The sequence below is a fragment of the Paenibacillus planticolens genome (assembly GCF_013141725.1).
GTDB classification, from domain to species: Bacteria; Bacillota; Bacilli; order Paenibacillales; family NBRC-103111; genus Paenibacillus_E; species Paenibacillus_E planticolens.
In genome coordinates, this window is sequence record NZ_WHNZ01000061.1 from 230,687 (window position 1) to 346,029 (window position 115,343).

Genomic DNA, 115,343 nt, shown 5'->3' on the forward strand with positions numbered 1-115,343 from the left:
GAAACGCTGCGTTTCATTCACGTCGTTCACCACAGTCGGATAGCCCATCTTATAATCGATGTCATAAGTGGCTCCGAACATGTCACAGGTGGACTGCACCACCCGCTCGATGCGCTGCTTCACATCTTGTCTAAGTTCCGCATTGAAAGTCCGTACTGTACCGTTTAGCACACTCGTCTCTGCAATAACATTGAAACTCGTTCCTCCGTGGAAAGAACCGATACTAACGACACAAGGCTCAGTCGGATCTACTTGGCGGCTTACGATCGATTGCAGATTCACAACCAATTGTGAGGCGACATAGATGCTGTCGATGGTTTGATGAGGCAGTCCGCCATGTCCGCCCTTCCCTTGAATCTGGATCGTAAATTCGTCCGGAGCCGCCATCAATGGTCCCGCTTTGGAGTATACATGACCTACGGGAAAGGGTGTCCACAAATGAACGCCAAACACGGCGTCAACACCTTCCAGCGCACCGTCCTGAATCATGGAATCCGCACCACCGGGGGTGATTTCCTCCGCATGCTGGAACAGAAAAACCAGATTTCCTTTCAATTGGGACCGGTGCATGCTGGCTACCTTGGCTATGCCAAGCAGCGTTGATGTGTGGGCATCGTGGCCGCAAGCATGCATGACCCCCTTCGTCAGCGAAGCATAGGCACATTTCTTCTCATCTTGGATAGGAAGGGCATCCATATCGGCCCGGAGGGCAACCGTAGGTCCTTCTTCGCTGCCGCGAAGCAGTCCGACGACTCCGCCTCCTCCGACCCCTTGACGTACTTCTATATCCCAACTCTGCAAGTGATTTACTATAAATTCAGCCGTCCGGTATTCATGAAAGGAGAGCTCAGGGTTTTGATGCAGGTAGCGCCTCCAGGCAACCATTTCTTCATAAATGGCTTGTAAGTCCGCTTGAAATTCGAACATAGAATAATCCTCCGCTCATCCTTGTATCTTGATTTTTCTCTTTAAGCTTTGTTATTGAACCTATTCTACCAAAATAATGCTGCAGTTTCATCTCCAAAGTGCCATCAAATATTAGAAATTAGAGGGAGCTGTCGACTTGCAGAACCTTTGGAAACATACTATCATGAATAAAGAATGCATACGTACAATATGGAGGCGTTATAGTGATTATTGAAGCAACTGGCCTAAAAGGCTTAAAAAGCGATCTGGCTCACCTGGATGAAGTAACGACGAAACTTGGTTTCGTGCGCTGGCAGTGGGAGTACACGCGCGCTACTTATGATTTCAAAATGGAAGATAAAGCAAGTAAATCCGTGTACTTCCTACGTGTTAATGCACGCGTAGAATCCGGCAAACTGGAGTCTCCTTACGCCATTTTATTTCTAGAGGACGCATACATAGGAAGAGAAACATTCCCTCATGGTTTGGACTACGATTCACCGATTCCTGATTCCGTGCTTAAACTTTCCCAACAAAAATTGGATCAGCTAAAGCAATTGTTGGCCGACTAGGCGAGGGAACAGCATGAATCCACCTCGAAGAGGAACGCCGGATTTTCTGCTGCTCTTCTTAACCTTTTTGCTGGTATGCTTTGGTTTGGCGATGGTGTTCAGTGCAAGCTCGATGACAAGCGCATATCGGTGGGATGACCCTTGGCTTTTCACGCGTAAACAGTTGATTGCTGTTGGAATCGGTGTTGTTGGCATGCTGTTCTGCATGAATGTCCACTACACGAAGTTGAAAAAACTGGTCATCCCTGCGTTTTTCTTCGTCGTATTAGGCTTGGTATTTGTTATCTTTACAAGTAAAGCTAACGGAGCCAGCTCTTGGTACACACTTGGCCGATACGGCATTCAACCGACGGAGTTTGCCAAACTGATCGTTATCCTTTATTTAGCATCTCTGATAAGCAACAAAGACGAGAAGTTCCGAAGTTTCCGAAAAGGTCTTCTCCCTGCCATCTTGGTTGTTGCTTTTGTCTGCGGTTTGATTCTCTTGCAACCCGATTTCGGCTCATGTATGATCCTCCTGATGTGTTCGGTGATCGTCATCATGGTCGGAGGCTCTAATTTGAAGCACATTTTCGGTATCGGGGCTATATTTGCTGTCCTTGCTAGTCTGGGTCTAGTCTTGTATCTGTTGCTAGGGGACACCGGCAATAATTTCCGGATCAACCGGCTAACTTCATTTATGGATCCATTCGCCGATCCGCAGGGCTCCGGCTTGCAAGTCGTACAATCTTTGTATGCTTTCGGCCATGGCGGCTTCGCCGGCGCCGGGTTCGGACAAGGCATTCAGAAACTTCACTATTTGCCTGAGGCGCACAACGATTTCATTTTTGCAATTATCGGGGAAGAACTTGGTTTTATCGGGAGTTCCCTTTTCATTCTTATTTATCTGTTCTTCATTTGGCGAGGCCTTCTTATTGCCGTACGCTGCCCTGACATCTTCGGGATGTTATCCGGCGTTGGAATTATGGTTATGTTCGCGATCCAAGCCTTTATTAACATCGGCGGCGTCACAGGAACCATTCCGCTCACGGGCGTAACACTTCCGTTCATCTCGGCAGGCGGTTCATCCATGATGGTGTCACTGATCGGCATGGGCATCGTGCTGGGGATTTCCCGTGAACAATCACATAAGGAACCTGCAGCTGCATCTGCACAGAAAAAAAGACCCTAATCGACTTCAAACTCGATTGGGTCTTCTTTTTATTTGACACGATGAGGATCGTCAACAACATCTTCTTCCCTGAATGCGACGCCTTCTACTTTAACGTTAACTTCCACTACAGTTAAGCCTGTCATATTTTCGACAGCTTCCCTTACATTCTCCTGGAGATCCCTGCATACATCCTGAATACGGGAACCGTAATTGACGATAACGCGTAAATCGATGGCAGCTTCCACTTGACCTACCTCTACGGACACGCCTCGTTGTACGTTCTTACCGCTCAAACGTTTGGCTAAGCCTTCTGAAATGCCACCTGACATTCCTGCTATGCCAGCGGTTTCAAGAGCAGCGAGACCCGCAATCGTGGATACTACATCATCAGAAATACGAATTAAACCGGTTTGATTGTCTTCGGACATATGGATCAACTCCTAATATAATGATCTTTGAGCGGAACACAAAAATTTTCCACTCGACTATAAACCTATTGTAATAAGTTCAATAGATGAAAGCAAGGACTGCACAAAATGTCCAAAATCGAATTTACTTTAAAGGTCAAAGTGGGTATAGTAAAAAGAAGTAAAAAAGTACCAATAAATTAGGAGCCGGAGGGTCTACATTGAAAGGTAAATTGTTTTACGCAGGTTTAATTATTTCGTTCGTGCTAACAGCGATTGCACACTATACGCATATGGATACAACACTGCAATTCATCATCGCCTGTATTGCGATTATTTTTGTCGCCGGGTTCCTGGGCAAAGCGACGGAAAGCGTTGCCCATTATGCAGGCGAACGCATAGGCGGATTCCTCAATGCCACATTTGGCAACGCGGCTGAATTAATCATCGCCTTCTTCCTTGTGAAAGACGGCTTGTACGATATCGTTAAGGCCAGTCTTACAGGGGCCATCATCGGTAACCTTTTGCTGGTGCTGGGGCTCAGCATTTTCGCAGGAGGGCTCAAGTTCAAAGAACAATCGTTTAACATAAAACTAGCGTCCCACAACTCCTCCTTAATGATTCTGGGGGTTGTGGCGCTGTTCATTCCAGCGATTTTCACCGGAGGCTTAACGACCAAAGAGACATCCACAATGAGCATGATCGTTGCGATTTTACTCATCGCCGCTTACCTGCTCTGGCTTCTGTTCTCCATGGTTACGCACAAAAATATGCTCTCCGATGAAGCCATTGAGCATGGCGAAGCCGCTTGGTCCAAGTCAACTTCCATTCTCTTCTTAGTGCTCTCCACCGTCATGGTTGCTTTCACCAGCGAGTGGCTGGTCGGCACCTTAGAAGAAGTTACCCACAAATTCGGGTTTTCTGAGCTCTTTGTAGGTGCCTTCCTCGTAGCGATCATCGGAAATGCTGCCGAGCATAGCGCAGCCGTCATGATGGCGATGAAGAATAAAATAGGTGCGGCCGTCGAAATCGCGATCGGCAGTTCCTTACAAATTGCGCTATTCGTGGCGCCGGTGCTTGTTCTGGCCAGCTTCTTCATCAGCGGAACTCCCATGAACATCGTGTTCACAACCTATGAGATTGCCGCCATCGGGGTCGCCGTTTTTATTACCAAATCCATCACGCAAGACGGCTCGACCAACTGGTTTGAAGGTCTGCTGCTTCTGATTGTCTACATCATCTTAGGTGTCGTCTTCTTCCTGGTCTAGTCCGTTTGAAAGTCAACGACTGCATACGCCGAGCAAAAAAAAGTAACCCAGATGATGGGTTACTTTTTGTTATTCAGCGCTTCATATAGCTGAGCAAGGTTACGTTCAAGTTTGCTGAGAATCTGTTTGCCAGGCATCTCGGAAATAAGTCCCGCACGAATAGCAAAATCAATTTCTCTAGACAGACCGTACATTTGCGTATCTAGAACCTCTTCGTACAGCGGGCATTGACGCGTTGTCAAATTTTCCATTTGCACTTCGATCAGCTTTTCGATTTTATCTGCATCTTCTTGAAGAAGATTAAGCGCTTTTTGATTCATGTCCAGCAACAGATCAGATGAAGACATTCCACTTCCCCCTATACGCTTAGTCATCCGTCCTTATATGATCTATATTAAGCGAAAATGCTTCAATATACAAGAGAAGGTACCCTCAGAGATTCTGAGAGTACCTTCATTTGGAGTTAGACTAGTCTTCTACGACATTAACCCCTAATTCGTGCTTAGCAAAAACTTCAGCCATAGCGACTTTCGCTTCTTGCTCATCCGGTCCATGAACGTGCAAATCATATTTGCTGGAGCTTAGAAGGGTCGTGAACAACCCTAAAATACTTTTCACATCGATATACTTATTATCATATTGAAGAACGATGGATGATCTAAATTTATTGGCTGTTTGTGAAATTTCAACAATTGCGGCGTTGTTAGCACTTGGCATATTTCATTCCTCCATTTATTTGCATATGAATTGGTCGCCTTGCTTTCTATATGATAACGTGGATAGGTGACAAAGCGCAACTAGAAAATTTCCTGCATTCTCCAACACATCTTACTTCGCTTTGGGGGCCAGCACCCGCTTCACTGCATTTCCGATGAAGATCAAAACGATTAAAATGCCGAGCAGAATGAGAAGTCTTCCTTTATATTTGTGAAAATGAAATAAATCGTGAGCAATCATCGATTCTAAAAAAACGATGGGCAGTTTCCCCAGCAGGGTGCCCCATAGAAAATGAGTAAACTTTATTCTTGTCAGCCCTGCCGCAAAGTTAATCGCCGATGAAGGTAGAATCGGGATCAAACGACCTAAAAGCACGTACAAGAAACCGCTTTTCTCCATGCGGCGGCTGAACTGAGTAACAAGCGGAAACCGATTCAGCTTCTTCTCGACCCAGGCATGTCCATAATAACGAGCAAAATAAAAAGAGGCGATTGCTCCTAAGCAAGACATAGTATAATTCACGAGAAATCCAACTTTAATCCCAAAGATAGCAACATTCGTCCCGGCCACAATGACAAACGGAATAAACGGAAAAAAGGTTTGAGCTACGATCAAGGCCATGCCGATAATTTTGCCCGGCCAACCAAGATCCCTCAAATGTTCGGACAGCTGCCGCATATTGGTGTGAGCGAGTTTAATACCTATGGGGTTAAAGAAGAAAAAGTAAATCAAGCAACCGAGTAAAATCAAAACAACAAGAATTGAAAGTATCCGCTTTCTGTTAGCCACTGACAAATTTCGACCATCCTTCCCTTAACCAGATCATTGTATCATGTAACCGTTGGATCAGGAAGAGAAAAGTAGGGCAAATCTATGCCCGATTGCACCTAGTCTGCCCCATTTTTTCAGGTCGTATCACAAAGAAAAAACCACCCGTCTGCGGACAAGTGATTTGGCTGAGAACTAACCCACTTTAATTTGGTTCCGACCGTTGTTTTTAGCTTGGTACAGCGCCATATCCGCACGGTAGAACAAAGATTCGACGCTAATCTTATCCTCTTCCCAATTCCAATCGGAAATACCGCAGGAAACCGTGACTTGCGGACTTGTTTCTTGAAGAACTCTCGAGCGTATGCGTTCGGCAATCCGAATTGTCTGATCCTTCGCAACTTGTGGCAAGTACACCGCCAGCTCTTCCCCGCCCCATCTTGCCGCGATGTCGCTATCCCGGATACAGGACTTAATAATTTGGCTGACCTGAATCAAAATTTTGTCGCCAATCTGATGACCGTGCGTATCGTTAATACGTTTGAAATTATCGATATCCACAACAATCAGCGATCCGCAAAAATCCTTCTTTTGCAGCAAATTTGCTTGTTCATCCAAATAGTGACGGGCATAAAGGCCAGTTAAATTATCCGTGATGACCATCCGTTTCACTTCCGCATGCAGAGAGGCGTTCGTCATGGCAAGACCAATATGACCGGAAAGCACTTGCAGCAATTTATAGTTATCATAAGAGAAGAAATTAGGTTTACTGTGCATGACCATTATGACGCCTTCCACACGGCCGTTCACAAGAATTGGCGAACCGATCAGCGACCTGGAATTGGTTAACTGCAACAGCTTCGATTTGACCTTGTTGTTTGACATATAATCGGAGATGATCGTCGGCTCTTTGGTGCTGTAAATAAGACCGGCAAAACCTTGATCCATGGTATACGTCTCATGATACAACGCCGGCAAATTCGTAGCTTGTACAATTAATTTGTCCGATTCGTTATCCTTTTGCAAAATACAACTGTAATCGGCGCCAAAAATGCTTAAAAGCTCACTTGAAGCCGAGTTGAAAATTTCGTTCAGCCGTAAGCTTTGGTTGAGCTGTTTGGTAATTTCGTTGATTAGGCGAAGCTCATTTATCATGAGGTTGGACTGCTCATACAATTTCGCATTTTCGAAGGCCGAACCTGCCGTATCCGCGAGCAGCGAAATAAACTGCAAATCCGAAGCCTGAATCAAATCATGCTCAAACTGCATATATAAGACTCCGTAAACGCCCTGCTTACCTGAAAGCGGCGCCGCTACTTTCCCCGTACTTGGCCCTTCACCGTCCATCGCCGGTTCGAAGACGACGGTGCTTTCCATAAAAGCACGCGTACAGATGTCGTTCTCAATACTCTGAAAATTTAGAGGCTTCACCGACAAATTCGTTGAATCATTGTCTTGTGAAAGCAATAAATCCACTTGAATATTCGGGTATACCCTGTACATGCATTCGATCGCCTCGGTCAGCACCGAATCCACATCAATCTTCGCATGGAGCTTCTTAGACGCCTCAAATAAAATGTCATGCTTCTTAAAATCAAGCTCTCTTTGTTGATTTTGGAGGAGCAGCTGATCATATCTGCGGCGGTCTTCAATACTTTGCACACAGCTATAAAATGAAAAAGATAATGTATATAGCAACTGAATGAGCCCATCAGGCTCTATATGATGTGATTGGGAAAATAGTCCCAAATAGGCAACCGGCTGTTCTTGAGGATCTAGGACTGGAATGCTAACAGCTGAAGTGGGCTTTAGCCCCCAAATGTTCATTTCTTCGCTTGTCATCACATGCAATCTCGGATCATCCAAACATCTGGCCAGAGGGTTGTCCTCTCGATCCGCATGACGCCAAGACGTACCGGATTGCGAGAATTTATCCATAAAAGAAGCTCTATTCGAGCAGGCATTGATGACTCGAAGATCCGTATTCACGCATAGCAGTGCGGTTTGAGGCGGCAGCATCGCTTGTCCGAATTGATAAACCCAATACTCAAAAGCATCCTGCAGCGCTTGATAAGAATTGAATTCCCCATAAGAAAAGTTGCTAGAAAGAACAAGACCTTGCCGAAGAAACTCTTCGAAGTGCTCTGTCGGGCTATGTTGTTTCATACTACGAAGTGATTCACTCATAGGCTCTCCTCACTAACAAACTATAGTCCAATTGATCCAGGCAAAATGGTACCTTCATTATCATACTATTTTTCCGCCTGCATTGCACGATATTTTCAATCCCTCCCGCTGGATTCAGACTTGACACTTGCTCCGCTTTTTAATAAAATTAGAAGTCGAGTAACACCATGATTTCGGTGAATGCCATTTGTGATCACCCTCACTGCTTTTGCTCCTGCCAAGACAGCGGCTGAACTACTCTTGTCAGGGAATCACATTATGATTCGCAAGCAAAACCAGGCACTTGTCTTCACCCTGACATCTAGATGCTATCTACTAAACTATTTGTTAAAAAGAAGGAGTTTTTCCTAAATGTCACGTTATACAGGACCTAAGTTTAAATTAAGCCGCCGCGTAGGTATTTCTTTGAGCGGTAACGGCAAAGACATGAAACGCCCATTCCCTCCAGGTCAACACGGCCCAGGACAACGCAAAAAAATGAGCGGCTACGGCGTTCAATTAAATGAAAAACAAAAACTTCGCCACATGTACGGCTTGAACGAGAAGCAATTCCGTAACTTGTTCGATAAAGCTTCCAAACTGAAAGGTATCGCCGGTGAGAACTTCATGATCTTGCTTGAGAGCCGTTTGGACAACTTGGTTTACCGTCTTGGTCTTTCCAACTCCCGTGCAGGAGCGCGTCAACTCGTTTCCCACGGTCACGTAACTGTAAACGGCAAAAAAGTAGATATCGCTTCCTACATCGTATCTACTGGTGACGTTATCGCCCTTCGCGAAAGAAGCAAAGGCCTTTCCGCTGTGAAAGAAGCTCTTGCTAACCGTAACCACCTGCCAACTTACCTTGAGTTCAACGATGCAGCAGTAGAAGGCAAATACATCCGTTTGCCAGAGCGCGCTGAGCTTCCACAAGAAATTGACGAGAAACAAATCGTCGAGTTCTACAGCCGTTAATAAAAGCAAACCCCTTAGGGATTTCCCTAAGGGGTTTATTTTTTATGTTTATTTAAACTGCGCCAGGTAGTAGTTCTTTTTGCCGCGACGGATCACGAGGTAGGACTCCCCAAGTCTGCCCAAATCGTTGGTAGCCGCATTAAGCTCCGTTACTTTGACGCCGTTAACCGTCACAGCCCCGCTTTCAATATCTTGACGGGCTTGGCGTTTGGACGGTGCAGCGCCTACTGAGATCAGCAGATCCACTAGCAGCATATCCTCTTGTTCTATTGTCGAAGACGGAACATCCTTGAAGGCTTCTTCAATCTCCTTGCGCGTAAGCTCCTGAATGTTGCCGCTGAATAAAGCCGCGGTTATGTTTAGGGCACTCTCCAGCGCTTCTTCCCCATGAACAAGCTTCGTCACTTCGCGGGCAAGCAATTTCTGTGCTTCTCTCTTCTCCGGCTGCGTTTGGACTTCAATTTCAAGACGCTCAATTTCCTCGTGGGAAATAAACGTGAAATACTTTAAGAAACGGATAACATCGTTGTCGGCTGTGCTGAGCCAGAATTGGTAGAACTGGTAAGGAGACGTTTTGGTTGCGTCCAACCAAATGGCTCCGCCTTCCGTTTTCCCGAACTTTTGTCCGTCGCTTTTGGTTACAAGCGGCAGCGTTACGCCATAGGCTCTGCTATCCGTCGTTTTGCCAATCAGCTCAAGCCCGGCTGTAATGTTCCCCCACTGGTCGCTGCCGCCGATTTGCAAGGAACAGTTTTTGGTTTCGTTCAGTTTTAAGAAATCATAGGATTGCAGAATCATATAACTGAATTCCGTGAAAGAGATGCCTTTCGTGATTCTGGAATCGACGGAATCCTTGGCAAGCATGTAGTTCACCGTAAAGTTTTTACCTACATCGCGCAGAAACTCAATGACATTCAGCGACCCAAGCCAGTCATAGTTGTTGACAAGCTCCGCACTGTTTTCAATATTCGTTGAAAAGTCCAGAAATCTGGAAAGCTGCCCTTTAATGCTTTGGGACCACGCTTCTACCGTTTCCGGTCCATTAAGCGTTCTCTCGTTGGCTTTACCGCTCGGGTCACCGATCAACCCTGTGCCGCCCCCTACGAGCGCGAGAGGAATATGACCAGCTAATTGGAAACGTCTTAATGTTAAAATAGGCAGCAAACTGCCGATGTGCAGACTGTCCGCTGTCGGATCAAACCCGCAGTACAGCACGACCCGCTCTTCGCTTAACTTTTTGTCCAAGCCCTCGCGGTCTGTTATTTGATGAAGCAATCCACGAAACTCCAAATCCTTCAAAATCGACATGTTCATCCATCTCCTTTTTCATGTGAGCATACAAAAAAAGCCTTCTTATCCACAAGGGACGAGAAGACTTGACTCGCGGTACCACCCTAATTAAAACAGCAGTTACGTACATCTATATCAGGAATCATCCGTGTACACGGCCAGCTGTTTTCACTCAAGAACCTGTAACGGGGTTTAATCGGTAAATACTACTAATGCAGCTTCTGCTGCAGGTTCCCATTTACTGCTCCAGACCGTAATTCACTAACCTGCAGGTACCGGTTCGCACCCACCACCGGCTCTCTGAAAGCATCCACAAGCTACCTACTGCTGATCCATCAACGCATTTGATACAATTTATATCATACAATTCCGGCAATTGTCAAACCATGCTGTCACGTTTCTTCGCTTGATCATTACCGCATGCAGGGCAATTATGGTATACTATTAGCGTTCATGTAAGGAGGATATCGGAACTTATGCGCAATTTTTTCGCCAAATGGAATAAACCTTGGGTAAGAACAACATGGAAAGTAACCTGGATTACGTTAAAATGGGCGCTCATTTCTGCATTTTTAGCAGGAATCGTGGGTGGCTCCGCCGCTTTTGGATATGTCAGTGCGCTGGTTAAAAAAGATCCCATCCGCAGTGAAGAATCCATTCGCCAGCAGATGCAGGAAAACGCCGTAACCGGCTTTGCTTACTTCAATGACGATACGGTCATCGGACAATTACGGACGGAAGAAGACAGGCGTCTCGCCCAGTTGGATGACATCCCTCAAGTCCTTCTAGATGCCGTTCTGTCCATTGAGGACAAAGATTTCAACAAGCATCACGGGATCGATTTCCGCGGACTTTACCGGGCAGTTACGCAGAAGCTGTTGAATGAAGAAGTTCAAACCGGAGGCAGTACGATTACACAGCAGCTCGCCAGACGGGTATTCCTCACGTTGGATCGTGATGACGGTCGAAAAGCAAGAGAACTGCTGCTCGCCCTGCGGATGGAACGGCTCATGTCCAAAGATGAGATTTTGCTCGCTTATCTCAACAAAATCCCATACGGCAATGGCTCGACAGGCTACAACCTGTATGGGATCAAAGCCGCAGCCAAAGGTCTGTTTAACATTGACGACTTGAGCAAACTAAATGTTGCCCAAGCTGCTTACTTGGCCGGGCTGCCTCAATCCCCTTCGCAGTATTCGGCCTTCACAAGCAAGCCGGAATTTGATCAAGAAGGCTTCAAGAAAGCCGTTGCAAGGCAGCAGCTAGTGCTGAAACGCATGCTGGAAGAAGAAAAAATCACGAATGAACAATATCAACAAGCGCTAAAATTTGATCTTAAGGCGTCTATGCCACATGCAGCTCAGAAAGCTTACACGACTTATCCGTATCTGATGATTGAGACGGAAAAGGAAGCAGCCGATATCCTGCTGAAAATTCAAAAGCCGGATCTTGATCCAACAAAAAATCAAGCCGCTTATAATGAAGCTTTGAAAGGCATACATACACAGCTCTTACGCGGCGGTTACCAAATCTACACCACGATCGACAAAACGATTTACGATTCGATGCATGAGATTTCGAACAACGATAAGAACTTTGCGCCTACGGATGAGAAAAAAGGCATCGAACAGGTCGGTGCGATTATGATCGATTCCAAAACGGGTGCGATCAAAGGAATGATCGAGGGACGGAATTTCTTCGACGAGCAGCTTAATCACGCTACACAAGCGTACAGACAGCCTGGCTCAACGATGAAGCCCATTGCCGCTTACATTCCGGCTTTAGAAAAAGGAGCCATACAGCCGGCCAGCATTGTGGATGACATCCCGATTATTTTGAAAGACGGCGTCAAAGGCTTCCATCTTCCCGAGAACTGGGATCATAAATTCCATGGCTTAATGACAGCCAGAAAAGCATTGAATCAGTCCTACAACATTCCAGCGATTGATCTGTTTTTGAATAAGGTCGGCATTAATGACGCCTGGGACTTTGCGAAAAAACTAGGCATCACCTCCATTCAAAAAGAAGATTATTACGCGCAAACCGGTGTTATCGGCGGACTAAGCCGCGGTACTTCCGTAAAGGAACTAACCGGAGCTTATGCCTCCATTCCGAATAAGGGTGCATATAACGAGACGTTCATGATTCGTGAAATCAAAGACTCTAACGGCCAAACGATTTACTCGCATGCTCAAAAGCCGACACAGGTCTACTCTCCGCAAAGCGCATATTTGATTACCGATATGATGAAAACGGTGATTAGCCAAGGTACGGCGACAGATTTGATGAAAAAATATAAATCTTACGGCAAGATCGAGATTTCAGGCAAAACAGGCTCCACGCAGGATGATGCGGATGCATGGTTCATGGGCTTTACCCCAGACATTACAGTCGGCGTATGGATAGGCTATGATCAACCGATTAATAAATTATCCTCGAAGACGCTGCAAACGTATCATGCCAAAGATATTTGGGCCTTAATCATGAATAAGACCATCGAGCAGAAGCCCGAGCTCTTCCCTACCAAAACGTTCGTTAAGCCTGACGGCATCGTTTCCGCTACCGTGTCCAGCTTATCCGGCAAGCTGCCGAGCGAATTAACGACGAGTTCGAATCTTCAAGTGACCGATATCTTCAACAAAAAGTACGTGCCGACAGAAGTCGATAATGTGATGGTCCGGATGAAAATCAGCTCCTATAACGGATTGAACTACATCGCACAGGAACATACACCGGCAGATTTCGTACAAGAAAAAACGGTCATTAAACGCCAGAAATCGATCTCGCAGCTGCTCAAAGAAATCGAAGATGCGATGAGCAAGCTTCCGGAAAAAAGCAGAAAACCGATCGATAATTACAAACCGACCGATTATGACGATGATGCTCCGTCCGAAATCGATCCACGGGTCGAAGACGGCAAAGAACCAACGGCGCCGACGAACATCACCGCAACGAAGTCCGGAGAAAACGTATCGATCACATTCCAGCCAAGTCCAAATACGGACATCGTCGGATATCGCATCTACCGTTCGGATAACCGCGGTAAGTTCCAGCTCTTAGGCGGCAAAGTTGTCCTAGCGGGAGCAGAAGCGAAGTTTGTCGATATGATTCCATCGACCAGCTTGATGGGGTACTACGTAACTGCCGTCGATGTAGCCGGAAAAGAATCCGTACCGAGCCGTTCTGCCTATACAGACGGCAGCTCGCTTGATTCATTGTTCATCCCGTCCGCGGACGGGACGCAAATGCCTGGTTCAACTTCGCCCCCTGACGGTGCGACGGAGCCGCCAGGCACGGCATTGAAAGACGCGCCTAGTGCTCCAAGCGGACTTAAAGCCAAAGCTGACGACGCCGGCATCGTGCTCACTTGGAGAGCAAATGCAGGGAAAGATAAAGTCAAGAAATATAATGTCTACTTTAGCGATAAGGAAAAAGGCACCTTCTCGAAACTGGGCTCCGTCGAAAACGGAACCGAATTTCATTACTATGCTGCGGCTTACAACGGCTACTACAAAGTAACGGCCGTCAATGATTCTGGCGAATCCAAACCTTCTGCAACCATCGCCTACAATAACTGATAGTTAGAAGAGGATGTCCCAGGGTTTCGATTCCAAACGCTTTACGAAGTAGGCGAGGTAAGCTAACGGGAAAATCTCCCACTAAATGACTCGAATGATGACCTTGCAGGGAATTTAGAAGGAAAACCTCCCGTTAATTTGGCCGGAATCAGAGAATTCTCATGAAATTGGTGCAAATAGAGGGAGTTTTTCCGGCTAAATGGATCTGACAGGCTCTTGCAATCAGATTTGAGGGAATTTTTCCCGCTGATTTGACTGCAGAAACAAAATTGCACAAAGAGGGTGTCCCATAAGTCATTGAAATGACTGGGGATACCCTCTCATTTTTATGTAAACAAAAAGAAACCGTTCTTTGGTAAATGGAGGTGCCACCCACCCACTTACGAAAGGAACGGTTTATTTATGCATTCAATATACCATGCTACTACCAATGGATTTGGAGAGGAAGACATTCCTCTAAGACAGCCTTATCTATCTAATCCCTAGTCTTCTATCGTGGATAAATCGCCCGTTGGGAGATTAAGCTCCCAAGCTTTCAGTACACGGCGCATAATTTTGCCGCTGCGCGTCTTCGGAAGTTTGTCCTTGAATTCAATTTCACGAGGAGCAGCGTGGGCCGAAAGACCTTCTTTTACAAATTTGGAAATGTCCGCTTTAAGCTCATCCGATGGTGTGAAGCCTTCACGCAGCGCGATGAACGCTTTAATGATTTCCCCACGCATCGGGTCCGGTTTCCCGATGACCCCTGCTTCCGCAACCGCCGGATGCTCGACAAGCTTGCTCTCAACCTCGAATGGGCCTACCCGCTCGCCGGCTGTATTAATCACGTCATCGACGCGGCCTTGGAACCAGAAGTACCCCTCTTCGTCTTGATAAGCTGAATCACCAGATACGTACCAGCCTGTCAATCTGAAGTATTCTTCGTACTTGGCTGGATTGTTCCAAATTTTGCGCATCATCGACGGCCATGGCGTTTTAATCGCCAAGTTGCCCATCCGGTTTGGAGGCAAGACATTCCCCGCGTCATCGATAATAGCTGCTTCGACGCCCGGAATCGGACGACCCATGGAACCAGGCTTAATGGTCATGGACGGATAGTTGCAGATGAGCTGTCCGCCTGTTTCTGTCATCCACCACGTGTCATGAATGCGTTGGTTGTACACTTTGAGTCCCCAACGAACAACTTCCGGATTTAATGGCTCCCCAACGCTCAGCACATGGCGAAGCGAGGAAAGATCGAAGCCGGACACAACATCGTCACCGGCGCCCATCAACATACGGAAAGCCGTCGGAGCGCTGTACCAAACGGTAACTTTATATTTTTGAAGCGTATTGTACCAATCCTGAGGACTAAAGCGTCCGCCGCGGATTACATTCGTAGCCCCATTCAACCAAGGAGCGAAAATGCCGTAAGAGGTTCCCGTCACCCAGCCCGGATCTGCTGTGCACCAGTAAATATCGTCCTCTTGGAGATCCAATACGATTTTACCTGTATAGTAATGCTGAATCATCGCGTTTTGAACGTGGAAAACGCCTTTCGGCTTTCCGGTTGAACCTGATGTATAGTGAATGATGAGTCCGTCCTCACGGTCCAACCATTCGATCTCAAGCTCTGTGGAAGCGGTCGCCATTTCTTTGTAGAAGTCTACATGGCCCTCGGCCGGCTCCACATTATCACCGACAACGATGATATGCTTCAAGTTAGGAAGTTCGCTGGCAGGCACGCGAGACAGCAGGCTTGGCGTTGTTATAATCGCAACGGCTTCACTGTCTTCCAGACGGTCTTTCACCGCTGTTTCCATAAAAGCCTCAAACAACGGCCCAACTACAGCTCCTACTTTCAATGTGCCAAGCAAAGCATAGTAAAGTTCAGGCGTACGCGGCATGAAAATAAATACGCGCTCGCCTTTCCCGACACCAAGGCCGCGAAGCACATTGCCGAACTGATTCGATTTCTCTTTCATTTGTCCGAAAGTGACGGCTTCTTCTCTCTGATTATCGCTGTAATACAGAGCGATTTTATCTTTTTTTGACGATTCCGCATGACGATCAATGGCTTCATAAGCCATGTTCACTTTGCCGGTTTCGTACCAGGAGAAGCTCTTTTCGATGTCTTTCCAGTCAAAATTTGCGTGTGTTTCTTCGTAATTTTTCATGTTAGGATTTGCAGCTACCGCTTCAACGAGTTCAACTTTCAATTGATCCATGTGCGAAAAACCCTCCTCACGAGATAAACCGCTTTCATTTTACTGATGTATTTGAGCAAAATGTGATCGATTTTTGACATATTCTATTATAACACACGGAGAATTTTTCGCCTACGCCTAAGTTCAGCTTTTATTTCCAAATAAAATTTGGTATAAAGGGACTATGACCCAAGGGAAAAGGAATCACTCATCATGCTGTTTTTCAAAAGGAGAGCTAAGGCTATGCAGCATACCAAAATTTATCACTCGTTTCGCTTGCACACAGCTCCCGATCAACCAGAGATTATGATAGAAGGTCCTGTTTCAGCAGACAGTTTGCAAAACCTTGCCATGCATCCCAAATTAGACGCCTTCCGCAGACCTAAGGAACAGCTGGAGGCGCTTATTGAAATTGCGGAATTGCCAGAAGGCCGAATCATCATTGCCCGTGACGGCTCTACGATTGTCGGCTATGTCACCTTTCATTATCCTGATGAAATTGAGCGCTGGTCACAAGGCCATATGCAGGATTTGATTGAGCTCGGAGCCATTGAAGTTGCGGATGACTATCGCTCCATGGGGCTTGGGAAAAAGCTGATTCGCCTTGCTTTCGAAGCCGATCAGATGGAGAATGTGATTTGTTTCACCACGGAGTACTACTGGCACTGGGACTTGGAAAACAGCAAGCTCACCGTCTGGGAATACCGGCAAATGATGGAGAAACTTATGAAAAGCGTCGACATGATCTGGTTTGCAACGGATGATCCTGAGATCTGCTCACATCCGGCCAACTGTCTCATGGTCCGTATCGGCAAGCATGTACCAATCTCGTCCGTGGAACAATTCGATCGGATTCGTTTTCAACAGCGGTTCATGTACTGATGATCGACTAATTTAGGATTTCGAGGGCTTCAAGCAAGAATGTTAGTCCATTCGGGGGAATGTGGGATATGAACAAGAAAGCATCAAGTCCTGTCTTTATCTATGACGACGAAGAAATTCAATATAAGTTCAATGAGGATCATCCCTTTAATCAAGATCGTCTTGTGATGACGGTCGATTTGCTGCGCAAGGCCGGCGCGCTCCCTGACAGCGCGCTGCGGACGCCTCGCCCTGCTGCAGACAGCGAGCTGCTGCGGGTTCACAGCCCGGCTTATCTCGAAGCTGTGAAAGCGCTTAGCTGTTCCGTGCCGGAGGAGCGCTGGGTCAAAGAAGCCGCGCGCTTCGGACTCGACACCGACGACACGCCCTTCTTCCCCGGGATGCATGACATCACGGCGAAGATTGTAGGCGGCTCCATCACCGCAGCAGAGCTGGTGATGTCTGGCAAAGCCCCGCACGCCCTCCATCTGGGCGGCGGACTGCATCACGCGCTGCAGAGCAAGGGCGCGGGCTTCTGCGTCTACAACGACGCTTCAGCGGCGATTGCTCATGCCAAAGAGACGTACGGCGCAAAAGTGCTGTACGTCGATACGGACGTGCATCATGGGGATGGCGTGCAATGGAGCTTCTACGCCGATCCCCAGGTATGCACGTTGTCCATCCATGAGACGGGGAAATATTTATTCCCCGGCACGGGCGCCGTGAACGAACGAGGCGAAGGCGACGCGTTCGGGACGAGCATTAATGTCCCGGTGGAACCGTACACCGAGGATGAATCGTGGCTGGAATGCTTCGGCGAGGTGCTCACCGAGACGATTGCGCGTTTCCAGCCGGATGTCATTATCTCACAGCATGGTTGCGACGCCCATGCTTTCGATCCGCTCGCGCATGTGCATTGCTCCATGCGCGTGTACAAGGCTATGCCCGAGCTGATCCACAACCTTGCGCACCAGTGGTGCGAAGGGCGGTGGGTTGCGCTCGGGGGCGGCGGGTACGACATCTGGCGTGTCGTACCGCGGGCTTGGAGCCTGCTCTGGCTCGTGATGAGCGAGCAGGCGACCTTGTCCGAGCTGGCGGCGCAGCCGCAGCTCGCGCTTCCCCATGCGTGGCTGGACGCCTGGCAGGGCAAGAGCCCGGTCCAGCTGGCGGATACGTGGCTGGACCCCGTCGATGCTTGGGCGCCGATTCCAAGGCGCCAGATCATTACTGAGAAGAACCGGCAAACGAAGGATCTTGCCATGATGTATTTGAAGTGAAAATGACCCCAAAGAGATGATTGAGAGGAAGGTTTTTCTCCAAATCATGCAAAAGAAACCGTTACTTTGTAATTGGAAGTCAGGAACCTCCAGTTTACCAAAGAACGGTTTCTTTTTATTTGCTACGGCCTGTCCCCCGTAGCTCCAATGTGGGAACTACAGGGCGCTGATTTGAGCCAAATCAGCTAATCTCGGGTTCCGAGCGGAACTACAGGGTCTTATTTGTCCCACGAAGCCACTAACCCGCTTAAATCAGGAAAATAGCGGACCACTGTTCCCTCTAATTTGCCAAATGGCTGTATTGGGGGAAAATAGCGGAACATAGTTCCCGATAACGCCATCTAGTTTAGCTTTCTTGTTCTGCTCTGTCCTTCAGCTTCCTTACATCAGCTCGATCGTTCTGCTTTCTTGTTCTGCTCTGTCCTTCAGCTTCCTTACATCAGCTCGATCGTTCAGCTTTCTTGTTCTGCACTGTCCTTCAGCTTCCTTACATCAGCTCGATCGTTCAGCTTCCTTGTTCTGCTCTGTCCTTCAGCTTCCTTACATCAGCTCGATCGTTCAGCTTTCTCGTTCTGCCCTGTCCGTCGGCTTCCTTACATCAGCTCGATCGTTCAGCTTCCTTGTATCAGCCCTATCGTTAGCTTCCTAGCAGCAGCTTCCTTCTTCACCTACCGCCAGCCACACTAGCCTAGAGCTGTTTCACGATTTCCTCAACCATTTTATACGAATTCTCAGACGCTTGAACCGTAAATTCTGCAAAGTTCACATGCGCAGATCCATCCGCTTTATCGGACATCGAGCGAAGCACCACATAAGGAATGGCATTCATGGAACAAACTTGGGCAACCGATGCCCCTTCCATTTCCACACATACACCGCCAAGCTCTTTATTGAGGCTAGCCACGACTTCACGACTAGCAATGAACTGGTCGCCGGAGAGCACTCTCCCCTTCTTCACTTTCCCTGCAAACAGCTTTTCACCGGAAGCTACCGCCAAATCCACCAGCTTGCTGTCTGCTTCAAAAATAGATTTCGCTTCATAAGGGATGACGCCCCGTTCGAAACCAAGCGGCGTAACATCCATGTCATGCTGCATGCATTCGCTGGAAACGACAAGATCGCCGATGTTCAGTTCCGGGTCCAACGCACCTGCGACACCTGTAAAAATAACGGCTTCAACTCCGAATTTGTCAATTAAAATTTGAGTTGTCACGGCAGCGTTAACCTTCCCTACGCCTGTGCGGCATACGACGACTTCTTTACCGAAATACGTGCCTTCACGGAAAGTAATCCCCGCTTTCACGGTCTCACGCACATCCGTCATATGCGACACGAGCAGCTCAATTTCTTCATTCATCGCACCGATCAGTGCAAGTTTATTCCATGTCATTTCTTCGATCCTCTTTTCATTATGTATACATGCTTCTCTGGTCTTATTCCCTTCAAAGAAAGGAGAAAACCTCTAATGGCATCATCCTCGAAAGGCATGAGCTCGCTTAGAGGCTTAAGTTCACTAGGCTTGTGTAACAGAGTTACGGTAAATCACTTCATGCGGCAAAATAACTTGCATATTATCCGTTGACTCTTTGTTCATCAACTTCGTTAGAAGTCTCATCGACACCGCACCGATGTCATACATCGGTTGAGCCACTGTCGTCAGAGTCGGTCTAACCATGGAAGCCATGCGAATATTGTCTACACTGATGACGGCAATATCTTGCGGAACCTTGAGTCCGGAATCTTGAATCGTGTGAATGGCGCCAATCGCCATTTCATCGGTTGCCGAGAAGATTGCTGTAGGACGAGGGGAAAGCTCCAAGAAATATTTAACAGCGTCGACACTGGATTCATACCGGTAGTTTCCAATTCGTACATATTCGTCGCGCAGTTCGATACCTGCTGCATCCAACGCTTTCTTGTATCCTTGGTAACGCGCGAATCCATTGGCTGGATCCTGCAAAGTTCCGGAAATCATCGCGATGTCGCGATGTCCCGCTGCGATTAACACATTAACAGCATCGAATGCGGCTTTCTCATGATCGATATCCACGGAAGGCATCGTTTGCTCTTCATCTTTGGTTCCACATAAGACAACAGGAACGGAAGAGGTGCGGAAAGCTTGGATATGATCGGCTGTAACAACGCCGCCCATGAAGAGCAGCCCATCGACCTGCTTCTCGAGCAGTGTGTTAATAACGCGAATTTCTTTCTCTTTCTTCTTATCTGCATTACACAAAATGATATTGTAATGATACATATTCGCAATATCTTCAATACCGCGTGCAACTTCAGCGAAGATCGAGTTGGAAATATCGGGAATGACGACACCGACGGTTGTCGTTTTCTTACTGGCCAAGCCTCTTGCTACCGCATTAGGGCGGTAACCGAGCCGTTCAATGGCTTCAAAAACTTTTTTGCGCGTTTGCGGCTTTACGTTCGGATTGTTATTGACAACCCTGGAAACGGTTGCCATGGAAACGCCTGCTTCTCTTGCTACATCATAAATGGTTACGGTCACGGTTACTCTCTCCATTTTCAAAAGTATTCTGCGAGCCTAGTATATTACCGTTATGATACGACAAAATAATTCATCTTGCAATGATAAATGAAAATACTTTGAAAATAATTTCAATTGGTTTTCAAAAAAAACTCACAACTATGTACAAAAGCCAATCCGTCAGGGATTGGCTGCAGGCTGATTATGTCGAAATTGCGCTCTGTGTAATTTGTGACAACCGTTTGCGAATTTCTTCGGTCCATGGTTCGTCACCAAGCGATTGTGCCAGCAGTAAGATGTCCAGAAGCTCATTTATACGTTCTTCTACAATCTTTTCCATGGAATCATTCATATGCTCTTTCTCGGTAACCTTCAGCAGCAGGAACGCCACTTCCGATAGCTCATGGAAAAACAGTTGTTGTTTCTCAGGCTTGCTCCCCAGCTTGCCGATTAAACCGGTAAGCTCGGGTTTAACATGAGGAACAACCTCACTTCGACCACACGCTTCACATGAATAAATAGGTACATTTTCAATATCGACTTTACTTTGATAAATAACCGTACGCAGACGAAGGTTCATCGTGCGTCCGCACTTGCAATACTTTTGCATTCTAACACTCCTTCACTGGCAGGCGGCATGTACATGACTTTCTTGTACTATGATATTCTACGATTCTATACGATTTCCTGCCGAATGAAGAGTAGTAGTTTTTGGTACGATTGGAAGCGTAACGTTACTTTTCCTGATGTTTGTTGTACTGAACGAGCTCGTCCACAAAGCGCTTGGAAAATGCAGGAAGGTCTGGCGGCCGGCGGCCAGAGATGATGTTGCGGTCTACCACCACTTCTTCATCTACCCAAGTAGCGCCAGCATTTTCGAGGTCATCGCGAATGCCTGGCGTCGAAGTCATTGTATAGCCGTTTACGATTTTCGCCGAAATGAGTACCCAGCCCGCATGGCAGATTTGAGCAATCGGTTTTACCGCGGCATGAAACTCCTGTGTCAGGCGAAGCACGTCCGGATAACGGCGCAGTTTGTCAGGAGCCCAGCCTCCCGGAACATAAAGGCCGATGTAATCGGATGACTTTACTTCATCAAACGCATAATCCGTCGTGATCGGAACGCCATATTTGCCATGATACACCGTTTTCGATTTTGGCCCGACAATATCTACAACCGCCCCAGCTTCACGCAAGCGTAAAACGGGATACCACATCTCCAAGTCTTCGAATTCTTCATCCACAAACGCCAATACTTTTGTACCTTTCAAATCCATGCTAATTACCTCCTACAATCGATTCAGTTTGTTCGGTTTGAGCTAACAGTTCAATAATTTCATCGCTCGTTTTGCAAGCTAGAATTTCCCCGACTAATTGCTTGCACTTCTTAGCGTTACTGCTTAATAGACGGTGTTTCACTTGCAACAGGGTTTGCACAGAAATGCTTAGTTCTTCAATGCCAAGACCTAGCCAAATGGGCAAAGCGCGGACGTCTCCCGCCATTTCGCCACAGACACCGACTGGAATGCCTACACTTTTGCCTGCGTCTATGACATGTTTAAGAAGCCGGATGACCGCCGGATGATACGGATTATATAAGTGCGCGATGTTTTCGTTCATTCTGTCTACTGCTAGCACATATTGAACAAGATCGTTTGTTCCAATACTCATAAAGTTGACTTCACTTGCGAGAACGTCTGCAATGAGCGCTGCTGCGGGCACTTCAATCGTTAATCCGACCTCGATATTGGCATTGAAAGGAATGCCTTGCGCGCTGAGCTCAGCTTTCGCCTTTTCCAAAAGAGCTTTGGCTTGACGCACCTCACCCAGCGATGTCACCATCGGGTACATGATTTTCACGTTGCCATAATGGCTTGCCCTAAGAATCGCTTTTAGCTGTGTCATAAACAGATCCTTACGGTCCAGTGAGATCCGAATAGCCCTGTATCCCAGGAACGGATTATCTTCTTTGGCAAGCGGCATATAATCCAGCTTCTTATCTCCGCCGATATCCAAGGTTCGGATGACAATGGGACGGCCTTTTAGGTGCATAGCGGCATGACGATATACTTCAAACTGCTCGTCCTCGCCCGGAAGTGAATCACGGTCCATGTATAAGTACTCTGTACGGAACAATCCGACCCCTGACGCGCCGTTGCGTAAAACCTGATCGATCTCCATCACCGAGTTAATGTTCGCATGCAGATTGACATAGCTGTTATCCAAAGTAACAGGTGGTACATCAGCGATTTCCTGCAAACTCTCCTTGAATTCAAGCCAATTCTTTTTGCGTGCTTGATAGCGCTCAATGGTGATCTTGTCCGGATTAATGTAAAGAGTCCCCTCTTGACCGTCAATAATCAAGAAATCGCCATTTTGAATCGGACGCAGCAGCTTCCCTTCCAGCCCTAAAACATAAGGAACGGACATCGCTCTAGCCATAATAGAAACATGCGAATGCGTGCCTCCAAGAATGGTCAGAAGCCCTAACACTTTCGTCGGATCCAAATGAGCCAGTTGCGAAGGGGTAAGCTCTTTGGCAACCAAGATGTACGGATGATCGATGGGAGGAACCGTTGAGCTGGTATCGCCCAGCAAATGCTTCAGAAGCCTGTTGCCGACATCTTTAATATCAAGCGCCCGCTCCTTCATGTACTCATCGTCGATCATGTTGAACATTCCGACAAATTTGTCGATGACTTCTTTCACAGCAACTTCTGCGGCCTTATACTGCAGCTCAATGATCCCTTGAATTTCGTTCATGAAAATAGGATCTTCCAAAATGGCCAAATGGGCATCAAAAATATAGGCTTGATCCTGCCCGACTACTTCTTTAATTTCCTGTTTAATGAGTTCCAGTTCATCCTTGGAAGACCGGATCCCGTCATACAGACGCTCAAATTCATAAGCCAAATCTGTCACATCGATCATTTTTTCAGGGAAATCCCACTCCCACGTAGGAATGACAAATGCCTGACCCATTGCAATGCCTGAAGATGCCCCTATCCCTCTGATCATCCGTTCATCCCTCCCGTAGATTTAGTAGGCTTTAAGACGACGGACATCACAGAACCTTGGCCTTTTTTTACAGCTTTAAACGGAGCGAAGCTCCAAGACTTAACAAGATCCGGATTTGTAATAATCATCGGTGTCGCCAAAGATGAAGCAAACTTTTTAACTTTATTATAATTGAATTTAACGAGAAGCTGTCCTGGTTCTACACGATCGCCTTCTTTTACCACGGCATTAAAACATTTCCCTGGCAAACTCGACGTATCGATCCCAATGTGCAGCAGAACTTCTAACCCTTCATCCGTCACAATGCCCAGCGCATGCATAGTCGGATAAATATGCATAATGGTACCTGCAACCGGCGAGACCAGCTCCCCTTTTTCAGGAATAAACGCTACGCCGTTACCGACCAAGCGCGAAGCAAAAATGCGATCGGGCACATCTTCAATAGGAATCATGCGACCCTGCATCGGCGAAGTAAACAATACCACATGAATGTCTTTGCGCAGTACTTTCATAATTTCTTCACGAATCAGCTCTGAGAATGTCCCGAACACGACCTGAACATTGCCTCCTCCAAGACGGATGACGCCTGCAGCTCCTAAGTGTCGTAATGCCGTGATGTCTATCAAACGATCATTAACAAGCGTAAGTCGCAATCTGGTGATGCAGGCTTCAATCTTCTTAATATTGTCTTTCCCACCGAGTGCTTGCAAAATTAAAGGCGACCGATACGGAATATCGCCGGCCCACTCTTCGAGCGAAGAGCCTTCCTCCCTGCCTGGCGTAGGAATTTGGAACTTCCTGATCGCCCAGCGAAACATGAAATAATACACGAGTCCGTACACGATGCCAATTGGGATTAGAAGCAGTCCATTATGCGATAAATGCAAATTAATGACGTAGTCTATCGCTCCAGCTGAGTATGAAAAACCATGCTGAATATGTAGTTCATAGGCCAGCCACATTGCCGCACCGGATAAAATGGCGTGAATAATAAACAAATAAGGTGCAACAAAGAGAAAAGCAAACTCGATCGGTTCCGTGACGCCTGTTAAAAAAGAGGCTAACGCTGCCGTCAGAAATGTCGCCTTAATCTTCGGCTTCAAATCTTCACGCGCTTCCCCAATAATGGCAAATGCGATGGCTGGCAAAGCGAACATCATGATCGGATACAGCCCGGCCATGTACATTCCTGCCGAAGGATCTCCGGCAAAATAGCGCGGCAAATCTCCGTAAGCCATATGCCCTGATGGCGTTTGGTAAGCCCCCACTTGAAACCAGAAAAAGTTATTCAATATATGGTGCAAACCGGACGGCACCAACAACCGATGCGCGATACCATACACAAATGCGCCGAAACCGCCGAGGCCGAGCAGCCAGTTCGAAAAATTGCTCATCCCTACTTCCAAATAAGGACCTATCGCGATCATCACATACGACACGGCGAGCGTGCATAGGCCCATGATGAGCGGAACCATCCTCGGACCGCCGAAAAATTGTATGTACTCAGGCAGCTTTATCTCTTTACAGCGATGATAAATAATGGCCGCAAGCAAACCGATTAAGATTCCGCCAGGTACACCCAATTGAAACTGGGATCCAAGAGCATGTTCGATGAGCCTCGTAAACATAAAATAGCCCAGCATGGCAGACAGCCCGGCAATGCCGGCACTTTCTGTAAGCCCCAGCGCCACGCCAACGGCGAATATGATGGGTATATAGTCAAAGACCGTATTCCCCGCTAACAGCAGCATATCCCCAAATCCGGATGCGTGAATGCGATCCCAAGGCAGGTCCCCGAGACGAAGCAGCACAGCAGCAATAGGAAGCGCCATGGTGGGCAGCATTAATGAGCGGCCAAGCTGTTGTAAGTTTCCCATCCAGTTCAAACGTATGATTCCTCCTAAAAGTTTTGCTAAAACAAAACGGACATCGCATGCCAAAGCATAGCGTTATCGAAAAAACTTACATGATGAGCATAAGCCTCTCATCAAATCGTATAGCTTGTTTGCCTGTTTGTCAAAACAAAATAAGCAGGTCGGGGTTCGACCTGCCTGTAAATACTGATTACCGCATACGATTAATGAGAGGCGTTATATCCGAACTGCTGTCCCATGCCGGAACTGCCGAAACTTTGGTTATATGGCTGTGCGTTTTGCTGCTGGTAGCTTTGTTGTCCTTGCTGCCCCTGCCCCTGCTGCTGAAAACCATAGAACTGTGTCCCTTGTTGGGCACCGTAATTTGACTGATAGGATTGCTGAGAAGGTGTATAAGAATCGCTGCGCAAGTATGCGTCATGACCTTGTTGGTTCCCGCGATAGTTGGCCATATGGTAAGCATTCGCAGAAACATTGCTTTGTCCGTAAGGCTGCTGATTAGACTGTGTTGAGCTGCCGTATTGGCTGGTTATGGAAGGCTGTTGGCTGGACATATAAGTAATGGGCTGAACTTGGCTGGAACCGAATTGGCTGTTTTGGCTATTCGATCCGTTATAGGTAGAATAAGCGTTTTGAAAGCTTGATGGTTGATATTGCGTTGGCGTCGAAGAATCGCTGCGCAAGTAATTGTCATGACCCGGTTGGTTCCCCCGGTAGTTTGCCGTATGATACGATTCAGCAGATGTTATGCCCTGCTGATTGTAACCTTGATTGTACCCTTGAGCAGAGTTGTTTGAAACGGATTGAGAAGCCGGTTGGCTATAGAAGGATTGCACATACCCGACAGGTTGAAACTGTCTCTGGTACCCCTGGTATTGGGAAGCGTTGTTCTGATAGCCTTGCGACGCCTGACTGCCTTGCGTTGAATTCCCGAACGATGAAGCGGCATTGTTGTTTGCGTTGTTATACATGTGTAGATTCTCCTTCATATTTCTTGATTTTGGACACCTTTTTGGAGCCTCTTTTATTCTCTCCGCTCCTTCATATTTTATTTATTAAAAATGTTAAAATTGCAGCGTATTGTTATTCCAAAGATAACATACATTCTATACGCATAAGTTGACTAAGGGTAATTGGATATGCCATAATTTCCTAGTACCCCATTCTCTTTACAGGAGGAATACCGATATGGCATATGACATTATTATTATTGGAGCAGGCCCTGCCGGAGCAAGTGCAGCCTTATTTACAGCGAAAGCGGGAAAATCAACACTTGTCATTGATAGCGATCAAAGCGTGACAAAGCGCGCCTGGATTGAAAATCATTATGGCGTAGAAGGGATCACCGGTCCTGACTTAGTTGAAATCGGGAAAAAGCAAGCCGCTAAATTCGGTGCTGAGTTTGTTCAAGGCAAAGCCACCCAGTTGAATCAATCCGGTGAAGGTTTCCAAGTAACGACAGAAAATGGTACATATGATAGCAAGTATGTCATTCTTGCCACAGGATTATCCGCTGATCTTGCAGAAGCCTCAGGCATTCAGACGAAGCCCGGTACAGAGCCTCGCATCAAAACGGTTGTCGATGCAGACGCGCAAGGCAATACGAGCCTCAAAGGTGTATGGGCGGCAGGTACGATTGCAGGTGTCTCCATGCATACGATTGTTACTGCCGGTGATGGCGCCAAAGTGGCCATTAACGTGATCAGTGAATTAAATGGCGCGCGTTACGTCGATCATGATGTTTTAAAAGCATAGCCTGTAATAAATAAAACCGCTTCTCTCCTACCTAAACGGTTAGAGATTAGCGGTTTTTAGTTTACACAGGCGATTTAATTGTTTCGCGGATTGAGAATCGCATCTTCCACTTTAATACAGCGGTCCATGATGACTTCCAAGCCCGCTTCGCTTGCGATACGGCCTGCTTCCTCATTCACGATGTCAAGCTGGAGCCAGAACACTTTCGCTTTGATTTTGGCGGCTTCTTCCGCGACCGGAACGACTTGATCCGCACGGCGGAAGACATTGACGATATCTACGGGCTCCGGAATGTCAGATAGCGAAGCATAGCATTTCTCGCCCAAAATCTCCGTTGCATTCGGATTGACCGGAATGATCCGGTATCCTCTGCTCTGCATCGCGGCGGACACCATATACGACGTACGGTCAGGCTTATCGGACAAACCTACGACGGCAATATTGCCGGCACTCGCAAGAATTTCCTTAATGTGCTCTCTGGACGGATTTTCAAACGTCATGATCCATCTACCTCCTATTTTTTCATGTAAGTGAGGCCTTGTTTCCCCATGGCGGACCAACTGTCGATAAACTGCGCTTTGTTGATCTGCAATTGTTTTTTCCCGCTATAGGGATCGTTCAAGTATACATTATTCTCATCATAACCGACCAATAATACAGCGTGCTCCGCATATGTCGTTTGGATCGGGCCGATCGGCGTATCCCATGTCACCCATTTGTAAGGAATATTGAAATCAATTGTCGTCCAAATGAGGACCGGAATGCCGCTTGCCACCTGCTGTTCAAACAATTCGAAGGGCTCGCCCGTAATATCGATCGCCTCCGGAATATATGACTTTAGCAGCGGAAAAAGACCGGCATGATAAATGCCGAACCCTCTTTGTTTCCGGGTAACATCACCTACGAAACCTGTGTTGGGATTCCCCCAATAAGCAGGCGATCCGTCTGCATTCAGTTTAACCGGTGTGTTGTCCAGCGGCATCTCGGCGACAAGTTCCATTTTCGTTTTGGTAATTCCATAGAAATGCAGCAGCATCGTCAAACTCGTAATTTCACAACCTGCTGGCAGTTCAGGCAGTTGAGCAAAAACAGGCGCATCAATCATTGCTGATGTCTTTGTCTGGATCGTTGGTTGCGGCGTAGAAACCTCCGCTGTTTGCACAGGCGCTGGCGGCTTAGCAATGGGAACCGTAGAACCGGCTGCGAATAACGCCGTTTCTTTCCCCGTAGCTTTGGCATACAGCAATACAGCAAATACACTGCTTGCAAATACAAGACCCGCGACAAGGAATAATCCAAACGTCACCTTTAACCCCTGCCAAATAATCCTCATGCTGACTCACCCGTTCCTTGTTTTGGAATCCTATTACTCCGTCACAAGTTCAACCTGAGCACCGATAGAACGCAAATGATCAAAATACTGCGGGTAGGATTTGGCCACGTGATGAGCATCACGAATCGTCAAACCTTTCTCGGAACGAAGACCGACGACGGTAAGCGCCATAATGACACGATGATCGAAGTGAGCATTGATCTCGACACCGCCTGGAACACCTTGCGGCTTGCCGTGGACAATAATTTCACTTTGGCGTTCTTCCACATCAGCTCCGGCTTTGCGCAGCTCGTTCAAATAATCAGTGATCCGGTCGCACTCTTTGTAACGTAAATTTTCGACATTGTAGAAACGCGACGTCCCTTCGGCAAAAACAGCTGCCGCCACCATAGCCAGCACGGCATCTGTAAAGTGATCGCCATCAAACTCGCCTGCGACCAGCTTTTGATTGCCGCGAACGTGCACAATACCGTTATCATGGGTTAAATTAACGCCCATTGCACGTAAAACATCAACGCAAGCCTTCTCACCCTGCTTGCTGTTTTCTTCCAAGCGAAGAACGCGTACGTCCGAGTTCGTCACAGCCGCAGCTGCCAGAATCGCCGCTGAGCCCGGGTAATCCCCTTGAATGACATACTCTTTGGCTTGATAGGATTGTCTGCCCGGAATACGGTAGTGCATCAAATCTTCGCTAGCATGAATCACGATTCCGGCCTGCTCCAAAACTTCGAGCGTTTGACCGACAATAATTTTGGATTTCAAATCATGAAGCACTTCGATTTCACTGTCCTCTTCCAGAAGAGGTGTCATAAACAAAAGGGAGCTGAGGAACTGCGAGCTGACATTGCCGGAAACGGTAAGCTTGCCGCCACGCGGTTGTCCCCCTTTAATGGTTATCGGCAAACGGCCGTTGGAATGTTGTACTTCCACGCCCATTTGCTGCAAAGTTTCAATGAGATCGTCATGAGGGCGCTTGCCTAGTGATTCGGGATACGTATTTACAAACGTCACATCCGGACAAAAAGCGGCTGTAGACATTAGAAAACGAAGGACAGCCCCGGCATTTCCTACATTCAGCTCAGAAACATGCTTAGGATTCTTGCCAAATCCTGTAATGACGATTTTCTCATCGTCTTCTTCAATGACAGCACCCAAATCGCGTACGCAGCGTCTCATTGCGTCGCTGTCTTCACTATGAGCAGGATAATAAATCGTGCTTGTCCCATTCGCTAGCGCGCCGATCAGCAAGTAACGTGTCGTGTAGTTTTTGGAGGAAAGAGCGTTGATTTCTCCTTGTAGGTTAGCAGTAGGTTTCACGATGGCTTTCATTTGGTTCATATCTCCTTCGCATGTGTTTATATGTAATATCCGATGAAGGCTAACAGAATTCCACCGGTATAACTGAGCATCGTATAGATCATCCAAGCTTGCCATTGTCCTGACCGGAGCTGTTTCATACTTTCCAGATTCAAGGTAGAGAATGTAGTGAAAGCTCCCATAAAGCCTGTGCCAATCAATAGCTTCCAATTGTCAAATGGATGATATTTCATTAGAAGCCCCAGTAAAAAGCTCCCCAAAAGATTTATTGTCAGTGTACCATACGGAATAGAACTTGGGAACCTTCTTGACATGTACGTCCCAAGCTGAAACCGGGAGATTGCCCCGACAAATCCGCCGACACTTACCAGGCAAATCGGCCACAGCCAAGTATTCATGAGCGGTGTGCCTCCCTTCGGGAAAGCAGCGCAAGACGGATGCCAAGCCAAGTAAATCCTAGTCCACCCCACAAGCTGACAAGCACATAAAGAAGGGCCAGCATCAAATACCCTTGATTAAACATGTTCACCGTCTCGTAGCTGAACGTAGAGAACGTAGTAAAAGATCCGATAAACCCTGTTGTAATCGGCAATTGCAACTTAGCAGGAATAGGCAGCCTGTCTGTAAATGAAATGAACCCCAGCAATATACAACCGGCTAAATTACAGAGCAAAGTTCCCCAAGGAAACACGGCTGCCGTTCCCGGGTTCCATAGGGAGGAGAGCCCAAATCGGGCGAGTGCGCCAAGAATACCGGCTAATCCGATATATAGCATGATGATACAACTCCTGGTTTGACATCCTGCCTTAATGTTTCTATCATTACTTGTAATGGGGCTTCTCCCCAACAATTGTAAACATGGAGGTCCTGTTATGGATACGATTTTACCGTCCGCCGTCAAAGATAGACTAAGCCGGGGCGAGCAGTTGACAATTATTGATGTTCGCGAAGAGGAAGAAGTAGCTGCCGGCATGATTGCAGGAGCCATTCATATCCCGCTAGGCGAGCTGCCTGAACGTTTAAACGAGATTCCTAAGGCCGAAGAAGTGATCCTGGTATGCCGCAGCGGCAACCGCAGCGGACGCGCGCTTGGCTTTTTGGAAGCACAAGGGTATAAAGGACTTAAAAACATGACCGGCGGCATGTTGGAGTGGGAGGACTAAGCTTAGGCTTGTCCTTCCTCTTAAAGATTGGCGTGCCGAATAATGATCTCTACAATTTGTTCTGTCGTTAACTCGGACGTATCGATCACGGTATGTGCGAAGTCATAGGCAGACTTTCGCTGTTCAAGCAGCGTATGAACCCGCTCTTCCAAGTTCCCTTGCAGCAAAGGACGGCTTGTATCGCTGCTCACTCTTTGAATGATGGTCTCGGGCGAAGCTTTCAACGCTACAACGAAGCCGTTGCGCAGCATGCAGGCCCGATTCTCCTCTGCTAATACAGCGCCCCCGCCTGTTGCCACGATTTGCCCTTGGCGAGCTAGCAAATTTTCAAGTGTTTTGCTCTCCAATGCACGAAAGTGCGCTTCCCCATGCTGGCGGAACAGGTCCGCAATGCTCGTCTGCTGCTCTTCCTCAAGTACGGCATCCGAGTCTTGAAAAGTCCATCCCAAACGCTCCGCGAGCTTCCGCCCGACGGTTGATTTGCCTGTCCCCATGAAACCTACAAGTACAAGATTGCTTGTTGTCACATTAATCCCCTTTTCTCATATGCTGTTCATACAAACTTTCCCAACATCATACCATAGCCGCATAGACATGAATACAATCCATGAAAAAATCATATAGTAGTGTGAATAAATTCCAACTCAAACAGTTAAGATTTTAAGAGAACCCTATGCCGACAAGGAGAGATGAAGCTTTGAACCCAACTGTTGCCTACACCAACCGCACTCAAGGCAAACTGGAACAAATCTTACACCCGAGCTACGTGCTGTGCAGAGAGGATGTTGTTTGGATTTTGGAGTTTATTAAGAAAAAAGTGGCTGAAGAAGACCCGCGTGTGCAGGGCCTTGCTCAACCACGATTGTTAAAAAATTTCCGTTATTTTGCCGAAGTCTCCTTAATGCTCATTCACAGAAGGAACGGCTTCGATCAAGAAGCCGATCGTTTGAAAATGTGGCTGCGGGAAGCGGCATACGGTTTACAGGGAGAGGCGTAACACCTCTGCCCTCTTAGTTTTCCATCCAGTTGAAGTGGAAGGAACCTTCTTTGTCCACACGTTGGAACGTGTGAGCTCCGAAATAATCGCGCTGCGCTTGCAGCAGATTAGCCGGCAGTCTTTCTGTCCGGTAGCTATCGTAGTAAGCAAGCGCCGATGCGAAAGATGGAACTGCGATACCGCGAGTTACCGCTTCTGCAACAACTTGTCTCCACGATTGTTGATAGTTCTCAACCACACCTGTGAAGTAAGAATCCAACAGCAAGTTTTTCAATTCAGGATTGCGGTCGTACGCATCCTTGATATTTTGAAGGAATCTGGCGCGAATAATGCAGCCGCCGCGGAAGATCATCGCGATGTTGCCGTATTTCAGATCCCATTTATATTCATCAGAAGCTGCTCTCATTTGAGCGAAGCCTTGTGCATAAGAGCAAATTTTACTTGCATACAGCGCTTGACGCACAGCTTCGATAAATGCTTTGCGATCGCCTGTGAAAGCTGGAGCATCAGGTCCTTTGAGCACTTTGCTGGCCGCTACGCGTTCTTCCTTCATCGCAGAGATGAAACGGGAGAATACGGATTCCGTAATGATGGAAAGCGGTACGCCAAGGTCCAGAGCACTTTGACTGGTCCATTTTCCTGTTCCTTTTTGGCCTGCGGAGTCGAGGATAACGTCAACCATCGGTTTGCCGGTTTCAGCGTCATATTTCGTGAAAATGTCACGCGTGATTTCGATCAAATAGCTGTCCAGCTCGCCGTTGTTCCACTCCGTGAAGATCTCATGAAGCTCTTCTGTGCTAACATTCAGAACATCTTTCAACAGTTGGTAAGCTTCGCAGATCAACTGCATGTCGCCATACTCGATTCCGTTGTGCACCATTTTCACATAGTGTCCTGCGCCGTCCGGTCCGATGTACGTACAGCATGCGTCTTCCCCAACTTTGGCAGAAATCGCCGTAAGAATCGGCTCTACCAGCTTATAAGCGGATTCTTGGCCGCCTGGCATGATAGCCGGGCCTTTCAGCGCGCCTTCTTCGCCGCCGGAAACGCCGGTTCCAACGAAACGGATGCCGTGTGCTTCCAACTCTTTGTTACGGCGCTGTGTATCCGGGAAGTAGGCATTGCCTCCATCGATCAGGATATCGCCTTTTTCAAGATGCGGCAGCAATTGGTTAATCGTATCGTCCGTTGGGCCGCCCGCTTTGACCATGATCAAAATTTTGCGCGGAACTTCCAAGGATTGCACGAATTCTTCCACACTGTATGTACCGACTAATTGTTTGCCTTCTGCTTCTTGAATAAGCTCTTTTGTTTTTTCGGCAGAACGATTGAATACGGATACTGTGAAGCCTCTGCTCTCGATGTTTAACGCTAAGTTTTTACCCATTACCGCTAATCCGACTACACCAATTTGTTGTTTAGACACGTCTCTCATACACCCTTCCGATATATAAATGTTTAAATCGTCATCGCGCCAAAACCGCCATCTACTCTTAAAACAGAGCCTGTAACAAAGCTGGAAGCTTGTTCAGAAGCAAGGAACACAGCAGCACCCTGAAGCTCTGACGCTTCACCGAATCGATTCATAGGCGTATGACGCATAATGGACTCGATCCGTTCAGGCGACAAAATCTTACGATTCTGCTCAGCCGGGAAAAAGCCAGGAATGATCGCATTAACACGCACTCGGCTTGGAGCGAATTCACGGGCGATGTTCTGTGTGATGTTATTGACTGCTGCTTTAGAAGCGGAGTAAGTGAATACTCGGGAAAGCGGCGGATCTGACGAAACCGATGAAATATTGATAATGCTTCCGCCTTCGCCGCGATCAACCATGTATTTCCCAAACACCTGGCAGGCCAGCACGACGCTTTTCAAATTAACCTCCATAATAGAATCCCATTCTTCCATGGAAATGTCAAAGAAAGGCGTGGCACTATTTTTGCCCGGGCAGTTCATCAAAATGTCCGCACGGCCTGACCAAGCGAGAACTTCGGCAAGCACACGCTCCAGATCCTCCCGTTTCGTCGCATCCGCTTGAAACGTTTGAGCTTCTCCGCCAATCGCTTCAATCTCTCGGCAAACTTGGTCGCTTTTCTCTTGGTTGCGTCCGACAATGGCCACTTTCGCGCCATGACCGGCCAAAGCAATCGCCATTGAGCCTCCAAGCGTACTGTTGCCGCCAATAATTACTGCTGTTTTCCCTGTAAGATCGAATAAATTCATTTGTCTTCATCCCCTCTAACATTATGCTTGGAACATTTGCGCCGCAAGACGCTTAAGCAAATTTATGGTTGAGGGCTCCGAAGGTGCTGACCTTGAAAGGCGGTTATCGCGTCGAATTGATCTTTTAACTGATGATATACGCTTGTATAAATAGATGTCAATTGTTGATATACGCGATAATTGCTTTCGTTCACCTCATGAGCCGTTCCAACCTGAATCCAATTGTGCGCATGGGCCAAATCGTCAATCTCACCCATGGCAAGCAAACCTAACAAAGCAGCTCCAATTCCTGAGCTTTCGATGGAATCAGGCACGGTAACCGAAGTCCCCAACATATCCGTCATCATCTGGCGCCAGAATTCAGATCTGGCAAAACCTCCGGAAGCGCGAATCACTTCCGCGGGTCCCATAATCCGCTCCAGCGACGTGGCCACGGCTTGGATGGAGAACATGACGCCTTCCAGCGCCGCGCGAATCATATGTTTCTTCTGATGGCTTAGCGAAAGGCCGAAGTAGACTCCCCGGGCGTTCGCATTCCAATACGGTGCGCGTTCGCCGGAAAGAAGCGGCAGAAACAGCAGCCCGTCAGAGCCTGCTTTCACTTGGGAGGCGAGCTCCGTCAGGTAGTCATAAGGATCCATGCCCAGACGGCGCGCTTCCTCGGACTCCGCGGTAGCGATTTGATCGCGCACCCAGCGGAAAACAATACCGCCGTTGTTGATCGGTCCGCCAACGACCCAAAACTTCTCGGTCAGCGCATAGCAGAACAGCTTGCCTTCCGGGTCGGTTTGCGGCTTTGTCACTACGCTGCGCACGGCGCCGCTGGTGCCGATGGTGACGGCAACGACGCCAGGCTCGAATGCGCCGACGCCTAAGTTCGCCAAGACGCCGTCGGATGCCCCCACGATAAACGGCGTATCCTGAGACAAGCCCATCGCAGAGGCGTATTCGGCGCTAAGGCCCTCAACGCGATATGTCGTCGGAACGAGCTCTGAGAGCTGATCCGCAGTCACACCGGCTTGACCAAGCGCTTCCGCATCCCAATCCAAATCCTCCAGGTTGAACAATCCCGTTGCGCTGGCAAGCGAATGATCAATCAGATAGCGGCCGAACAGCTTCGCGAAAACATACTCTTTGATGCCGATGAATTTGTATGCTTCATTCATTAGCCCAGGTTCGTTGTCACGGAACCACATCAGCTTGAGCAGCGGAGACATCGGATGAATCGGCGTGCCGGTTCGGGAATAAATCTGCTGCCCGAGACCGCTGCGCTTTAATTCCGCCGCATACATCGAACTGCGATTGTCCGCCCAGGTAATACAAGCCGTCAGCGGCTTCGTGTTCTTGTCCACAGCGATAAGGCTGTGCATAGCTGAGCTAAAGGAGACGCAGAGCACTTGGTCAGGCGTGACGCCTGCCTTGCGAACGACTTCGCCGATGCCTTGCACGACCGCATCAAAAATTTGATCCGGATCCTGCTCCGCCCGATCAGGCGTCGGGGTAAAGAGGGGATATTCGATGGAGTGGGATCCCAGAATTTTCCCCTCGCGCGAGATTACAAGCGTTTTCGTACTTGTTGTACCGATGTCAGCAGCAATGATGTAGGGCTTGAGGGTACTTTGTCGGTCTGTCATTTGCTAATATTCCCCTCTGCGTCAAATGAAAGTTCATAAGGCTCCGTTAAAATCTCAATATCCGGATGAACGCGCGCTGCGTCTAATAAATTCACGGAAATTTCGATTTCGCCAAGATGAAGCGTATCTTGAATCCGAACCAGTTTGCATGTCGTATAATCTAAAATGTTGCAGGTTTTCACCGCCGCCTTAATGGCATATAAGTCATTCTCCAGGGTAGTGGCGATTTTCGTTGGCGCACATACCGTCGACGTTAACCCATTGGCATAGGTAAACTCCAGGTTGGTTTTATCCACTAAGCGCTGTGTCGTAAAATCAGCTGTGCCTACGCCGTTCGCGTTCCCTTTTGTTTCCGGCGTCAGGTCCAGCACGACCATCTTCGCAACATCCGGTCCTCCGTGCGCATAAGGCGTCGGATAACGGCCTGTAACATTAGGGTCCATGCCGTCGCCGCTAATATTTTTGCCAATATAATCAATGACCAACACATCAATTTCATCGAACAAAATTTTCGGCAGACGCGCTTTCGCCTCAATCAACAACTTCTCTTCGCGCTCTTCGATTTCAGCCGCCGGCAGCACTTCCACACGGCAAGTCTCGTCATAAGCATTTTCCACCAGAGCTACGCCAAACACGATCGGAAGCTTCTGGATCATGAGATTAGCCATCGCCGGCACATTTTCGGCCATATACTTGAAACCAAGCTGGTGGCAAGCTTCAGCGCCTTTTTGCTTCCCAAGCCCGATCGCGATCATCTTCATGATACCGCTCTCAATGCGTCCGCGGAACGCTGTATGCGGCTTCACGCGGTTAATAACGACAATGGCGTCCGCTTCAGAAGCGATACGATCCACATAAACGGGCAAACCGTTAGGCAGTTCGTCAATTTTAACGACTTCCATCGAAGAACGAATCGGAGCGCCCATTGTCGCTTCCGTGATGCCGAAGTGCAGCAGCACTTCCGTTTGTCCTTCTGCCGTCGCGCCGCCATGGCTTCCCATGCAGGGCACGATGAACGGGAATGCGCCTTTCGCCTTAATTGCGTCGATCGTCGTTTTAGTAAACCCCGCAATGTTCGCAATGCCTCTGCTGCCTACGGCAACAGCAACCTGCTGGCCTGGAAGAATGGTTTCCATCACGCCGCTGCTGGCAAGCTTATCCGCTAGTTCCTGCTCCGGATTTTCCAAAATCGTACGATCAAATTTCTGGCGGATCTTCACTATTTGCGGGATTGGAATATCCTTTAACAGCTCTCTCAAAATGCTCATCGACTATTCCCTCTTTCTTTATGTTAACAGCTTCTTGACAGACTCCCGCACGACGAGCTCTGTCTTCAAGAGCACCTGCTCGGTTTCGTGCTGCTTATTCTCAATATTTCCAAGGAGCCGTACGGCGCCTTCTTTACTAATTTGTTCAATAGGCCTGCGGACGGTTGTTAAAGCCGGCGTTACGTAGGCAGCGAAAACCGTATCATCAAAGCCGACAACGGATATATCCGCGGGCACCTGCATCCCGGCTTCGGATATCGCTTTCATTGCTCCTAAGGCCATTTCGTCGTTACAGCTAAAAACGGCGGTCGGTCGGTCCGCTAATGCCAGAAACTGCTGCATCGCTTTATGACCGCTCTCTAAATCATATAAGCCCGGCATTCGGTAAACGGAGGGAATGCTTATCCCGTAATGCTTCATCGCTCTTTCGAAGCCGTCTTTCCGGTTCTGGGCGGATTTGAAGCCTTTGCGGCCCTCAATCAGCGCAATGCGAGTATGACCTTGTTCAATTAAATAGGAACATGCCAGAAATGCGCCCTGTTCTTCGTCCGAAAGGATATTCAACACGCCTGCCGTGGAGACCGGCCGGTTGAGAACGACGAGCGGGATGCCTTTACCTGCGATATGATCAATGATGGCTTGATCGTCATCGCTTTGCGAGACAACGATGATCCCGTCAAAGCTTTTGCGGGTAATCGATTGAAAGCTCGTGTAGTCATCAATTCCTTTGACAATCAGTTGGTAACGGTCCTGAATAACCGAGTTCACACCGCGGATTGCTTCATAGAAGAAGCCGGCAGAAGTACCTTTACTCAGTGTGGTAAAGAACAGACCCAAATTATACGAACGATCGAGCACCAAACTCTTGGCACTATAATTAGGCGTATAATCCAACTGTTCGGCAATGAGGCGGATACGTTCTTTCGTTTCTTCCTGAATTAGCGGACTATTATTGAGCGCTCTGGAAACAGTGGTATGAGACACACCCGCTAGCTTAGCAATATCCTTAATGGTTACGCTCATTCCTTCACCTCTACTAGAAGCATATCATAACTATGCACACGTTAACAATAGTCTTTTTACAACAAAAAAAACTCCCTTCGCAGGGAGCGGCATAGCTTTATTTTAAGCAAAAAACTTAGGCAAATACGGCTTATTCTTTTCCAGCATTTCATTCATTAGCGTTTTGGCTGTCCCAACGGACGGCACCAACGGGTGATGAACGAGGGCTTGGAGCACCAAATCTCTGCTGCCCGTAACCGCAGCTTCGATCGTAAGAGCCTCGTACGTTTTGACCGCATGCATGAGGCCTTTGACATGGTCCGGCACTTTCGTCAGTCCGATCGGAACAGGACCTTGGGCGGTCACAAGGCAGTTCACTTCAATGCAGGCATCCTCCGGCAAAAAGTCGATCATATGGCCATTCATCACATTGAGCGTCTGAATGTCGCGCTTGTCATTATAAAGAGAATCCATCAAGTTAACTGCCGCTTCCGAGTAATAAGCGCCTCCGCGTTTCTCAAGCTGCTTCGGTTTCTCCTGCAGGTTCGGATCCTTGTAGAGCTCGAACAGCTCATCCTCCACGCGTTTCACCACTTCGGCACGAGTCCCGTTCGCCTTCATGGAAGCCAGTTGTTCCTGCACCATAATGTCCGTCATATAGAAATATTTCAAATAATACGAAGGCAACGCTTGCAAGGAGCGCAAGAAATCTGCATCCCATTCAGTGGCCGGCACGTTTTTGCCGCTGAATTCTTCTCTGCGGTCCAGCAGCTCGCCCAGCTTGTCTTCCCCATTAATCTCGGCGCGAGTCACCCAATGCAAATGATTTAAACCGACAAATTCCGTGTAAATCTGCTGAGGCTGTACGTCATATTTTTTCATCAACCATTTGTGCAAACCGATGGGTGCATTGCATAGACCGATGCTTTTGACATTCGAGTATTTATGAATCGCTTCGGTCACCATGCCGGCCGGATTCGTAAAGTTCAAGAGCCATGCGTTCGGGCTGAGTTCCTCGATATCTTTGCAAATATCAAGCAGCACAGGAATCGTACGCAGCGCCTTCATCATACCGCCAGGTCCTGTTGTTTCCTGCCCGATAATTCCGTACTTGTTCGGAATATGCTCATCCCATTTCCGGGCCTCCAGAAGACCTACGCGCATTTGGGTAGAAATAAAATCTGCATTCTCAATTGCTTTCCTGCGATCCAGCGTTAGATGGACATCAATCGGAAGTCCCGACTTTTCGATCATTCGTTTGGCCAAGTTCCCGACAATCTCCAGCTTATGCCGCCCTTCCTCAACATCCACTAACCATAATTCCTTCACAGGAAGCTGCGCATACCGCAAAATAAAACCTTCAACAATTTCCGGCGTGTAAGACGAACCTCCGCCAATGATCGCTATTTTCAATGCGTCTCTCAAGTAAGCTCACATCCTAATCTTTATAGTAGTATGGCATTGTAATCGGATACGTTTCGGAGCATTTCGTACACTTCCGGCTTCAAAGGCTGTCCGCCTGCTTCCATCGCAAGCCATAAGGCTCCAACCACCGGCTCGACAGTGAGCTTCACAATGGACGCCTTCGGCGCAACTTGTCTTACCGCCCGCTCAATATACTCAAGCACAAAGGGGCCTTCGCCTCTCATCACAACGCTGCCTGCAAGCACAATATCGAAGCTTTCCTGTTCCATGCCAAGCCGCTTAATGACCGCAGCAGCAGATTTGCCAAGCTCCTCACCCTGCGCTTGCAAAATTCTGAGTGCAACCTCGTCTCCCTGCTGGGCAGCCTTAAAGATGAGCTTGACAATGTGCAGCGGAATCGGCTTATTCTGATCCATATAATCGTCAAACATCTCGTCAACCTTGCTGTAGCCCAGGTCTTGCAGCAGCATTTCCGTCAGCAGCGTTGGCCGTTCTCTGCCGTCCCAAGCCCGAATAACCGACCTGAAAGCTTCGACCGCCAATGTTCCGCCCCCGCCGAAATCACCGAACTTATAGGTGAAGCCGCCGCATTGTAACAATTGTCCCTGCCGATTTTTGCCGGCACTATTCGTCCCGCTCCCGCAAATCAGCACAACGCCGAAAGGCTGTGAGGTTCCCGCCCTCAGTGCGATCATCGTATCGCAAGCGATGGCATAATGCGGAAAGCCCATGCCCTTGATCATGGGTCTTAGTACCTCATAATCGATGGGACGATCCGCACCGGCCAAGCCGAAAAAGGCAAACGTAATCTCATCACGAGATAATTTCGCTTGAGTTAAGGCCATCTCTACGGAGCTCCGAATATTAGCCTCCGCTTGTGAAGCGTTAATCTGGTGATTCCCGTTACCGCTATGCCCTTTGCCGAGTATATGCCCCTGCTCGTCTGTTACAAGCGTGTACGTCTTGCTTCCGCCGGCATCTACACCCAAATAATAGTTCATGGTTCGTGAGCTCCTTATTTCTTAATGTCTTTCAGCTATTTATTCTGGCCGTCGTTTCCCTCACCACAATTTCCGGTTCCAGCACGACCGTTTGGTGGCCTTCAGCTGTTCCGTCAATAAGGCGGAGCAATTCATCTACGGCTGCCTTGCCAAGCTTCTCCGACGGTTGACGCACCGTGGTGAGCTTTGGACGAAACTCCGCAGCGAAAATTTGATCATCATAGCCTACTACCGAAAGGTCCTTTGGAATCTGCAAGCCGTTATTCTTAAACGCATCGATAATACCGAAGGCAACATAGTCGTCCGCGGCAAAGACGGCCGTTGGCTTCTTGCCAGCTTGCAGCCATCTTTCCGCTATTTCATAACCGGATGCGACAGCAAATTGCCCCTGCTCGATCCACAAATCACTGATACCGGCGTCCTTCATCGCTTGACAATACCCGCGCTGCCTTTCACGGCTGCTCATAAACGGTTCAGGACCGCGAATATGAGCAATTTCCGTATGTCCAAGCTCAATCAAATGTTTCGTCGCTTCATATCCGCCTTTGAAATTGTCCACAATGACGGAGGAGACGGCCTTGTCCATATGCTGATTGTCCATCAATACAAACGGCATCTTCTTCCTCTGCAATTCCTTTACATAAGCCTCTTCATTTGTAGGCGATAGCATCATCATTCCGTCTACGCGATCCTCTTGAAACAATGAATTTTCAAACGAGGAAAATACGTCGTTCGAAATGGATAGCGCTAAAAAATACCCGCTTTCGGCGAGCCGTTCGTTTATTTCTTTGACCACGGCATCAAAGAATGTGTCGTTGAGCGTCGTGATCGCAAGACCGATGACGCCGGTCTTCCCTCGAGCCAAGCTGCGAGCTGCCGCATTGGGATGGTAGTCCAGCTCTTTCATCGCCTGCAGCACGCGCTGCCGGTTGTTTTCCCTCACGGTACCCGCTCCATTGATAACCCTGGAAACCGTTACAACGGAGAGACCGCTTTTCTTCGCAACATCGAATATACTGACTTTCACCGATGAAACCACTCCTAAGACATTCGAAAGTTAAAGCGCTTTAACTTTTATAATTTAAATTATAAACGAATCCTGCCGGCTTCACAAGACCGCTGTTAAAAAAAGTGCTCCAGAAACACAAAAGAGAGTCCCGTATGTATAACTACAGGCTCTCTTCTTATTCAAATCCACTTTTCATTCTCACATCTCCAATAAGAGCATTTCTTGACGCATTTCAATCAGCTTCGTCTTACTCTCCATAATGGCTTTGGCATCTCCTGATGCGATTGCATCATGTAAAGTGGCGAGTTCATAATCGAGTTCCATGCGCAAAATAGGAATTCGCTCATCGGTACGCTTGGATCGCAGCGCTTGCATGACTTCTTCTACTGTCACGGCTGGCTCCTTCTGATACAGCACTTTATGTTCGATGCCGCTAATTTCAACCATGCGAATAATTTCCCCGAACATAATATTCTCAATGAGAATTTGCCGATCCTTGAATCTTTTGACTACGGCATGACCGCGTGTATCGCCTATTAGTTTTTCCATCATTTCCGCGAGCTTCTCGTCTTTGAACGAATAATTGCCCACGATTTTATACTTTTCGCCGATTCGCTCAAACTTAAGCTTAATCAGCTTGCGTCCTGTTCGAATGGAAATGATGAACTGCAGCTCGCTTTCGTTCCAATACAGAGAATAACCTTCCTGAATGAGCGCTTTAATGAAGTTCCGGATTAGCCGGCGATCAAATCGTAACTCTAGGTTGCAGTACTCCACTTCATGACTCTTACTCACGGCAATCCCCTCCATAATTGATGCTTTTGTTTTATTTAAATATTCAGACAACTTATCTTCTTATCCTTATCTTATTATGAATTCTATGTTTTAGCAACTTGGATTATTGACATTTTTTTAAGGAAAAACGTACAAAAAAAGCTGATGCCTGTTTAAACGCGGCTTCAGCATAGTAAGTGGTCGGAAAGCAGATTCTGCTATGCAGAGGCGTTCCATTTAATGCCATCCCCAGAAAAATCCATCGCGCTCCCAAGCTGCTCTGCCGCCATGTAATTTCTTGAAAATTTTCTTAACCTCTTTAGAAATGGCTTGATTTCCATTTTCATTAACATAAATAAAGGATTCCCCATAATGACGGATGATATGGTCAACCGCTTCTTTCTGATGCAAAATCCCCGCAGACTTCAACTTGTCCAACATCCATTCCGCTATTTCATTCGCCGTATCAGCCATTGTCTTTCTCTCCTTCACCTTGATCAAAGTCATCCTTCCATTGTAGCACATTTTCTTCTGGATTTATCAATCTGATAGGTACAAGAGCACAATCATTCACATCAGCCCTGCCAGCCCATTCCTTTCTTCGGGCAGCTCCATATGCTGTCAATGTAAGACAAACGAACAGACTTTTAGGAACGAAAGGATGATTTTGAATGGGTCATGCAGTTGGTGGCTATAATTCTTCGGCAGCAATTTTGGTATTATTCATTTTGTTAGTTATTATTTCTAGTGCGTTCTTCATCTAATTAACTCCATATACGAAAGGGCTGCTCGGCATGATGCCGGCAGCCCTTTATTCGTCGAAGCAATCCTATGTCTCATCACGCTTCGGACACAACGGACGTTAAGTTCGCGAAAAGCGTCGTGTCTCTCTGCAAAAGGACACCAGAGACTTTATTTGCCGATTTCAGGGCGAAATCAGCCCCCAAGTGAGCAAGTAGCAGCAGTGGTGTCCATTACATGTTCGAAGATTCCCTTTTCTAGCGAATAAGGGCTCCTCTTCCGTCAGTGAGGACAGAGACTGAGCCAACAGCCTTCCAGAGCTTTTCGTCGCTTATCTCAAACAAGGATGCCCCACCCATAATGTGGGAACTTCGTTCCCTTATTTCGGCAGAAAGAGGGATTTCGGGCACCCGCGGGGAACTGCAGGGTCTTATTTCACCTCAATGATCTACATATCTGCTCGGATGGTGAAATAGCACCCCCTAGTTCCCTTTCCCTCTCCTAAATGGCTGTTTCCAGCAAAATAGTGCCCTGTAGTTCCCCTCCCTCTTTAAGCGAGGCATGGAGCCTCCCCGCATCAGCACAATCTAGCCAACCTCTGCGTCCTCCGGGTTTAATATGACAGTTCCAACACCGAGAAGAATCAAAGCAAACAAGGTGAGCACCCCCATGTGCATCCACATCTGGGACAAAGCGTGCCCCGCGGCCATACGCTGTATCGCGTCAATCACCCATTTCTGCGGCACGAAGTTGGCGATTTTCTGCATCCAGTCCGGCATCAGCGTTATCGGCCAGAAGCAGCCTCCGAGCATGCAGGTTGGAGTCACGATCAGAGAATTGATCATGCCCAAATTCGACGCATTCTTTACCAGTCCGGCAACCGCGCTGGCAATGCCCATACTGGCCAATAGGAAAAACTCCAGCATGACAAATTGCGAGAAGAACGGAAGTCCATAATCATAATGAGCCACATAGCGGGTAACAATCAAGATAACAAGCACTTGCAGCGTTCCTACCAAAAAACTGCCTAGAAAGTTGCCGAGCATAATTTCGATCGAGCGAACCGGGGCCGTAAAGGTTCTCGCCATCGTCCGCAATCTCCGATCCTCCATAATAACAGAGATGGTGTTGTTGACGACTCCCATCATGAACATCAGCATGAACCCAATGACCAGATGCATACTCGGATTCACATATAAATTCAAATCCGTGACACGCGCCTTTACTTGGTGTTTGTTGATCTGGGAAAGGGTCTTTTCCACGGCTGCTTGAAGCTGGATCTCCTGAAGTCCTTGCTTTCGGTGCACATCCACTGTCTCCTGATAGCCGGAAAGGATACTGTCAAGCGCTATTTTCAGCGTAACAGCAGCTTCGCTTACACTCAACTGGTACATGTCGACTTGCGGCTCGGCACCCTTGAGCAGCGTCTCGCTGAATCCTTCGGGAATGACGAACGCGCCTCCGACCTTTTGCTTTGTCACGTCTTCCTTGATGTCGTCTTCAGACGCAGCTTCCTGCAAACTGTAGTCCGGAATCAGCATCAGCTCCTGCACCAAATGAGCGCCGAGAGGACCGCGATCCATGTTGACATAAGCGATATCAACTTGATGCTTCTCCTGCCCAGCAACACCTATGATCAAGGAAACAAGGCTAGCCGGAATGAGCAAATAGATCAGAAAGCCCCTCTTCTGCAAAAGCGTTCGCCGAAGCATATTAAATGCGATATACAAGCTATTCATGATATCCCGCCTTTCGGTAAACGATGAAGGAAACGAGCAGCAAACCACTGCTTATGCATGCCAGAACGAACACGTGATGGCCTAAGACGGAGAGATCGCTGTCCAGCATAATGCGATACATACTTTGCATCGCCCAATAATTCAGTGTGAAATTGCCTAATTGACTCAGCAATCCATCTGGAAGAGGAGTAAATCCTCCGCTAAGAAAGGCCATGCCTAGAACGATCATCTGGAAAACGGTAGAGATCCCTTTGGACGCTTTCACAATCAAGGCTACGAGGACTGCGAGACTCATGGACGCCACGATGACAAAAAAACAAACAAGCGCCAGCATCCCGTATGAGGTTCCCCAGTCCACATGATAAAAGAGAACGGTTCCCGCTACGATAATTGCCGCTTGGCAGATCGAAATGAACGCGTTGCCGAGCACTTTGCCAAGCAAAATCTTATATTCATGCACAGGCATGGCATTAAGCCGGGATAAAGTATGGTTATCTTTCTCGCCTTGAAGTCCCATCGCTGTGGACAAGCCGGAGTATAGCAAAAACATCACCAGCATCGATGCCGCGTAATACTGCATAGCGGAATATTGGGAATTGGACGCCGTTAAATGGCCTAACCTAACATGAGAGGAAGCACCCGATGCCGGGATGGAATCCGCCCCACCCTGTTTTTGCAGCTCAGCCGCCGCCTCCGGACCGGCTGAAATGAAGACAGCCTGGTTCAGATTCACTTTATCCAGGAAGGAGCGCAGCACCGTTTCAGCGGTCAAATTCTGCTCGTAGTTATTGCCGAGAATCATCTCCCATTCCGCCTCCTTCCCTTCCAGCACGCGGGCGCTGAAATCGCTCGGGATGATAAGCGCAAACTCGGAATCGCCTGCTCTCAGATGTTTGACCGCCTCATCGCGCGACGGAACGGCCGTGGCTTGAATGAGATTCCCCAGCTGGGGCGAATGAAGAAACGCATCCACGGCGGATTTCAGAGCACCGGAGTCCGCTGCAACGACGTCCAATTTAACGGGCTTTATGTTCCGATCCTCTACTTTGAAAGCGCCTGAAAGCGCGGAACCCAAAATGAAAATGAGCAAGAGAGGCATGGCGAATTGGATGAGCATGACGTAACGCATTCGCATCATTCGCACTATTTCATATTTTGCAATCGTCCAAATCTGCATCGCGCTCTCCCCCTAATCCCGCAAAGTTCTTCCGGTCAATGACAGGAATAACGCCTCTAAATCGGGCTCTACCTGTACGAGCGATTGAATTTTGACATCATGTTTGGATAAGATGAACAAAATATCTTGCAAATAAGCTTGCGAGGAGCCGACTAACAGCTCAAGCGCCTGCTCCTGGACGTTAACCTGCTTAATCTTCGGATGATCCCGCAGCTCCTTAACCGCTTCGTCCGTTAAATTTGCCACCTGCAGCATAATTTTGTTGTCCTGCGCGACTTTGCCCCGCAGCTCCTCTTGCGTACCGCAGGCGATCAGGCGCCCATGATCCATAATGCCGACACGGGTAGATAGGGTGGCCACTTCTTCCATGTAGTGCGAAGTGTAAATAATCGTCGAGCCCATGCGATTCAAGGCTTTGACCGACTCCAGGATATGGTTCCTGGATTGGGGATCGATTCCTACGGTCGGCTCATCCATAATGATCAATTTGGGATGATGCATGATCGCGCATGCAATATTCAATCTTCTCTTCATTCCGCCCGAGAAGGCTTTGGGCTTATCGCTGGCCCGATCCGACAAGCCGACAAATTCGAGCGCCTCCTTTACCCGGCTCTGCAGAAGATTGCCTCTCAAGCCGTAAAGTCTGGCAAAAAACGTAACGTTTTCTCTTGCGCTTAAACTTTCGAAAATGGCAAGCTCTTGCGGAACAAGACCAATGAGGCGTTTCACCTCCAACGTATCCTTCGCAACGGAAAAACCGTCAACAATCATTTCTCCGCCGTCCATTTTGAGCAGGCCGCTTAGCATTTTGATCGTGGTGCTCTTACCCGCTCCGTTTGGGCCCAGAAGCCCGAAGATTTCACCTTTCTGAATGGATAAATTCAAGTGATCTACGGAAATTTGATTGCTGTATTTTTTGACAACATTTTTAATTTGAATAAAACTCATGAGATCCTCTCCCCTTTGCCAAATGCTTTGACTATACTTATTGTATCCTGGAATCTTCGCCTCAACAGGTAGAATAAGTCATTTTACAACGTGACAAAAGTCATAAACACGCGGCAAAACATATAAACCTGCTTGTCAATTATGCTATAATTTGGTTATCAGCTTGCGAAGGAAGGGAACCGCTTGTCACCTTTACTGCCTGTAACCCGCTACGCTCTCATTCTCATTCCAGCAGTTGCTTCTATTTATCTGGAAAACTACGCGTCCGATGGAACGTATGCGTTCTTTATTCTTTTATTTATTTGGGTCGCAGAGCTGCGTAGAAAGATTTTCAAACAATCCGTATGGATGCTGCTCGTCGAAATCGGATTCGGCGGATGGTTAAGCAGTCAGTATGACGGCTTATTATTCATGCTCTTTTCCTCCACACTGCTGACCTATCTATTCACCTTTCACCGTTCTATCCGCTATTCTTTCTTTGGCCTCCAGTTGGTCCTCCTAAACTTGAGTTTGCACGGCCAACCAAGCAGCTATTACGTGATAGCCAATCTGATGTTATCCGCTCAAGCGCTGCTTTTGCTGCACATGCACCGGATCGAACAAAACAAAGTGGACATCGAGCTTCTTTACGATCAGCTCCGGCGGCAGCATTACGAGCTGGATGAAGCCCGCATGCAGCTGTTGGATTATGCCAAACAGGTCGAGAATATCGCGCAGCTCAATGAGCGGAACCGCATTTCCCGCGATATTCACGATGATCTCGGGCATCAGTTAATCCGTCTCAAAATGATGATGGAGGCGGCCCTCCGGATATTGCCGGCGCAGATGAGCAAAGGCATGGAGATGTTAACTTCGGTCCGGGACCAATTAACGGAAAGCATGGAGCTGCTGCGCTCAACGGTACGCAGGCTGAAGCCGGATGACGATTCGATGCAGACATTTACCCTTGACCGGCTCATCGAAGGATTAACGAAGGAGAATGGCATCTCGATTGACGTTGACATTCAGGGAATGCCCTATGTCTTGTATCCCAGTTTGGCCTTTATTTTATATCGCAACGCCCAAGAAGCCATCACGAATGCGATTCGGCACGGCGGTGCAACCCGCGTACATATTCAGTTAATCTATGAAACCAAGCAAATTACGATGCATGTTGCGAACAACGGGCAGCCCCCTGCGGGTGAAACCGTGAAAGGACTCGGAATGACAGGCATGGAGGAACGCAGCAAGCTCATAGGCGGGCAGCTTTATGTGGCGTGCGAGGCGCCTTTTTCCGTAACGACGGTTCTGCCGACATTTCGCCAAACCCACTAATACAGGAAAGGGATGACATCAACATGATTCATGTCCTCATAACCGATGACGATCCATTCATCCGCGAAAGCTTAAAACTAATCATCGGACTTGACGAAAATATCACCGTGGCAGGCACTTGCACCCATGGCGATGAAGCTCTCGCTTTTATCCAAAGCGGCCAAAAGGTCGATGTCGTTCTCATGGACATTAGAATGCCCATCTGCGACGGCGTCGAGGGGACGCTTAAGATCAAACAAGCGAATCCGGCAATTTCCGTTCTGATTCTGACGACGTTCGACGACGATGAATTTATCGTGCAGGCGCTAAGAAACGGAGCCAGCGGTTATCTGCTGAAAAACATATCGCCGGATCGCATCATTCAAGGCATTAAGACTGTTGAACAGGGCAATCTCCTGATTCACCCCGACATCGCCAAGAAATTGGCAAGCTTCATCAGCCCCAGCCCTGCTCCTAACGCGGCGGCTCCCATTACGCTCAGAGAATATGGATTAACAGCCAGCGAACAAGCTGTCGTTGAGAAAATTTCAGAAGGGCTGTCGAATAAAGAAATCGCCCAGGAGCTTTTCCTGAGCGAGGGCACGGTGAAAAATTATATAACTGAAATTCTCAGCAAACTCAATCTTCGAGATCGGACGCAGATCGCCATTTTTTATTTAAAAAAACAATCAGGCGCACACGGCTAGACCGCTAGTGTCTAACCTTTTCGACCTGGATATCCTCCTTGGAGGAGCTGCCGACAACATAATCCGGCGTATTATTGATGCTGTTAATCTGTGTCAGCTTGAGTATTGTGCGGTAGTAATGACCGTTTTCTGACAGTAAATAGCTGTACGTATTGGGCTCCGGCAGCGCATCGATGATAATGGGGCTCGTCATATAAGGCATCTTGTCGATTTCATAGTATCGGAAGCCCTCGACGTATTCCTTGATCGCTTTCAGCTTGACTGGATCCTTTTCACCGGTAATGGGGACGGCATTATAATTCGCATACGATACTTGCGGGGGCTGGTTCCCCCAGACCTTCTTCAATTCATCCTCGCCGACATACAGCTCCTCCGAATATTTCTCCTTCGCTTTGCGCAGGCCCGCCGTTTTCAGACCCATTCGTTCCACATCCGCTAAACGGTAGTAGGCCTGCTCCGTCGTATTCGTCAGAACCGGATAGGTGGCACCGAGATAATCGAAATACTGGACATAGGGATATTGGAACACAATGTCCGTATAGTTCGTCTCGTTCCCCTCCGAAGGTTGAGCGGGATTAACCCGTGGATTGATATAGATCGTTTTGGTGCTGTCCTGCCAATTGACAATCGCCCCCAAGTAATTTCCCAACTCTTTCACAGGCAAATAACTGCTGTTGTTATAAATCAACGGCGGATTCGCCAACTTCACCTGCTGCCCGTTTACAACCACACTGAAATCACTTCTTAAATACGCATCGACACGCTGCAGCACATCTTGCGCATAAACGCCTGCCGTAAAACAAGTTGTCATTAAAGTGCCCAGTATCGTAATTTTAGTCCATTTTTTCATTTTCATAGCTAGATTTCTCCTGTCCATCCTTTTATGATAATTCCATAATTCGGCAAACTCCTATTTTTTCCTGCTTTTTTTGACAAAATGAGACCTTCTTCCTACTAAACTTCTACGAAACTTGCAAATCATTGCAGAGCGTACTAAATTCATTTAAAATAATTGAAAAACGTAAGTGAAAAGAGGCATACCGATTATGAGTTTTACCGGATTTACACAGCATGATTTCGATACCTTTGCCATAGAAGGCTTGGATGGTCGAATGGAAGCCATTCGCGAGCGCATTCAACCCAAATTTAAAGCGTTAGGAGATTCATTGACACAGGATCTCTCTCTCTTGTCCGGGACTGAAATGTTCCTTCACATTGCCAAGCATCTGCGCCGCAAAATTAATCCTCCGGTGGACACGTGGATGGCCATCTGCCCGAATAAAAGAGGCTATAAGCAGGTTCCTCACTTCCAGGTCGGCCTTTTTGACGATCGTGTGTTTATCTGGCTTGCGCTCATCTATGAGCTGCCGAATAAGAGCAACATTGCTACAACTTATATGAATCAGATCGAGCGCATCCAGGAAGAGATTCCTTCCGACTTTGTCCTTTCCTTCGATCATATGAAAAAGGATGTCACCCCTCTTGCCGATTTAGACCGCAGCGGCTGGAACGACGCATTGCTTCGTTTCCGCGACGTCAAAAAAGCAGAGCTGCTGATCGGCAGAAACCTGCATTACCAAGATCCGCTGCTCAGCCAGCCTGAGGAATTCGAAAGGTTAATTAAACAAACGTTCGAGAAGCTCATTCCGCTGTATCAACTAGCCGTCGACGCGAAATAACTCGAAACGTGGAAATTTTTATGTAAAACTAAGGTAATTTTAAACTAAAATTAATCCCTCCTGCACAGACTATGTTCTGTAATTCCTATTAATCGGGAAAGGAGGTCGTACACGCATGAACCAGCCTTATATGAAAAAGCTTCTTGTGAGCACGATAGCTTTCTCTTTCGTTCTGGGAGCAAGCATGCTTCCTGCCCGCTCCGCTTCGGCCAATGCGCCATCCGGGGACCCGCAGGAAATCGTTTCTCTGCAGCAAACCGATGACAAAGGGCACGGGCATCACAGCCGCAAATGGCCGATTATCGAGGAATCTGCGACTGTCATCGGCGTCGACAAAGAAGTGCTGATGAAGTCGCTCAAAAGCGGCAAAAGCATCGTGGAAGCAGCCGCTGACAAAGGGGTAAGCGAAGCCGACTTAACGGCAAAACTCCAACAGCTTCGTACCGGGAAGATTGAAGTAGCCGTTAAAGACGGCAAGCTGACCGCCGATCAAGGCGAGCATATGAAACAAAAGCTCGGCGAACATTTAAAGTTCATCCTCAACGAGAAGAACCTGCTCGACAACCACGGCAAAAGCAAGTGGCAACGATTCGGAATGAAACCCGACACGGACAAGCTTGCCAAAACGCTCGGATTGAGCAAGGATGAATTGCATGCCCAACTCCGTTCCGGCAAATCGCTCGCCGAAATCGCGCAATCCAAGGGCATGTCCAAGGACAAGCTTGTTGCGTCCATCAAGGAGCAGTTAACCCCTTCCATTGAGAAATGGGTTGACCACAAGAGAGATACGAAAGCTAAGGAATAGTTGCACGCAAAGAAGACTGCCCGCTGTCATTGTTGATGGTTTGAGCAGTCTTTTTTTGTTGTTGAGGACTTTTCAAAAGAATGAGTGATTACTCACTTCACAAATACATACAGATAACGTATGATGAGGGATATCAAAAAAAATGAGTGATTACTCACTTAGAAAGAGGTGCTCGACCATGGCGATCCACACATCTATCCAAGTCCAGCATGTCAACAAGCAATTCGGAGAAAAAGCGGTTCTGCAGGACATAACCTTAGCGGTTCCGAGCGCTCAAATCTTCGGACTTCTAGGTCCCTCCGGCTCTGGCAAAACGACACTTGTAAGGCTCATTGCAGGGATTGATGCTCCTACTTCCGGCACCGTCGAGGTGCTCGGAGAACGCATGCCGCAATTGGCGATGCTGTCCAAAATCGGGTATATGGCGCAATCCGACGCTCTGTATGCAGAACTGACGGCACAGGAGAATATGGAGTTCTTTGCTTCTTTGTACGGACTCGCGGGCGCAAAACGCAAGCAGCGCATTCAGGATGTTATGGAACTCGTTGATTTAGGACCGCACTTAAAAAAGCAGGTTTCCAACTACTCTGGGGGGATGAAGCGCCGGCTTTCGCTCGCCATCTCGCTTTTGCATGAGCCATCCATTCTTATTCTCGACGAGCCTACGGTCGGCATTGATCCCGTACTGCGAAAGTCCATCTGGGATGAGCTCACAACGCTCAGCCGGAAAGGCACCACGATCCTCGTCACCACGCACGTCATGGACGAAGCGGACAAATGCCACCAGCTCGGGATGATTCGCGACGGCAGACTTACGGCAGTAGGCACTCCGGAAGAACTGAAACAAGCGACCTCCTCTTCGACGATTGAAGAAGCATTTCTATATTACGGAGGTGTGCGCGCATGAGAATTCGAGCGATCGTCATTCGGATTTTACGACAGTTTTTCCATGATAAACGGACATTGATGATGATGCTTGTTGCTCCCATGCTCATTCTTTTCATGATGTCTTTGGTTTTTAACGGCAGCACCTATGTTCCTAAGCTCGGCGCTGTGAATGTCCCTGCTCCGCTCATTCAGAAGCTGCAGGACTTGAATGCGGAAGTCACGGTCTATACGGCCGAAGAGGCTCAAAAGGAACTCGAAGCTGTCCGGTTAGACGCCGTTATTACGATGAATGGAGCAGCGCCGCAGCTGACGCTTGAAGGCAGTGACCCCAGCAAAAATAAAGCCGTCTTATTCCTGCTGCAAAAGGCTTTACAAGCTGCAGTCCCGGTCAGTTCTTCTCAGCAAGCACCGGTCATCACCTATTTGCACGGTTCAGCCGATATGGCGGCATTTGATAATTTCGGACCTGTTCTTATTGGGTTCTTCGTCTTTTTCTTCGTCTTCCTGCTCTCCGGCGTATCCTTCTTAAGGGAACGAACCGGCGGAACATTAGAGCGCCTTTTGGCTACGCCGCTGCGCCGCTGGGAAATCGTCGTCGGCTATATTCTTGGCTTCGGCATCTTCACTATGCTGCAAGCGGCACTTATCGCCTGGTTTTCAACTAGCGTGCTCGGCCTTATGATGGTCGGCTCTTTCTGGTATGTGCTTCTGATTACGGTCCTGCTTGCGTTAGCGGCGCTATCCCTTGGAACCTTGATCTCCGCTTTCGCCAACAATGAATTCCAAATGATTCAATTCATACCGCTCATTATCGTGCCGCAGGTGTTCTTCTCAGGCCTTTTCAGCTTAGATACGATGTCTGTATATCTCCGCTGGATCGGAGTCGTCATGCCCTTGAAATACGGCGCAGACGCCCTGCGCAATATTATGATTCGCGGAGCCGGATGGGATCGCATTTGGTTAGACATTGTTGTACTCGCAGCGTTCACGTTGATCTTCATGCTCTTGAACATACTGGCACTGCGGAAGCATCGTAAGATATAATAGTTGAATGCGATCAGCTAACCTTAGGAGGTGAATGCATTGTCCGACACCGAGAACGAAATCGAGCCTTGGCTGAAAGAGCTGCTTCGCTTGAATGACGAAGAAGAGAAAATGACCGGTAAACAAATCAAAATTGTTCAAGCGGCTGTTGAAATTTTCTCCGAAAAAGGATTTGCAGGCTCCTCAACCAGTGAAATCGCCCAAAAAGCAGGCGTAGCGGAAGGAACGATCTTCCGTCATTATAAAACCAAAAAAGATCTGCTGCTCTCGATCGTCGCTCCGATGATGACGAGGCTTATCGCTCCTTTTGCCGTGAAAGATTTTACCAAGGTGCTGGAGGCAGATTATCCGACCGCGGAACAATTTCTGCGTGCCATTACGGTGAATCGGCTGGAATTTGCCCGCAAGCATTTTCCCGTCATCAAAATTTTCATGCACGAAATCCCTTTCCATACCGAGCTCAGGGAACAATTTAAGCATACCGTAGCCGACATGGTGCTGGAAAAAGCGTACAAAGCGATCCGGCATTTTCAAGGAGAGGGGCAGCTTATTGAGATCCCGGCTCCGACCAGTATGCGCCTCATTGTTTCCAGCATTATTGGCCTGTTGATTACCCAATTTTTATTAGTTCCGGAATCAGAATGGGATGAAGCGAAAGAAATCGATTATACGATTAATTTCATCATGCACGGTTTAGCCCCACGGGGATCATAATCGCCAAAGTAAAAAAGCTGTACACCTGTCTTCCTTGTTGGGAAGCGGGTGTACAGCTTTTTGTAGTTGTATCAGACCGTTTGCTGCTGCACGCGCGTCTGACGATCGACAAGCATGAAGCGCTGCAGCAGCAGAATCGCTGCCAAGCAGAGCACGCCGCCGATAATAAACGGCAAGGAGTGCGCGATGGCGAACACCGCTCCGCCAAGCAGCGGGCCGGCAATACGGCCCAGGCTGTCCATCGAGGAGCTGAGGCCTGTTGCGACGCCCTGCCCGACTGTCGTCCGCTGTGTAATCAGCGACGTCACACAAGGACGTATGAGCGCGTTGCCCGCTCCGAATACCGACAGGTAGATCGCGGCGGTTACTACGCTGCTGGAATACAGCAGCAGGAAGAAGCCCGCCGCCGACAGCAGCAACCCGATGCCGATCACCTTTTGCTCGGCGCCTTGCTTGACCAACCGGCGTACGACACCGCCTTGGATCAAGGCTCCGACGATGCCGCTGGCAAGGAACATCATCCCGATATCGAATGGCGTCGCGCCGATTTTGTCCATTTGGTAATACTGAAGCGTCGCTTCCAATCCAGCAAGCGTAAATGTAACGAAAAAGGAGAGCACATACAAGTATTTGGAGGCGCCGGAGAACGCCGTCCATCTGGATGGTGCCTTTTCCTTCACAGAGGATCGCTTATCGGCAGGCAGCGATTCCGTTAGAATAGCGTAAGCAAAGAGGAACGATGCAAAGGCCAGCGCCGACGCGGCAAAGAAAGGCACATAAGTCCCCCAGCGGCTTAGAATTCCCCCAAGGGCCGGCCCGAAAATAAAGCCTAGACCGATCGACATGCCTACCATCCCCATGCCTTTTGTCCGGTTCTCGGCCGTTGTAATATCCGCCACGTAAGCGACAGCACAAGCCGTTGCTGCTCCTGAGAATAGACCTCCCAGAATACGGGACACGTACATCACCCACAGATGGCCGTTCGCGAATCCGAAAATCAAAAAGGAGATGCAAAAACCAAGAAGGCCTACCAAGATAATGGGTCTGCGTCCGATACGGTCCGAAATCCCGCCCCAGATCGGAGACATGAGAAAGGAAGCTGCTGAGTAGACCGATAACAACAGCGCGTTATGGTACTGGGAGCCTGCCCCCTTAACAACCTCCGGCAGTATGGGGATGATAATGCCAAAACCTACGAAAATGGTCATCAACAACAACATGATGATTCCAATCTGTTTATTCATGATGATTATTATCCTCCAAACGAAACGTTTTCCTTATCGTATCATACCTTTTTTGGGGATGGAAATGAACATTTGAAGAACAAGCAGAAGCACCAGCACCGCTCCGCTCATCAAAAAAGGCGCATGATAGCCGTATACGTCCCACAGCTTGCCGGAAACGATCGGCCCGACAATCATGCCCAGCCCCTCTATCGTCAGAAAGAATCCCCATACGGCACCTCTTTTCTCGGGCGGGATGGCCGAAGCAATCAGCGCATTCCAAGCAGGTATGATGCATGCATAGCCAATTCCAAGCAAGGCAACCAACATATACAGTATGGTCATTGACTTAGCGAACGTAAACATTAACAGTGCCGCAGCGCTCGTCGTAAAACCGGTGATCAAGAACGGACGTATGCCGCGGCGATCCACCCATTTTCCCACCGGCACTAAGCAAATGACCGTCACGGCCCCCCCTGCAACCAAAAACATACTGTAGGCAAACGATGAGAGTTTAAGCACCTCTTTCGCGTACAGGGTAAGAATAGGTGTCAATATACCAAGTGCAAACGTCTGTGCGAACATAGCTGGAAACATCAGCGGACTAACCGACATAGAGCGTCTTACTTCACTTAGATAGGCCGAGATTCGCTGCATGAGCGGCGCCGCTGCCCTGCTGCTGTGGGTCAACGCCTTCTCTGCTCCGCCCTGCTCTCTCGAACGCTTTCTCGGAAGCAATAGCGCCACAATCACCACTATCGTCATACAAGCAATTAATAGACGAAATGCGATCATGTACCGGTTTTCGCCGACAAAGAAATTAATGGCCACCGGCCCGAGTCCGACCCCCGACAGCCATGCCATGTAGACTACGCTCATGATCGTCGCTTTGCCATCCTCTCCGGCCACTTCGGTCGTTCCTGTAATTACACAGGGCCATAACGGAGCCGTGCCAAAGCCGAGCAGCGCGCAGCCGACGATCATCCATATGTATTGGGATGTCGTGGCCATGAGGACCACCGAGATAAAGGTCAAAAGCACTCCTGTGAGCATCGTCGTACGATACCCTAGCTTGTCTATGATCCAGCCGACAGGTGTGCGCAGCACGTTATCGCCTATATACTGAGCCGCAAGTGTCCAGCCAATAATAAACGCCGACGCACCGAGCACTGTTTTCATATATACCGGCAATATCGTAATCAGCAGAGCGCCCTTCACAAATTCGACGATAAACATAATAATTAACAATTCGATCACAAATGGGGAAAATAGCCGGTTTTTCCGCCATTTTTGCATCAAACTCATATCATTTCTCCTTATTTAGCCGTATTTTAACAAGTGCTGTTAGTTTTTCCCCAATTGGCACAAACTATTTTCAAAAAATTAGCTTGCATGAAATCTCTAGTTTGATATACTCATTTTGTTTGTTGCAACTTTCGACAAGCAATCCACGATAGAAGGGAAGCGATAATCAGGTGGATCATACCCGTACCCCCCTGTTCCACGCATTGCTTAAGCATGCTGAAAGAAATCCGATTCAGTTTCACATTCCTGGCCATAAAAAAGGAGTCGGCATGGACCCGGAGTTTCGTTCCTTTATTGGGGACAATGCCCTGTCCATCGACCTCATCAATATAGCACCGCTGGATGACCTCCATCAACCGATGGGTGTCATTGAGGAAGCCCAGAAGCTTGCTGCGGACGCCTATGGTGCCGATCATACGTTCTTCTCGGTACAAGGAACGAGCGGAGCCATCATGACGATGATTATGACGGTCTGTTCGGAAGGCGATAAAATTATCGTCCCGCGAAATGTACATAAATCCGTCTTGGCCGCCATTATTTTCGTAGGCGCAAAGCCTGTGTTTATTCAACCTGCACGCGACAAAAACTTAGGTATCGATCACGGTATTCCGACTCGTTCGGTCCGCCGAGCGCTGGAGAAACATCCTGACGCTAAAGCCGTTCTGGTGATCAACCCGACCTACTACGGCGTATGCACTAACCTGAAAGAGATCGTTGACCTGGTACACAGCTACAACATGCCGGTCCTCGTCGATGAAGCGCATGGCGTGCTCATTCATTTCCATGACAAGCTGCCGATGTCTGCGATGGAGGCCGGCGCTGATATGGCTGCAACGAGCGTTCATAAGCTCGGAGGTTCCATGACGCAAAGCTCGGTCCTTAACGTGAAAGGCAACCGCGTAAATCCGAAGCGGATCCAAACGATTATTTCAATGCTTACGACAACTTCTACGTCCTATATTTTGCTAGCTTCGCTAGATACCGCTCGCAGACATTTGGCGTTGAACGGGTATGAAATGGCGGAGCGCACAATTGCGCTTGCGCAGTATACCAGAAAGCAAATCAATGAAATTTCAAACCTTTACTGCTTTGGGGAAGAGATTTTGGGAGAAGAAGCTACTTATACTTACGATCCTACCAAAATATGCGTTCATGTGCGCAAGCTAGGCATCACAGGCTTTGAAGTCGAGAATTGGCTGCGCGAGCATTACAATATTGAAGTCGAAATGAGCGACATGTACAACATCCTGTGCCTCGTTACGCCGGGAGACACGCAAGAGAACGTTGAGGTTTTACTCGAAGCTCTGCGCGAACTCTCCCACATGAATGACGATGTTGTCGAGGTGAAAGAGGTCGTCATTAAAGTGCCTGCGATCCCTCAATTAACACTGACGCCAAGGGATGCTTTCTATGGCGAAACGGAAGTATTGCCGTTCAAAGATTCCGCTGACCGCATTATTGCCGAATTCATCTATGTGTATCCGCCGGGAATTCCTATTCTGCTTCCGGGTGAAGTCATCACACAAGAGCTTATTGACTACATTGTCGAGCATGTGGAGGTCGGGCTTCCTGTCAAAGGGCCTGAGGACCGCAGCGTTCAAAATGTCAAAGTCATCGTCGAAACGCAAGCGATTTTCTAGACACCCGTCATTCAGGTATATATTGTAAAACCGTTTACATGATGCTATGATGTTGGTGATGTTTAGCGAATGAGGTGAACAAGGAATGGCTCAAAGCGCTTATATTAAATTCGTAACAGGCTCCCAAGTATCCGCACTCACCTTGGATGAACTCAAGGAAAAGCTTTTGCATTACCGTGATCAGCTCAGTCTGACAGCCAAGCAGCTTGGCTGGGAGTATGACGAGGCCGGATTCCCCTACACCATTGAGACGAAGCCGGAAGGCGAAGGCAAATGGTTCTATCTGAAAGGTATCAATCCTTTATACAAATATATCGTGATTGGTGTCGGCAGCGAGAAGAATCAAGAGGAAGACCGGCATTATGTCCAAGTCGTATTACCCGACGACGCCACACATGGCGACAAGAGCAAAGGCAACGAATTCTGCAAATACCTTGGCAAACTGCTGAAAGCTGAACTTCATCTATTCAACGGCAGAATCATGTACTTTAATCCTCGTAAATGAAAATGAATTCTTACACGAATGGGCTGTCCCGGAGGTTTTTTCCAAACTTCCAGGACAGCCCCATTTTATACGACCAACAATTAGCGAAGGGCTGCCCCTCTAGTAGATTACCTACTGGATGGGCAGCCCTTCTTATGTATAGCTCTTATTCTTCGCCGTCTTGAGCTACGATCTCATTGTAAATGGTCACTACGCGTTCCCATTCTTCTTCATCCTCAATGTTGACTAGGAAAGCATCGTCGCCATCTTCTTCAACACGGAAAATAACGCCGTCCGCTTCAGGGTCATTGCGATCAAGCAATACAGCATATGCTTGCTCTTGAGATTGGAAGGTATACACCATAACCATCTCGTGCTCTTCACCGTTCTCGTCCGTTACGATAAAAACATCTTCCCCATGCTCGTGATCGTGGTCACAGTCCGGGCCGTGTACATGATCGTGCTTCTCATCGCTCACAGGCAGAACCTCATTTCGTCGAATAATTAGTTACGTCATTATCCTATCATTTTCATATTCAGAGGTCAAACCACATTCTAATAAGCTTATCCTATTCTGATTGGATCTGCTTCTCGGAAACGACGGAATAATCACTGGCTCCATCCTGCTTCATCGCAAATTTAACGACATAGGTACCGGCCTCGTCAAAAGAAACGCCGTACAAAGGCACCTTTAGCCAAAAAGACTGCTTCGACTCCGTAATGGATTTCACAACAGGTGTAACGACGCTCTTCCCGCTTGGCGATATGATCGAAACTCTCACCGAATTAATGTTAGTCTTCAAATTATCCACTTGCGCAAATACGATAAAGTCCGCTAGCTTGCCTTTCTCAACGACGCCGAACGGAACGATGGCAGAGTCTTTACGCACCTCCGTCGTGAAGAACAAGTGCACGTTCGGTTTGTATACGTAAGCGGTCTTGTTGGAATTATCCCATTTCACCAACGCTTGCAGGGCATCGCTTACAGCGCGTAAAGGCAATACCGTACTCCCCTCGACGATAAGTGGCGGAACATCGGAATCACCGAACTCCGACGTCGTATCGTTGACAACCAGACGGGCAACGTTGAATCCCTTAAAATCCCCCCATATCGACGAGGCCACCACTGCAGCCGTGCTTAGAACAAAAAACACCAGCATCAACGTGAATATCCGCTGAACTACTTTCATCTTAAATAACCTCCAGCTCTCGTTAGTAATCTTTATGTCTGCATCTTTATACTCCGAAGGTACAGAAGAGTTGCGATGATTTTATAATTTTGATAAAAAAGCTAGAACGCGTTGGATGTACGCCTCCGGCTGCATTTGGTAGGAACCGACATGCCCCGCTTTTTGGGTAACCCACAGCTCAAAAGCGTCCGGATGACGGCTCCACATCCCTTCGCTATTGGACCAAGGGATCGCGCTATCGTCCCGGCTATGTATAAATAGTATCGGTCTGGGATAAATACGATCGACTGCGGCAAGCGCATCCACTTGCTTCGGATTAACCCCGATCAACCGTGGCAAAATGCCCAGAATCAAGGGAGTGAACGGAAACCGCGGCAATTTGGACCATACCGGCAGGTTATCTCTTAAATAAGGGCTCAGCTGGCTGAAAGCACTGTCAGTAATAACTCCCGAAACGGAGGACTCTTCGGCTGCTGCCAAGAGCGATGTGCTGCCCCCCATCGAAAAGCCAAATAAGCAAATTTTACTCGGCGCATGCTCCTGCACCCAACGGATGGCTCCAAGGATATCCTGCTTCTCCAAATAGCCGACGGTTGTCAAATTGCCTTGCGAATTGCCGGAATTGCGGAAATCAAACATGAGCACATGATAGCCCTCATCTACGATTGACTTGGCTAACGCTAGTGCCGGAAGTCCCTTCTCCAACCGGGTTCCGGCATATCCATGGGACATAATCACCGTCACGGCAAGCTCGCCAACACCCGCCGAAGACGATTGAAAAAACCATCCCTCCAGCGCAACATCATCCGACAGGCTGGTGAATGTAATATCCTGCTTCAGCAAGCCGTATTGCTCCGGAGACTCATCGACGATCTTGCGTTTCGGATGGGTTAACTGCCAACCTACATAGGTAGCTATACCTACTAAAATCAAACCGACCAGCACAATCAGCGTTCCAATTATGATCCAAATCATCGCAATTATCATCACCTTCAGGATAAAGAAATTAGTTAAACATCGGGCTATAGGCTTTCCAGGCAAGCATATAAAGGTTGAAATCGGGCAACCACCCATGCTACATTAGAAAAAGATGGTTTTTGTCGAAAAATGGGGGCAGCTGAATGAGTTTGCAAATTCAAATGTTGGGAACCGGCAGTGCTTTTGCCAAAACATTTTATAATACAAGCGCATTAATCCGTTCAAATGGGATGAACATCCTCATCGACTGCGGGCTAACGACGCCAAAATCACTTTACGACATCCACATGAAGCCAGACCAAATCGATGGTATTGTCATTTCACATATTCACGCCGATCATGTCGGCGGCCTGGAAGAAATCGCTTTTCGATTATTATATGAAAGCAATCAGAAGAAAACAAAGCTTTTCCTTACGAAAGCGATTGCCGACATACTGTGGGAAAACACCCTGAGAGGCGGCATGTATAATCCGGAAGAAGGTTACTATTCCCTCGAGGATTATTTTGATGTCAACGTGATGGAGGAGCGAGAGCCTTTTGAAATCGGTCCGGGTCTCTCCGTTGAATTCATACCCACCCTTCATATTCCCCGCAAACCCAACTACTCGCTGTTTATCAACGACCGCATCTTCTATAGTGCGGATATCCGCTTCAATAAGGATTTGCTTATTCACGAAGTCGTTGATAAAAGAAACTGTCATACGATCTTTCACGATTGTCAATTAAGCGGCCAAGGCTTCATCCATGCAACGCTGGGCGAATTGCTTACATTACCTGAGCATATTCAGCAGCGAATGTATCTCATGCATTATGCTGACAATATGGGTGAATTCATCGGTAAAACCGGCAGCATGAAATTTGTCCACCAGCACCAAGTCATAGAATTTCCAGAATAATGATCATCTTAAGAACCTGAGGGATTCACACTCCAGATAGGTTCTTTTTTCGCGCTTATCCGTGTTTATTTCCTATTCTTTTCGCCGCTTAGCAGGATTTGGATAACAGACAGAGAACAAGTCATGAATGTAGATTATGGACATCGTTACTTGCAGGAGATGATACAATGGCTATCAATTGGTTTCTTTTTGCCTATGCGTTTGTTTATTTGCTATATACGACCGTTCTGCAAACCTCGCTTAACATTCCCTTGCAAATCCTGCTCGTCATACTATTCATAATAAGCTTGCGGATTCCGTCGAAACACGCCGCACTGCCTTGGCTTCGCCTACTGATCATTGGTCTCATGCATTTCTTCGGTCACTTAAGCCTCCTGCTCCCTCTTTACATACTAACGCTATTCTATGATATTTATACAGAAGAAAATCGCAAAAAATCGTATATTCTCGCCGCATCCTACGGGGTTATTTTTTTAAGCAATGTCTATCTTATAAAAGGTTTTTATGACTTGCTTTGGATCTATGTCGTTGAATGCTTCCTGCATTTCACAACGGTCGCCCTGCTTACTAGAGTGACTTATGACACCTTCAAACAGGCAGATCGATTGAATAAAGAACGCTATATATATTCACAGCAGGATTCGCTCACGGGGCTTTACAACTATGATGAATCCCATCGCAGGCTTGACCAGCTTATTCGGCAAAAACAGAGCTTGGTGCTGATCTTAATTGATTGCACCGATTTGAAGGCAATGAATACAACACGCGGATTTCAGGCTGGAAATTTTATTTTGAAACAGCTGGCGGAGCTCCTGAAAATATTGTTTAAGGATGCATTGTTTATCGCAAGGTATGGCGGGGATGAATTCGCAATCGTGATGCCGTTAGTTACCGACCCTTCGTCGACCCAATCGTTGACGCAGAAGCTGGATTCTGAGCTCCCTAAGCTGACAGGCATACAGATCACTTATGGGATCGCTTCCTACCCTCTTGACGGCTTGACAAAAGATGAACTCATCTTATTGGCCGAGCATAACTTATTTACAAAGAAACGTGAATCTTGGCTAAAACGAGAAGAACATATGCTGCGGTCCGATAAGCTTAGAGTCATCGGCGAGTTGGCTTCCGGAATGGCTCACGAAATACGCAACCCTCTGACAACAATCAAAGGTTTTATGCAAATTTCAAAAGCAAACGGTTACAATATTGAAAATTGGTACGGCCTGATTATGGAGGAGATTGACCGGATGAGTGATTTAACGGCAGAATTTCTCCAATTCTCCAAACCGCACAGTATCGATTTTCGCGTTCATTCCCTACATGAGTGCATGCTCAAGGTCATCGCGCTGATGGAGTCGGAAGCAACCCGTTTCGGTCATCAAATTCATTATAAAGAATCCATGGATGCCGCCCTCGTACTGATGGACCAGGATAAAATGATTCAATTGCTGCTGAACATCGTGAAAAATGCTTGCGAGGCTATGCAAGAGAACGGTGTTATCCATATGCAATTAATGTGCGATGCGAAACAAGTGACGGTCATCATCGCCGATAACGGTCCCGGTATTCCAGGTGATCAGTTGGAAAAAATCTTTCATCCGTTCTTTACGACAAAAGAATCCGGCACAGGACTTGGCTTATCGATTTGCTACAAAATCGTGCAGGATCACCAAGGAACGCTGGAGGTTGAGAGCGAGCTCGGTACAGGAACAAGATTTATTATTACCTTCCCTTTGGCCGGCAAACAATCATAGCAAAAAAAGCCGCTGTACTTACAGCGGCTTTTTCATTCTTACATGCAAAATGCCAGCATCATAAAATGGTTCTGTGGAGATGACCGAATATCCCAATTGATTGTAAAAGCCTTCCGCTTGACACTGCGCATCCAGAATGGAAGACGTGCAGTTCTCTTCGCGGGCTTGCTGCTCCATAGCCAGAATAATTTGCTTGCCAAGGGATTGGCCTCTATATTCTTTCAACACAGCTACACGCTGCATTTTGGCAGTTTGGGGCTGGTATTCATACCAACGCGCTGCAGCGACAGGTTTTCCTTCGTCTTCAATCAAAAAATGATGGCAAGCTTGTGGCGATTCATCCTTCTCATCCATTTCCAAATGTTCAGGTACCTGCTGCTCATCCACGAATACTTTAAAACGAACCTTAAAACAAGCCTGCAGTTGATCTTGTGTAGTAACACGAATGATTTCCATGTGGACTTTCTCCCTTTCTATGAACATTCCTTGATCTTATCGCATTCAAGAAAAGTTGTCCACACGCTTCCATCCTACTTCTTTTTCTCCAGCATATAGCTGAAAGCGCCGATGGCTACTCCCAGCAACGCTCCTCCCAAAACTTCCCGCGGTAAATGCCCCAGTCTTTCCTTCAACGCTTTGCGTCTACGGGCATGGTACAAACCCGGCTGCTGTTTAGCCAAACGCTCCACCTGCTCATCCAGGTCATTCACTTCTACCGCAATTTCTCCAGCTGCACGGCGAATTCCCATCGCATCATACATGACGACAGCCCCGAAAACAGAAGTTACGGCAAAATCGATTGCTGAAATCCCTCTTTTCATAGCGATATAGGCAGCAAGGGCAGATACGCCTGCGGAGTGCGAACTTGGCATTCCACCGGTTTGAAGCAATTGTGACCAATCCCACTTTTTAGATGTCATATAAGCCAGAGGAATTTTTATCGCTTGCGCAGTTCCTATTCCTATCATTGCGGTTGCCAGAGCTCGATTCATTGCATTCACCTCACTTGTAGCATCCATCACAGGTTTAGATTCTATTCGTAAATTTTGATACAATAAGGTTGTTGGTTTATTTCCTACAACTGCTTCCTACCCAAAACTCTAAGGAGTGTTGAATGATGAATATCGCATTTTTCCTATTACCCAAATCAGAGGTTATTACAACAACATTGCAGACGACGCTTCGCCAGACACTTGAGCGCATGGAATACCATCGTTATACAGCCGTACCGATTCTATCTGACGACGGTCGTTATGTAGGGACCGTTACAGAAGGCGACTTATTATGGTTTATGAAAAATTCGGACGGAATCACGTTTGAGAATGCCCACCGTCATCTGTTATCCGAGGTTCCACGGCGCGTACAGAATAAACCGGTTCATATTCATGCCGACATGGTCGATCTCATCGATTTAGCAAAGGTGCAAAACTTCGTACCGATTGTAGATGATTCCGATAAATTCATCGGTATTGTTCGAAGAAGCGAAATCATTGAATACTGTGCGAAGCAAGTTGTTTTTAAATCCCCCTCCGCTGCTGGAGAGAGGTAGTCACGGCATAACGGATCAGATTGAGCACTTGCGCAATCAAATGTGCACTAGTCAACATAAGAAATGGAAGCATAGCGTACACATAGCGATCTACCGGAATGAAGAGCATATGAATGCCCAGGAACAAAAGAAAAGCGGCCGCGATATATTGAATTGCCTGACTGCGATAGCTGAAGGCAACCATAACAAAGCTGCCCGCGGCGATTAAAAAGGTGTGAAGATGCGTAAGCATCGTCATGTACCAGGCAGGCACGGAAAACGGGTACGGACCTACCCACATCGTTTTGAAAAATACATGCAATTTTCCGACCGTCATCCATTTTATCCATAATACCGGGTCTGTGCGCAATCCCTCCTTGATTCGTTTCACGCCTTCTGCGAACTGATGTTCCATGTCGATGTGGTCCCAGTCAATGGAATTTTGGAAGTACGGGTCCGTTCCGCCCAGGAACGGATTGCCCGCTTCCCCTTTGGCGATGAAAATCAGTTGATGGAACGTCACCCAATTTCGAATCCACCACGGCATCATCACACAAGCAAAAGAAAGAGCGGCGAGGCCGGCATAGGCGGCGTCGATTTTTTTGGATTTTCCCCAAAGAAATAGATAAGGGAGGATTCCAAGCGGAAGCACATTCGGACGGATCAAAACGCAGAGGCCCAGCAGCAGTCCCATCCATAGATGATCCCTCCGCTTGTTATCTTGATTGATGCGTACCTGTACATACAACAAGCCTGTGAACGCAGTCAAAAATGGCACTTCCGTCAGGATCAACGAGGTTGACCACACATAGGATGGGTAAACCGCAGCGAACCCGCTTGCGATTAGACCCGTTAACGGATGAAACAGTCTTGAGCCAATCAGAAAAAGGAAAACGATAGCTCCCAGCGCAATAAAACAGTTGAAGATTCGTACAACCATTAAGGCGGATTCCAGCGATTCATGACCTACAAGCTTAAAGACTCCCGCCAAAAACAGTGGAAAACCAGGAGTAACCAGCGAATTGGGCACAGTGTCGCGGTAAGCATAAAATCCTTTGTCCAATAACTGAATCGCTGTCTTCGTATATTCAAGCTGATCCCACTCCAAAGGGGGATACTCCGCTTCCATCACATAATGAAGGCGTAAATATAAGCCCGCTGCCATGATGAATAACAGGGCAATCCAGATACCGCGTTTCATATCCCTACTTCCTTTCCATCTTCATGTTCACTTCCTATTTGGCCAACAGATAAGCCCCTCCTACCAAAAAGAGCAGTCCTACCCATTGCGAGGACGAAAACGATTCCTTAAACACCAACCATCCGAACAACGCTCCAAAAACATAGGCTATGGACTGCAGCGGATATACCCGGCTAAGGTCATATTTGCTAAGCGCATAAAACCATATCAACGTTGCGGCTGCGTACAATAAACAACCTGCCAAAATATAGGGCTGCATGAGAACAGCCACTAAATTATGCATCCCGGTTAATGGCATTCGATTAAGTGCTATTTTCCATATGATTTGACCGCAGACCAGTAAAATAACATTGAGGAGAACAACGAAAAGAGGAGCCTGCAGCAGCATCATTGGGGACCTCCTCGACGCAATTGCTCTTGCAGCAAAGCTACCTCTTGAACAAGTCGGGTTAATTTGCGGTGGAGTTTTGAAATGACCAGCGTCAAATGCATAATAAACGCTAGTGAAAATAACAACCCCACCAGAAACAATAAGGAAGGCGCATAATGGATATGCAGCTTGGTTGATAATTGATCCAGCAAGCTCGGGAACAAACTGAACAAGGCCATGATAAAGCCAAGGAGCAGCCAGAGTATGGCGTATTGTTCCTGCAGCTTTTGCCTGCGGATCAGCTCTACAGAAATGAAAATAAACACTAAACAAAAGGAAATGGCCAATAAATAGACATTCATCTGATATCAACTCACATTACGGATTCTTGTAATACAGATGGCTAACGACACTTTAATCATGTAGTAAAGCGATTTCACCGGCGTGATGGACGAACGCCCTGCCTGTCTCGCATGCATGACAACCGAGACTTCTTTGACTCTGAAGCGTTGTTTTTCCAACAGCACGATAGCTTCTACTTCCGGATAGTCCTCTGGATATTCACCCGCAAAGAATTCAATGATCTGCCGGTTCACCGCACGGAATCCGGAGGTCGGGTCTGTGAAGGTTTTACCGGTCATCCATCCGATCATCCATGTGAAAAATAAAATTCCTGCTCTTCGATTCCAAGCAGATCGATAACTTGTTTTCATTAAAAATCGCGAGCCAATGCAGCAGTCTGCCTGCCCTGCGGCCAGCGGCTCCAAGATATGGGACAAAGCCTGCGGATCATGTTGGCCGTCTGCATCGATTTGTACGGCAATCTCATACCCATGCCTTGCTGCATATAGATAGCCTGTTTGCATAGCGCCTCCTATACCAAGGTTGACTGGCAAATCGATCACCGTTGCCAGCTGCGTCAAACGGGCAACCTGTGAGGTACGATCCTTTGACCCGTCATTGACGATCACAATATCCATGTCAGGCTGTGCGCATTTAATGGCAGCCACGACATGCGCTATACTTTTTTCTTCGTTGTACGCCGGAACGATGGCAAGCATCTTCAATGAACTTGCTCCTTCCCTATGTGGAGTTCGACCGTTTAGCTAGTCTATTTCCAAGCATACCCTCATCGTTCCCCAAATAAACCAGATTCGGAAGAGTGTGGAGGATCAGTTCAAGAAATGATCGACTTGGACGGGAAGCTTTCATTTTCGGCAAAAAAGATAAAAGAGCTGCAATTAGCAGCTCTTTTTTACTTCTATTTTGGGATATACGGTTATTGCAGCTGCCCGTTTGACGATGCCTTAGAGGAGACAAATTCGCTAGCCCAATCGACCATCCCATTCATTAACGTCAAGATCAGATTCACGGCATCTTTCTCCGATAATGTGCCATTATTGGATTGGCTGCTGACATATTGGGACGTCTTCTGTTCAAGCTTTTCAACCATATCCTTAATTTTCAGCAGTTCATTGGCTAAGTCCGAAACTTGTTGGCCGTTGGCGCCATTTTGACATGCCTGCTGGCCTTGGCCTTGACTTTGATTTTGACCTTGGTTTTGACCGTTTTGACTGTTTTGACCTTGACTGTTTTGACCTTGACCTTCATTTTGACCCTGACCCTGACCCCGACCTTGAGCTTGACTCTGGCTTTGCCCTTGATCTTGTCCCTGAGCTTGTTGTTGTTGACCGGAGTCAGAAGCTTGCTGCTGCTGATTTTGGCCTCCTTGTCCCCCCTGTGATCCTTGAGAGCCTTGGGATCCTTGAGATCCTTGAGATCCTTGAGATCCTTGAGAGTTTTGGGAGCCGCCTAACAACATTTTCTTCACTTGTTCGAGCTCGATAAGCACCAAATCATTTTGCTTTGTGAGTTCATCCATTTGCAGCTTGAGATCTTGTGTTTTGATCATGATGTCAAGATTCTCCTTCCATTATTTCACGGAACCGCAGGCGATTCGTTTACCAGAATTACCGGATGGATCCGTCTTCAGATCATCTTCTTTCTCATGAATAACCAGAGAGGTTCCTCCCGGCTTTAACAACGAATTCGGCTTGTCAGGAAGCAGCACAACAGATTGGGTGACAGTGCTCAAACGACCATTCCCTTGTTCATCTACGACAAGATTAGGAAGGTCCCCGGCATGAAAGCCTTTAGGATTGAGAAATCCATGCTGTTTATGCATCGGATTAAAGTGTGCGCCTGCCGAGTCAAAGGTCGGCGCCTCGCAAGCTGATTTTTCGTGAATATGAAACCCATGAAGACCCGGCTTCAGCCCGCTAACTTGAAGATCGATCCGTACCCCCTCCTGAACAGCCGTTAATTGTGCAGTCCCCGTAGGTTGCCCATTCGTACCAATTAATGTAACTTGCATGGGCGGTGTTGAGGCGGTTTCAGCAATCGCTGAGCTTTTGACGGTTTGACATCCTGTCAGTACGAGCAGTCCCAAACTTACAGTTACAACAGTTTTCAGTGATTTCATTACGTATTATCCTCCCGAAACTTAGCGTTTTACATAATCTAACCTTAGGATGCGCAACTGACTTCTGCTGTAACCGTATCCCAAGAATAAATTTTCATAAGGCATTCAGAAATAACAAAACAGAAATAACAAAAAGCCCGCAATCTTCCGATTGCAGACTTTGGATGATGATCATCCTATTTACAAAATGGTCATCAATTTCGCTATGATTTGGAGATTCTCAAGTTTTCGCTTGTAAAAATGAAACTCTACTTTGGTATGCTCGACGGCATCCTCCATCCGCAGCACTTGCTCCTGCAAATCCTTCGTATATGGCCAGATTTCGGCCTGACGCTGCTGCTCATTTTTCCCTGTGACCAATCCGTCGCCAATTACCTCGCATTCCTTCGCCAAAAGTTGATGTTTGGCCCAACTCAGCTCCGACACCGCATCCACATAAATAGCTTCTGCTTGTTTGAGCAATTCGGGTACTAACTGCAGTTCCAAAATAACATCCGACCGGTTCATTCGGACTCCTCCTAATAATAGCAGATCATAAACTTTTGCTGCTTCGCTTCATGTATATTCATAGAAAAATAAAACATGCTTATCGCGAAAATCCGGCGAAAATAAGCCATATCTACGCATAAAACGACCAATATTGCTAAGCTCTTTCAACAGCCTTTGACAAATCAATTAAGGTTACATTAAATCTATTGAAAACGCTTAACTTCCTCTTGAATACCCTGATAGAAGCAGATAGAATGTTACTATAAGTATCAGAGGAGGTGACAATATATGAGCCAAGAGGAAGAAGTAGTATCCCAAAATGAAGAAGAAATCGCCGAAGAGTCCGCTGAAGAAGTAGAAGCAGTGAACGAAGAGGCGGCTGAGGAAGTAGCTGAAGCTAGCCAAGAGGCTGCGGCGGCTGAAGAAAGCGTGGAATCCGAAGAGGAATAATTAATCTTTATTTTAAAATAAATCTTCCCCCCAGCCAACCGGTTGGGGGGTTATTAATTTTATGGATTTTTTTATTTTTTTGTGTATAAATTTTCTGAACATTCAAATAATATGGGCGTACCATAAAAAAGGAGATGATTTGAATGGCTAGAAACAACACTTTAGTCGTACAACAAGCAAAAGCAGCATTGGATCAACTGAAGTTTGAAGTCGCTCAGGAAATTGGTGTCCCTCTCTCCCCTACTGGCTACAATGGTAATTTGGCAACACGTGATGCCGGCGCTATCGGCGGAAACATCACGAAGCGTTTGGTACAAATCGCTGAGCAGCAACTTTCCAGCTTCAAACGTTAATCCTTTGATGTAGGTGCAAGCTCAAAAAGACTGATTTCACTCGATCCTCCTTAGAGTGGCCTTCAGTCTTTTTCTTTTTTTCTTCAAAATCGTCCTTTATTTCTTCGATATCCTCACCAGTTTTGGCCTACATATTTTATTCGCATTAGCACTTTAGTATGATGACCTTATCCCTTATACCAAAAGGAGTGGTAATCATGACTGAACAGCAATATGAAATATTCCGAGATCCGTACCGCATGCTCATTCTCTTGGCAACATTAGTCAGCGAACAAAAAGGTGAAACAACGCTTCAGTTTGACAACGTGCCTTACTTTGAGAACGATACATTCCTTATCCAGCACGGCAAATTCATCTACAAAAAAAATCAAACCGAAATCACCTGGTTCCAATTCCTCGGAAGAGACATTGCCTGCAACAAAGACTATTCCCGCGAGGAGTATAACAAAATGTTCGTCGATTGTCTGGCTTCCCTCTACAACATCGCATAGTCCACACAAAATAAAAGCGCTGCTTAGCGGAAATATCCGTCTAGACAGCGCTTTTGGCTATGCGTTATTTCTTTTTCACTTCTTCAACAAATACATCACTTGCATCACGGTTACTTCCTAGCTCAAGAATGGTATACTTCTTTTCGCCAATCATAATTACATCTTCCACTTCGGGCAGCGGGTCACCTAAATATACCGTACCTAGATACACATTGCTGCTCTTCAAACGCAAATTCCATCGATGCTGCTGCTTCGTCATTCCTGTTCCTCCCAAACTCTAATGACACCAAGTTACCATAAATCACGCTAATATGAAAGTCCTATATCCTACTCGTTTATTTTTTGATATATTAATGACATGATCGTCCAGAAAGGTTGACAACTCTTATGACATCCCAAGGCTTAACAAATGATGAGCTTTCCATCCTGCTCGGTAAACCAAATGCTGTGGTTTTATCCGCTTCAGCGACTGACCTATCCTATATTCCAAGGTCCAAAAAGAAGCGTAAATCTTACCAACTTTTCATGAAGTTTTTCCGCCTATGGCGTCACTAACATATACAGTTATGTATGTGTTGACAATCTTAAGAATTCTTGGTATATTACTAATTGTCTTCACAAAACGACTTGTTAGCTCAGCTGGGAGAGCACTATCTTGACAGGGTAGGGGTCAGTGGTTCGAGCCCACTACAGGTCATATGTAACCGAAACCCGCAAAGCCTTGTGCTCTGCGGGTTTTTTCTATTGATACAGTATCTGAAAAGCATATATAAGTTGGAAAGAAATTAAAAAAAGAGAGTCAATTAGACTCTCACAAATTAATCGCTGCTACTACTGCCTCCGCTGTCACTCCCACCTCCACTGTCACTTCCTCCTCCGCTAGAAGAATCATTGCCATGGTGATTGTCATGGTGATTGTGATGGTGGTTATGATGATGATGGTCATGATGAATATGATTATGGTTGTTATGATGATTATGGTGCTGGCGGTTGATATCATGATCTGAAGAATTATTAATAAAGTGATTAGTGCTGTGATTATGACTATGGCTAGAATTACTTCTTCTACTCTTGTCTTTGCTTAACATACCCATTAAACAAAAAATAACGAATATAGCGACAATAATAACAAATGAACTCATTAAATCAGTCCTCTCAGTTATTTGTTACCCACAATAATTAAAAGTCTTCTAAAATTCATCCTGCTGCAGTTCCAGATCAATCTCAATCAACATCTTATTCAGATCCCCAACCGAATGATCTCGATCCGACCATCTTGAAAATTGTTTATCGTCATTTTAAAAATGTATTTAACAACCTCAAAATCCATCCATAAATGTTCCTGAAGGTAAGTATTTAATTTCAACTATTTGTTGGTACATACCCGGTCTTAGCCCAGTTTAAATACTTTAGAAATAAGGTTTATGCCTAAGGTTACGCCTGCGCATATCATTCCGATGACAATTAATTTTTTGCTTGTAAGTGTATGTGAAGTATTGATTTCTTTATAAGTACTTCCACCTAAAATTAAAGCAATAAGTGCAACTACGTTAGAAAAGAATGGTAAGAACAAAGATACAATTCCTAAAATTAGAGTGACTATTGCTTTTTTACTTTTTTCTTTACAACAACCGTTTCAAACATTTGATATCATCCTATCTATTTATATTTTGAATCATAAAATAGTTGTTTCCCTCAATGTCAGTTCTTGAATACATTTTTCGACACATTTTACTATTTTCCTTCTTTTGGAAATAAAAAAACTATCCCACAAGGAATAGACTCTTCTGCACATCATCCGATATTTCTTCTGAGCCCGCGTCATATACAATTCAGCACTCACCATGAGCCAAGACATAACACTCTCGCTCCCTATCTCTAAGCCTCAGCAAAGCTTCTTCAATCTCCTTAAGTAAACCATCTGTATTTCGTAGTTTCAATAAACCTTATTCGATGTTTTTTGTTTAGGTATCTTCCTATTGTCTCCCCCGCACTATTCATGCAGCTTGCCATCGAACTAATTGACCTTTCATCAAGTACAAAAATATACGAATTTTCATCTGGACCTTTCCCAAATTTAATATAAATCTTATCGACATTTCTCCGTGAAATAGCCTCAATTAATTTAATTTCATTTATTTTGATTTCTTCAGTCTTTACAAAAAAGACATATTTGCTTAGAATCCCATCGTTAACTTTCCAATAATATCCTGCTGTATAAATCAAAATACCAATAAAAATAACAATAAAGAAGAGAGACTGCAGAAAATTCAGTTTAATCACTAAGTATATGAAGCTAAGAAACAACAAGTATATAATTATTTGAACGATCATCGTTCTCCTATTGTGAAATATCATAATGAGTTCCTTTCTTTTACATTGAAGCTCCGGATGCAGCCTCTTTTGTTCACGAATACTAAGTAGCCCATTAGCGGGAACACGGTGTTATATAAAGGCTGGGTCTTCCTCAACTTAGCTTTCAAAATTGAGTATAAACTCCATCCTACTCCAATACCAATTTCTGCCTTTTATTTACGATTGTAGCATAGAACGGACATATATATACGAAAGAAAAACTAAAAAGCTGTCCCATAACTAGATTCTTGAGCTGTCCAAATCCATGCTTTACGAAGAAGACAAAGTATATAACTGGAAAATCTCCATCTAAATTGCTCGTATGATGACCATGCAGGGAATTTAGAAGGCAAAACTCCCGTTAATTTGACCGGATTCCGTAGAACCTCACGAAATGGGTGCAATTAGAGGGAATTTTTCCCACTAAATGGATCCAATAAGCATCTACAGTCCATTTAGAGGGAAATTCCCCCTCTATTTTCACCACAAAACAAAAAGAACCCCTCACAGGGTTCTCAAGCAAAACTTAACGAACACTACACTTTAAATCTGTCAACTACTTCTTGCAAGCTCGTCATCTGATTGTGCAGCTCTATCGTTTCTTTCTGTACACGATCGAACATTTCGCCTAGCGTCTCTACGTTGGCCAAAACTTCCTCGGAACTGGCTGCCGTTTCTTCGGTACTGGCTGAGGAAAGCTCGATAAACTTAACAATGATGTTTTTACGGTTATCTACACGTTCCATATCTGCTGTGATATTTTCAATAGATTCATGCATTTGCTGCAAAGAGGTATGAATTAAATCAAATGTATGGGATGTCTCTCCTGCGTTCTCTTCCTGCGAGCCTACGATTTGAAGTGACTGCTCCATCGCTGTAGACGTTTGCTGGGCAGAATGCAAAACGTTCTCAATCAACATCTGAATATAGCCAGCTGCCTCGCCTGCCTGAACAGAAAGCGTTCTCACCTCAGCAGCGACTACGGCGAATCCGCGGCCGTTTTCTCCGGCCCTGGCTGCCTCTATCGAAGCGTTAAGCGCAAGCAAATTCGTTTGCCTCGATATAGAGTGAATGGTCGTGACCATCTCTTGAATGGCATCAATATCCTGCATGAGTTTACTAACGCTGGACTCTACGTCTTTGGTCACGGTAACGTTATCGCGGATCAACTGGATCATCGCTCGCATCGCTTCAGCGCCTCGCTCTTCCTTCTCCCGAATAACAGCACTATTACTCTGTAGAATTTGAACGTGTTCGTTGGTGTCATCAATCAATTCGGCCAATTCTTGAACGCCCTTCATCCCATCCTCCACTACCTCCGCCTGACTCGCAGCAGCCGTTGCCAATTCGTGGATTGTCGTATTGATTTCATAAGAAATCGTATTTGTTTGTTTCATCGAATCTTTGATATGATCTGCATTACCTTTACTTAGACTTGCAGATTGTTTAACATCCTTGACGATGGCATGAATTTTCTCAATAAATTGATTTGTCGCAGCCGACAGTCTGCCGATTTCATCCATCGAGGCGTCGGGCAATCTTCTCGTTAAATCTCCGTCCCCCTGAGCTATCGCGACCATTGCAGCTTGCAGTCTCTCCAACCTCTTAAACTGGCGACTGACAATTAAAAACAATACAGCCCCGGCAATCAGTAAGCCTGCAAATGTGGCAATACACGTTGTATAAAAGAAGTTTGTCAATACCTGCTCCGACAGCGCAAGTACGAGCACTTGACCGTTCGATAGCGATATAAAATAATACTTGGCTTTCGTTCCATCGAACGACAACGTCTTGTATGCTTTGTGGTCGGCCCCTGCCAAACTAACGTTTAGAGAGTCCAGCAGTTCCGCGTCAAGCTGCGTAATGGTATCATCGGAAGAAGCAACTAGTTTACCTGTGGAATCAACGATCCCTGCGAACAGCACATCTCCGCCAAGCTCCGACTTTAGTTGAGTCAGCACCGGCTTCGCTCCGATTTTGCTATCGAGTTCGGTCAGCGTGGCTCCGTCTCTTCCTGTTTGCACAATGCGCGGAGATGTCCATCCGGACACACCGACGTATTTATACACCTTAGAATCAATGCTCCGCTGCTGAGCCGGCTGCGTTACTACTTTCTGTTTGCCTGTAATTAAATCCATAAACTCATAAGCTTGATTCTTAGCGTCGGCCCCAAAATTGAAGTCAATCTTTTCGCCCGCATTGGTCAGCACTAACTGTCCCTGTGCATTGGTGATCCAAAACTCATCGATACCGGAGCGCCCGGCTAATTCGACAGCTTGCTTAAAGTTCATAGGAATTTTATCATACATATACGACAGGAGGACTGCTTGTCCAACCATCTCCCTCTCCATCACACTTTCCGTTGCCTTCCTCGCAATGTATGCGTTCTCAATTCCGATTCTTGCTGTTTCTAACGTCGTAAAACCTTTCTCATGAAGACTTTCAGCCGTTTGTCGATACGTAATTGTTCCTGTCCCTACGGACACTGCAAACAACACTACCATTAAGGGCCAAATTATTTTGTGTTTGATTGATTTAAAAGCCATGTTGCTCCCCTTTTCTATAATTTCAGAGATTCCCCCTCTACTACTTCGACAATTTTCAACATTTTCCTGCAAAATCATCTACCATTCTCGGACCGATCATATTGAGGGAGTCGAAATCATCACTCCCCGCTTGGCCGGTCGGCAGCTTTCTTCGTTTTTGTTAAATACAACACAGAATCAAAAAAATACTATGTGATATATTTTAGGTAATTGGGCCTAGTAAATTGAAAGTAGGTAATTTGGAATCATGGACAAATATCTAATCATCAAGGAATTGGATAGCTTAAACGATAACCTTTCCTCTCTCGGTAAATGCGTAGATTTGCTTTATAACATACAAAAATCTCAAGGACCTCTAGTCGAAGTAGTTACAATTTTAAAATTTGAAAAACCAATTTTGTATCCATACATAAAAGCTAGATTTGAAAATAATCCGGTTTTTAAAATGCTGTTCGAGGTTACGTTTGAATATGAACACGCAAAAAATAGTCTAAAGAATAAATAAATTTTACTAATCTCGTGCCTTTTTCATATGCCCTGTATCCTTGTCCAATCAAGGGGGAAGTTATTGTCATACTATAAAGAGTAATAAAACTTCATTAAAGGAGTGGATTTTATTATGGGAGTTGCAGTAGAAGGAGTTCGTCGTAATCATGTAGCGGAAGTGTTAGTTCTCTTTATTCTTTTGGTTATTATAACTGTGGCTTTTTCGTGGTAATGTAATCGATTCAACAAAGAAAGGGCTCCTAGTAAATATCTAGGAGCCCTTTCTTTTAATTGTTATATAAAAATAGTCCCGATCGGATCGGAGCATCAATTACCAAGAACTAGGCTCTATCTTCGGCTTTCTATTCAGCAATTTTCTCAATACATGTGCTTTCTTTTTCTCATTCAAAATCTGCTTAATACCCCGAATTAGCACTTTAGGTCTCATTTCATCTTCATGGCTCATTCTTTGAAATTCTTCAATAAAGGCTTGGTTCATCGTGAATCGTCTCCTTATCGCTCATGTATGTATAGGTATATATTACTATAAATTTATGAATTCGTCGAATTTAGTCGAATTAATAGGTATTATATACCTACGACAATAGTCTCCATCCTCATTCTTGAATCCTGCAAAAGCAATAACCTACACAAGATGTGTCAATCATAAGGTGACGCTGAGGAAGTTCCTTAATGGGGTACATTATAGATAAAAAAGAACCCGCAGCCACCCAGCTGCGAGTTCATCACCTACCCCTGCTCCTCATCCACCACAACCGAATCACGAATCTGTTCAAAAGAAACAGGCGTATAATCCAATTGCTCCACACTCACATTGTAATATTGACGCCCTTCGTATTTCTGGCCATGAATATGGCCGTGAACATTGACATAGGGCATTTGTTTATTCATGTACATGGGCTCATGCGACAGGAAAAAGAAATTCCTATAAATGAGAGGATACTCACTCACTTCATCGAACCCGGCGTCCAGCCACCAGTCTCTCGATCTCCCCCGATCGTGATTGCCGAGGATGAGAATTTTGTACCCGTTTAGCTGGGAAACGATCTTCTTTGTACGTTCTTTGTTCAAAAAAGAAAAATCGCCTAGATGAAAAACTTTATCCTCTTTGCCAACGGCAGCATTCCACTTTGCGATCATAGTCACTGTCATTTCATCTGTGTCTGTGAAGGGTCTGTTTTCGAAATCAATGATGTTCTTATGACCGAAATGATGATCGGATATAAAAAAGGTTGCAGGCACAGTATCTCCATCCTTTACTTACTTTATTATCCAAAAGCTTTCCCACGGCTTCTCCAAGCGTACGACCACACTAAGGTACATAAGGGCAAAGCCCAAAGAAACGGCGCATAACCAACATAGTGCTCAACAGGCACCCCCACGATCGTTCCACATACGATAGCCAGCATGTTCCACGGGATCATGGCAGCTAGAATGAGACTCGAATCAGCAACAACTCTGGCAAGCTGGCTGCGCGGAAAACGTTCTTCCCAGAAGGGGAGCAAGCTCCTTCCTGACATCATAATCGGCAAGGTTTGCGTGCATGAAACAAGTCCAAGTCCTAATCCGAATAAGGAAGTTCGAAACGTTGCCGAGAACAAGGAGGCGGAGCGTCCTCCCATAAGCTTTTGCATATAGGACTGCAGAACACGGTTTTCCTCCAAAATACCATTAAAAGCTCCCGCAAGTCCAATAAGGACAATTAACTCGACCATGTTGGACAAGCCTTTGGTTTGCAATGAATCGAATAAAATAGAATGATAGCCAAACCACATCGCATGCAGCCATTCATACCAGGTGACCCCTTGATAAATGAAACCAATCCCAATCGCACAAGCTATGGACAGGAGAAAACCGTTCCTCGTTTTAAACCTTAATAGAATCGAAAGAAGCAACAGAATTACTGGAAATAACAACCAAATACTATAGGTAAAGCCCGTGCCAAACTGCTGCTGCAGCCATGCTTTCTCCCCATGATGCCACACCCCATTCAGATCGGAAAACAAGAAGAAACCAAAGGTGATGACTCCGGCACCGATCGTGGTTGGCAGCAAAGCTTTAAACAAGTCTTTTACAGAAACACCTGTTGAAGAAGCTACAAGACGATTGGCACTTGAAAATGGCGACGTCCGATCGCCGACAAAAGCACCGGAAACGAGAGCGCCGGCAACAATCGGCAAAGGGATTTGCAGCAGCAGGGCAAGACCGATTAACGGGATTCCGACTGAACTTAGCGTCCCTGTAGATGTGCCAAGCAACATCGAAATACACGCTGACAGCACAAATGAAAACGTAAGAAAATAACTGGGATCCACGACACGAAGCCCCAAATCGATCATGTAAGGGATCGTTCCGCTAGCCGTCCACGTAGGGATCACGACGCCGACTAAGGCGAGAATCCAAATGACTTCTTTGGTATGTTTAACCCCCTCCCACATACTTTGCAGGATGTTCCCAGGCGCGGCTCCACCTCGCCAAATAAACAGCACTAAAGTTGACAGCCCGAAGGCAAAGCCAATCGCTAAAGCAAGATGAAGCGCATATGCGGCCGCGAGTCCAAGAATAGTAATGAATATGGTTACGCCAAGCTGTCTATTCGTTAACATGTAGTTTTATCCCAACATCCTTTGAATCGTTTTCAGGGTCTCGTTGATCGCTTGCTTGAGCGGTTGCGGCTCCCCTTGATAGGGATGAACCGAACCAAAGGTGTGATTCCCCTCAGGGATTCTAATCCATTGGATGGCCGGATTCCGCTCAATCAGCTGCTTGGAGCCTCGAATTAAGCGCTCTCCGTCTTCCGTACCTTGAATTAACGCGATTAGAAATTCTGCGCCGCTAATCCGGTTTACAATATGGAATCTCTCGCTGTTACGCTCCATGTCTTCAAGTATTTCAAGGTCTAACGGCATATTTTGCTTCGTACGCCCGTTTAACGTGAACGTTCTGCCCGTTCTGCGCATCTCTTCTTTATTCTCCTCTGTGAGCAGATCAACATTTGCAATGCCATTCCAACTGATAACACCGGCGATTCGTTCAGGATGATCGAGTGCATAAATCAAACATACACCAGCTCCTCTGCTGTGTCCCAAAAGCAAGATAGGATTCTCGTCGTCTCCGGACAATTTTGCAATACGACCAATTTCCTTCACGACTGCGTCCAGATCTTCCAAATCTTTCGAGTACGTATCCCGGGCAAACTTCTCAAGCTCCGTAAATTGGAGCAAGTCCTCCCCAACGCCATTGTGAGAGAAATTGATGGACATCACATTCACATTTGCTGCCAACGATTGCGCCACATGCGGAAACATCCCCCAGTCTTTGAAGCCTTTGTATCCATGGCAAATGACGATCGTCCCCAGGGCCGGCTGTGACACAGCTTCGTAGTAATCCCCTCTGACCGTGCGATTCTCGGCTATATGTAGTTCGAACGCCTTACCTTCGTTTAGCTGCATAAGTTTGCCTCCCTTTCTTGTATGGCTATATTTTAGCACAAATGCATTTCGGACAGCATGTCCCTGCGGATTGTTCATAAATTTAAGGCAAATAGTAAAAACTTGACTATGGCGTCTCAGACTGTCCCTTACGGTGTGAATCGCTCTAAATACAATCCAGGAGGAAGCTTACCTATGCATCATACCCGAGCAACTCGCTTGCTCCGAACGATGATTTGCACCCTGTTGCTTTCCGTGCTATCCGTTGGTGTGTTAAGTCCGATGAACGAAAGCTTTGGCCAAGACTACAACACTCAAGACACTGCTAACTCGCATACTTTTTTTCTGGTTGTCAAAGCATCGCCACATGCAGCCTACCAAACAGAAGCATCCTTTCAAAATAAAAAACTGCAGCGGGAGCTTGAGAAGTTAACGGCTGGCCCTCCATATGCCGAAGCTTTATTGCCGGATACCACCCTGATGTATGCCCAAAAAGGACAGACGCAACACTATGGCGTCACGGTAAACGGGGAATTGGTTGATCTCGTGACGAAATCCACCATTGCTTTGTCCCCCGGCACGCAGGACGACCTCCGTCTGGAAGTCAGCGCCCTCCGAGCCAAGCATTATGGCGAAATTCTGACATGGGAAGACGTAAGCAAGGTCATCCCTAAATATAGCAAATTCACGATTACCGATGTGGAGAGCGGCCTTAGCTTCGAAGGACAGCGCCGCGCAGGGTCCAACCACGCGGATGTCCAGCCGCTGACAAAGACCGATTCCGCGACGCTCAAAACCATTTACGGCGGCGCCTGGAGCTGGGACCGCAAAGCGGTCCTCGTGAAGTTTAACGGCCGCACGCTGGCCGGCTCCATGCACGGCATGCCGCATGGAGGAGACGGCATTCCCGGAAATGACTTCAACGGTCATTTCTGCATTCACTTCCTCGGGAGCGTCACGCACGGCTCCCGCTCCTCTGACCCGGCGCACCAGGTCATGGTGCACCGCGCTGCAGGCTTGCTGACGTCCTACATCAGCAAGCTTTCGCCTTGGGCGCTGATCGACGTCTGGATCAGCGGAGCGAACCAAGGTGACCTGCAGCTGCTGCAGGTCACTACAGGGCAAGAGCAGGCGGTGCATGTGCGCAGCATGCGCCGCCTGTCCAAGTCCGTGGAGCGGGATGTGTCCCAGCTCCTGGAGCTTGAGACCGCGGTCGACGTTACGGTTACACCGGCACGCGCTTCCGCGCCAACCCACAGGCGTGTGCTCTTTCGACTCGAAAGAGCGTCGCTCGATTCGCGCTGGTACATTCGCAGCGCGGTCATACAATGACAGAAAGCCCGTCATCTCTCCATTCACATGAGATGACGGGCTTTCTTTTCTTATTGCAGCGGCTGGCCGGAAGCTTTCCGCAGTTCATTCGCCAATCGGTGGAACTCCGCGCGAGCTGGGAGCGAGGTCGTGGCATCGTAGCCGGCGGAAAGAAAAGGGATCATCACATTGGCATCCTTTGGTGCAAGTGGATAAGTAACCGGAGGATTAGGAGTTGTTGCTATGTTCCACCAGCCTTCACTGCCATATGACTCATCTTGATCGATTTGGATGCCATTCTCAGAAACATCGTTCAAATACTGATAAATGTGAATAAAGGATGATTTAGCTCCGCCGCTCCAGGCATAGGTCTGCCAAAAATGCGAGCAGGCACTCGCATTCTTAACGGCTTCCATCACCGCATAAGAGCCGTATACCCCTGTGGTATATTCCGGTGTCGCTTCGCTTGCCCCTTGGATATATGCAATGACAGTTGCCATTTGAGTGCTTGTAGCGTCGAAATCAACTGCAAAATAAATACAGCTTCCTGCAGGTTGTCCCAGCTGATGAGCCACCTGTACCGCGGCAGCGCCGTCAGCTAGTCCCGCGCTCCTTCCGCCGAGAGCCCGATCTGCCGTAGTTTCGAAGACAGATACGATTTCCAATCCTGCCTGGCTAATCGCTTCCGCTTCGCTCTTCGTTAATGCCTTACTCCCGCTTGGCACGAGATATCTGGCCACAAACGAGTAGCCATTCTTGACGAAAGCAGCGGCGGTCTGTGCCGTTAAAGGCGTTGAACAATCAAAACCTTTGGTCACTTTCTATCACCTAATTTCTACTAGTTTCCTACATCATATGCTCGTAAACAATAGATGCTACTCATCAAATGAGTTACTTATCAAAGGAAAGCAAAAAAGGCCCCTACCTATGAAGATAAGAAGCCTTTTATTAAGGGATAAGCTTTTGTACGGTTCCGAATCGTTTGGCATTTCTGGCACGAGCACGCTCGATCTCAACGTCCCGGTTGCGCGGCTCCGCATTGGTCACAAGCGAATCCATCAATTGACGTGCAGCCTGTGCCACCTCGTGAACCGCTTGGTTGAACACTTCCTCGTTCGCTTTCGAAGGTGCGGTGAAACCCGAAATCTTTCTCACGAATTGTAGAGAAGCTGCCCGAATCTCATCATCCGTTACAACAGGTTCAAAATTAAACAGCGGCTTAATATTTCGGCACATCACACGCAGCTCCTTTTCAAAATGGTGGGAAGGGTAATTGATTTAATTAGTTAAGTTTAACTTATCTATATGTGTTTGTAAAACTCAAACTCCCTCCTTATCGGCTTAAACACTACTCTTGCAGTGGCTGCAAGCTGCGCTTTTTACTTTTAACCGATAAGATGAAACAAATTAACAAGACTAGACACGCCAGCGTATACGGATAATTGACATCCAAGTCAAATAAAAAACCAGCTGCAATAGGCCCAGCTATATTGCCAAGACTTGTAAAGGCAGAATTCAAGCCGGCAACATAGCCTTGCTGATCCTTAGCCACCATTGACATTTGCGTACTGATAGCCGGCCGTAAGATATCGATCGCCAAAAATACAATAAAGGTAACGGCAAAAATCATCCAGAATTGGTGAACGAAAAGCGTCAGCAAAATAAACAAACCTGCAAAGAAGAGACAAAGGGAAATGACGAGCCGCTCCCCAAAACGCTTCAATATCCAGCTGAAGACCGTAACTTGCACTACAGCCCCGGCTATGGACCCAAACGTTATAATAAAGGCGATATCCTTTGGCTGAAAACCGAATTTTCGATCCACAAACAGCCCGAAGATCGTTTCAAAATTAGCAAGTCCGAATGACATCACAAAAACGATGATTAAGCTTAAAAAATAAGGCTCTCTGTAGGCGTACCTCAATTGAGAAAAAAGTCCTCTTTTTTCAACTTCAATCGAAGGAGTATCGGATAAATTCTCATGTGCAGGAAGCGACTCCCGAAGAATAAGCATAGTGATACATGCCGCGAGAATCCCGGCTGCCGCCGCAAAATAAAAAGGCATGCGGATACCGAATTCTGCAATATAACCGCCAATGCCCGGTCCAATAATAAAGCCCGTTGTAATTGCTGCTGTAATATACCCCATCCCTACTGCTCGCTCTTCCTGTGTCGTGATATCTGCTGCGTAAGCCATAACGGCTGGCATAATCATTGCCGCACTGATGCCGCCCAGCATCCTAGATGCAAAGAGCAGGCCAGATGAGCTGGCTAATCCAAACATCCCCTCAGAGACGGCGAACACAATCATGCCGATAACAATCATTCTTTTTCTGCCGAAGGAATCGGCCAAACGACCGGCGAGCGGCGAGCAAAGAAACTGCGTCAGCGAGAATGCGGCGACCAACAGGCCGATAATCCCTCCTGTAATGCCAAGACTCTCCATGAACTTAGGCATAATAGGGATGACAAGTCCTATTCCTGAAAAAACTAGAAGTAAATTAAGCATGAGTATGAATAAGGCACCTTGATGTTTAGTCAATAATTTCATTTGTTCTTTCTCCCATCATAATAATACTGAATATATATTCAGTATTTTAATAAAAAAAAAGGCTAGCGGGTCGGCTTGGCAATGCCCTGCAGAAACACATCCATAGCCAACCGATAAGCCGCTAGCGCTTCCTCACGTTCCATTCTCCGGCTATGTTGACTTAGCCCAAGCAGCAGACTGTCCAAAATAATCGCGAGAGTGGACACATTCGTAATTTCAAATTCATGATTATCGATCCCCGTCTGAAGCAACTGGCGATTAAAGTCAATATACCCTTTGACCATTTCGTTAATTCGCTCCTCCACATCCGGAGCTTTCTCCGCGTTATTGAAGAACTCATCAGCGGCCTTCGTCAACGGATGACTCAGTTGATCATGCGCCAAATGCTCCGCCATGCCATATAATTTATCGGTTGTAGTAGGGTACAGCTTTTCCTTGGCCAACCAAGTCGTATCCCATTCCTTGTTCCAATCTTCAAGTAAGTATAAAAAAAGCCCTTCCTTATTCTTGAAATGATAATAAATGTTACCGGCACTGCACCCGGCTGCTTTTACAATGTCTTCAATTGCGGTTGCTTTGTAGCCTTTTTGAGCAAATAAAGCCTTTGCTGCATCGGTGATCTTCTTCTTTGTTTGCTCGGTTTGCTGTTTCTTTTTATTCACACATGCTTCACCACTTTCCAGCTGAAAGATGCTTGAGAGGACAACCACCTTATAACACTGAACATTTATTCAGTATTATAAGCGATTATTGAAGTCTTTGCAAACTCTTGTAAAAGTGCACAAGCCTCTCAATCTCCACTTTTCAGTAGTAGAATGAGAGGCTTGTTTTGTGTCCGAAAATAATAAAAAACCCTTATAAACCAAGGGTTTTCGTGCTATGGGCCCAGAGGGACTCGAACCCCCGACCAATCGGTTATGAGCCGACCGCTCTAACCAACTGAGCTATAGGCCCTAATGAAATTTGGTTGCGGGGGCAGGATTTGAACCTGCGGCCTTCGGGTTATGAGCCCGACGAGCTACCGAGCTGCTCCACCCCGCGTCATGTGTGCCGCTCAACAGCGACAAAAATAAATATACACTAAGCGCGAGTGGTAAGTCAAGCGTTAATTTTTAGAAGACACGTAGAAATTTACGTATTGTAACGAACGCCGAAACGTCCCTTTTTCGATTTAAATACTTCCACTTCTTGCGGGCATTCATACCCATAAATCCACCAGTCTTCTTCCATTCTTTTCGCCAAACAGCCCGCTTGAAACTTGGAATCATATAATTTTGCCCAATATATCCAGTTCATCGCAATCACTCCGTTTTGTTGAAATCGATAATGCTATCTTATCCAAAATTAAACGGACTTATGAGTCCATCGGAATTGACAGGAAGATGCCGTTAACGAAATGAAAAAAAACCGCTTAGACTGTGCTTTCGGCACAAATTCCAAGCGGTTGTCTATGAATGCAACTATTGTTTAAAAGATGTCAGCAACCGTTTAACGGTTTCTCCATTTTCGTTGGTGAAGGTCTCATAAATTTTGACTTGAATCGGATAATCCAGTTGACCGGATCTCACGTTGAAATCCATCGTATTCGTCCCACTGTGCAATCTTGCTTCGCCTGCCAAGTCCTGCGTCGTTTTTCCAATCGGATTTCCGACATTATCAAATAATTCAAAGGAAAGCTTGTTGTTATACTTATCCACTGTAACCTGTTGATCCGGGTTGATGTCCAGCTCCAACTTCAGCTTGTAGTCATACGTCAAGGCAGCTAGATATAGCGCTGTAATGCTCCAGTCCTTAATTTTGATTTCATATGGATATACATGAATAGCATTGTTCGTCAATTCATTTTTCTGAACGGGCACTTTCGCCGTAGCCAGCAATGATTTATATGTTGTATCTGAGCTTGCTTGTTGGCTGTAGAGATTCATTTTCAAGCCCTCGCCAGTTTCTGAGGCAGGAAGAGCATACGAATAGCTGACAATATAGGAGGCCTTAGGAACGACGCTCAGAGCTGTAGCCGCCTGTCTTCTGCCACCGTAAGCATATCCGTCTTTGCTGACAAGCTCGGTTTGAATGGCCGGAATCGGGATCGGACGATCGCTGTTATTCGTTAATTTAAACTTGGCAATAGCTGTGTTGAAACCGTCGTCTTCATTATTTGTAATATGGAGCTCGACAAGTGATACATCGACATTGGATGGTACGAATTTGTTCGTCGAATCCAATTTGACAGGCGTGCCCAGCGTGTAGGCTGGAGCTGGAATGACGCCTTGCGTAGCTGCCCCAATCGGGAGCAAGATGTTCGCGCGCCCTACGCGATAAGTTTCCTCTTGAAACTTGCCATCGCCAAGCGCCACGACAAAGCTCTCCGGAGACACGACGTTCAAACTGGTGAATTCTGTGTCCAAATCGGTAGGAATAACGACGTGGATATACTTTTTCTCACCCGGGTCAAGTACAACGGAAGCTTCGGCGCGGTTGCCGGAGTATACCGTGCTCTCCGTTTTGCCGTCGATTCCGAAATTCGGGACCGTTTGGCGTTCATTCGTCGGGTTTACGACTTGAATTTGAACGACAGTGGACACGCCTTTGGCTGTAATTTCCTTATGGATATCCACAGGGATGAATCCAATCTGCGACTTCAAGGAAGGCAGCGCGAAGGGCTCTCCCCATTTGAGGAGGGCGGATGATTTGGTAATCGTGCTGTCGCTGCCATTCCAGACGAGCGCCGCGTCAACAGGGACACTTAGCAGTGTCGTTTCTTTTTTCGGATACACTTCCATATCAACATCAACAAAGCTAAGCTCACTTAGTGCGGCGTCATCGCTGCGCTCTACGGTACTCAAGTAACTAAGCTCTTGCTGCGATTTTGGTTGAATGGACTTTGGATTTTTGGCACTTGGCTGCAGTGTATATACGGTACCGTCCGCCATGCTGACGCGCATTTCAAAGTCAGGCACTCGAGTCACTTTGCCGCTTGTATTTTTAATCCGAATGACTGCGCCAAGCTTCGTTGAATTGGATTCATGCTCATTGAGAATGCTTTTGATCTCAACTTCAACGTTGTCTTTCAGGACATAGCTCGTAATTGCGCTTGTTTGAGCAAAAACAGCCGGGCTCACACTCTCCGCAGCCCATGCAGGAAAAGAAGCGGTAGTTAAAAGTGTAGCGGATAGTACTATGGTGGCCAGAGATCTCTTCATTTTCTTATTCACGTGGTTCTCCTCCTTGAGCTCATGTTAGTTGCTCACTTTAATTTTATCTCCATCTTTCAATTGGTGCTGTCCGGATGTCACGAGCATTTCGCCTTCTTTAACGCCGGATAACACTTCTTGATTCGTTTCATTTAAACGTCCAAGTTCAACCTTGCGCTTTTGAACCGTTTCCCCGTTCACGATGTAAACAAAGCTGTCTCCGCCTTCGCGAACGATACTAAGACTTGGGATGACTGGTACGTTTTGTTCGTCATCTTTTGTAAGTTCGACTTGGGCCTTGGATCCGGGCTTCAGCTTGCCATCCGGATTCGGAACTTCAAGCTCCAGGTCATAAGCTTTGGATTGCCCGTTGATCACATCGGATAAATACGTTACTTTGGCGTTGGCTTTGTCTGTAACCCCTGGTATGTAGAACGTTAATTCGCCTTTGCCGCGAACGAGACTGGCGGAAGCTTCGGTCAGCTGGGATTTGATTTTGACCGGATTCGTCTGCTGCACTTCACCCACACGGCCGCCCGGAGCTAACGTTTGACCGACTGTTACGTTCAGATCCGTTAGTACACCGGATGCAGGCGCTTTTACATCGAGATTGCTAAGCGTTCTATCGATATTCCGCGCGCTAACTTGTGCAGACTCTAGGCTGGTTTCCACTTGCGCTAGTGAATTCGTCTCTTGCAATGTTTTCAGAGATCTACGAGCGCTCTCCAGATCTTTCTTCATATTCGTAAGTGCTGTTTCGGCCTGCTCTAATTGCGTTTTTGTGGCTGTTCCTAAATCATAATCATTACGAACCCTGTTATAAGCCTTCCCTAGATCGCTAACCGCTGTTTCCAATTTCGAAACCCCGTCTTTGGCATCCGCTATTCCATTTGTTGTTTTTTGCTTAGCTTCAACAAGTCCTGCCTGAGCTCCTTTAATGCTCACAGCATTTAAATCTTTTTGAATCAAAACATCCGTAGGATCTAAGCGGAACAGCACATCGCCCTTCTCTACTTTATCTCCGCGTTTCTTTACAATTTCAATAACTTCCCCGCCCGACTTCGCCACAACATCCAGTTGAACGGATGAAACAACGTCTCCTACTTGTTCAATCGGATTACCAATTTTCTGCTTCGCAATTTTGGCCGTTTTCACAACTTTAACCCCTTGCTCCGCAGAGGCTGCCGGTGTTGCACTGGGGTTTGCTGCCGGTGTGGCAGAACATCCCGCGGCAATCGCCGCGCTAAGCGCGACGACACCGAATAACTTGACACTTTGCTTAATCGTAAACAACTGACGTTTCATATTCGATTTCTCCTTTTCCCCTGTTCAGCTTATTGAATCGCAGATGGTGCTTGCTCCGATTGAATGGAAGACGACTTCCCTTTTCTTTTGAACCAGCGGCCTTCTCTTTTCTTAAATAAAATCTCATACATGATAGGCACGATAACTAGTGTTAATAGAGTTGAAGTCGTAAGACCGCCAATAACGACGACAGCTAATCCTTTGGAAATGATCGTTCCTTTCGATAAGCCAAGTCCTAATGGCAAAAGGGCAATGATCGTTGCGCCTGCTGTCATAATGATAGGTCTTAAACGTGTAATCCCGGCCTCAATAAGGGCATCACGGATGGAATAATTTTGCTCTCTTAGCTGCTGCACACGGTCTACAAGCACAATCGCGTTCGTTACGACGATACCGATCAGCATGAGGAATCCAATCAGTGACGTAACATTGATGGATTCTCCGGTAATAAGAAGTCCTAGAAGCCCCCCAATCGCCGCAAGCGGCAGAGAGAACAGAATGGCTAACGGTGCTCTTGCGTTTCCGAACGCAATAACCATCACAATGTAAACAATGAAAATGGAGGCAAAGATGGCAATGAACATTTGCATAAAGCTTCTGTTGATATCATCGGAAACCCCTTTGACTTCACGGGAGACGCCCGATGGCAGCTCCAGCTTCGCCAATTCAGCGGTTATTTTTTGGCTCACGCCGCCTTTATCTGTGCTTTCGATTTTGGCTCTGACACTTACGATTTGCTCTTCATCTTCGCGGCTAATGCTGTTTGGTGCGTCAATTTGCGTTATACGTGCAACTTCATTCAACTGAATGGTTTGACCCGTTGGCGTTTTGATCAAGAAAGTGCCTAATTTATCAACCGAGTTCTTATAGACGGGATTCAGCATAACTTTGGTCGCATACGTGACATTGTTAAACTTCAAATCTCCGAGCTTCTCTTCCGCAATCCAGGAGTTAACCGATTGTAAAATTTGCGCGGAGGAAAGATTGTATAAACGCGCCTTGTTCTGATCGACCGTAATCTCAACCTCGGTTTTGGAATCGCTCAAGCTGTCTTTGATATCGTTAAGCTCAGGGAATTCTTTCAGTTTATCTTTTACCATCTGAGCGGCTTGCTGGAGATATAACTGGTCATCACCCTTTAGCGCATAGGAAAAATCTGCACCTGTAGATGTTGGCGGCCCTCCGGTAAATAACTGGATATTGACATCCGATCCGGGCGGCATCAATTTCAGCATATCTTCCTTGTACGTTTTGACGGCTTCCGTCGCATCTGTATCAGGGGTTAGTTCGAAGAACATCATCGCTCGATAGGCATACCGGTCGCTGGTTTGGTTATAACCGACTAGCGATTCGATATACTTAAATGCAGGATTGCCCAATTTATCTTTATGCTGTTTCAACTCTTTTTCGAGCTCTTTTGATTTCTCACTCATCATCTCAAGGGATGTTTCGCGCGGCATCTTAATATCAATTGCGCCTTGTTTGACAGCTTCGCTGTTCGGCATGAAGGCCACGGCTAGATTCGGTACAGTTATTACAATAGAAAGAATAAGAGCTACTAATGCAATCAACAGCGTTTTGATGCGGTTATTTAGAGACCAAATGATCGCCTTTTTATACTTTTCACCCATAGGTCCAACATGATGTTCGTCGTGATGGGTAAGTTTTTTGGATTTAAGCACCATCAGCTTCGCCAACATCGGAATGACGGTCAAAGCAACAATCAAGGAAGACAACAAGGCTACAACGAGTGTAATTGCAAAAGGACGGAATACTTCGCCGACTACCCCGCTCACGAACCCGATCGGTCCGAATACACCTACCGTTGTAATCGTAGAGGACGTAATCGCACTGGATACTTGTTTCGTTGCTAACCGGATAACCGATTCATTGCGTTGCTGAGCGACTTGCAGTTGACTGTAAATATTTTCGATAACGACGATACTGTCGTCCACGACCCTACCGACGGCGATCGCCATACCCCCGAGCGTCATAATATTCAGGGAAATGCCCAGCGGTCCCATAACCAATAGCGTGACGAGAATGGAAAGCGGGATGGAAACGAGTACGATTAGCGTCATACGTATATTACGGAGGAACAGCAGGATCATAACGGAGGCAAGAATTGCGCCTAAACCGCCTTCCTGCACCATACCGTGGATAGAATCTTTAATATCGTTGGCAGAATTATAAATTTTGTGGAATTTCACACCAGGCAGCGTCTGCGCCCAGTCTGACATTAATTTATCTGCACTGTCTGCAAATTCAACGGCATTCGCCGCTTTTGTTTTGTACAATAACACACCGATAGCCGGTTTATCATCTAATCTGGCAATAAACTTGGACTCGCTGATGGCTTCAACCTTGGCAATTTGCTTAAGGAGCAGCGTATCGCCGGTTTTTGAGTTAACTTTTAAATTGTCTAAATTGTAAATGGTATCCATTTCGCCCTTCACGCGAACCATCTGCTGATTTCCGTTGAAATCCACAGTACCCGCGGGGCTTGAAACCAATGCCGCTTTAATCATTCCTGAAACATCTGCAGGCGTTAATCCATATTGGTTAATCGCAGGAGCATCCAACTTAATCGTAAGCACTGCATCCTGATTGCCGACAGAATCTACGTGGTCAATTCCTTTTAGTCCATTGAAGCCGGGAAGAATTGTATTTTTGTATGCATTATCGAGCTCTGCCTGGTTCATTCCCTCATCGCCGTAAACCGCTAAGTAGTAAACCGGTTCGGAAGCGAAGCCTGCCGTTAGTACTTTAGGCTTTTCGGAGCCTTGCGGAAGCTTCACATTGGAGATGAGACTCTCAACGTCTTTTTTCACATCTTCAGGCTTCTTGTCTTGCTCTAGCTCCAAAATAATTTGTGAGTAATTGTCCTGCGAGCTTGAACTTAATGTTTTTAGCCCGTCTAATCCGGCAACCGCCTTTTCCAGCGGCTTCGTAATTTCGTCTAACACATCCTTCGGAGGGGCTACGTATGTAGTACTTACGATGACGACCGGAAACGTAATATCCGGGAAACTTTCTACTTTGAGCGTCGTTGTGGAATATGAGCCACCTACGACTAACAGCAGCATGAGGATGAAAATTGCTGCTACATTTTTCATTGAAAACTCGGTTAACTTGATCATTCTCACTTCTCCCCTATCACCAGCTTTAATACTCTGACACACTCACTCAACCATCATACTTGGAATTTCTTAACAAAACATAAATTTTTTTCGAAAACTTTGTGTATTTTCGCGGCCTGGATTTATTATATATCGGCAAATGGATAAAAACAGGTGAGTGAAGTCATATTCCAGTCATAATTTGGGTCATATGGACGGCAATACGGTTATGACTTCTTATGACTGGACACAAAAAAAGGGCTGCTCATAGATCTTTGAAGACCGTTTGAGACAACCCTTTGGTGTATGTTTTAATCCGTCGTAATAAACCATTCCGCTTTCTGTGATGCAAGCAGTTTTCTCTGCCCTTGGAACTCATCATATACACTCAGTGTGTATTTCTCTAAAAATTTTGTGTTATAAATGAGGCCCGGATCCGGGAGCGTGATTTTGAAGTTCTCTCTCTTCCCAAGCCGGATTTTCGTATCTTCATCGGCTGTGGAATCCCCGTTGAAAACGTCAAAGTCTTTGAAATCGAACTTTTTCTCAAAACGTTTGATACCGCCGCCATCCTCAAATACAAGCAGTAAATTATGCCCTTCGGTATTAATCTCAGTCAACTTCTCTTTCGTTAACTCATAATTGAATTTAAGCGTAAAGACGTTATCTTCAATTTTCGTCCCGATTTTATCAATGGATATGTTATAAGGGAATAAGTCCACATTTTTAAGCGTAGTCGCCACTTTCTTGCTCTCCGTTGGCAGCCAGTACGCAACCGGGTTTACATAAGCGTCAGCGACAGGTTTGTCTCCTTCCGACAGTTTGCCATCCGTAACGGCTTCCCCAAGAAGCAAATTCATGTTCTCGGTCGAGAATCCTTTCGGCACAGGCGCCCATACATGAAGCAGCGCTTTTCCCGATGGGGAGATTTTATTCTTCACCTCCGCAACGGAAGCCGGGAATACCGTTCCGTCTGACGAACGGAAATTCGCAACAAGCTTGGCCGTGTTCGTAAATCTTTTCTCCAGGTTCGTCACTTCGACCATAGCGGAATACATAATGCTTGTCTTGTCCTCGTAGGTGGATACATTCCGAATCGCATATTTCGCTTTGCGTCCAACATCGCTGGTCGAGTAGGACTCGCCAAGACCAACAAAAGGAACCGATTGAAGCTCCGCTTGCGTCGAAAACTCCAGAACGTCTGTCGTTGCAGCACTGCTATTGTCCGTTCCTGCAGCCGGCGCGTCTCCCTCTTTTTCTTGCAGCACCAGCTTCACTCGAGAGAATTCATACGTATACGGCAATTTCCCCGCCAACTGGAGATTAACGTTCGTGCCCGCTCCAAGCCCAATCACTTTAGCTGTTTGGATCAGTTTGGCCTCGATTTTGACCGCATCGTCCAACAGGAAATATCCGGCTAATTTCGGGATTGGCAGCGACTCATCCCCTTTGTTGCTTAAGACTAAATCCGCCGTCAATAAATCTTGATCCTCCCAAGGCAACCGATGAAGGCCGCCAAGCTGAACGGTGTAAACACCCGACTTATTGGTGAAAGAATACTCTTTGCCAATCGATCCGCCTTCTTGGGACGATACGGAAGGCAGTTGGAAATTCGCTACGGCGACATTAAGCTTCAAATCTGCGATCGTCTCCGCAATGGACAGCTGCCATGCATCCGCGGCTACCGCTACGGGAATAGAACCGGAAAGTTGAATTTCCTTGCTTTCCTTTGGATTAATCTTTAAATCCTTGAGCCCTTTAGCTTCCAACGGATACAGCAGCCCGTCCGGCGTCCGTATCGAGAATAAGTACGAGGGAATAGTGACGCTATGATTGCCTGCATTCTCTAAAGTCAGATACACCGTAGGAACATGATATTTCTCATTTTTGTTGCTGACATACTTTTTAATTGAAGCATGCACGTCGACTCCGCCGACAGAGATGACCCCTGCGCGATCAGCTGAAGTGACATCCGTGTAATCATTCGGTACAGCGACTTCCCCAAGCACCTGCTCGAAATTGGCTTGGCTAAAGTCCCATTTAATAAACTGGACAACGAGGTCCTGCAGGTTTGTACTTGGATTCACCGTTGCATAGAACGTTAAATCGGTTGTTGAACCGGGAGCTACCCGGTTCTTATCCTTATCGGCAGGCAGCAAGCGCGCTGAGAATTGATTGCCTGATTTGCTTTTCAGCCTTGCCCAGTAATCGATAAATTGCAGCTCGCTGCTCCCTTCGTTGTGGATCGTGATCGTGAATGTTGCGATCTTCCCGCTCTGATCGGGTAGAACGTGAATTTGCTTCAATTCAAAATAACTGCTTTTTGTAATCGGCACCTTACCTATCGCCATCGTAACGGCAGGCGGACTGCCGTCTGCCCAAACGGGCGTTATGGCGCCAAATGCCATCGTGGCAGACAAGGCAATGGTGGCCACGTATTTGTAGCTGAATTTGATATTCATGGTGTGGATGGCCTCCTTCATCGTTTAACTAGCTTCGTATGGAACGACCTGCTTAACCGGCAGGAACTGCTTGAATCATTGGACTCCCCGGTTCACCCGGATTTTCTTTCATTTGCTTCAGCATCGCGTCGCCCTGGGTTTGCCATATTTTGAGCGCCTCGCGTGCAGTCGTTTTCCCTTGCAGAACAAGGTTAAACTGTTGGCGTCCAATTTCTTGTACTTGATAAATATTCGGCTTGTCGCGGTAAATTTTGAAGCTGTTATCCATCGGCGCAGGAGTCACATTGTAAAATGCTTCCATATGGAAGTCCATGCCATCTTTAGGTTTCAAATATTTGGAACGTGCCACCAAGTTATAAGAGCTATGTGATTTCAGCTTAGCCCAGTCATCGCCGTTCACGAATTTAATGAATTTCCAAGCATCTTCCGGATTTTGAGCCTTCGCGTTAATCCCCATGATGCCATTCATATAAATGGAGCCGCCAACGCCTTTAGCCTCAGGATGGGAAGGAATCGTAACTACATCCCAGTCAAGTGGCGTGTACCCTTTATAGCTGGCAGCATTTTTATTTGCACTGGCAATCTGCTGAATTTGACCATAATTAATAATTCCCATCGCTAACCGGCTCGACATGAAATCGTCATAGGCAAAAGGATTCTCTTGATCGAATTGGCGATTCATCCCCTTTTGAGGATCCATCAGCTCAGGAAACACGTTATCTTTTTGCAGCTGCGCCATTTTCGTCCAAACTTTCTCCCACTGGTCCGTGTCCACCGTCATCTTTTCTCCGGCGTCATCAAACATTTTTAACTGGAGAGGAGCTGTGTACATTTGCATGCCATAGAACAAATCGCCTTGTGCTTGCGTGGAGAATGAGAAGCCGTTAATGCGGCTATCCCCTTCACCTTTGGTAAGGCGTTTGGAAAGATCAAAAACTTCATCCCACGTCATGCCGTCTTTCGGAAAATCAACGCCGGCATCCTGGAACATTTTCTTATTATAAATAAGTGCGGAAGAGGAGAACGTTGGAGCAAGGGCATACAGTTTGCCGCTGCCCGCATTCTTGATGCCATCGATCACGGCAGGTACGATACCTGTCGTATCAAATTTATCTTTCGTAATCAGCGGATCCAGTTGCGACAACATGTTGCTTTCGATGATATCCGGCAGTTGCTCGAAGCCGACCATTACGACATCCGGAGGATTATCGCCTTGCATGACCTCTTTCAGCTTTTCCATCGGGTCCGGCATCTTTTCGCCCGGTTTCATACCGCCATACCGGTATCGGTCGTCCATAGTCGGAATCATTTCAATCTTGATATTCGGATTGGCGAACTCAAACACTTCCGTAAATTGCTGTCTGAAATACTCGTCATCGCCGAAGCCCATCGATGTTGCGATTTTCAGCACTCTTTCCTGTTTGTCATCGGATTTCTCGCCTTTCGTACAAGCAGCGGCCAGTGGTACGACCATCGCCAAAGTCAAAGATGTGGCGAGCATTTTGCGCGTTAATAATTTCATTTGGATTTACCCCCGTCAGCAATTGAATGCAATTTAGTTTCCTCTACAGCAGGAATGGCTTTTGGTGCTTTAATCATGATTTTTTCGCCGTCGAACTCCATCGTCGCTTTGCCCTCGATTTGCAGGGCGGTCAAATAAGCCTTCGGCACTTGCAAGCGTCCTGCCCGATCCAATACAACAAACTCTTCATGATCCTCGTTCGCGAGTCCTCCGGCGTTGCGGCCTTCGCCATCAAGCGACGGACTCCGGGCGATAAACTCCGAGCTGGTCATCCCATCCCGGATGGCAACGACCCGGCCAACTTTGCCGGCAATGGATAAATCATGCGTGACAATGACAATCGTCACACCTAATTCTTTATTCAATCGTTGGAAAATAGATAGGATCATATCCGCTGTTTTCGAATCTACGGACCCTGTCGGTTCATCGGCGAGCAGCAGCCTTGGCCGATTAGCCAGCGAAATGGCAATGGCCACGCGCTGCTGCTCCCCTCCCGACAGTTCCTGAAGCTTGTTATTCAACCGGTGGCCGAGTCCCACCCATTCCAGCAATTGCTTGGCATAGGCAGGATCATAGTTCCCGCTGAGCATCATCGGCATTTCCACATTTTCGAGCGCGGTCAAGTAAGACACGAGATTGCGCGCATTATTTTGCCAGATGAAGCCGACGGTATGCCGCTTGTATTCGACCAACTGTTTATCGGTGATTTTCAATAAATCCCAATCTCCGACCTTCACTTGGCCTGCGGAAGGACGATCCAATCCGCCCAAGATGTTTAGCAAGGTAGACTTGCCGCTTCCGCTGTTCCCGATAATCGCCATAAGTTCGCCGGCGTCAACCTGAATGTTCAATCCTTGCAAAGCGACAACTTCGATTTCGTCTGATTTGTAAATTTTGACCAAGCCCTCGCAGGTAATCATTCTATTTCTCCTCTCCGAGCTTCACGGCCTGATGAACCCGCAGCCTTCTAATGTGCAAGAACAGCAGTAAAGCTCCTGTTGCCATCATGAAAGCTACAACGAAATAGAGCTGGTACGTATCTTTGGAATCGAACACGACCCGAAAAGGCGGTACCTGAGTCTTCACATTCTGAGACGTTTGCAGGAAAGGCAGGAAGAAATAGCTCGTCAACTTACCGATGGCAATACCCAAAGCGATGGATAAACCAGCTGTAAAACCTTGCTCGAGCAGCAGCATGCCCGTCAATTGCTTGCGGGAAAGGCCCATGGCGCGGAGCACCCCAAACTGCACGACACGGCTCGATAAATTAAAGAACCAGTACAGCATATAGCCGATTAAAGACACTAGGACAGATACGAGAAAGCCCAGGCTTAGAATGCCGAACACGCCGCCCCTCGCCGGAAGCTTATTCTGGACAATGAGCTCATTGCGAACATCCTTAACGGAAGCCAGCTCGATCCCTTTCGCTTGCAAAGCGGTTACGATCGGCGCCACTTTCGCGTCCGGTTTCATTTTCAACCACACCTCATAAGGAACCATAGGCGCTTGATCGTACACATAGTCCAGATTCGTAATGAAAAATGGCGTCTGATCCGGATACTGACTCGGCCAGTAAGGAAGAATGCCGACAATAACGAATTCCACAGGCTGCTGGCCTAACGTAATGGATAGCAGATCTCCGGCTTTCAGTGAATACTTGCTTGCATAATTAGAAGGAATAATAACGGCTTGCTCATAGCTGCCAAGCAAATTCAAATATTGATGCGGCGGAGCCGGAAATAAATCAGGCCGGAACCATCCGACTTTGGCAAAATCAACATTATCAATGCCCATGACCAACCCTTGGCCGGTCGATTTCCCTGACACGACGACATTTCCTTTGGTTTGCAAAACTCTTGCCGCAGCTTGAACGCCCTCCAGTTCGCGGAACACCTGAAACGGCGGCTCGACGTAGCGGATTTTCGAAGGAATTCCTTCTCCGGGATTCGCGCCCCCCTGGCCTCCTTGACCACCGTTGCCCCCGGAACCGCCATTGCCGGAATTTCCGCCATTGTTGCCGCCACTACCGCCTGAGCCTCCTCCTTGATTGCCGCCATTGTTGCCTCCGGCATTCGGATCCTTAGGCTGCTCATCGGAGAAGCCTTCCCACACGGTTTGCAGCACAACATCCGTTCCATATTGGTACAAGGTTCTTTCCGTCGAATTCAGATCAATCGTGCGTGCAGCCGAGGAGTTGTATACGCCGAGCCCCAGCGTTAGGATCAGTAGCAGCATTAGCGGATAGTACGCTTTCGCTGAACGGGATAGCTGCACAAGCGTTAAATAGAGCGGCACGGGAAGAAATCTCCGCCCGAGCCAGCCAAAGAAACGCAGCAGCCACGGGAAAATCCGCAGAAAGAACAGCCCCAAAGCAAAAATTGAAAGTGCAGGCACAAAGAACAACAGCGGATGCACCTGAAGCTGATCGGTTGTCAAACCCGTTTGTACGGATAACACTTGACGCTGATCAAATAAATAAAAGCCATAGCCCACAACGCCAAGCAGCACTATGTCCAGAAACCATCGCTGCCAAAGTGGCGATCGATCGGATCGTGCAAGGAGCTGCTTGTAGTTCACGATGGAAGCTTTTGCGAACAGAATCGCAGGAACCACACTCGCAAGAATCGCGATGAGCACAGCAAGCCCGCCATAGAGCATTGCTTCTTTCGTAAAGCTGACAGGAATCGATTTCCGGTCGACAAATGTTAGAAAACCGCTGGAAGAGCCGATACTCTTGGCCATGAACCAGCCCATAAACGGTCCGACCACCAGCGCAACGATCCCTAGCGACAATCCCTCCAGAAAATAAATCCCAATGATTTGTTTCGTGCTGCCGCCCCTGCTTCTCAGAGTGGCAATAACCCCACGCTGCCGGTCAAGCGATTGCCTGGCATTCATGACAATGTAATAGAAAACCATAGCAATCATTGGAGCTGCCAACGTGAATAACAGGATCTGCATCTGCAAGCTTTGCGCCTTAAATTCGGACAGCATCGGCTTGAAGGAAACATCGACCTTCGTATTTTTGAGCTTCTGGAACAGATTAATATCCAGTCTCTCCAGACGGTGGTCCAGCGGCGACAATTGGCTCGTTTGAATGTCGCGCAGATCGAACGCATAATACCAATTCGCCAATTGCAGCGGAATCTTCTTCTCCGTTAATAACGTCTTCATAAACACATCGTCACTTACGATAAGTGCGTTAACTAACCCTTCCAAGCCTTGGAACCAGTAGGCATCGGTGTCATTTTTCGGCTTAAAGGAACCTACAATTTTCACTTTCAGCAGTTGACTTCCGCTTGCGCCGGAGACGGAATAGTTAAACACGTCGCCGATATGCAAATCGTTTCGGTACAAAGCTTCATCCAGTACAACGGCTTCCAGAATGCCGTTTTGCACTTGATTCGAAGCCATCTGTCCGTTAGACCAATCAACGTGTTCATTCAGCCCGCTCCATGAAGTAAGCGCCATTTGCCGTCGTTTGCTGGGATCCACTTTCGAAGCGTCGACGGGAGAGATTTGAGCTCCCTTGATCGTATAGCTTTTGGCAAACGTTTGGACCGGAAATCCGATCTCCTTGGGAATATCCTCCCCTATGTACACATTGACGTCTTTCAGCTCGTCTAACCCTGCACGTTCCGTCCCAACCGCTTGATAGCGCATAAGCAGAGAGCCGGCAGGGAGTCCGCTGCTCTTCTCTTCAAGCGATTTGGCCACGACGCGCTTCAGCGATCCGTCCGCATACATCGGTATGCTCGTCGTGAAGGCAACTGCCATAATCAATCCAAGCAACGTGCTGAGGGTCAGCCAGCGGGTATTCCACATTTTCCGAAATAAAAACCGCAGCATCGGGATTGACATTAGCGACCCACTACTTTCTGTCCGGCGGTAAGACCTTTCACAATCTCCACATCCGTTGACGTCTGTTGACCGATTTCCACATCGACTTCCTTCTTATTCCCCTGGCTATCAACCACTTGCACATAGTTTCGTCCGGAGTAGGATCGAAGGGCCGCCAGAGGAATCGTTGTGGCATTCTCTTTTCTTTGCGTAACAATCGTCACACTGAGCGGAGTTCCCCGGTTAAGCCCTTTTGGAAACTCATCCAATTGAACGACTAAATATTGGTCGATCGACTCCTGCTTGGCGTCTTGTCCGCCCCACGGGTAGCCGCCATTATTATTATTGCCTGCTGCTTGCGGATTCGGCAGCTGCTTCACTTTCCCTTTGTGCTGACCGGCTGAATTAATATCCACTTGGACTTCCATCCCGACAGCAACTTTCTTCGCATCGTCTGCGCTGATGCTTGCCGCTACCGTTAATTCGTTCAAATCCGCCAGCGTAGCAACGGACTCATCCGACTTCACCGTATCGCCTTTCTTCGCTGTAACCGTAACGATCGTCCCGCTGAACGGCGCGAGAAGCTTCGCTTTACTCACCTGCGTTTCCAGCTTGGTCAGCTCTTCCCGCTTCAGTTCAAAATCAATCTTCGCCTGCTCAATCTGCTCGGGCGTCATTTCATCCGCCTTCCGCAGCGTTTCGATCATCGTCAGCTCATCTTTGCGGGTTTGAAGCTTCTTCCGCTTCAAATCGCTTTCCATATCCGAGAGATCCAGCTCAGCAACAGGCTGCCCCTTCTCAACGGTATCTCCGTTCTTCACAAGAATGGCGCTGATCCGTTTGGAAGTCATATCTTCGGAAAAGAACAGCTTCTCTTCCTGCAGCGCCATCAATCGGCCGCTCCCTCTAACTTTCGACTCGAGCGTTTCCGTTTTCACCGTATATTCGGGCTTCTTGGAAAGCTTAGGCGGATTAATGCTGGGAAGCGCTTCTTCCTCCTGCTCCTTTGGCAGCAGCGAGCAGCCGGAAGACAATAAAAGTGTAGTACTTACAAGTAGTGCAGTTACGGGCTTCCTCCAGCTAGGAGACGAATTTCCCGTCCACCATTTCGTAAACATGATCGGCAACCTCCAAAATAGTAGGGTCATGGGTCGTCATACAAATCGTTACTTGTTCCGTTGCAATCATATTTCGAAAAACGGACATGATCTGTGCACCCATTTGGGAATCCAGTTCTGCCGTCGGCTCATCGGCCAAAATGAGGGACGGCTTGTGTGCAATCGCCTTGGCGATCGCAACACGCTGCTGCTCACCTCCGGACAACTCAAACGGACGATGGTGCATGCGTTTGCCAAGCCCGACGAGTTCGAGACAATAAGCAACTCTTTCTTTCCACTGCGATCGCGGAACACCCGCCATACGCAGCGCCAACTCTACATTTTCCCAAGCAGACAACAACGGCATTAAGGCAAATGATTGAAAAATAAAGCCGATTTCTTTGCGCCTGACCAGCGTTCGCTCATTATCGCTGCCGAGATGAAAGGCATGGTTCAGGAACATGATTTCTCCCTCATCCGGTTGATCAAGTCCCCCAATCAAATTCAGGAGCGTCGTTTTCCCCGAACCTGATCGGCCTTTGAGCATGACAAGCTGAAGCGGCTTAAGTTCCATCTCAATTCCCTTCAGTACATCCAACCGCTCACCGCCGACTTGAAAGGATCGCTGCACCCCCGTTACCGTCAACAGCGGTGAATCGAGGTGCGCCCGCGAAGGCACGTGAATCTCGTAGGGTATCACCTCTTCCGGAGCTAGAGCTTCCGATGTATTTTTTTTGCGAAACCAATTAGCCATGTGGCACTTCTTCCTTTCCTTACCAAATCAGCTGTATGATAAATTAGACGGTACATGTTTTCAAAAAGTTACACGAAACTGAAAATTTCCTGAAAGCTTTTTGCGAGGTCATGTATGAATCTATCAAAATATACTATTAATTTGAAAATATTGCCATGCATCTTTATCCCTAATTTTTACAAATTATTAAATTAAGTATTAAATTTCATTATTTTCAGTATAAAATAGCCCCATTGATTCTTTCTAAACGGATTATTAACAAAGTATTAACCTTAAATTGCAGGATTTCCCCCCGATTTGGGGAAGTTAAAAGGAGCAACTTTATTAGAATTGCTTACAAAGAAGGAGAATACCGACATGATTGAAGCGATCAAAACCTATTTGGATGAGCAAAGGGATCAACACATAGAGGAATTGATGCAGTTTCTGCGCATTCCAAGTATTAGTGCTGTTGCCGAACACCAACCCGATATGAAGCGCTGTGCGGAATGGACGGCTGAAGCCCTTAAACAAGCTGGACTTGAAAACATTGAAATTATGCCGACGGGCGGTCACCCTGTCGTTTATGCCGACTGGCTGCATGCGGAAGGCAAGCCGACGGTGCTTATCTACGGACACTACGACGTTCAACCGGCTGAACCGCTTGAGCTGTGGGAAACGCCTCCTTTTGAACCCATCATTCGCGATGGTAAGCTATTTGCCCGGGGCAGCACAGATGATAAGGGACAACTTCTGCTTTATGTCAAAACGGTTGAAGCTTTCTTACGCACGCAGGGCAGTCTGCCGGTGAATGTGAAATTCTGCATTGAAGGCGAAGAAGAAATTGCGAGTAAGAACCTGCCACCATTTGTAGAGAAGTACAAAGATAAATTGCAAGCCGACGCCATCACCCTTTCGGATACTCAAATGCATGGACCTGGCAAACCGGCGCTCATGTATGGCCTGCGCGGTCTGGCCGGCTTTGAAATTACGATCGATGGGGCGAACAGCGACCTGCACTCGGGGTTGTTCGGCGGGGCTGTCCAAAATCCGATTCACGCTTTGTCAAAGCTGCTGAGCTCGTTCCATGATGCCGAAGGACGTGTAGCCGTCGCAGGTTTTTATGATCGGGTCATTGAACTGTCGGACAAGGAACGCGAAGCTTTTACGCAAGTGGAACCCGATGAAAACAAGGTGCGGGCGGATTTGCAAGTCGATACGTTATACGGGGAAAAAGGATTCTCGTTCTACGAACAAACAACATCGAGACCGACATTGGAAATCACTTCCGTAAGCGGCGGCTTTCAAGGTGAAGGCATTAAACCGATCATCCCGAACCGGGCTTCGGCCAAAATTGCCTGCCGCCTCGTTGCGGCGCAGGTACCGGAAGAAATCATGGATGCTGTTGAAGCGCATATTCATGGGCAAAATCTGCCAGGCGTCAAAATTACCCTGGACCGTCAGCTGCGCGGCAATCCGTTTATTACCCCAATCGATGAGCCTGTGATGGTTGCTGCCGCGGAAGCTTACGAGGATGCCTATGGCGTATGGCCGGTCTATACCCGAAGCGGAGGGTCGATACCGATCGTCGAAGTGTTAGGACGCGTGCTTGATGCCCCCGTTGTTCTGCTCGGATTTGGCTTGCCTGGTGAAAACCTGCACGCGCCCAACGAGCATTTCCACTTGGTCAATTGGGATAAAGGAACAGAAACGATCAGCCGCTTCTGGTTGAAACTTGCCGCACAGAATAACTAAGCATGGAGGATTGAGCTTGCCCTATGAGCATGACAAATTTATCCCTCCGCGACGCCAACTTGGAAGACCTCGCGGAAATTGTACGCATCTATAACTCAACTATCGCAGGGCGCATGGTTACCGCCGATACGGAGCCAGTTACGCCAACGAGTCGCGAAGGCTGGTTTCATGAACACTCCGCCGATTTCCGGCCGCTATGGGTACTCGAAAACGGCAGCGGAATATGCGGTTGGCTTAGTTTTCAATCCTTTTATGGCCGGCCGGCCTATAACGCTACGGCGGAAATCAGCATTTATATCGACGAATCATGCCGCGGCCAAGGGATCGGCCGACACCTTATGGAGCAGGCCTTAGCCGCTTGTCCAAAGCTAGGTCTTAAGACTTTGCTCGGCTTTATTTTCGGCCACAATGAACCTAGTTTGCAGCTTTTCCGTAAATTCGGCTTCGAGAATTGGGCCAATCTGCCGGGGATAGCCGAACTGGACGGCATCGAACGAGACCTTATTATTCTTGGAAAACGGGTAGGTTAAAGAACAATAACAAATAGCGCTTCTCCCACTTGCTAACGACCATGCATCGCAGCCAAGAAGGGAAAAGCGCTATTTCATTTGCAAGCTTTGCAGCCCCGTCTAATTTTCGTCCACAACCGCCTCAACCTCGATCTCAATCATCAACGCAGGATCAATCAAAGCTTTCACTTCGACCATCGTCGCCACTGGCTGCACATCACGGAAATATTCCCCGTGTGCCCTGCCGAACTCTTCCCACAGCGAAATGTCCGTTACATACATACGGGTACGTATCACATCCGACATCCGGGCACCGAGCTCCAAAAGTGCTTGCTCAATCGTGTGAAGCACAAATCGCGCTTGCCCATAGGCGTCGCCGGCGCCAACCACCTCGCCATCCTTCATCGCCGTTGTTCCCGCTACCTCGATGCGGTTCCCTACCCGAATCGCCCGGCAATAGCCAACAGTCGGCTCCCAAGGTGAGCCTGTAAATACTCTCGTTCGGCTCATGACTCAGTTAACTCCCCTTTTTTTATACATAAGATGCTAGTTTCGCGCGCAAGCCTTCCGTCACTGGCAGCAGAGGCAGCCGTAGGGTACCAGATTCAATGATCCCTTGCTGCTCCAGCAGCCATTTGATGGGAGCCGGGTTCGGCTCTTGGAAAAGAAGACGAATCAGCGGAAGCAATTCTTCAAAAAGCTCCCTGCTTTTCTCGTACTGTCCAGCCAGAAAGTGACGGTAAAACGCAACAAACCGCTCTGTCTCCACATTCGCCGACGCGCTCATGACACCTTTAGCGCCTGATTGAAGAGCCTCCAAAAGCAGTGAATCTTCACCGCATAATACCGGCTTCGAGCCCAATCGGCTAAGCTCAGTAACCAACTGCGTGTTTGGCGTGCTGTCTTTCATCCCAATCACACCCTCAAGCTCGAGGATCGTCCTTACGGTATCTAGCTCCAGCTTCACTCCTGTGCGGTGCGGGACCTCATATAAAATCACCGGCAGACCAACGCTTGCTATCCGGCGAAAATGCTCGATAATACCTTGCTGGCTTGGCTTATTATAATACGGCACCACGACCAAAGCTGCATCAGCGCCCAGTTTCCCCGCTTGTTCCGTTCTGCGCACCGTCGACAGCGTGTCATTCGTACCCGTACCTACGACAAGCGGGACACTTACATTCGAAGCCTCTCTGGCAGCCTGTGCCGCAGCAAACAAAACACCAAGCTCTTCACTCAAAATCGTCGGCGATTCTCCCGTCGTCCCGTTCACGACCAGTCCATCCACCTCATCTTGAAACAAGTTATAGGCTTGATTATAGAAAGACGCTGCATCCACCTCGCCTCCTTCATCGAAAGGTGTAACAATGGGTACATAAACGCCATGCAAATCTCTTTCTTTTAACATTTGTGCCATCTCCCCGTTAATTTTTTGATGTACATACACTTTAGCATGGAACATCACATCACAGTTAGCTATAATAAATGATAATACTCATCAATATTTTTGATAAAAGTGAGGGGGACTTCCATGGACTTAACGTATTTCCGGACCTTTCGGGAGGTTGCCCGCAGAAAGAGCTTTACAAAAGCTGCAGAAGAACTAGGTTATGCACAGTCCAGCATCACCATGCAAATTCAGAAGCTGGAGCGCGAATACGGCGTATCTCTCTTTGAAAGGTATGGCCGGCAGCTGCGGTTAACCCTCCCAGGCGAAAGCCTGCTGAAGCTGGCCGTCCAAATGCTCGATCTCTATGACCAGTCCAAAGAAATCGTAGCAAGCCAAGTCACGGGAACATTGACGATAGGAACGATAAACTCGCTTGCTGCCTATTATTTGCCTCCATTTTTACAAGCACTGAAACAGCTTTATCCTGGTCTCAATATCCAGCTCTTTCCTGACAGCGAAGCTTCCCTCATAACCAAAGTCAGAGAAGGCGACTATGATTTGGGCTTACTGCTGGATCGCTATCCGGCCGACCCTCTCTTGACGTGCACCACTATCAAAGAAGAGCCTCTGGTGCTCGTGGCACCTTTGGCTCATCCGCTCACACACCTGGACCGCATACAGTTATCCGATTTTCAAGAAACGGAATTTATCGTAACGGAAGAAAGCTGCATCTATCGCGGCATGTTTGAAAAATTGCTCAAAGATCACACCATCCCGCTTCAAATCGGCTTCGAGCTCGGAAATTTAGAAGCGATTAAACAATGCGTCATGAATGGGCTCGGTATCGCCTTGCTGCCACGAATCGCCGTTCAGAGTGAGCTCGAACAGAGCAAACTGGTGTCTCTTCCGTTCTCGCACGAAGACTTAACTTTAGATATTCAACTGCTGCTTCATCCCAAAAAATGGATCTCTCAGCCGCTGCAAGCATTTATTGGGCTGTTGACCAAAGGGAGCGAATAAGAAAACCGTCAGGAAAATCCTGACGGTCCTTTACATGCAAAAAGCAACCGTTCCTCTCCTTACGAGTAAACCTACCTTACACAAACTTTTTAAAGCTCCCCTTTCCCTTGATAACTGCAAAAGTGCAGGTAATTTGAGAGTTTTTTGCTATTAAGCTAACTTTGATGCAAAAGTACAGGTAATTTCGGTGATCTGAGCCATTTTGGTCATTCTAGTGAATTTACCTGCAGAAATGCAGGTATTGATTGAGACTGCATGGAGGATGCTGATTTTGATGTACTTTTAGCAGCTGAGCTGAGTAGGCTCCACTTACCCCGACCTGCAACTGGCAGCATGTGTGGAACAACTGTGCTCGGACGAGTGCAGCGTTCTGGCATATAAAAAAAGCCCTCCTTTTCAAAAAGGTAGGGCTTCTTTCATTTTTGATTATATGCGGATGTCGAGATTGCTTCCCAAATGCGGCGCCGCCGATGCGGTAACCAACTGCTGGGATTTCGCAAAATCCTGTACGAGCGTACTAGCTGAAGCTGATTGCATATCGCTCACTTTGCTAAGCAGTTGAATGCCAACCGCCTGCTTCAAAGCGTCTCCGCCGCTAATTGCGTTAAAGACACTGCTGCTGATATTCATAAGCGCTCCTCCTCTCATCGTTCGGTAGCTGGCGAGCATTCGGCCCTAGCCGATTAGCCCCTGTAGCTTTGCGTCTGCCGCTTTCGCGTCATTTGCCGATTCACAGATGTTAGGCTGTACCTAGCACACTTCCAGTATAGGTTTCACTTGCGCAATTCGTCAATCTTCGATTCGATTCTACACGCCAAACGCTGCAGGATTCTCTCTCCAAGAACGCAGCAATGCCATATCTTCCTCTTTGATTGCACCCTTCTCCAGCGCCACTTCAAGCAGCGAAGCGTAATTGGAGAGCGTGTGAAGAGGCATGTCCGCCGCTTGGAACGCATCCGTCGCCTTGTCCAATTGATAGGAGAAAATCGCCAACACGCCCAGCGCAACAGCTCCCGCTTCTTTGACAGCGATGGCCGCTTTCAAAGAGCTGCCTCCTGTGGAGATCAGATCCTCGATGACGATGACCTTTTGCCCTGGTTTCACAGAACCTTCAATCAGATTCTCTTTGCCATGGCCTTTGGCTTTATCCCGAATATAGATCATCGGGAGACCCAGTTTCTGTGCAACCCATGCCGCATGGGGGATGCCAGCTGTTGCTGTGCCGGCTACGACCTCGGCGTCCGGAAATTTCTCTTGAATCAAGCTGACGAAACCGTCAGCGATTGCTTCGCGGATTGCCGGATGTGACATTGTCAGACGGTTGTCGCAATAGATCGGGGATTTCAAGCCCGATGTCCATGTAAAAGGCTGCTGCGGTCTAAGCGCTACCGCACCGATTTCTAATAGAGAAGCAGCAACGTGCTTCGCAATCGTTTCAAGCTGTTGACTCATGTTCTTCCACCGTTCCTTCCGTTGTTAGGTGCTACAGAATGGAATCGATAATCGATTCCATCGCAGCCCTTGGATCCGCCGCGCCTGTGATCGGTCTGCCGATCACGACGTAATCCGTTCCCTGCGCGAAAGCCTCGGCCGGCGTCATGATGCGCGACTGGTCGCCCACATCCGCTCCCGCTGGGCGGATGCCCGGCGTCACGGTGACGAATCCGTCGCCGCACGCCGCCTTAATCGCGGTCACCTCCAATGGTGACGCGACGACGCCCTGCAGCCCTGCGGCATGCGCCAAGCGGGCATAGCGAATGACGGCTTGCTCAACCGTCCCGGTCAAGCCGATTTCTTCATTCAGCACCGCTTGCGAGGTGCTGGTCAACTGCGTCACGCCGATGACGATCGGACGTGCAGCGCCTGCGGCCAACCCCTTGTCGACACCTTCCAAGGCGGCTTCCATCATGTCCTTGCCTCCGGCAGCATGAACATTGAACACATCAACCCCTAGGCGCGTTACGCTTTCCGCGCCGCCTTTGACTGTGTTCGGGATATCATGCATCTTGACGTCAAGGAACACCTTATACCCGCGATCCTTCAAGCTCGCGACGAAGCCGGGACCTGCAGCATAGAACAGCTGCATGCCCACCTTCACGTAGCAAGGAATCCCTTCGAGCTGCTTTAGCAGCCCTTCGGCACTTGCGGCATTCGCGTAATCGAGCGCGACCATAATGCGTCCGGCAACATCCATACGTGTAATTACTGACAAGTCCGCCACCTCTTTCTTAGACATGAACCGGCATTGCGCGTGAAGAGAAATTGATAGCTTCAAGCATATTGACGAGTGCTCTTACCGTATCCAGGGAAGTCATACAAACCACGCCGTTCTCAACCGCTTCACGGCGAATACGGAAACCGTCGCGCTCAGGCGTTTTGCCTTTGGTCAGCGTATTTACGACGAACTGCGCATCCCCGCTACGAATCAGATCCAAGATATTAGGTGAGCCTTCGCTCAGCTTGTTCACTGTTGTTACCGGAAGACCGGCTTCTTGAATCGCCGTTGCCGTTCCGCCCGTAGCGATGATTTTGTAGCCAAGACGGTAGAAGCCTTTCAAAATTTCAATAGCTTCATCTTTGTCTTTGTCAGCGACTGTGACAACGACTGAACCGGCGGATGGAATTTTCATGCCCGCACCGATTAAGCCTTTGTATAGAGCCTTAGCAAAGTTTGTATCGCGGCCCATAACCTCACCTGTCGACTTCATCTCAGGTCCGAGCGTTGTGTCTACACGGCGAAGCTTCGCAAAGGAGAAGACAGGCACTTTAACCGAAACATAGCTATCTTCCGGCCATAGTCCGCTTTTGTACCCCATGTCAGCAAGCTTTTGCCCCATAATAACGCGAGTTGCCACGTTAGCCATCGGGATGTTCGTTACTTTGCTTAAGAATGGCACCGTTCTGGAAGAACGCGGGTTAACCTCGATGACATACACTTGTTCATTGTGGATAACGAACTGGATGTTCACCAAGCCGACTACGTTCAGTTCAAGACCGATTTTTGTTGTAATCTCAATAATTTGCGCTTTAATCGCATCAGAGAGCGATTGCGGCGGATACACGGCGATGGAATCGCCGGAGTGAACCCCTGCGCGCTCAACGTGCTCCATAATCCCAGGGATTAGGACGGTTTCTCTATCGCAAATCGCGTCAACCTCTACCTCTTTACCGAGCATGTAGCGGTCGATTAGAACTGGATGCTCTGGGTTGATTTTCACCGCATATTCCATGTAGCTTAGCAATTCTTCATCGGAGTAGACGATTTCCATCGCACGTCCGCCCAAGACATAGGAAGGTCGAACGATGACCGGATAACCGAACTTCGCTGCTGTCCCAACCGCATCATTGACCGATGTTACAGTGCCACCAGGAGGCTGTGCGATGGAAAGCTTGCTTAGCAAAGCTTCGAATTTTTTACGATCTTCAGCGGTATCGATGCTTTCCAGATCGGAGCCCAGAATGCGAACTCCTGCTTTGTGCAGAGGAGCAGCCAGATTGATCGCTGTTTGTCCGCCGAACTGTACGATAACCCCGATTGGGTTTTCGCGTTCGATTACGTTCATGACATCTTCGAAGAACAATGGCTCGAAGTACAAGCGGTCGGATGTATTGAAGTCAGTGGAAACTGTCTCCGGGTTGTTGTTGATAATAACGGCCTCGTAACCGGCAGCTTGAATCGCCCATACCGCGTGAACGGTGGAGTAGTCGAACTCGATCCCTTGACCGATACGGATTGGACCGGAGCCAAGGACGACGACTTTCTCTTTGGTTGTTTCCGTTACTTCATCTTCTTGTTCATAAGTTGAATAGTAGTATGGCGTTGAAGCTTCGAACTCCGCTGCGCAAGTATCAACCATTTTGTAGACCGGTTTAATGTTCTGCTTCAAGCGATACGTTCTTACTTCAGCTTCGTTAATGAATGTCGAGCAGCCTGCAAGCGTACGAATTTCAGCAACTGCGCGGTCTGTAAAGCCTTTGCGCTTAATTTCGAAAAGCAGTTCAGCTGTCAGTTCATTCGCTGCGATTTCTTGCTCGAACTTGATCAGGCCTTCCAGCTTGTTCAAGAACCACCAGTCAATTTTCGTCAAATTTTGCAATTGTTCTACGGTATAGCCTCTGCGGTAAGCTTCCGCTAGTAAGAACAAGCGCTCATCGTCAGGCTTTTGCAGGCGGAATTCCAATGTTTCCGTATCCAGAAGGTCCGTTTCTTTCAGGAACAAACGATGTACACCGATTTCCAGCGAGCGTACAGCCTTATGAATGGACTCTTCGAACGTACGGCCAATGGCCATCACTTCACCGGTCGCTTTCATTTGTGTCCCCAACTTGCGGTTAGCTGCCGTAAATTTATCGAACGGCCAGCGCGGAATTTTGGACACGATATAGTCAAGCGCAGGCTCAAAGCATGCATAAGTTTGACCCGTTACCGGATTGACAAGCTCATCTAGTGTATAGCCGATCGCGATTTTAGCCGCCATTTTGGCAATCGGATAGCCCGTCGCTTTGGAAGCAAGCGCTGAAGAGCGGCTTACGCGCGGGTTAACTTCAATGACATAATATTGGAAGCTGTGCGGATCAAGCGCATATTGTACGTTACAACCGCCTTCGATGTTCAAAGCGCGGATGATTTTCAGCGAAGCGGAGCGAAGCATTTGATATTCGCGGTCCGACAGCGTTTGGCTTGGCGCTACAACGATACTGTCTCCCGTATGTACGCCTACCGGATCAAAGTTCTCCATGTTACAAACGACGATACAGTTGTCGTTCGCGTCGCGCATAACCTCATACTCGACTTCTTTCATGCCCGCAATACTGCGTTCAACGAGACATTGGCCGATTGGACTATAACGAATTCCGGAAGCTACGATATCCGTCAGCTCTTCCATTGTGTTGCAAATACCGCCGCCTGTACCACCCAATGTGTAGGCAGGGCGAATAATGATCGGGAAGCCGATTTCATTAGCAAAATCGACCGCTTGAGCTACCGTTGTTACGATAACGCTATCCGGTACCGGCTGCTCCAGTTCTCTCATCAAGTCTCTGAAAAGGTCGCGGTCTTCCGCTTTCTCAATCGCAGTAAGCTGAGTTCCCAAAAGCTTCACGTTCTCGCTCTCCAGAACACCGGCGCGAGCCAGTTCTACCGCCATGTTAAGACCCGTTTGACCGCCCAGTGTCGGAAGCAAACCGTCCGGACGCTCTTGACGAATGATTTGTGTTACGAATTCAAGCGTAATCGGTTCGATATATACTTTATCCGCCATGTTCGTATCCGTCATGATCGTAGCCGGGTTGGAGTTGATCAGGATAACTTCCATGCCTTCTTCTTTCAATGCTTGGCAAGCTTGCGTTCCTGCGTAGTCGAATTCAGCGGCCTGACCGATAACGATCGGGCCGGAACCGATCACGAGGATTTTTTTGAGTGTATTATTTTTTGGCATATTGCAGTTCCTCCTTACTTACAGATGACGATGCCGTAGACGCTTTCCACTGAGCAAGCATTTGCGCTTGGCGCGGCTGCTCCGGATTATCGCGTTTGTGCTGACGAATTAGCGAGATAAAATCATCGAACAGATAGCTGGAGTCAAAAGGTCCAGGCGCTGCTTCCGGGTGGTATTGAACCGAGAACGCAGGGTATTTCTTATGTTTCAAGCCTTCGATTGTACGGTCGTTATTATTAATGTGCGTCACTTCAAGATCAGTTCCTGCGACGGACTCTTCTTTAACCGTGTAGCCATGGTTTTGCGATGTAATGTAGCAGCGGCCGGAAGCCAGATCTTTAACCGGGTGGTTGCCGCCGCGGTGGCCGAACTTCAGTTTATCCGTGTCCGCACCGCAAGCGAGTGCAAACAGCTGATGGCCCAAGCAAATGCCGAAGAGCGGGATATCGCCAAGCAGGCCTTTGATCATTTCAACAGCGTGAGGAACGTCTTTCGGATCCCCAGGGCCGTTGGACAGCAGGACGCCGTCCGGTGCAAGGCGGCGAATTTGTTCCGCAGTCGCATCTTGAGGCACAACGACAACGTCGCAGTCGCGTTTGCTCAGATCGCGGATGATTCCGCTTTTTGCCCCGAAGTCAACGAGCACGATACGCTCTTTGTGACCAGGCGCGCCGAAAACACTTTTCGTGGAGACGCGGGCAACTTGATCCGTCATGAGGGAAGTTCCTCTCAAGATTTCAGTCAACTCTGCAACGGATTTATTGGATGTGGTCAGCAAGCTTTTCATAACGCCATGATGGCGGATTTTACGAGTCAGCATGCGCGTATCGATGCCGCTGATGCCTACGATGCCATATTCCTTGAGCAGGCTGCCAAGCGTGTATTGCGCTCTCCAGTTGCTTGGGACTTCTTCATGCTCACGAACGACAAAGCCATGAATGAATGGGCGTACGGATTCAAAATCATCACGAATCACACCGTAGTTCCCCACTAGTGGATAAGTCATCGTCACGATTTGACCACAGTAGGAAGGGTCCGAAAGAACCTCTTGATACCCTGTAATCCCCGTGTTGAATACAACTTCGCCGACGGACTCTCCTTCACTACCGAACGATTTTCCTGTAAAAAGCGTGCCGTCTTCCAGCAACAATCTTGCCTGCATGTATGTTCAGCTCCTTCACTATTGTCAGGCGATTCTCACGAACCGCGGATGTCCTGCTTGCATCTTTATGAATGTCTCGCATAGACTTGCATAAAAAATTATCATTTTGTATAAATATACACGAAATTAACCTTCCCGTACAGATCGTTCTTGTCGTTTTTATGAATAAACGATTTTACCGGAGGCGATCGTGACGACCGGCCAGCCCTTCAGCTTCCATCCGATAAACGGTGTGTTTTTGCTGCGTGAAACGATCTCTTCTTTTATAACCTCGCGTTCGGTTTCCAGATCTACGATCGTAATGTCCGCTACGCTTCCAACATTCAAAGTTCCGTATGGAAGTCCGAATACTTCAGCAGGTTTTTTCGTCATTCGATCGACCAGGAAGCCCAGCGTCCATTGGCCTGTCAGAACAAATTTTGTATACAGCAGGTTGAACGCTGTTTCGAAGCCAAGTATACCGAACGGCGCAAGCATCATGCCTTTCGCTTTCTCCTCTTCCGAATGCGGAGCATGGTCCGTTACGATGATGTCGATCGTCCCGTCTTCCAGACCTTCGATGACAGCCTGCACATCGCGCGGCGTACGCAGCGGCGGGTTCATCTTCCAGTTAGCGTCAAGCCCCGGAATGTCTTCATCCGACAGCACCAAGTGATGCGGGCATACCTCTGCGGTCACTTTAATTCCGAACTGCTTCGCGTGACGAATCAGGCGAACCGATTGCTCTGTGGATACGTGGCACACGTGATAGTGTACACCGGTCGCTTCAGCCAGCAGCACATCGCGCCCTACATGAATCGCCTCGGATTCGTTCGGGATGCCTTTGAGGCCGTGCTTCTTCGCGAAGGAGCCTTCGCTGACCGGCGCTCCGACAACAAGCGTATCATCCTCGCAGTGAGCGATGATCGGCATCCCGATAGATGCGGCCAGCGCCATGGCATCCTTCATCATTTGCGCGCTTTGCACGCCTACGCCGTCATCCGTGTAGCCGATAACACCCGCTTCTTTCAGCGCTGCAAAGTCAGTCAATTCGCGGCCAAGCTCGTTCTTCGTAATCGTGCCGTAAGGAAGGACACGAATGACGCCTTCTGCAGCTGCTTTATCCAATATGTACTTCACCGTATCTACGGTGTCGATAACCGGTCTTGTATTCGGCATGCAGGCAATCGTTGTAAAACCGCCTCTTGCCGCGGAACGCGTGCCCGTCGCAATATTTTCTTTATGTTCAAAGCCAGGCTCTCTCAAGTGAACATGCATGTCGATAAAGCCTGGCGCTACCAGCTTGCCTGCCGCATCGATCACTTCATGACCTTCCGTTTGCGGAGCTGAGCCGCCTTCAACGTCCAGAACCTGGGCAATTTTATCATTTTCAACAAAAATGTGTTTCTTCGCTTGTACATTATTTGCGTCAACTGTAAGTCCGTTTAGAATCCAAATGCCCATTGTGGTGAAATCCCCCTGTTTTATGATAAAGCTCGTTCAATGACGGCCATGCGAATCGGAACGCCGTGAGCAATTTGCGTGAAGATTTTCGATTTTTCATGTTCGACCAGCGCATCGTCCAGTTCCACGTTACGGTTGACCGGAGCAGGATGCATGATGATCGCGTGAGGCGCCAAGCGGCTTGCGCGTTCTAGCGTTAGACCGTACTGTTCGCGGTACTCTTCGGCCGAGCGAAGCAGTCCTGTGTTGTGGCGTTCCAGCTGTACGCGCAGCATCATTACGACATCTGCTTTCAGCGCTTCCTCGAAGGATACATACGGCGCGAACTCAGCGAGCTCCGGAGCCTGCATGCTGGCCGGCGCGCAGAACTGCACTTTGGCGCCAAGTTCGAGCAAGCCCCACAGGTTGGAGCGCGCTACGCGGCTGTGCAGGATGTCGCCGACGATGGAGACCGTCAGCCCTTTGATTGCGCCGAACTGCTTGCGCATCGTGTAGAAGTCGAGCAGCGCTTGCGTCGGATGCTCATTGTTGCCGTCACCCGCGTTGATGAGCGGGATTTGGATGTTCTCGGCGAGCTCTTGCAGCACGCCATTGGGCTTCAAGCGGATGACGCCTGCGTCGATGCCCATAGACTCTAGCGTGCGGACCGTGTCGTAGATCGACTCGCCTTTCTGTACGCTTGACTCCGCAGCAGAGAAATTAAGCACTTCTGCACCTAGACGCTTTTGCGCCATTTCGAAGGAAAACCGGGTTCTTGTACTATTTTCAAAAAATAAGTTGGAAACGAATTTGCCTTGGAATTGATTCGTCACTTTCGCAGGATACTGCTCCCAATGTGCCGCCCGATCTAGGATGCTCATGATCTCTCCTGAGCTAACCCCTTTCAATCCCAGAAAATGCTTTGTTTGTGCACTCACTATGCTCACTCCTGTTTCCCCCTCTGTTGAAGTATGATGACGCCGTCTTTCTCGTCGATTTCCGTTAGCAGCACTTCAATGCTTTCACTTTTGGAGGTGGGCACGTTCTTTCCTACATAATCAGGGCGAATCGGCAGCTCGCGATGCCCTCTGTCCACAAGCACGGCCAATTGAATCATTTGCGGCCTGCCTAAGTCGATTAAGGCGTCCATCGCTGCCCGCACGGTCCGTCCCGTAAAAAGGACATCATCGAAAAGGATGATTTTGCGGTCTTGAATTTGGATGCGGCCGCCTTCTTGGACGTTTTCGACGGACTTCACTTTGACCCGGTCGTCACGATAGGAGGTGATATCAATCTCGCCGACAGGAACCGGAATCCCTTCAATTTCTAAAATCCGTTCAGCGACTCGCTTCGCTAAATAAATGCCTCGGGTCCGAATCCCAATTAGGGTGCAATTTTCTACACCTTTATTCTTTTCAAGTATCTCATGCGCAATCCGTGTAAGAGCACGACGAATTCCCATTTCGTCTATAATCGTGTGTTCAGCTGCATCGTTCATTTGAATCGCCTCCTAAGTAGGAAAACTGGCATCGTAAGCATTGGTTGAGTTTGGCCGAGTTGAGATATGCCAAAAAACTCCTTGCCCAATTTGGCAAGGAGTTAGCGTGCATAAAGATACAGAGCGGGGCATAAGGATGCGCACATCCCCAAGCTTGTTCATAAACCGAATCCGCGACTCAGTCTATCCCGTCTTT

General features: G+C 47.5%; 110 protein-coding genes, 3 tRNA genes, 1 riboswitch and 1 other annotated feature (1 of these 115 cut by a window edge). Of the genes, 32 read left to right on the forward strand and 81 right to left on the reverse strand.

The window, feature by feature from the left end:
- A protein-coding gene (locus GC097_RS25465) for a M20 family metallopeptidase (RefSeq protein ID WP_171686087.1) crosses the window boundary here: on the reverse strand, positions 1-927 show its 5' portion. Its footprint begins 243 nt before the window's first position; only the first 927 of its 1,170 coding nucleotides appear in the window; its start codon is at positions 925-927; its stop codon lies off the left edge, out of view.
- A 203-nt stretch (positions 928-1,130) separates the two neighbouring features.
- Between GC097_RS25465 and GC097_RS25470 the strand changes: the two genes are divergently transcribed.
- Together GC097_RS25470 and ftsW are read left to right on the forward strand one after the other, a co-directional pair.
- A complete protein-coding gene (locus GC097_RS25470) occupies positions 1,131-1,478 on the forward strand; it encodes a YugN family protein (protein WP_171686088.1) in 348 nt (115 codons plus the stop codon).
- A 13-nt stretch (positions 1,479-1,491) separates the two neighbouring features.
- Positions 1,492-2,649: a putative lipid II flippase FtsW gene (ftsW, locus tag GC097_RS25475; RefSeq protein WP_171686089.1), complete on the forward strand. Its 1,158-nt coding sequence runs from the start codon at positions 1,492-1,494 to the stop codon at positions 2,647-2,649.
- Between the two features lie 29 nt (positions 2,650-2,678).
- On the opposite strand, the gene GC097_RS25480 is transcribed toward ftsW, so the two are convergent.
- Positions 2,679-3,059 carry an Asp23/Gls24 family envelope stress response protein gene (locus tag GC097_RS25480; protein ID WP_171686090.1) on the reverse strand — a complete coding sequence of 127 codons (381 nt, stop codon included), beginning with the start codon at positions 3,057-3,059 and terminating at the stop codon, positions 2,679-2,681.
- 200 nt (positions 3,060-3,259) lie between these two features.
- Between GC097_RS25480 and cax the strand changes: the two genes are divergently transcribed.
- Positions 3,260-4,306, forward strand: a complete 1,047-nt coding sequence (gene cax / locus GC097_RS25485) for a calcium/proton exchanger (RefSeq protein WP_171686091.1) — start codon at positions 3,260-3,262, stop codon at positions 4,304-4,306.
- A gap of 59 nt (positions 4,307-4,365) precedes the next feature.
- Here the strand turns inward: cax and GC097_RS25490 are convergent, their stop codons facing one another.
- The 4 genes from GC097_RS25490 to GC097_RS25505 form a co-directional block, all read right to left on the reverse strand.
- The gene (locus GC097_RS25490) at positions 4,366-4,653 is read right to left on the reverse strand and encodes an Fpa/YlaN family protein (protein WP_056833125.1); all 288 of its coding nucleotides are present in this window, start codon (positions 4,651-4,653) and stop codon (positions 4,366-4,368) included.
- Between the two features lie 121 nt (positions 4,654-4,774).
- The gene (locus tag GC097_RS25495) at positions 4,775-5,023 is read right to left on the reverse strand and encodes an HPr family phosphocarrier protein (RefSeq protein WP_145656731.1); all 249 of its coding nucleotides are present in this window, start codon (positions 5,021-5,023) and stop codon (positions 4,775-4,777) included.
- Between the two features lie 111 nt (positions 5,024-5,134).
- Complete coding sequence (locus GC097_RS25500; RefSeq protein WP_246294445.1) at positions 5,135-5,755, reverse strand: TVP38/TMEM64 family protein; 621 nt, start codon at positions 5,753-5,755, stop codon at positions 5,135-5,137.
- Between the two features lie 231 nt (positions 5,756-5,986).
- On the reverse strand, positions 5,987-7,978 hold the full coding sequence (locus tag GC097_RS25505; RefSeq protein WP_246294446.1) for a sensor domain-containing diguanylate cyclase: 1,992 nt from the start codon (positions 7,976-7,978) through the stop codon (positions 5,987-5,989).
- Between the two features lie 351 nt (positions 7,979-8,329).
- Between GC097_RS25505 and rpsD the strand changes: the two genes are divergently transcribed.
- Complete coding sequence (gene rpsD / locus GC097_RS25510; RefSeq protein ID WP_127452159.1) at positions 8,330-8,929, forward strand: 30S ribosomal protein S4; 600 nt, start codon at positions 8,330-8,332, stop codon at positions 8,927-8,929.
- Positions 8,930-8,977: 48 nt separating this feature from the next.
- Here the strand turns inward: rpsD and tyrS are convergent, their stop codons facing one another.
- The gene (tyrS, locus tag GC097_RS25515) at positions 8,978-10,237 is read right to left on the reverse strand and encodes a tyrosine--tRNA ligase (RefSeq protein WP_171686092.1); all 1,260 of its coding nucleotides are present in this window, start codon (positions 10,235-10,237) and stop codon (positions 8,978-8,980) included.
- Positions 10,238-10,288: 51 nt separating this feature from the next.
- Positions 10,289-10,567, reverse strand: a binding site (T-box leader).
- Between the two features lie 128 nt (positions 10,568-10,695).
- Between tyrS and GC097_RS25520 the strand changes: the two genes are divergently transcribed.
- Positions 10,696-13,797, forward strand: coding sequence for a transglycosylase domain-containing protein (locus tag GC097_RS25520; protein ID WP_171686093.1), 3,102 nt, complete (start codon positions 10,696-10,698; stop codon positions 13,795-13,797).
- 482 nt (positions 13,798-14,279) lie between these two features.
- On the opposite strand, the gene acsA is transcribed toward GC097_RS25520, so the two are convergent.
- Positions 14,280-16,004, reverse strand: coding sequence for an acetate--CoA ligase (gene acsA, locus GC097_RS25525; protein ID WP_171686094.1), 1,725 nt, complete (start codon positions 16,002-16,004; stop codon positions 14,280-14,282).
- Between the two features lie 222 nt (positions 16,005-16,226).
- On the opposite strand from acsA, the gene GC097_RS25530 reads away from it, so the two are divergent.
- Together GC097_RS25530 and GC097_RS25535 are read left to right on the forward strand one after the other, a co-directional pair.
- Positions 16,227-16,865 carry a GNAT family N-acetyltransferase gene (locus GC097_RS25530; RefSeq protein ID WP_171686095.1) on the forward strand — a complete coding sequence of 213 codons (639 nt, stop codon included), beginning with the start codon at positions 16,227-16,229 and terminating at the stop codon, positions 16,863-16,865.
- Positions 16,866-16,933: 68 nt separating this feature from the next.
- Positions 16,934-18,121, forward strand: a complete 1,188-nt coding sequence (locus GC097_RS25535; protein ID WP_171686096.1) for an acetoin utilization protein AcuC — start codon at positions 16,934-16,936, stop codon at positions 18,119-18,121.
- A 688-nt stretch (positions 18,122-18,809) separates the two neighbouring features.
- Here GC097_RS25535 and GC097_RS25540 read toward each other — a convergent pair.
- The 7 genes from GC097_RS25540 to GC097_RS25570 all read right to left on the reverse strand — a co-directional run bounded on the left by GC097_RS25540 (position 18,810) and on the right by GC097_RS25570 (position 26,481).
- Positions 18,810-19,511 (reverse strand): 5'-methylthioadenosine/adenosylhomocysteine nucleosidase, encoded by a 702-nt coding sequence (locus GC097_RS25540; RefSeq protein WP_171686097.1) that lies wholly within the window; start codon positions 19,509-19,511, stop codon positions 18,810-18,812.
- A gap of 123 nt (positions 19,512-19,634) precedes the next feature.
- Positions 19,635-20,639, reverse strand: a complete 1,005-nt coding sequence (ccpA, locus tag GC097_RS25545) for a catabolite control protein A (protein ID WP_171686098.1) — start codon at positions 20,637-20,639, stop codon at positions 19,635-19,637.
- A gap of 181 nt (positions 20,640-20,820) precedes the next feature.
- A complete protein-coding gene (locus GC097_RS25550; protein ID WP_167064035.1) occupies positions 20,821-21,228 on the reverse strand; it encodes a hypothetical protein in 408 nt (135 codons plus the stop codon).
- A gap of 124 nt (positions 21,229-21,352) precedes the next feature.
- The gene (locus tag GC097_RS25555; protein ID WP_171686099.1) at positions 21,353-21,895 is read right to left on the reverse strand and encodes a type 1 glutamine amidotransferase domain-containing protein; all 543 of its coding nucleotides are present in this window, start codon (positions 21,893-21,895) and stop codon (positions 21,353-21,355) included.
- A 1-nt stretch (position 21,896) separates the two neighbouring features.
- A complete protein-coding gene (gene ptsP, locus GC097_RS25560) occupies positions 21,897-23,636 on the reverse strand; it encodes a phosphoenolpyruvate--protein phosphotransferase (protein ID WP_171686100.1) in 1,740 nt (579 codons plus the stop codon).
- Entirely contained in the window at positions 23,633-25,522 is a 1,890-nt protein-coding gene (locus tag GC097_RS25565) for a glucose PTS transporter subunit IIA (RefSeq protein ID WP_171686101.1), read from the reverse strand. Before GC097_RS25565 ends, ptsP begins: the two co-directional genes overlap by 4 nt.
- Before the next feature lie 191 nt (positions 25,523-25,713).
- Positions 25,714-26,481 (reverse strand): hypothetical protein, encoded by a 768-nt coding sequence (locus tag GC097_RS25570; RefSeq protein ID WP_171686102.1) that lies wholly within the window; start codon positions 26,479-26,481, stop codon positions 25,714-25,716.
- 217 nt (positions 26,482-26,698) lie between these two features.
- Here GC097_RS25570 and GC097_RS25575 point away from each other — a divergent pair, with 217 nt between their 5' ends.
- A complete protein-coding gene (locus tag GC097_RS25575) occupies positions 26,699-27,265 on the forward strand; it encodes an FAD-dependent oxidoreductase (protein ID WP_171686103.1) in 567 nt (188 codons plus the stop codon).
- A gap of 74 nt (positions 27,266-27,339) precedes the next feature.
- Here the strand turns inward: GC097_RS25575 and GC097_RS25580 are convergent, their stop codons facing one another.
- The 5 genes from GC097_RS25580 to crcB (GC097_RS25600) are packed head-to-tail and all read right to left on the reverse strand — an operon-like array spanning position 27,340 to position 30,690.
- A complete protein-coding gene (locus GC097_RS25580) occupies positions 27,340-27,765 on the reverse strand; it encodes a CoA-binding protein (protein ID WP_171686104.1) in 426 nt (141 codons plus the stop codon).
- 14 nt (positions 27,766-27,779) lie between these two features.
- Positions 27,780-28,598 (reverse strand): C39 family peptidase, encoded by an 819-nt coding sequence (locus tag GC097_RS25585; RefSeq protein ID WP_171686105.1) that lies wholly within the window; start codon positions 28,596-28,598, stop codon positions 27,780-27,782.
- A gap of 33 nt (positions 28,599-28,631) precedes the next feature.
- A complete protein-coding gene (aroA, locus tag GC097_RS25590; RefSeq protein WP_171686106.1) occupies positions 28,632-29,927 on the reverse strand; it encodes a 3-phosphoshikimate 1-carboxyvinyltransferase in 1,296 nt (431 codons plus the stop codon).
- 26 nt (positions 29,928-29,953) lie between these two features.
- Entirely contained in the window at positions 29,954-30,313 is a 360-nt protein-coding gene (gene crcB / locus GC097_RS25595; protein ID WP_171686107.1) for a fluoride efflux transporter CrcB, read from the reverse strand.
- Positions 30,310-30,690 carry a fluoride efflux transporter CrcB gene (gene crcB / locus GC097_RS25600; protein ID WP_171686108.1) on the reverse strand — a complete coding sequence of 127 codons (381 nt, stop codon included), beginning with the start codon at positions 30,688-30,690 and terminating at the stop codon, positions 30,310-30,312. The genes crcB (GC097_RS25595) and crcB (GC097_RS25600) overlap by 4 nt, the downstream gene beginning before the upstream one ends.
- A gap of 97 nt (positions 30,691-30,787) precedes the next feature.
- Here crcB (GC097_RS25600) and GC097_RS25605 point away from each other — a divergent pair, with 97 nt between their 5' ends.
- Positions 30,788-31,078, forward strand: a complete 291-nt coding sequence (locus GC097_RS25605) for a rhodanese-like domain-containing protein (RefSeq protein WP_171686109.1) — start codon at positions 30,788-30,790, stop codon at positions 31,076-31,078.
- 20 nt (positions 31,079-31,098) lie between these two features.
- Here the strand turns inward: GC097_RS25605 and GC097_RS25610 are convergent, their stop codons facing one another.
- Positions 31,099-31,605, reverse strand: a complete 507-nt coding sequence (locus tag GC097_RS25610) for a shikimate kinase (protein ID WP_312875730.1) — start codon at positions 31,603-31,605, stop codon at positions 31,099-31,101.
- A 146-nt stretch (positions 31,606-31,751) separates the two neighbouring features.
- Between GC097_RS25610 and GC097_RS25615 the strand changes: the two genes are divergently transcribed.
- Positions 31,752-32,075 carry a hypothetical protein gene (locus GC097_RS25615; protein WP_246294447.1) on the forward strand — a complete coding sequence of 108 codons (324 nt, stop codon included), beginning with the start codon at positions 31,752-31,754 and terminating at the stop codon, positions 32,073-32,075.
- Positions 32,076-32,088: 13 nt separating this feature from the next.
- Here GC097_RS25615 and gnd read toward each other — a convergent pair whose 3' ends face one another.
- The 10 genes from gnd to GC097_RS25665 all read right to left on the reverse strand — a co-directional run bounded on the left by gnd (position 32,089) and on the right by GC097_RS25665 (position 42,888).
- Positions 32,089-33,501 (reverse strand): NADP-dependent phosphogluconate dehydrogenase, encoded by a 1,413-nt coding sequence (gene gnd / locus GC097_RS25620; protein ID WP_171686110.1) that lies wholly within the window; start codon positions 33,499-33,501, stop codon positions 32,089-32,091.
- 32 nt (positions 33,502-33,533) lie between these two features.
- Complete coding sequence (locus GC097_RS25625; protein ID WP_171686111.1) at positions 33,534-34,301, reverse strand: SDR family oxidoreductase; 768 nt, start codon at positions 34,299-34,301, stop codon at positions 33,534-33,536.
- Between the two features lie 62 nt (positions 34,302-34,363).
- Positions 34,364-35,935: a gluconokinase gene (gene gntK, locus GC097_RS25630; RefSeq protein ID WP_171686112.1), complete on the reverse strand. Its 1,572-nt coding sequence runs from the start codon at positions 35,933-35,935 to the stop codon at positions 34,364-34,366.
- Complete coding sequence (locus GC097_RS25635; protein ID WP_171686113.1) at positions 35,932-37,203, reverse strand: nickel pincer cofactor-dependent isomerase, group 22; 1,272 nt, start codon at positions 37,201-37,203, stop codon at positions 35,932-35,934. The genes gntK and GC097_RS25635 overlap by 4 nt, the downstream gene beginning before the upstream one ends.
- 18 nt (positions 37,204-37,221) lie before the next feature.
- The gene (locus tag GC097_RS25640; RefSeq protein WP_171686114.1) at positions 37,222-38,226 is read right to left on the reverse strand and encodes a LacI family DNA-binding transcriptional regulator; all 1,005 of its coding nucleotides are present in this window, start codon (positions 38,224-38,226) and stop codon (positions 37,222-37,224) included.
- Positions 38,227-38,328: 102 nt separating this feature from the next.
- On the reverse strand, positions 38,329-39,630 hold the full coding sequence (locus GC097_RS25645; RefSeq protein WP_171686115.1) for a 6-phospho-beta-glucosidase: 1,302 nt from the start codon (positions 39,628-39,630) through the stop codon (positions 38,329-38,331).
- Between the two features lie 20 nt (positions 39,631-39,650).
- Complete coding sequence (locus GC097_RS25650; RefSeq protein WP_171686116.1) at positions 39,651-40,631, reverse strand: N-acetylglucosamine kinase; 981 nt, start codon at positions 40,629-40,631, stop codon at positions 39,651-39,653.
- Between the two features lie 31 nt (positions 40,632-40,662).
- Positions 40,663-41,658 (reverse strand): LacI family DNA-binding transcriptional regulator, encoded by a 996-nt coding sequence (locus tag GC097_RS25655; protein ID WP_171686117.1) that lies wholly within the window; start codon positions 41,656-41,658, stop codon positions 40,663-40,665.
- 180 nt (positions 41,659-41,838) lie between these two features.
- Positions 41,839-42,435 carry a YkzI domain-containing protein gene (locus GC097_RS25660; protein WP_171686118.1) on the reverse strand — a complete coding sequence of 199 codons (597 nt, stop codon included), beginning with the start codon at positions 42,433-42,435 and terminating at the stop codon, positions 41,839-41,841.
- A 216-nt stretch (positions 42,436-42,651) separates the two neighbouring features.
- On the reverse strand, positions 42,652-42,888 hold the full coding sequence (locus GC097_RS25665; RefSeq protein ID WP_171686119.1) for a DUF6953 family protein: 237 nt from the start codon (positions 42,886-42,888) through the stop codon (positions 42,652-42,654).
- Positions 42,889-43,085: 197 nt separating this feature from the next.
- Here GC097_RS25665 and GC097_RS25670 point away from each other — a divergent pair, with 197 nt between their 5' ends.
- Positions 43,086-43,178 (forward strand): YjcZ family sporulation protein, encoded by a 93-nt coding sequence (locus GC097_RS25670; RefSeq protein ID WP_171686120.1) that lies wholly within the window; start codon positions 43,086-43,088, stop codon positions 43,176-43,178.
- A 564-nt stretch (positions 43,179-43,742) separates the two neighbouring features.
- Here the strand turns inward: GC097_RS25670 and GC097_RS25675 are convergent.
- The 3 genes from GC097_RS25675 to GC097_RS25685 are packed head-to-tail and all read right to left on the reverse strand — an operon-like array spanning position 43,743 to position 47,019.
- Complete coding sequence (locus GC097_RS25675; RefSeq protein ID WP_171686121.1) at positions 43,743-44,894, reverse strand: ABC transporter permease; 1,152 nt, start codon at positions 44,892-44,894, stop codon at positions 43,743-43,745.
- A complete protein-coding gene (locus GC097_RS25680) occupies positions 44,887-46,071 on the reverse strand; it encodes an ABC transporter permease (protein ID WP_171686122.1) in 1,185 nt (394 codons plus the stop codon). Before GC097_RS25680 ends, GC097_RS25675 begins: the two co-directional genes overlap by 8 nt.
- Before the next feature lie 12 nt (positions 46,072-46,083).
- On the reverse strand, positions 46,084-47,019 hold the full coding sequence (locus tag GC097_RS25685; protein WP_171686123.1) for an ABC transporter ATP-binding protein: 936 nt from the start codon (positions 47,017-47,019) through the stop codon (positions 46,084-46,086).
- Between the two features lie 183 nt (positions 47,020-47,202).
- Here GC097_RS25685 and GC097_RS25690 point away from each other — a divergent pair, with 183 nt between their 5' ends.
- A complete protein-coding gene (locus tag GC097_RS25690) occupies positions 47,203-48,333 on the forward strand; it encodes a sensor histidine kinase (protein WP_171686124.1) in 1,131 nt (376 codons plus the stop codon).
- 23 nt (positions 48,334-48,356) lie between these two features.
- Complete coding sequence (locus tag GC097_RS25695; RefSeq protein WP_171686125.1) at positions 48,357-49,019, forward strand: response regulator transcription factor; 663 nt, start codon at positions 48,357-48,359, stop codon at positions 49,017-49,019.
- 4 nt (positions 49,020-49,023) lie between these two features.
- On the opposite strand, the gene GC097_RS25700 is transcribed toward GC097_RS25695, so the two are convergent.
- The gene (locus GC097_RS25700) at positions 49,024-49,875 is read right to left on the reverse strand and encodes a stalk domain-containing protein (protein ID WP_171686126.1); all 852 of its coding nucleotides are present in this window, start codon (positions 49,873-49,875) and stop codon (positions 49,024-49,026) included.
- A gap of 190 nt (positions 49,876-50,065) precedes the next feature.
- Here GC097_RS25700 and GC097_RS25705 point away from each other — a divergent pair, with 190 nt between their 5' ends.
- The 5 genes from GC097_RS25705 to GC097_RS25725 all read left to right on the forward strand — a co-directional run bounded on the left by GC097_RS25705 (position 50,066) and on the right by GC097_RS25725 (position 54,149).
- On the forward strand, positions 50,066-50,698 hold the full coding sequence (locus GC097_RS25705; protein ID WP_171686127.1) for a YktB family protein: 633 nt from the start codon (positions 50,066-50,068) through the stop codon (positions 50,696-50,698).
- 115 nt (positions 50,699-50,813) lie between these two features.
- Positions 50,814-51,503, forward strand: a complete 690-nt coding sequence (locus GC097_RS25710; protein ID WP_171686128.1) for a hypothetical protein — start codon at positions 50,814-50,816, stop codon at positions 51,501-51,503.
- A 178-nt stretch (positions 51,504-51,681) separates the two neighbouring features.
- Positions 51,682-52,410 carry an ABC transporter ATP-binding protein gene (locus GC097_RS25715; protein WP_171686129.1) on the forward strand — a complete coding sequence of 243 codons (729 nt, stop codon included), beginning with the start codon at positions 51,682-51,684 and terminating at the stop codon, positions 52,408-52,410.
- The gene (locus GC097_RS25720) at positions 52,407-53,435 is read left to right on the forward strand and encodes an ABC transporter permease (RefSeq protein ID WP_171686130.1); all 1,029 of its coding nucleotides are present in this window, start codon (positions 52,407-52,409) and stop codon (positions 53,433-53,435) included. Before GC097_RS25715 ends, GC097_RS25720 begins: the two co-directional genes overlap by 4 nt.
- Positions 53,436-53,474: 39 nt before the next feature.
- Entirely contained in the window at positions 53,475-54,149 is a 675-nt protein-coding gene (locus tag GC097_RS25725) for a TetR/AcrR family transcriptional regulator (protein WP_376768424.1), read from the forward strand.
- Between the two features lie 71 nt (positions 54,150-54,220).
- Here the strand turns inward: GC097_RS25725 and GC097_RS25730 are convergent, their stop codons facing one another.
- Together GC097_RS25730 and GC097_RS25735 are read right to left on the reverse strand one after the other, a co-directional pair.
- The gene (locus GC097_RS25730; RefSeq protein ID WP_171686131.1) at positions 54,221-55,393 is read right to left on the reverse strand and encodes an MFS transporter; all 1,173 of its coding nucleotides are present in this window, start codon (positions 55,391-55,393) and stop codon (positions 54,221-54,223) included.
- Between the two features lie 33 nt (positions 55,394-55,426).
- Positions 55,427-56,677, reverse strand: coding sequence for an MFS transporter (locus tag GC097_RS25735; protein ID WP_171686132.1), 1,251 nt, complete (start codon positions 56,675-56,677; stop codon positions 55,427-55,429).
- Positions 56,678-56,847: 170 nt separating this feature from the next.
- Between GC097_RS25735 and GC097_RS25740 the strand changes: the two genes are divergently transcribed.
- On the forward strand, positions 56,848-58,317 hold the full coding sequence (locus GC097_RS25740) for an aminotransferase class I/II-fold pyridoxal phosphate-dependent enzyme (RefSeq protein WP_171686133.1): 1,470 nt from the start codon (positions 56,848-56,850) through the stop codon (positions 58,315-58,317).
- Between the two features lie 85 nt (positions 58,318-58,402).
- Entirely contained in the window at positions 58,403-58,822 is a 420-nt protein-coding gene (locus GC097_RS25745) for a DUF1885 family protein (protein ID WP_171686134.1), read from the forward strand.
- Positions 58,823-58,967: 145 nt separating this feature from the next.
- On the opposite strand, the gene GC097_RS34825 is transcribed toward GC097_RS25745, so the two are convergent.
- The 3 genes from GC097_RS34825 to GC097_RS25760 all read right to left on the reverse strand — a co-directional run bounded on the left by GC097_RS34825 (position 58,968) and on the right by GC097_RS25760 (position 60,966).
- On the reverse strand, positions 58,968-59,279 hold the full coding sequence (locus GC097_RS34825; protein WP_171686135.1) for a DUF1292 domain-containing protein: 312 nt from the start codon (positions 59,277-59,279) through the stop codon (positions 58,968-58,970).
- 91 nt (positions 59,280-59,370) lie between these two features.
- Positions 59,371-59,991 carry a stalk domain-containing protein gene (locus GC097_RS25755; protein ID WP_171686136.1) on the reverse strand — a complete coding sequence of 207 codons (621 nt, stop codon included), beginning with the start codon at positions 59,989-59,991 and terminating at the stop codon, positions 59,371-59,373.
- Positions 59,992-60,072: 81 nt separating this feature from the next.
- A complete protein-coding gene (locus GC097_RS25760) occupies positions 60,073-60,966 on the reverse strand; it encodes an alpha/beta hydrolase (RefSeq protein WP_171686137.1) in 894 nt (297 codons plus the stop codon).
- Positions 60,967-61,112: 146 nt separating this feature from the next.
- Between GC097_RS25760 and GC097_RS25765 the strand changes: the two genes are divergently transcribed.
- Positions 61,113-61,865, forward strand: coding sequence for an MBL fold metallo-hydrolase (locus GC097_RS25765; RefSeq protein ID WP_171686138.1), 753 nt, complete (start codon positions 61,113-61,115; stop codon positions 61,863-61,865).
- A gap of 167 nt (positions 61,866-62,032) precedes the next feature.
- Positions 62,033-63,619 carry an ATP-binding protein gene (locus tag GC097_RS25770; protein WP_171686139.1) on the forward strand — a complete coding sequence of 529 codons (1,587 nt, stop codon included), beginning with the start codon at positions 62,033-62,035 and terminating at the stop codon, positions 63,617-63,619.
- Between the two features lie 18 nt (positions 63,620-63,637).
- Here GC097_RS25770 and GC097_RS25775 read toward each other — a convergent pair whose 3' ends face one another.
- Together GC097_RS25775 and GC097_RS25780 are read right to left on the reverse strand one after the other, a co-directional pair.
- A complete protein-coding gene (locus GC097_RS25775) occupies positions 63,638-64,075 on the reverse strand; it encodes a GNAT family N-acetyltransferase (protein ID WP_171686140.1) in 438 nt (145 codons plus the stop codon).
- 74 nt (positions 64,076-64,149) lie between these two features.
- The gene (locus GC097_RS25780; protein WP_171686141.1) at positions 64,150-64,611 is read right to left on the reverse strand and encodes a divergent PAP2 family protein; all 462 of its coding nucleotides are present in this window, start codon (positions 64,609-64,611) and stop codon (positions 64,150-64,152) included.
- A 125-nt stretch (positions 64,612-64,736) separates the two neighbouring features.
- On the opposite strand from GC097_RS25780, the gene GC097_RS25785 reads away from it, so the two are divergent.
- Positions 64,737-65,168, forward strand: coding sequence for a CBS domain-containing protein (locus GC097_RS25785; protein WP_171686142.1), 432 nt, complete (start codon positions 64,737-64,739; stop codon positions 65,166-65,168).
- On the opposite strand, the gene GC097_RS25790 is transcribed toward GC097_RS25785, so the two are convergent.
- The 7 genes from GC097_RS25790 to GC097_RS25820 all read right to left on the reverse strand — a co-directional run bounded on the left by GC097_RS25790 (position 65,137) and on the right by GC097_RS25820 (position 69,707).
- Positions 65,137-66,348, reverse strand: coding sequence for an ArnT family glycosyltransferase (locus tag GC097_RS25790; protein ID WP_171686143.1), 1,212 nt, complete (start codon positions 66,346-66,348; stop codon positions 65,137-65,139). The two genes, GC097_RS25785 and GC097_RS25790, sit on opposite strands and share 32 nt — an antisense overlap.
- Positions 66,349-66,382: 34 nt before the next feature.
- On the reverse strand, positions 66,383-66,739 hold the full coding sequence (locus GC097_RS25795) for an EamA family transporter (RefSeq protein ID WP_171686144.1): 357 nt from the start codon (positions 66,737-66,739) through the stop codon (positions 66,383-66,385).
- Entirely contained in the window at positions 66,736-67,080 is a 345-nt protein-coding gene (locus GC097_RS25800) for a DUF2304 domain-containing protein (protein WP_171686145.1), read from the reverse strand. The genes GC097_RS25795 and GC097_RS25800 overlap by 4 nt, the downstream gene beginning before the upstream one ends.
- Positions 67,081-67,086: 6 nt before the next feature.
- Entirely contained in the window at positions 67,087-67,779 is a 693-nt protein-coding gene (locus GC097_RS25805) for a glycosyltransferase family 2 protein (RefSeq protein ID WP_216625904.1), read from the reverse strand.
- Between the two features lie 218 nt (positions 67,780-67,997).
- Entirely contained in the window at positions 67,998-68,630 is a 633-nt protein-coding gene (locus GC097_RS25810; RefSeq protein WP_171686147.1) for a hypothetical protein, read from the reverse strand.
- Positions 68,631-68,651: 21 nt separating this feature from the next.
- Positions 68,652-69,200, reverse strand: coding sequence for a superoxide dismutase family protein (locus GC097_RS25815; protein ID WP_171686148.1), 549 nt, complete (start codon positions 69,198-69,200; stop codon positions 68,652-68,654).
- 180 nt (positions 69,201-69,380) lie between these two features.
- The gene (locus tag GC097_RS25820; RefSeq protein ID WP_171686149.1) at positions 69,381-69,707 is read right to left on the reverse strand and encodes a hypothetical protein; all 327 of its coding nucleotides are present in this window, start codon (positions 69,705-69,707) and stop codon (positions 69,381-69,383) included.
- 270 nt (positions 69,708-69,977) lie between these two features.
- Between GC097_RS25820 and GC097_RS25825 the strand changes: the two genes are divergently transcribed.
- The 3 genes from GC097_RS25825 to GC097_RS25835 all read left to right on the forward strand — a co-directional run bounded on the left by GC097_RS25825 (position 69,978) and on the right by GC097_RS25835 (position 70,983).
- On the forward strand, positions 69,978-70,139 hold the full coding sequence (locus GC097_RS25825) for a hypothetical protein (RefSeq protein WP_171686150.1): 162 nt from the start codon (positions 69,978-69,980) through the stop codon (positions 70,137-70,139).
- 143 nt (positions 70,140-70,282) lie between these two features.
- Positions 70,283-70,492, forward strand: coding sequence for an alpha/beta-type small acid-soluble spore protein (locus tag GC097_RS25830; RefSeq protein ID WP_167063890.1), 210 nt, complete (start codon positions 70,283-70,285; stop codon positions 70,490-70,492).
- 197 nt (positions 70,493-70,689) lie between these two features.
- Positions 70,690-70,983, forward strand: a complete 294-nt coding sequence (locus GC097_RS25835; protein ID WP_171686151.1) for a hypothetical protein — start codon at positions 70,690-70,692, stop codon at positions 70,981-70,983.
- A gap of 64 nt (positions 70,984-71,047) precedes the next feature.
- On the opposite strand, the gene GC097_RS25840 is transcribed toward GC097_RS25835, so the two are convergent.
- On the reverse strand, positions 71,048-71,242 hold the full coding sequence (locus tag GC097_RS25840) for a hypothetical protein (RefSeq protein ID WP_029196081.1): 195 nt from the start codon (positions 71,240-71,242) through the stop codon (positions 71,048-71,050).
- A gap of 365 nt (positions 71,243-71,607) precedes the next feature.
- Between GC097_RS25840 and GC097_RS25845 the strand changes: the two genes are divergently transcribed.
- Positions 71,608-71,680 (forward strand) — tRNA-Val (locus GC097_RS25845).
- A 2,194-nt stretch (positions 71,681-73,874) separates the two neighbouring features.
- Here GC097_RS25845 and GC097_RS25850 read toward each other — a convergent pair.
- On the reverse strand, positions 73,875-75,842 hold the full coding sequence (locus GC097_RS25850; RefSeq protein ID WP_171686152.1) for a methyl-accepting chemotaxis protein: 1,968 nt from the start codon (positions 75,840-75,842) through the stop codon (positions 73,875-73,877).
- A 289-nt stretch (positions 75,843-76,131) separates the two neighbouring features.
- Between GC097_RS25850 and GC097_RS25855 the strand changes: the two genes are divergently transcribed.
- Positions 76,132-76,389, forward strand: coding sequence for a hypothetical protein (locus tag GC097_RS25855; protein ID WP_171686153.1), 258 nt, complete (start codon positions 76,132-76,134; stop codon positions 76,387-76,389).
- 312 nt (positions 76,390-76,701) lie between these two features.
- Here GC097_RS25855 and GC097_RS25860 read toward each other — a convergent pair whose 3' ends face one another.
- The 4 genes from GC097_RS25860 to GC097_RS25875 form a co-directional block, all read right to left on the reverse strand.
- Complete coding sequence (locus GC097_RS25860) at positions 76,702-76,869, reverse strand: hypothetical protein (protein WP_171685890.1); 168 nt, start codon at positions 76,867-76,869, stop codon at positions 76,702-76,704.
- Positions 76,870-77,120: 251 nt separating this feature from the next.
- Complete coding sequence (locus tag GC097_RS25865; protein WP_171686154.1) at positions 77,121-77,633, reverse strand: metallophosphoesterase; 513 nt, start codon at positions 77,631-77,633, stop codon at positions 77,121-77,123.
- Between the two features lie 26 nt (positions 77,634-77,659).
- On the reverse strand, positions 77,660-78,997 hold the full coding sequence (locus tag GC097_RS25870) for a Na+/H+ antiporter NhaC family protein (RefSeq protein ID WP_171686155.1): 1,338 nt from the start codon (positions 78,995-78,997) through the stop codon (positions 77,660-77,662).
- A gap of 6 nt (positions 78,998-79,003) precedes the next feature.
- Complete coding sequence (locus GC097_RS25875) at positions 79,004-79,843, reverse strand: alpha/beta hydrolase family protein (RefSeq protein WP_171686156.1); 840 nt, start codon at positions 79,841-79,843, stop codon at positions 79,004-79,006.
- A 174-nt stretch (positions 79,844-80,017) separates the two neighbouring features.
- Between GC097_RS25875 and GC097_RS25880 the strand changes: the two genes are divergently transcribed.
- Positions 80,018-81,154 carry a hypothetical protein gene (locus GC097_RS25880; protein ID WP_171686157.1) on the forward strand — a complete coding sequence of 379 codons (1,137 nt, stop codon included), beginning with the start codon at positions 80,018-80,020 and terminating at the stop codon, positions 81,152-81,154.
- A 50-nt stretch (positions 81,155-81,204) separates the two neighbouring features.
- On the opposite strand, the gene GC097_RS25885 is transcribed toward GC097_RS25880, so the two are convergent.
- From GC097_RS25885 to GC097_RS25960, 16 genes are all read right to left on the reverse strand, one after another.
- The gene (locus tag GC097_RS25885) at positions 81,205-81,951 is read right to left on the reverse strand and encodes a DUF1906 domain-containing protein (RefSeq protein WP_171686158.1); all 747 of its coding nucleotides are present in this window, start codon (positions 81,949-81,951) and stop codon (positions 81,205-81,207) included.
- Positions 81,952-82,081: 130 nt separating this feature from the next.
- Complete coding sequence (locus tag GC097_RS25890) at positions 82,082-82,369, reverse strand: DUF2277 domain-containing protein (RefSeq protein ID WP_171686159.1); 288 nt, start codon at positions 82,367-82,369, stop codon at positions 82,082-82,084.
- 112 nt (positions 82,370-82,481) lie between these two features.
- The gene (locus GC097_RS25895; protein ID WP_171686160.1) at positions 82,482-83,684 is read right to left on the reverse strand and encodes an MFS transporter; all 1,203 of its coding nucleotides are present in this window, start codon (positions 83,682-83,684) and stop codon (positions 82,482-82,484) included.
- 62 nt (positions 83,685-83,746) lie between these two features.
- Positions 83,747-84,346: a TetR/AcrR family transcriptional regulator gene (locus GC097_RS25900; protein WP_171686161.1), complete on the reverse strand. Its 600-nt coding sequence runs from the start codon at positions 84,344-84,346 to the stop codon at positions 83,747-83,749.
- 218 nt (positions 84,347-84,564) lie between these two features.
- Positions 84,565-84,638: transfer RNA gene (locus GC097_RS25905), tRNA-Ile, on the reverse strand.
- Positions 84,639-84,648: 10 nt separating this feature from the next.
- Positions 84,649-84,725, reverse strand: a tRNA-Met gene (locus GC097_RS25910).
- 90 nt (positions 84,726-84,815) lie between these two features.
- Positions 84,816-84,980, reverse strand: coding sequence for a hypothetical protein (locus GC097_RS25915; RefSeq protein WP_164484139.1), 165 nt, complete (start codon positions 84,978-84,980; stop codon positions 84,816-84,818).
- Positions 84,981-85,144: 164 nt separating this feature from the next.
- Positions 85,145-86,896 (reverse strand): hypothetical protein, encoded by a 1,752-nt coding sequence (locus tag GC097_RS25920; RefSeq protein ID WP_171686162.1) that lies wholly within the window; start codon positions 86,894-86,896, stop codon positions 85,145-85,147.
- 24 nt (positions 86,897-86,920) lie between these two features.
- Positions 86,921-88,180, reverse strand: coding sequence for an efflux RND transporter periplasmic adaptor subunit (locus GC097_RS25925; protein ID WP_171686163.1), 1,260 nt, complete (start codon positions 88,178-88,180; stop codon positions 86,921-86,923).
- Positions 88,181-88,209: 29 nt separating this feature from the next.
- A complete protein-coding gene (locus GC097_RS25930; protein WP_171686164.1) occupies positions 88,210-91,320 on the reverse strand; it encodes an efflux RND transporter permease subunit in 3,111 nt (1,036 codons plus the stop codon).
- Between the two features lie 290 nt (positions 91,321-91,610).
- Positions 91,611-93,761 carry a COG1470 family protein gene (locus GC097_RS25935; protein WP_171686165.1) on the reverse strand — a complete coding sequence of 717 codons (2,151 nt, stop codon included), beginning with the start codon at positions 93,759-93,761 and terminating at the stop codon, positions 91,611-91,613.
- Positions 93,762-93,813: 52 nt separating this feature from the next.
- Positions 93,814-95,283 (reverse strand): ABC transporter substrate-binding protein, encoded by a 1,470-nt coding sequence (locus GC097_RS25940; RefSeq protein WP_171686166.1) that lies wholly within the window; start codon positions 95,281-95,283, stop codon positions 93,814-93,816.
- Positions 95,280-96,203 (reverse strand): ABC transporter ATP-binding protein, encoded by a 924-nt coding sequence (locus GC097_RS25945; RefSeq protein ID WP_171686167.1) that lies wholly within the window; start codon positions 96,201-96,203, stop codon positions 95,280-95,282. The genes GC097_RS25940 and GC097_RS25945 overlap by 4 nt, the downstream gene beginning before the upstream one ends.
- 1 nt (position 96,204) lies before the next feature.
- The gene (locus tag GC097_RS25950; RefSeq protein WP_171686168.1) at positions 96,205-99,144 is read right to left on the reverse strand and encodes an ABC transporter permease; all 2,940 of its coding nucleotides are present in this window, start codon (positions 99,142-99,144) and stop codon (positions 96,205-96,207) included.
- Positions 99,144-100,241 carry an efflux RND transporter periplasmic adaptor subunit gene (locus tag GC097_RS25955; protein ID WP_171686169.1) on the reverse strand — a complete coding sequence of 366 codons (1,098 nt, stop codon included), beginning with the start codon at positions 100,239-100,241 and terminating at the stop codon, positions 99,144-99,146. Before GC097_RS25955 ends, GC097_RS25950 begins: the two co-directional genes overlap by 1 nt.
- Complete coding sequence (locus GC097_RS25960) at positions 100,204-100,974, reverse strand: ABC transporter ATP-binding protein (RefSeq protein ID WP_171686170.1); 771 nt, start codon at positions 100,972-100,974, stop codon at positions 100,204-100,206. The genes GC097_RS25955 and GC097_RS25960 overlap by 38 nt, the downstream gene beginning before the upstream one ends.
- 357 nt (positions 100,975-101,331) lie before the next feature.
- Here GC097_RS25960 and GC097_RS25965 point away from each other — a divergent pair, with 357 nt between their 5' ends.
- The gene (locus tag GC097_RS25965) at positions 101,332-102,708 is read left to right on the forward strand and encodes a dipeptidase (protein ID WP_171686171.1); all 1,377 of its coding nucleotides are present in this window, start codon (positions 101,332-101,334) and stop codon (positions 102,706-102,708) included.
- A gap of 23 nt (positions 102,709-102,731) precedes the next feature.
- Positions 102,732-103,238, forward strand: coding sequence for a GNAT family N-acetyltransferase (locus tag GC097_RS25970; RefSeq protein WP_376768425.1), 507 nt, complete (start codon positions 102,732-102,734; stop codon positions 103,236-103,238).
- Between the two features lie 99 nt (positions 103,239-103,337).
- Here GC097_RS25970 and GC097_RS25975 read toward each other — a convergent pair whose 3' ends face one another.
- Both GC097_RS25975 and dapA read right to left on the reverse strand, forming a co-directional pair.
- Positions 103,338-103,727, reverse strand: coding sequence for a RidA family protein (locus GC097_RS25975; RefSeq protein WP_171686172.1), 390 nt, complete (start codon positions 103,725-103,727; stop codon positions 103,338-103,340).
- 22 nt (positions 103,728-103,749) lie between these two features.
- Positions 103,750-104,625, reverse strand: a complete 876-nt coding sequence (gene dapA, locus GC097_RS25980; RefSeq protein ID WP_171686173.1) for a 4-hydroxy-tetrahydrodipicolinate synthase — start codon at positions 104,623-104,625, stop codon at positions 103,750-103,752.
- Between the two features lie 123 nt (positions 104,626-104,748).
- Between dapA and GC097_RS25985 the strand changes: the two genes are divergently transcribed.
- The gene (locus tag GC097_RS25985; RefSeq protein WP_171686174.1) at positions 104,749-105,627 is read left to right on the forward strand and encodes a LysR family transcriptional regulator; all 879 of its coding nucleotides are present in this window, start codon (positions 104,749-104,751) and stop codon (positions 105,625-105,627) included.
- A 426-nt stretch (positions 105,628-106,053) separates the two neighbouring features.
- On the opposite strand, the gene GC097_RS25990 is transcribed toward GC097_RS25985, so the two are convergent.
- The 8 genes from GC097_RS25990 to pyrR form a co-directional block, all read right to left on the reverse strand.
- Entirely contained in the window at positions 106,054-106,257 is a 204-nt protein-coding gene (locus GC097_RS25990; RefSeq protein WP_171686175.1) for a putative motility protein, read from the reverse strand.
- Between the two features lie 20 nt (positions 106,258-106,277).
- A riboswitch (cyclic di-GMP riboswitch) is annotated at positions 106,278-106,364 on the reverse strand.
- A gap of 70 nt (positions 106,365-106,434) precedes the next feature.
- The gene (gene pyrE, locus GC097_RS25995) at positions 106,435-107,079 is read right to left on the reverse strand and encodes an orotate phosphoribosyltransferase (RefSeq protein WP_216625886.1); all 645 of its coding nucleotides are present in this window, start codon (positions 107,077-107,079) and stop codon (positions 106,435-106,437) included.
- A gap of 31 nt (positions 107,080-107,110) precedes the next feature.
- Positions 107,111-107,863 carry an orotidine-5'-phosphate decarboxylase gene (gene pyrF, locus GC097_RS26000; RefSeq protein ID WP_246294448.1) on the reverse strand — a complete coding sequence of 251 codons (753 nt, stop codon included), beginning with the start codon at positions 107,861-107,863 and terminating at the stop codon, positions 107,111-107,113.
- Positions 107,856-111,065, reverse strand: coding sequence for a carbamoyl-phosphate synthase large subunit (gene carB / locus GC097_RS26005; RefSeq protein ID WP_171686176.1), 3,210 nt, complete (start codon positions 111,063-111,065; stop codon positions 107,856-107,858). Before carB ends, pyrF begins: the two co-directional genes overlap by 8 nt.
- Positions 111,052-112,227, reverse strand: coding sequence for a glutamine-hydrolyzing carbamoyl-phosphate synthase small subunit (carA, locus tag GC097_RS26010; RefSeq protein WP_171686177.1), 1,176 nt, complete (start codon positions 112,225-112,227; stop codon positions 111,052-111,054). The genes carB and carA overlap by 14 nt, the downstream gene beginning before the upstream one ends.
- Before the next feature lie 159 nt (positions 112,228-112,386).
- Positions 112,387-113,670: a dihydroorotase gene (gene pyrC / locus GC097_RS26015; protein WP_171686178.1), complete on the reverse strand. Its 1,284-nt coding sequence runs from the start codon at positions 113,668-113,670 to the stop codon at positions 112,387-112,389.
- Between the two features lie 20 nt (positions 113,671-113,690).
- Entirely contained in the window at positions 113,691-114,596 is a 906-nt protein-coding gene (locus tag GC097_RS26020; protein ID WP_171686179.1) for an aspartate carbamoyltransferase catalytic subunit, read from the reverse strand.
- Positions 114,593-115,147, reverse strand: a complete 555-nt coding sequence (gene pyrR, locus GC097_RS26025; protein WP_171686180.1) for a bifunctional pyr operon transcriptional regulator/uracil phosphoribosyltransferase PyrR — start codon at positions 115,145-115,147, stop codon at positions 114,593-114,595. The genes GC097_RS26020 and pyrR overlap by 4 nt, the downstream gene beginning before the upstream one ends.
- Positions 115,148-115,343: the final 196 nt, after the last annotated feature.

Excerpts from the sequence above, each read along its gene's own strand:
- ftsW (WP_171686089.1), top strand. The coding sequence starts at position 1,492 with ATGAATCCACCTCGAAGAGGAACGCCGGATTTTCTGCTGCTCTTCTTA.
- GC097_RS25480 (WP_171686090.1), bottom strand. The coding sequence starts at position 3,059 with ATGTCCGAAGACAATCAAACCGGTTTAATTCGTATTTCTGATGATGTA.
- GC097_RS25490 (WP_056833125.1), bottom strand. The coding sequence starts at position 4,653 with ATGTCTTCATCTGATCTGTTGCTGGACATGAATCAAAAAGCGCTTAAT.
- GC097_RS25495 (WP_145656731.1), bottom strand. The coding sequence starts at position 5,023 with ATGCCAAGTGCTAACAACGCCGCAATTGTTGAAATTTCACAAACAGCC.
- GC097_RS25505 (WP_246294446.1), bottom strand. The coding sequence starts at position 7,978 with ATGAGTGAATCACTTCGTAGTATGAAACAACATAGCCCGACAGAGCAC.
- rpsD (WP_127452159.1), top strand. The coding sequence starts at position 8,330 with ATGTCACGTTATACAGGACCTAAGTTTAAATTAAGCCGCCGCGTAGGT.
- tyrS (WP_171686092.1), bottom strand. The coding sequence starts at position 10,237 with ATGTCGATTTTGAAGGATTTGGAGTTTCGTGGATTGCTTCATCAAATA.
- GC097_RS25520 (WP_171686093.1), top strand. The coding sequence starts at position 10,696 with ATGCGCAATTTTTTCGCCAAATGGAATAAACCTTGGGTAAGAACAACA.
- acsA (WP_171686094.1), bottom strand. The coding sequence starts at position 16,004 with ATGGATCAATTGAAAGTTGAACTCGTTGAAGCGGTAGCTGCAAATCCT.
- GC097_RS25530 (WP_171686095.1), top strand. The coding sequence starts at position 16,227 with ATGCAGCATACCAAAATTTATCACTCGTTTCGCTTGCACACAGCTCCC.
- GC097_RS25535 (WP_171686096.1), top strand. The coding sequence starts at position 16,934 with ATGAACAAGAAAGCATCAAGTCCTGTCTTTATCTATGACGACGAAGAA.
- GC097_RS25540 (WP_171686097.1), bottom strand. The coding sequence starts at position 19,511 with ATGACATGGAATAAACTTGCACTGATCGGTGCGATGAATGAAGAAATT.
- GC097_RS25550 (WP_167064035.1), bottom strand. The coding sequence starts at position 21,228 with ATGCAAAAGTATTGCAAGTGCGGACGCACGATGAACCTTCGTCTGCGT.
- GC097_RS25555 (WP_171686099.1), bottom strand. The coding sequence starts at position 21,895 with ATGGATTTGAAAGGTACAAAAGTATTGGCGTTTGTGGATGAAGAATTC.
- ptsP (WP_171686100.1), bottom strand. The coding sequence starts at position 23,636 with ATGATCAGAGGGATAGGGGCATCTTCAGGCATTGCAATGGGTCAGGCA.
- GC097_RS25570 (WP_171686102.1), bottom strand. The coding sequence starts at position 26,481 with ATGTATAACAACGCAAACAACAATGCCGCTTCATCGTTCGGGAATTCA.
- GC097_RS25575 (WP_171686103.1), top strand. The coding sequence starts at position 26,699 with ATGGCATATGACATTATTATTATTGGAGCAGGCCCTGCCGGAGCAAGT.
- GC097_RS25580 (WP_171686104.1), bottom strand. The coding sequence starts at position 27,765 with ATGACGTTTGAAAATCCGTCCAGAGAGCACATTAAGGAAATTCTTGCG.
- GC097_RS25585 (WP_171686105.1), bottom strand. The coding sequence starts at position 28,598 with ATGAGGATTATTTGGCAGGGGTTAAAGGTGACGTTTGGATTATTCCTT.
- aroA (WP_171686106.1), bottom strand. The coding sequence starts at position 29,927 with ATGAAAGCCATCGTGAAACCTACTGCTAACCTACAAGGAGAAATCAAC.
- crcB (WP_171686107.1), bottom strand. The coding sequence starts at position 30,313 with ATGAATACTTGGCTGTGGCCGATTTGCCTGGTAAGTGTCGGCGGATTT.
- crcB (WP_171686108.1), bottom strand. The coding sequence starts at position 30,690 with ATGCTATATATCGGATTAGCCGGTATTCTTGGCGCACTCGCCCGATTT.
- GC097_RS25605 (WP_171686109.1), top strand. The coding sequence starts at position 30,788 with ATGGATACGATTTTACCGTCCGCCGTCAAAGATAGACTAAGCCGGGGC.
- GC097_RS25615 (WP_246294447.1), top strand. The coding sequence starts at position 31,752 with ATGCCGACAAGGAGAGATGAAGCTTTGAACCCAACTGTTGCCTACACC.
- GC097_RS25625 (WP_171686111.1), bottom strand. The coding sequence starts at position 34,301 with ATGAATTTATTCGATCTTACAGGGAAAACAGCAGTAATTATTGGCGGC.
- gntK (WP_171686112.1), bottom strand. The coding sequence starts at position 35,935 with ATGACAGACCGACAAAGTACCCTCAAGCCCTACATCATTGCTGCTGAC.
- GC097_RS25635 (WP_171686113.1), bottom strand. The coding sequence starts at position 37,203 with ATGAGCATTTTGAGAGAGCTGTTAAAGGATATTCCAATCCCGCAAATA.
- GC097_RS25640 (WP_171686114.1), bottom strand. The coding sequence starts at position 38,226 with ATGAGCGTAACCATTAAGGATATTGCTAAGCTAGCGGGTGTGTCTCAT.
- GC097_RS25650 (WP_171686116.1), bottom strand. The coding sequence starts at position 40,631 with ATGAACTATTATTTGGGTGTAGATGCCGGCGGAAGCAAGACGTACACG.
- GC097_RS25665 (WP_171686119.1), bottom strand. The coding sequence starts at position 42,888 with ATGGCTGATACGGCGAATGAAATAGCGGAATGGATGTTGGACAAGTTG.
- GC097_RS25670 (WP_171686120.1), top strand. The coding sequence starts at position 43,086 with ATGGGTCATGCAGTTGGTGGCTATAATTCTTCGGCAGCAATTTTGGTA.
- GC097_RS25675 (WP_171686121.1), bottom strand. The coding sequence starts at position 44,894 with ATGAATAGCTTGTATATCGCATTTAATATGCTTCGGCGAACGCTTTTG.
- GC097_RS25680 (WP_171686122.1), bottom strand. The coding sequence starts at position 46,071 with ATGCAGATTTGGACGATTGCAAAATATGAAATAGTGCGAATGATGCGA.
- GC097_RS25685 (WP_171686123.1), bottom strand. The coding sequence starts at position 47,019 with ATGAGTTTTATTCAAATTAAAAATGTTGTCAAAAAATACAGCAATCAA.
- GC097_RS25695 (WP_171686125.1), top strand. The coding sequence starts at position 48,357 with ATGATTCATGTCCTCATAACCGATGACGATCCATTCATCCGCGAAAGC.
- GC097_RS25700 (WP_171686126.1), bottom strand. The coding sequence starts at position 49,875 with ATGAAAATGAAAAAATGGACTAAAATTACGATACTGGGCACTTTAATG.
- GC097_RS25705 (WP_171686127.1), top strand. The coding sequence starts at position 50,066 with ATGAGTTTTACCGGATTTACACAGCATGATTTCGATACCTTTGCCATA.
- GC097_RS25710 (WP_171686128.1), top strand. The coding sequence starts at position 50,814 with ATGAACCAGCCTTATATGAAAAAGCTTCTTGTGAGCACGATAGCTTTC.
- GC097_RS25715 (WP_171686129.1), top strand. The coding sequence starts at position 51,682 with ATGGCGATCCACACATCTATCCAAGTCCAGCATGTCAACAAGCAATTC.
- GC097_RS25720 (WP_171686130.1), top strand. The coding sequence starts at position 52,407 with ATGAGAATTCGAGCGATCGTCATTCGGATTTTACGACAGTTTTTCCAT.
- GC097_RS25730 (WP_171686131.1), bottom strand. The coding sequence starts at position 55,393 with ATGAATAAACAGATTGGAATCATCATGTTGTTGTTGATGACCATTTTC.
- GC097_RS25735 (WP_171686132.1), bottom strand. The coding sequence starts at position 56,677 with ATGAGTTTGATGCAAAAATGGCGGAAAAACCGGCTATTTTCCCCATTT.
- GC097_RS25745 (WP_171686134.1), top strand. The coding sequence starts at position 58,403 with ATGGCTCAAAGCGCTTATATTAAATTCGTAACAGGCTCCCAAGTATCC.
- GC097_RS25755 (WP_171686136.1), bottom strand. The coding sequence starts at position 59,991 with ATGAAAGTAGTTCAGCGGATATTCACGTTGATGCTGGTGTTTTTTGTT.
- GC097_RS25760 (WP_171686137.1), bottom strand. The coding sequence starts at position 60,966 with ATGATTTGGATCATAATTGGAACGCTGATTGTGCTGGTCGGTTTGATT.
- GC097_RS25765 (WP_171686138.1), top strand. The coding sequence starts at position 61,113 with ATGAGTTTGCAAATTCAAATGTTGGGAACCGGCAGTGCTTTTGCCAAA.
- GC097_RS25770 (WP_171686139.1), top strand. The coding sequence starts at position 62,033 with ATGGCTATCAATTGGTTTCTTTTTGCCTATGCGTTTGTTTATTTGCTA.
- GC097_RS25775 (WP_171686140.1), bottom strand. The coding sequence starts at position 64,075 with ATGGAAATCATTCGTGTTACTACACAAGATCAACTGCAGGCTTGTTTT.
- GC097_RS25780 (WP_171686141.1), bottom strand. The coding sequence starts at position 64,611 with ATGAATCGAGCTCTGGCAACCGCAATGATAGGAATAGGAACTGCGCAA.
- GC097_RS25785 (WP_171686142.1), top strand. The coding sequence starts at position 64,737 with ATGAATATCGCATTTTTCCTATTACCCAAATCAGAGGTTATTACAACA.
- GC097_RS25790 (WP_171686143.1), bottom strand. The coding sequence starts at position 66,348 with ATGAAACGCGGTATCTGGATTGCCCTGTTATTCATCATGGCAGCGGGC.
- GC097_RS25795 (WP_171686144.1), bottom strand. The coding sequence starts at position 66,739 with ATGATGCTGCTGCAGGCTCCTCTTTTCGTTGTTCTCCTCAATGTTATT.
- GC097_RS25800 (WP_171686145.1), bottom strand. The coding sequence starts at position 67,080 with ATGAATGTCTATTTATTGGCCATTTCCTTTTGTTTAGTGTTTATTTTC.
- GC097_RS25805 (WP_216625904.1), bottom strand. The coding sequence starts at position 67,779 with ATGCTTGCCATCGTTCCGGCGTACAACGAAGAAAAAAGTATAGCGCAT.
- GC097_RS25810 (WP_171686147.1), bottom strand. The coding sequence starts at position 68,630 with ATGATCAAAACACAAGATCTCAAGCTGCAAATGGATGAACTCACAAAG.
- GC097_RS25815 (WP_171686148.1), bottom strand. The coding sequence starts at position 69,200 with ATGAAATCACTGAAAACTGTTGTAACTGTAAGTTTGGGACTGCTCGTA.
- GC097_RS25820 (WP_171686149.1), bottom strand. The coding sequence starts at position 69,707 with ATGAACCGGTCGGATGTTATTTTGGAACTGCAGTTAGTACCCGAATTG.
- GC097_RS25825 (WP_171686150.1), top strand. The coding sequence starts at position 69,978 with ATGAGCCAAGAGGAAGAAGTAGTATCCCAAAATGAAGAAGAAATCGCC.
- GC097_RS25830 (WP_167063890.1), top strand. The coding sequence starts at position 70,283 with ATGGCTAGAAACAACACTTTAGTCGTACAACAAGCAAAAGCAGCATTG.
- GC097_RS25835 (WP_171686151.1), top strand. The coding sequence starts at position 70,690 with ATGACTGAACAGCAATATGAAATATTCCGAGATCCGTACCGCATGCTC.
- GC097_RS25840 (WP_029196081.1), bottom strand. The coding sequence starts at position 71,242 with ATGACGAAGCAGCAGCATCGATGGAATTTGCGTTTGAAGAGCAGCAAT.
- GC097_RS25850 (WP_171686152.1), bottom strand. The coding sequence starts at position 75,842 with ATGGTAGTGTTGTTTGCAGTGTCCGTAGGGACAGGAACAATTACGTAT.
- GC097_RS25855 (WP_171686153.1), top strand. The coding sequence starts at position 76,132 with ATGGACAAATATCTAATCATCAAGGAATTGGATAGCTTAAACGATAAC.
- GC097_RS25860 (WP_171685890.1), bottom strand. The coding sequence starts at position 76,869 with ATGAACCAAGCCTTTATTGAAGAATTTCAAAGAATGAGCCATGAAGAT.
- GC097_RS25870 (WP_171686155.1), bottom strand. The coding sequence starts at position 78,997 with ATGTTAACGAATAGACAGCTTGGCGTAACCATATTCATTACTATTCTT.
- GC097_RS25875 (WP_171686156.1), bottom strand. The coding sequence starts at position 79,843 with ATGCAGCTAAACGAAGGTAAGGCGTTCGAACTACATATAGCCGAGAAT.
- GC097_RS25880 (WP_171686157.1), top strand. The coding sequence starts at position 80,018 with ATGCATCATACCCGAGCAACTCGCTTGCTCCGAACGATGATTTGCACC.
- GC097_RS25890 (WP_171686159.1), bottom strand. The coding sequence starts at position 82,369 with ATGTGCCGAAATATTAAGCCGCTGTTTAATTTTGAACCTGTTGTAACG.
- GC097_RS25895 (WP_171686160.1), bottom strand. The coding sequence starts at position 83,684 with ATGAAATTATTGACTAAACATCAAGGTGCCTTATTCATACTCATGCTT.
- GC097_RS25915 (WP_164484139.1), bottom strand. The coding sequence starts at position 84,980 with ATGAACTGGATATATTGGGCAAAATTATATGATTCCAAGTTTCAAGCG.
- GC097_RS25925 (WP_171686163.1), bottom strand. The coding sequence starts at position 88,180 with ATGAAACGTCAGTTGTTTACGATTAAGCAAAGTGTCAAGTTATTCGGT.
- GC097_RS25930 (WP_171686164.1), bottom strand. The coding sequence starts at position 91,320 with ATGATCAAGTTAACCGAGTTTTCAATGAAAAATGTAGCAGCAATTTTC.
- GC097_RS25935 (WP_171686165.1), bottom strand. The coding sequence starts at position 93,761 with ATGAATATCAAATTCAGCTACAAATACGTGGCCACCATTGCCTTGTCT.
- GC097_RS25940 (WP_171686166.1), bottom strand. The coding sequence starts at position 95,283 with ATGAAATTATTAACGCGCAAAATGCTCGCCACATCTTTGACTTTGGCG.
- GC097_RS25945 (WP_171686167.1), bottom strand. The coding sequence starts at position 96,203 with ATGATTACCTGCGAGGGCTTGGTCAAAATTTACAAATCAGACGAAATC.
- GC097_RS25950 (WP_171686168.1), bottom strand. The coding sequence starts at position 99,144 with ATGTCAATCCCGATGCTGCGGTTTTTATTTCGGAAAATGTGGAATACC.
- GC097_RS25955 (WP_171686169.1), bottom strand. The coding sequence starts at position 100,241 with ATGTTTACGAAATGGTGGACGGGAAATTCGTCTCCTAGCTGGAGGAAG.
- GC097_RS25960 (WP_171686170.1), bottom strand. The coding sequence starts at position 100,974 with ATGGCTAATTGGTTTCGCAAAAAAAATACATCGGAAGCTCTAGCTCCG.
- GC097_RS25965 (WP_171686171.1), top strand. The coding sequence starts at position 101,332 with ATGATTGAAGCGATCAAAACCTATTTGGATGAGCAAAGGGATCAACAC.
- GC097_RS25970 (WP_376768425.1), top strand. The coding sequence starts at position 102,732 with ATGAGCATGACAAATTTATCCCTCCGCGACGCCAACTTGGAAGACCTC.
- GC097_RS25975 (WP_171686172.1), bottom strand. The coding sequence starts at position 103,727 with ATGAGCCGAACGAGAGTATTTACAGGCTCACCTTGGGAGCCGACTGTT.
- dapA (WP_171686173.1), bottom strand. The coding sequence starts at position 104,625 with ATGTTAAAAGAAAGAGATTTGCATGGCGTTTATGTACCCATTGTTACA.
- GC097_RS25985 (WP_171686174.1), top strand. The coding sequence starts at position 104,749 with ATGGACTTAACGTATTTCCGGACCTTTCGGGAGGTTGCCCGCAGAAAG.
- GC097_RS25990 (WP_171686175.1), bottom strand. The coding sequence starts at position 106,257 with ATGAATATCAGCAGCAGTGTCTTTAACGCAATTAGCGGCGGAGACGCT.
- pyrE (WP_216625886.1), bottom strand. The coding sequence starts at position 107,079 with ATGAGTCAACAGCTTGAAACGATTGCGAAGCACGTTGCTGCTTCTCTA.
- pyrF (WP_246294448.1), bottom strand. The coding sequence starts at position 107,863 with ATGTCTAAGAAAGAGGTGGCGGACTTGTCAGTAATTACACGTATGGAT.
- carB (WP_171686176.1), bottom strand. The coding sequence starts at position 111,065 with ATGCCAAAAAATAATACACTCAAAAAAATCCTCGTGATCGGTTCCGGC.
- carA (WP_171686177.1), bottom strand. The coding sequence starts at position 112,227 with ATGCAGGCAAGATTGTTGCTGGAAGACGGCACGCTTTTTACAGGAAAA.
- pyrC (WP_171686178.1), bottom strand. The coding sequence starts at position 113,670 with ATGGGCATTTGGATTCTAAACGGACTTACAGTTGACGCAAATAATGTA.
- pyrR (WP_171686180.1), bottom strand. The coding sequence starts at position 115,147 with ATGAACGATGCAGCTGAACACACGATTATAGACGAAATGGGAATTCGT.